The sequence below is a fragment of the Sphingomonas sp. BK235 genome, assembly GCF_004345855.1.
In the GTDB taxonomy this organism is placed as follows: domain Bacteria; phylum Pseudomonadota; class Alphaproteobacteria; order Sphingomonadales; family Sphingomonadaceae; genus Sphingomonas.
The window spans coordinates 227,259-341,705 of record NZ_SLXN01000004.1 but is presented as its reverse complement, the minus strand read 5'-3'; the positions used below and the strand labels follow the sequence as shown (position 1 = coordinate 341,705).

The 114,447-nt window shown below is 71.2% G+C and carries 99 protein-coding genes (2 of these 99 running past the window's edge); 55 read left to right on the top strand and 44 right to left on the bottom strand.

The genetic code is table 11. The features are described from left to right. A protein-coding gene (locus EV292_RS13395; protein WP_132909713.1) for a TonB-dependent receptor crosses the window boundary here: on the top strand, window positions 1-1,125 show its 3' portion. Its footprint begins 1,848 nt before the window's first position; only the last 1,125 of its 2,973 coding nucleotides appear in the window; the start codon falls outside the window, past its left edge; the stop codon is at window positions 1,123-1,125. 10 nt (window positions 1,126-1,135) lie between these two features. Here EV292_RS13395 and EV292_RS13390 read toward each other — a convergent pair whose 3' ends face one another. The 5 genes from EV292_RS13390 to EV292_RS13370 all read right to left on the bottom strand — a co-directional run bounded on the left by EV292_RS13390 (window position 1,136) and on the right by EV292_RS13370 (window position 7,088). Then, the gene (locus tag EV292_RS13390) at window positions 1,136-3,232 is read right to left on the bottom strand and encodes a malate synthase G (RefSeq protein ID WP_207913427.1); all 2,097 of its coding nucleotides are present in this window, start codon (window positions 3,230-3,232) and stop codon (window positions 1,136-1,138) included. A gap of 43 nt (window positions 3,233-3,275) precedes the next feature. Beyond that, complete coding sequence (locus tag EV292_RS13385) at window positions 3,276-3,890, bottom strand: DedA family protein (RefSeq protein WP_132909711.1); 615 nt, start codon at window positions 3,888-3,890, stop codon at window positions 3,276-3,278. 19 nt (window positions 3,891-3,909) lie between these two features. Further along, on the bottom strand, window positions 3,910-4,869 hold the full coding sequence (gene gshB, locus EV292_RS13380; protein WP_132909710.1) for a glutathione synthase: 960 nt from the start codon (window positions 4,867-4,869) through the stop codon (window positions 3,910-3,912). 81 nt (window positions 4,870-4,950) lie between these two features. Continuing rightward, window positions 4,951-5,625 (bottom strand): hypothetical protein, encoded by a 675-nt coding sequence (locus EV292_RS13375; protein ID WP_165927105.1) that lies wholly within the window; start codon window positions 5,623-5,625, stop codon window positions 4,951-4,953. A 431-nt stretch (window positions 5,626-6,056) separates the two neighbouring features. After that, window positions 6,057-7,088: a quinone-dependent dihydroorotate dehydrogenase gene (locus tag EV292_RS13370; RefSeq protein WP_132909708.1), complete on the bottom strand. Its 1,032-nt coding sequence runs from the start codon at window positions 7,086-7,088 to the stop codon at window positions 6,057-6,059. A gap of 288 nt (window positions 7,089-7,376) precedes the next feature. Here EV292_RS13370 and EV292_RS13365 point away from each other — a divergent pair, with 288 nt between their 5' ends. The 14 genes from EV292_RS13365 (at window position 7,377) to EV292_RS13300 (ending at window position 26,338) form a co-directional block, all read left to right on the top strand. After that, on the top strand, window positions 7,377-7,808 hold the full coding sequence (locus EV292_RS13365) for an SUF system Fe-S cluster assembly regulator (protein ID WP_132909707.1): 432 nt from the start codon (window positions 7,377-7,379) through the stop codon (window positions 7,806-7,808). Between the two features lies 1 nt (window position 7,809). Beyond that, window positions 7,810-9,273 (top strand): Fe-S cluster assembly protein SufB, encoded by a 1,464-nt coding sequence (gene sufB / locus EV292_RS13360; protein WP_132909706.1) that lies wholly within the window; start codon window positions 7,810-7,812, stop codon window positions 9,271-9,273. Window positions 9,274-9,435: 162 nt separating this feature from the next. After that, on the top strand, window positions 9,436-10,179 hold the full coding sequence (sufC, locus tag EV292_RS13355; RefSeq protein WP_132909705.1) for a Fe-S cluster assembly ATPase SufC: 744 nt from the start codon (window positions 9,436-9,438) through the stop codon (window positions 10,177-10,179). 229 nt (window positions 10,180-10,408) lie between these two features. Beyond that, window positions 10,409-11,476: a SufD family Fe-S cluster assembly protein gene (locus tag EV292_RS13350; RefSeq protein ID WP_132909704.1), complete on the top strand. Its 1,068-nt coding sequence runs from the start codon at window positions 10,409-10,411 to the stop codon at window positions 11,474-11,476. A 487-nt stretch (window positions 11,477-11,963) separates the two neighbouring features. Continuing rightward, complete coding sequence (locus tag EV292_RS13345) at window positions 11,964-13,184, top strand: cysteine desulfurase (protein ID WP_132909703.1); 1,221 nt, start codon at window positions 11,964-11,966, stop codon at window positions 13,182-13,184. 25 nt (window positions 13,185-13,209) lie between these two features. Continuing rightward, complete coding sequence (locus EV292_RS13340) at window positions 13,210-13,680, top strand: SUF system Fe-S cluster assembly protein (RefSeq protein ID WP_132909702.1); 471 nt, start codon at window positions 13,210-13,212, stop codon at window positions 13,678-13,680. Then, window positions 13,680-14,033 carry an iron-sulfur cluster assembly accessory protein gene (locus EV292_RS13335; protein ID WP_132909701.1) on the top strand — a complete coding sequence of 118 codons (354 nt, stop codon included), beginning with the start codon at window positions 13,680-13,682 and terminating at the stop codon, window positions 14,031-14,033. The genes EV292_RS13340 and EV292_RS13335 overlap by 1 nt, the downstream gene beginning before the upstream one ends. Before the next feature lie 303 nt (window positions 14,034-14,336). Continuing rightward, window positions 14,337-15,248 (top strand): YihY/virulence factor BrkB family protein, encoded by a 912-nt coding sequence (locus EV292_RS13330; protein ID WP_132909700.1) that lies wholly within the window; start codon window positions 14,337-14,339, stop codon window positions 15,246-15,248. Between the two features lie 34 nt (window positions 15,249-15,282). Further along, the gene (locus EV292_RS13325) at window positions 15,283-17,706 is read left to right on the top strand and encodes a glycogen/starch/alpha-glucan phosphorylase (RefSeq protein ID WP_132909699.1); all 2,424 of its coding nucleotides are present in this window, start codon (window positions 15,283-15,285) and stop codon (window positions 17,704-17,706) included. After that, window positions 17,703-19,868 (top strand): 1,4-alpha-glucan branching protein GlgB, encoded by a 2,166-nt coding sequence (gene glgB, locus EV292_RS13320; protein WP_132909698.1) that lies wholly within the window; start codon window positions 17,703-17,705, stop codon window positions 19,866-19,868. The genes EV292_RS13325 and glgB overlap by 4 nt, the downstream gene beginning before the upstream one ends. Before the next feature lie 258 nt (window positions 19,869-20,126). Continuing rightward, a complete protein-coding gene (glgC, locus tag EV292_RS13315; RefSeq protein WP_132909697.1) occupies window positions 20,127-21,386 on the top strand; it encodes a glucose-1-phosphate adenylyltransferase in 1,260 nt (419 codons plus the stop codon). Window position 21,387: 1 nt separating this feature from the next. Further along, window positions 21,388-22,962: a glycogen synthase GlgA gene (glgA, locus tag EV292_RS13310; RefSeq protein WP_132909696.1), complete on the top strand. Its 1,575-nt coding sequence runs from the start codon at window positions 21,388-21,390 to the stop codon at window positions 22,960-22,962. After that, a complete protein-coding gene (locus EV292_RS13305) occupies window positions 22,959-24,578 on the top strand; it encodes an alpha-D-glucose phosphate-specific phosphoglucomutase (protein ID WP_132909695.1) in 1,620 nt (539 codons plus the stop codon). The genes glgA and EV292_RS13305 overlap by 4 nt, the downstream gene beginning before the upstream one ends. Then, window positions 24,575-26,338: a glycogen debranching enzyme gene (locus EV292_RS13300; protein ID WP_243693766.1), complete on the top strand. Its 1,764-nt coding sequence runs from the start codon at window positions 24,575-24,577 to the stop codon at window positions 26,336-26,338. Before EV292_RS13305 ends, EV292_RS13300 begins: the two co-directional genes overlap by 4 nt. A 47-nt stretch (window positions 26,339-26,385) precedes the next feature. On the opposite strand, the gene EV292_RS13295 is transcribed toward EV292_RS13300, so the two are convergent. From EV292_RS13295 to EV292_RS13265, 7 genes are all read right to left on the bottom strand, one after another. After that, window positions 26,386-28,248, bottom strand: coding sequence for an ABC-F family ATP-binding cassette domain-containing protein (locus tag EV292_RS13295; RefSeq protein WP_132909694.1), 1,863 nt, complete (start codon window positions 28,246-28,248; stop codon window positions 26,386-26,388). Window positions 28,249-28,588: 340 nt separating this feature from the next. Then, on the bottom strand, window positions 28,589-29,515 hold the full coding sequence (locus EV292_RS13290) for a rhodanese-related sulfurtransferase (RefSeq protein WP_132909693.1): 927 nt from the start codon (window positions 29,513-29,515) through the stop codon (window positions 28,589-28,591). After that, a complete protein-coding gene (locus tag EV292_RS13285) occupies window positions 29,512-30,312 on the bottom strand; it encodes a LytTR family DNA-binding domain-containing protein (protein ID WP_132909692.1) in 801 nt (266 codons plus the stop codon). The genes EV292_RS13290 and EV292_RS13285 overlap by 4 nt, the downstream gene beginning before the upstream one ends. Beyond that, on the bottom strand, window positions 30,312-31,475 hold the full coding sequence (locus EV292_RS13280) for a histidine kinase (RefSeq protein WP_132909691.1): 1,164 nt from the start codon (window positions 31,473-31,475) through the stop codon (window positions 30,312-30,314). The genes EV292_RS13285 and EV292_RS13280 overlap by 1 nt, the downstream gene beginning before the upstream one ends. Window positions 31,476-31,572: 97 nt before the next feature. After that, window positions 31,573-34,872 (bottom strand): TonB-dependent receptor, encoded by a 3,300-nt coding sequence (locus tag EV292_RS13275; protein ID WP_132909690.1) that lies wholly within the window; start codon window positions 34,870-34,872, stop codon window positions 31,573-31,575. Window positions 34,873-35,178: 306 nt separating this feature from the next. Beyond that, window positions 35,179-36,423, bottom strand: coding sequence for an ABC transporter permease (locus EV292_RS13270; RefSeq protein ID WP_132909689.1), 1,245 nt, complete (start codon window positions 36,421-36,423; stop codon window positions 35,179-35,181). Beyond that, window positions 36,420-37,334, bottom strand: a complete 915-nt coding sequence (locus tag EV292_RS13265; protein ID WP_243693765.1) for an ATP-binding cassette domain-containing protein — start codon at window positions 37,332-37,334, stop codon at window positions 36,420-36,422. Before EV292_RS13265 ends, EV292_RS13270 begins: the two co-directional genes overlap by 4 nt. A 200-nt stretch (window positions 37,335-37,534) precedes the next feature. On the opposite strand from EV292_RS13265, the gene EV292_RS13260 reads away from it, so the two are divergent. Then, window positions 37,535-38,974, top strand: coding sequence for a DNA methyltransferase (locus EV292_RS13260; protein WP_132909688.1), 1,440 nt, complete (start codon window positions 37,535-37,537; stop codon window positions 38,972-38,974). Window positions 38,975-39,037: 63 nt separating this feature from the next. Here EV292_RS13260 and EV292_RS13255 read toward each other — a convergent pair whose 3' ends face one another. Then, window positions 39,038-39,736 (bottom strand): pirin family protein, encoded by a 699-nt coding sequence (locus tag EV292_RS13255; protein WP_132909687.1) that lies wholly within the window; start codon window positions 39,734-39,736, stop codon window positions 39,038-39,040. Window positions 39,737-39,850: 114 nt separating this feature from the next. Between EV292_RS13255 and EV292_RS13250 the strand changes: the two genes are divergently transcribed. From EV292_RS13250 to EV292_RS13215, 8 genes are all read left to right on the top strand, one after another. Next, a complete protein-coding gene (locus EV292_RS13250; protein WP_132909686.1) occupies window positions 39,851-40,780 on the top strand; it encodes a LysR family transcriptional regulator in 930 nt (309 codons plus the stop codon). A gap of 135 nt (window positions 40,781-40,915) precedes the next feature. Continuing rightward, entirely contained in the window at window positions 40,916-41,902 is a 987-nt protein-coding gene (locus EV292_RS13245) for a nitronate monooxygenase (protein ID WP_132909798.1), read from the top strand. A gap of 605 nt (window positions 41,903-42,507) precedes the next feature. Then, window positions 42,508-42,816 carry a YciI-like protein gene (locus EV292_RS13240; RefSeq protein WP_132909685.1) on the top strand — a complete coding sequence of 103 codons (309 nt, stop codon included), beginning with the start codon at window positions 42,508-42,510 and terminating at the stop codon, window positions 42,814-42,816. A gap of 51 nt (window positions 42,817-42,867) precedes the next feature. Beyond that, complete coding sequence (locus EV292_RS13235; RefSeq protein ID WP_132909684.1) at window positions 42,868-43,857, top strand: aldo/keto reductase; 990 nt, start codon at window positions 42,868-42,870, stop codon at window positions 43,855-43,857. A gap of 40 nt (window positions 43,858-43,897) precedes the next feature. Further along, complete coding sequence (locus EV292_RS13230) at window positions 43,898-44,662, top strand: SDR family oxidoreductase (protein WP_132909683.1); 765 nt, start codon at window positions 43,898-43,900, stop codon at window positions 44,660-44,662. A 28-nt stretch (window positions 44,663-44,690) separates the two neighbouring features. Beyond that, window positions 44,691-45,584, top strand: a complete 894-nt coding sequence (locus tag EV292_RS13225; RefSeq protein ID WP_132909682.1) for an SDR family oxidoreductase — start codon at window positions 44,691-44,693, stop codon at window positions 45,582-45,584. Window positions 45,585-45,779: 195 nt separating this feature from the next. After that, entirely contained in the window at window positions 45,780-46,145 is a 366-nt protein-coding gene (locus tag EV292_RS13220; protein WP_132909681.1) for a DUF1330 domain-containing protein, read from the top strand. A 14-nt stretch (window positions 46,146-46,159) separates the two neighbouring features. After that, window positions 46,160-47,107: an alpha/beta hydrolase gene (locus tag EV292_RS13215; protein WP_132909680.1), complete on the top strand. Its 948-nt coding sequence runs from the start codon at window positions 46,160-46,162 to the stop codon at window positions 47,105-47,107. A gap of 305 nt (window positions 47,108-47,412) precedes the next feature. On the opposite strand, the gene EV292_RS13210 is transcribed toward EV292_RS13215, so the two are convergent. The 4 genes from EV292_RS13210 to EV292_RS13195 form a co-directional block, all read right to left on the bottom strand. Further along, on the bottom strand, window positions 47,413-47,676 hold the full coding sequence (locus tag EV292_RS13210) for a hypothetical protein (protein ID WP_132909679.1): 264 nt from the start codon (window positions 47,674-47,676) through the stop codon (window positions 47,413-47,415). Between the two features lie 102 nt (window positions 47,677-47,778). Continuing rightward, the gene (locus EV292_RS13205) at window positions 47,779-48,816 is read right to left on the bottom strand and encodes a histidine kinase dimerization/phosphoacceptor domain -containing protein (RefSeq protein ID WP_132909678.1); all 1,038 of its coding nucleotides are present in this window, start codon (window positions 48,814-48,816) and stop codon (window positions 47,779-47,781) included. A 9-nt stretch (window positions 48,817-48,825) separates the two neighbouring features. Then, on the bottom strand, window positions 48,826-49,275 hold the full coding sequence (locus tag EV292_RS13200; RefSeq protein WP_132909677.1) for a response regulator: 450 nt from the start codon (window positions 49,273-49,275) through the stop codon (window positions 48,826-48,828). Continuing rightward, window positions 49,272-50,795, bottom strand: coding sequence for a sensor histidine kinase (locus EV292_RS13195; protein ID WP_132909676.1), 1,524 nt, complete (start codon window positions 50,793-50,795; stop codon window positions 49,272-49,274). The genes EV292_RS13200 and EV292_RS13195 overlap by 4 nt, the downstream gene beginning before the upstream one ends. A 258-nt stretch (window positions 50,796-51,053) precedes the next feature. On the opposite strand from EV292_RS13195, the gene EV292_RS13190 reads away from it, so the two are divergent. Together EV292_RS13190 and EV292_RS13185 are read left to right on the top strand one after the other, a co-directional pair. Next, complete coding sequence (locus EV292_RS13190; protein ID WP_132909675.1) at window positions 51,054-53,381, top strand: TonB-dependent receptor; 2,328 nt, start codon at window positions 51,054-51,056, stop codon at window positions 53,379-53,381. Window positions 53,382-53,467: 86 nt separating this feature from the next. Beyond that, entirely contained in the window at window positions 53,468-54,163 is a 696-nt protein-coding gene (locus EV292_RS13185; protein ID WP_132909674.1) for an HAD family hydrolase, read from the top strand. 207 nt (window positions 54,164-54,370) lie between these two features. Here the strand turns inward: EV292_RS13185 and clpA are convergent, their stop codons facing one another. After that, the gene (gene clpA, locus EV292_RS13180; protein WP_132909673.1) at window positions 54,371-56,698 is read right to left on the bottom strand and encodes an ATP-dependent Clp protease ATP-binding subunit ClpA; all 2,328 of its coding nucleotides are present in this window, start codon (window positions 56,696-56,698) and stop codon (window positions 54,371-54,373) included. A gap of 130 nt (window positions 56,699-56,828) precedes the next feature. Further along, window positions 56,829-57,026 (bottom strand): DUF1192 domain-containing protein, encoded by a 198-nt coding sequence (locus EV292_RS13175; RefSeq protein WP_132909672.1) that lies wholly within the window; start codon window positions 57,024-57,026, stop codon window positions 56,829-56,831. Window positions 57,027-57,157: 131 nt separating this feature from the next. Between EV292_RS13175 and EV292_RS13170 the strand changes: the two genes are divergently transcribed. After that, window positions 57,158-58,159, top strand: coding sequence for an NAD(P)H-quinone oxidoreductase (locus EV292_RS13170; RefSeq protein ID WP_207913426.1), 1,002 nt, complete (start codon window positions 57,158-57,160; stop codon window positions 58,157-58,159). Between the two features lie 171 nt (window positions 58,160-58,330). Here the strand turns inward: EV292_RS13170 and EV292_RS13165 are convergent, their stop codons facing one another. Both EV292_RS13165 and EV292_RS13160 read right to left on the bottom strand, forming a co-directional pair. Beyond that, window positions 58,331-59,638: an MFS transporter gene (locus EV292_RS13165; RefSeq protein WP_132909671.1), complete on the bottom strand. Its 1,308-nt coding sequence runs from the start codon at window positions 59,636-59,638 to the stop codon at window positions 58,331-58,333. Window positions 59,639-59,939: 301 nt separating this feature from the next. Further along, a complete protein-coding gene (locus EV292_RS13160; RefSeq protein ID WP_132909670.1) occupies window positions 59,940-61,418 on the bottom strand; it encodes an alginate export family protein in 1,479 nt (492 codons plus the stop codon). Between the two features lie 164 nt (window positions 61,419-61,582). Here EV292_RS13160 and EV292_RS13155 point away from each other — a divergent pair, with 164 nt between their 5' ends. The 3 genes from EV292_RS13155 to EV292_RS13145 are packed head-to-tail and all read left to right on the top strand — an operon-like array spanning window position 61,583 to window position 65,623. Further along, on the top strand, window positions 61,583-63,352 hold the full coding sequence (locus tag EV292_RS13155) for an ATP-binding protein (RefSeq protein ID WP_132909669.1): 1,770 nt from the start codon (window positions 61,583-61,585) through the stop codon (window positions 63,350-63,352). After that, window positions 63,349-64,656: a sigma-54 dependent transcriptional regulator gene (locus EV292_RS13150; protein ID WP_132909668.1), complete on the top strand. Its 1,308-nt coding sequence runs from the start codon at window positions 63,349-63,351 to the stop codon at window positions 64,654-64,656. Before EV292_RS13155 ends, EV292_RS13150 begins: the two co-directional genes overlap by 4 nt. 10 nt (window positions 64,657-64,666) lie before the next feature. Then, window positions 64,667-65,623, top strand: a complete 957-nt coding sequence (locus EV292_RS13145; protein ID WP_132909667.1) for a M48 family metallopeptidase — start codon at window positions 64,667-64,669, stop codon at window positions 65,621-65,623. Between the two features lie 307 nt (window positions 65,624-65,930). Here EV292_RS13145 and EV292_RS13140 read toward each other — a convergent pair whose 3' ends face one another. Both EV292_RS13140 and EV292_RS13135 read right to left on the bottom strand, forming a co-directional pair. Beyond that, window positions 65,931-66,311, bottom strand: a complete 381-nt coding sequence (locus EV292_RS13140) for a hypothetical protein (RefSeq protein ID WP_165927104.1) — start codon at window positions 66,309-66,311, stop codon at window positions 65,931-65,933. Then, the gene (locus EV292_RS13135; RefSeq protein WP_207913425.1) at window positions 66,296-66,994 is read right to left on the bottom strand and encodes a protein-S-isoprenylcysteine O-methyltransferase; all 699 of its coding nucleotides are present in this window, start codon (window positions 66,992-66,994) and stop codon (window positions 66,296-66,298) included. Before EV292_RS13135 ends, EV292_RS13140 begins: the two co-directional genes overlap by 16 nt. A gap of 214 nt (window positions 66,995-67,208) precedes the next feature. On the opposite strand from EV292_RS13135, the gene EV292_RS13130 reads away from it, so the two are divergent. Then, window positions 67,209-67,541 carry a hypothetical protein gene (locus EV292_RS13130; RefSeq protein WP_132909665.1) on the top strand — a complete coding sequence of 111 codons (333 nt, stop codon included), beginning with the start codon at window positions 67,209-67,211 and terminating at the stop codon, window positions 67,539-67,541. Between the two features lie 532 nt (window positions 67,542-68,073). On the opposite strand, the gene EV292_RS13125 is transcribed toward EV292_RS13130, so the two are convergent. Beyond that, window positions 68,074-69,462 (bottom strand): DEAD/DEAH box helicase, encoded by a 1,389-nt coding sequence (locus tag EV292_RS13125; protein WP_132909664.1) that lies wholly within the window; start codon window positions 69,460-69,462, stop codon window positions 68,074-68,076. 261 nt (window positions 69,463-69,723) lie between these two features. Between EV292_RS13125 and EV292_RS13120 the strand changes: the two genes are divergently transcribed. The 4 genes from EV292_RS13120 to EV292_RS13105 are packed head-to-tail and all read left to right on the top strand — an operon-like array spanning window position 69,724 to window position 73,366. Continuing rightward, on the top strand, window positions 69,724-71,835 hold the full coding sequence (locus EV292_RS13120) for an ATP-binding protein (protein ID WP_132909663.1): 2,112 nt from the start codon (window positions 69,724-69,726) through the stop codon (window positions 71,833-71,835). A 49-nt stretch (window positions 71,836-71,884) separates the two neighbouring features. Continuing rightward, window positions 71,885-72,334: a PaaI family thioesterase gene (locus tag EV292_RS13115; RefSeq protein ID WP_132909662.1), complete on the top strand. Its 450-nt coding sequence runs from the start codon at window positions 71,885-71,887 to the stop codon at window positions 72,332-72,334. Continuing rightward, window positions 72,331-72,720, top strand: a complete 390-nt coding sequence (locus EV292_RS13110; RefSeq protein WP_132909661.1) for a PaaI family thioesterase — start codon at window positions 72,331-72,333, stop codon at window positions 72,718-72,720. The genes EV292_RS13115 and EV292_RS13110 overlap by 4 nt, the downstream gene beginning before the upstream one ends. A gap of 10 nt (window positions 72,721-72,730) precedes the next feature. After that, a complete protein-coding gene (locus tag EV292_RS13105) occupies window positions 72,731-73,366 on the top strand; it encodes a trimeric intracellular cation channel family protein (RefSeq protein WP_132909660.1) in 636 nt (211 codons plus the stop codon). Window positions 73,367-73,372: 6 nt separating this feature from the next. On the opposite strand, the gene EV292_RS13100 is transcribed toward EV292_RS13105, so the two are convergent. Next, window positions 73,373-73,954 (bottom strand): GNAT family N-acetyltransferase, encoded by a 582-nt coding sequence (locus EV292_RS13100; RefSeq protein WP_132909659.1) that lies wholly within the window; start codon window positions 73,952-73,954, stop codon window positions 73,373-73,375. After that, window positions 73,954-75,831 carry a signal peptide peptidase SppA gene (gene sppA / locus EV292_RS13095; protein ID WP_132909658.1) on the bottom strand — a complete coding sequence of 626 codons (1,878 nt, stop codon included), beginning with the start codon at window positions 75,829-75,831 and terminating at the stop codon, window positions 73,954-73,956. The genes EV292_RS13100 and sppA overlap by 1 nt, the downstream gene beginning before the upstream one ends. A gap of 168 nt (window positions 75,832-75,999) precedes the next feature. On the opposite strand from sppA, the gene EV292_RS13090 reads away from it, so the two are divergent. The 5 genes from EV292_RS13090 (at window position 76,000) to EV292_RS13070 (ending at window position 80,770) form a co-directional block, all read left to right on the top strand. Continuing rightward, the gene (locus EV292_RS13090) at window positions 76,000-76,479 is read left to right on the top strand and encodes a DUF1440 domain-containing protein (RefSeq protein WP_132909657.1); all 480 of its coding nucleotides are present in this window, start codon (window positions 76,000-76,002) and stop codon (window positions 76,477-76,479) included. Window positions 76,480-76,760: 281 nt separating this feature from the next. Continuing rightward, window positions 76,761-77,699, top strand: coding sequence for a UDP-2,3-diacylglucosamine diphosphatase (locus EV292_RS13085; protein WP_132909656.1), 939 nt, complete (start codon window positions 76,761-76,763; stop codon window positions 77,697-77,699). Window positions 77,700-77,708: 9 nt separating this feature from the next. Beyond that, on the top strand, window positions 77,709-78,746 hold the full coding sequence (locus EV292_RS13080) for a glycosyltransferase family 1 protein (protein WP_132909655.1): 1,038 nt from the start codon (window positions 77,709-77,711) through the stop codon (window positions 78,744-78,746). A 391-nt stretch (window positions 78,747-79,137) separates the two neighbouring features. Then, on the top strand, window positions 79,138-79,833 hold the full coding sequence (locus EV292_RS13075; RefSeq protein ID WP_132909654.1) for an SDR family oxidoreductase: 696 nt from the start codon (window positions 79,138-79,140) through the stop codon (window positions 79,831-79,833). After that, window positions 79,823-80,770 carry a 50S ribosomal protein L11 methyltransferase gene (locus tag EV292_RS13070; protein WP_132909653.1) on the top strand — a complete coding sequence of 316 codons (948 nt, stop codon included), beginning with the start codon at window positions 79,823-79,825 and terminating at the stop codon, window positions 80,768-80,770. The genes EV292_RS13075 and EV292_RS13070 overlap by 11 nt, the downstream gene beginning before the upstream one ends. 113 nt (window positions 80,771-80,883) lie before the next feature. On the opposite strand, the gene EV292_RS22665 is transcribed toward EV292_RS13070, so the two are convergent. Beyond that, window positions 80,884-81,030, bottom strand: a complete 147-nt coding sequence (locus tag EV292_RS22665) for a hypothetical protein (protein ID WP_165927103.1) — start codon at window positions 81,028-81,030, stop codon at window positions 80,884-80,886. Here EV292_RS22665 and EV292_RS13065 point away from each other — a divergent pair. Then, a complete protein-coding gene (locus EV292_RS13065; RefSeq protein WP_132909652.1) occupies window positions 81,029-81,637 on the top strand; it encodes an opacity protein in 609 nt (202 codons plus the stop codon). The genes EV292_RS22665 and EV292_RS13065 overlap by 2 nt on opposite strands. Window positions 81,638-81,739: 102 nt before the next feature. Here the strand turns inward: EV292_RS13065 and EV292_RS13060 are convergent, their stop codons facing one another. The 5 genes from EV292_RS13060 to EV292_RS13040 all read right to left on the bottom strand — a co-directional run bounded on the left by EV292_RS13060 (window position 81,740) and on the right by EV292_RS13040 (window position 84,531). Then, window positions 81,740-82,648 carry an alpha/beta hydrolase gene (locus tag EV292_RS13060; RefSeq protein ID WP_132909651.1) on the bottom strand — a complete coding sequence of 303 codons (909 nt, stop codon included), beginning with the start codon at window positions 82,646-82,648 and terminating at the stop codon, window positions 81,740-81,742. Then, the gene (locus EV292_RS13055) at window positions 82,645-82,917 is read right to left on the bottom strand and encodes a DUF2442 domain-containing protein (RefSeq protein ID WP_132909650.1); all 273 of its coding nucleotides are present in this window, start codon (window positions 82,915-82,917) and stop codon (window positions 82,645-82,647) included. The genes EV292_RS13060 and EV292_RS13055 overlap by 4 nt, the downstream gene beginning before the upstream one ends. Beyond that, complete coding sequence (locus EV292_RS13050; RefSeq protein ID WP_132909649.1) at window positions 82,910-83,167, bottom strand: hypothetical protein; 258 nt, start codon at window positions 83,165-83,167, stop codon at window positions 82,910-82,912. Before EV292_RS13050 ends, EV292_RS13055 begins: the two co-directional genes overlap by 8 nt. Window positions 83,168-83,204: 37 nt before the next feature. Next, window positions 83,205-84,257, bottom strand: coding sequence for a ribonucleotide-diphosphate reductase subunit beta (locus tag EV292_RS13045; RefSeq protein WP_132909648.1), 1,053 nt, complete (start codon window positions 84,255-84,257; stop codon window positions 83,205-83,207). A gap of 61 nt (window positions 84,258-84,318) precedes the next feature. Continuing rightward, window positions 84,319-84,531 (bottom strand): hypothetical protein, encoded by a 213-nt coding sequence (locus tag EV292_RS13040; RefSeq protein ID WP_243693764.1) that lies wholly within the window; start codon window positions 84,529-84,531, stop codon window positions 84,319-84,321. Window positions 84,532-84,587: 56 nt separating this feature from the next. Here EV292_RS13040 and EV292_RS13035 point away from each other — a divergent pair, with 56 nt between their 5' ends. Beyond that, the gene (locus EV292_RS13035) at window positions 84,588-84,839 is read left to right on the top strand and encodes a DUF2171 domain-containing protein (protein ID WP_132909647.1); all 252 of its coding nucleotides are present in this window, start codon (window positions 84,588-84,590) and stop codon (window positions 84,837-84,839) included. A 575-nt stretch (window positions 84,840-85,414) separates the two neighbouring features. Here the strand turns inward: EV292_RS13035 and EV292_RS13030 are convergent. Beyond that, window positions 85,415-88,264: a TonB-dependent receptor gene (locus EV292_RS13030; protein WP_165927101.1), complete on the bottom strand. Its 2,850-nt coding sequence runs from the start codon at window positions 88,262-88,264 to the stop codon at window positions 85,415-85,417. Window positions 88,265-88,404: 140 nt separating this feature from the next. On the opposite strand from EV292_RS13030, the gene EV292_RS13025 reads away from it, so the two are divergent. From EV292_RS13025 to EV292_RS22660, 3 genes are all read left to right on the top strand, one after another. Next, window positions 88,405-89,976 carry a tryptophan halogenase family protein gene (locus tag EV292_RS13025; RefSeq protein ID WP_132909645.1) on the top strand — a complete coding sequence of 524 codons (1,572 nt, stop codon included), beginning with the start codon at window positions 88,405-88,407 and terminating at the stop codon, window positions 89,974-89,976. Next, a complete protein-coding gene (locus EV292_RS13020; protein ID WP_132909644.1) occupies window positions 89,973-90,713 on the top strand; it encodes a SapC family protein in 741 nt (246 codons plus the stop codon). The genes EV292_RS13025 and EV292_RS13020 overlap by 4 nt, the downstream gene beginning before the upstream one ends. 96 nt (window positions 90,714-90,809) lie before the next feature. Next, window positions 90,810-90,977, top strand: coding sequence for a hypothetical protein (locus EV292_RS22660; protein WP_165927100.1), 168 nt, complete (start codon window positions 90,810-90,812; stop codon window positions 90,975-90,977). A gap of 28 nt (window positions 90,978-91,005) precedes the next feature. On the opposite strand, the gene EV292_RS13015 is transcribed toward EV292_RS22660, so the two are convergent. Both EV292_RS13015 and EV292_RS13010 read right to left on the bottom strand, forming a co-directional pair. Next, window positions 91,006-91,719, bottom strand: a complete 714-nt coding sequence (locus tag EV292_RS13015; RefSeq protein WP_243693763.1) for a hypothetical protein — start codon at window positions 91,717-91,719, stop codon at window positions 91,006-91,008. Continuing rightward, a complete protein-coding gene (locus tag EV292_RS13010) occupies window positions 91,716-92,918 on the bottom strand; it encodes a glycosyltransferase family 1 protein (RefSeq protein ID WP_132909643.1) in 1,203 nt (400 codons plus the stop codon). Before EV292_RS13010 ends, EV292_RS13015 begins: the two co-directional genes overlap by 4 nt. Window positions 92,919-93,023: 105 nt before the next feature. Here EV292_RS13010 and EV292_RS13005 point away from each other — a divergent pair, with 105 nt between their 5' ends. Next, window positions 93,024-93,701 (top strand): response regulator transcription factor, encoded by a 678-nt coding sequence (locus EV292_RS13005; protein ID WP_132909642.1) that lies wholly within the window; start codon window positions 93,024-93,026, stop codon window positions 93,699-93,701. Next, window positions 93,698-95,071, top strand: coding sequence for an ATP-binding protein (locus tag EV292_RS13000; RefSeq protein WP_132909641.1), 1,374 nt, complete (start codon window positions 93,698-93,700; stop codon window positions 95,069-95,071). The genes EV292_RS13005 and EV292_RS13000 overlap by 4 nt, the downstream gene beginning before the upstream one ends. A gap of 26 nt (window positions 95,072-95,097) precedes the next feature. Here EV292_RS13000 and EV292_RS12995 read toward each other — a convergent pair whose 3' ends face one another. Further along, window positions 95,098-95,538, bottom strand: a complete 441-nt coding sequence (locus EV292_RS12995) for a DoxX family protein (RefSeq protein ID WP_132909640.1) — start codon at window positions 95,536-95,538, stop codon at window positions 95,098-95,100. An 11-nt stretch (window positions 95,539-95,549) separates the two neighbouring features. After that, on the bottom strand, window positions 95,550-96,284 hold the full coding sequence (locus EV292_RS12990; protein WP_132909639.1) for an SDR family oxidoreductase: 735 nt from the start codon (window positions 96,282-96,284) through the stop codon (window positions 95,550-95,552). Between the two features lie 96 nt (window positions 96,285-96,380). Between EV292_RS12990 and EV292_RS12985 the strand changes: the two genes are divergently transcribed. The 3 genes from EV292_RS12985 (at window position 96,381) to EV292_RS12975 (ending at window position 100,569) form a co-directional block, all read left to right on the top strand. Beyond that, window positions 96,381-97,274 carry a LysR family transcriptional regulator gene (locus EV292_RS12985; RefSeq protein WP_132909638.1) on the top strand — a complete coding sequence of 298 codons (894 nt, stop codon included), beginning with the start codon at window positions 96,381-96,383 and terminating at the stop codon, window positions 97,272-97,274. Window positions 97,275-97,348: 74 nt separating this feature from the next. After that, the gene (locus EV292_RS12980; RefSeq protein ID WP_132909637.1) at window positions 97,349-99,475 is read left to right on the top strand and encodes a TonB-dependent receptor; all 2,127 of its coding nucleotides are present in this window, start codon (window positions 97,349-97,351) and stop codon (window positions 99,473-99,475) included. Then, a complete protein-coding gene (locus tag EV292_RS12975) occupies window positions 99,475-100,569 on the top strand; it encodes a PepSY-associated TM helix domain-containing protein (protein WP_132909636.1) in 1,095 nt (364 codons plus the stop codon). Before EV292_RS12980 ends, EV292_RS12975 begins: the two co-directional genes overlap by 1 nt. Before the next feature lie 15 nt (window positions 100,570-100,584). Here the strand turns inward: EV292_RS12975 and EV292_RS12970 are convergent, their stop codons facing one another. Further along, complete coding sequence (locus EV292_RS12970; protein WP_132909635.1) at window positions 100,585-101,421, bottom strand: helix-turn-helix transcriptional regulator; 837 nt, start codon at window positions 101,419-101,421, stop codon at window positions 100,585-100,587. 97 nt (window positions 101,422-101,518) lie between these two features. Between EV292_RS12970 and EV292_RS12965 the strand changes: the two genes are divergently transcribed. After that, window positions 101,519-102,418 carry an SDR family oxidoreductase gene (locus tag EV292_RS12965; protein ID WP_132909634.1) on the top strand — a complete coding sequence of 300 codons (900 nt, stop codon included), beginning with the start codon at window positions 101,519-101,521 and terminating at the stop codon, window positions 102,416-102,418. Here EV292_RS12965 and EV292_RS12960 read toward each other — a convergent pair. Next, on the bottom strand, window positions 102,397-103,749 hold the full coding sequence (locus EV292_RS12960) for a serine hydrolase (RefSeq protein WP_279432426.1): 1,353 nt from the start codon (window positions 103,747-103,749) through the stop codon (window positions 102,397-102,399). The genes EV292_RS12965 and EV292_RS12960 overlap by 22 nt on opposite strands. Window positions 103,750-103,903: 154 nt before the next feature. On the opposite strand from EV292_RS12960, the gene EV292_RS12955 reads away from it, so the two are divergent. After that, a complete protein-coding gene (locus EV292_RS12955; protein ID WP_132909632.1) occupies window positions 103,904-105,811 on the top strand; it encodes a BCCT family transporter in 1,908 nt (635 codons plus the stop codon). Between the two features lie 14 nt (window positions 105,812-105,825). Here the strand turns inward: EV292_RS12955 and EV292_RS12950 are convergent, their stop codons facing one another. Together EV292_RS12950 and aguB are read right to left on the bottom strand one after the other, a co-directional pair. Continuing rightward, window positions 105,826-106,395, bottom strand: coding sequence for a YkgJ family cysteine cluster protein (locus EV292_RS12950; protein ID WP_132909631.1), 570 nt, complete (start codon window positions 106,393-106,395; stop codon window positions 105,826-105,828). 25 nt (window positions 106,396-106,420) lie between these two features. Then, entirely contained in the window at window positions 106,421-107,284 is an 864-nt protein-coding gene (gene aguB, locus EV292_RS12945; protein WP_132909630.1) for an N-carbamoylputrescine amidase, read from the bottom strand. 393 nt (window positions 107,285-107,677) lie between these two features. On the opposite strand from aguB, the gene EV292_RS12940 reads away from it, so the two are divergent. Beyond that, entirely contained in the window at window positions 107,678-108,655 is a 978-nt protein-coding gene (locus tag EV292_RS12940; RefSeq protein ID WP_132909629.1) for a glucokinase, read from the top strand. A 21-nt stretch (window positions 108,656-108,676) separates the two neighbouring features. On the opposite strand, the gene EV292_RS12935 is transcribed toward EV292_RS12940, so the two are convergent. Continuing rightward, entirely contained in the window at window positions 108,677-112,090 is a 3,414-nt protein-coding gene (locus EV292_RS12935; protein WP_243693761.1) for an amidohydrolase family protein, read from the bottom strand. Between the two features lie 158 nt (window positions 112,091-112,248). Between EV292_RS12935 and EV292_RS12930 the strand changes: the two genes are divergently transcribed. After that, on the top strand, window positions 112,249-112,995 hold the full coding sequence (locus EV292_RS12930) for a Crp/Fnr family transcriptional regulator (RefSeq protein ID WP_132909628.1): 747 nt from the start codon (window positions 112,249-112,251) through the stop codon (window positions 112,993-112,995). A 40-nt stretch (window positions 112,996-113,035) separates the two neighbouring features. On the opposite strand, the gene EV292_RS12925 is transcribed toward EV292_RS12930, so the two are convergent. Together EV292_RS12925 and EV292_RS12920 are read right to left on the bottom strand one after the other, a co-directional pair. Beyond that, complete coding sequence (locus EV292_RS12925) at window positions 113,036-113,887, bottom strand: MBL fold metallo-hydrolase (protein ID WP_132909627.1); 852 nt, start codon at window positions 113,885-113,887, stop codon at window positions 113,036-113,038. Next, entirely contained in the window at window positions 113,887-114,075 is a 189-nt protein-coding gene (locus EV292_RS12920; RefSeq protein ID WP_132909626.1) for a hypothetical protein, read from the bottom strand. The genes EV292_RS12925 and EV292_RS12920 overlap by 1 nt, the downstream gene beginning before the upstream one ends. A 204-nt stretch (window positions 114,076-114,279) precedes the next feature. Between EV292_RS12920 and EV292_RS12915 the strand changes: the two genes are divergently transcribed. Further along, window positions 114,280-114,447, top strand: partial view of a glycosyl hydrolase 108 family protein gene (locus EV292_RS12915; RefSeq protein WP_132909625.1) — the start only. It continues 369 nt past the right edge of the window; only the first 168 of its 537 coding nucleotides appear in the window; its start codon is at window positions 114,280-114,282; its stop codon lies beyond the right edge, outside the window.

The following is a 114,447-nucleotide window of genomic DNA, read 5'->3' as shown; positions in this document are numbered from 1 at the left end:
AAGGAAGCCTATCTCGAGACGGTGGTGCCGCTCGGCCTCGGGCTGGAGGTCAATGGCGCGGCGCGCGCGACGCGCTATTCCACCGCGGGCTATGTCACGACGTGGAAGGCGGGGGCGACGTGGCGGCCGGTGGAGGACATCCGCTTCCGCGTCACGCGCTCGCGCGACATCCGCGCGCCCAACCTCAACGAGCTGTTCCAGGCGGGCGCGGCCAACAGCGATTCGGTGCGCAACCCGGCCTATACCAGCGACGGCGCCAACGGCCCCGCGACGTTCAGCTACTCCGCCACCGTCACGGGCAATCTCAACCTGCGCCCCGAGAAAGCCGATTCGTGGAACGTGGGCGCCGTGCTGACGCCGCGCTGGCTGCCCGGCTTCAACCTGTCGGTCGACTATTTCCGCATCGACGTCGACGACGCGATCAGCAGCTTCAGCGCGCAGGCGATCATCGACCTGTGCCAGCAGGGGCAGACGCAATTCTGCACCGCGATCAGCGACGATCCGATCCGCTCCACGCCGACGCAGCCGTATAAATTGTTCCGCAGCCAGCCGTTCAACGCGGCGCGCCAGCTGGTGCGCGGGGTCGACATCGACGCCTCCTATCGCGTCGCGCTCGACTCGCTCGGCATGACCGCGCCGGGCGCGCTGACGCTGCGCGGCGTGGCGACGCGCTACATCGACAATCTGCTCGACAGCGGGGTGCCGGGGCAGCCGGTGCTCAACTCCGTCGGGGTCAACGGCGGGCAGGCGACCACGCCCAAATGGATCTATCGCGTCAGCGCGGGCTATGACGGACCGGGCTTCTCGATCACCGGGATCGGGCGCGGGGTGAGCGCGGGGCGCTATGTCGCCAACGGCATCGAGTGCCAGACCGGCTGCCCCGCCTCCACCACGCTGTTCCCGACCTATGACGAGAACCGCGTCTCGGGCCTGTTCTACGCCGACCTCAACCTCACCGCCAAGGTGCCGATGGCGGGGGCGGAGGCGCAATTGTTCGTCAACGTGACCAACCTGTTCGATCGCTGGCCGATGCTGCTGCCCGAGACCGGGCTGGCGGCGAACAGCACCTACAGCGATCTGCTCGGCCGCGCCTTCCGGCTGGGGATCCGCCTCCAGACGCGGTGACCGCGCGCGCTCATCCCGCGCGCTTGGCGGCGCGGCGGAAACGGTGGAGCAGCGGCTCGGTATAGCCGCTCGGCTGCGCCGCGCCCTCGAACACCAGCGCGCGCGCCGCCTGGAAGGCGAGGCTCTCCGCCTCGCGCCCCGCCATCGCGCGATACTGCGGGTCGCGCGCGTTCTGGCGATCGACCTCGGCGGCCATGCGGCGCAGCGCTGCCTCCACCTCCGCCGCCGAGGCGACGCCGTGGTGCAGCCAGTTGGCGAGATGCTGCGCGCTGATCCGCAGCGTCGCGCGATCCTCCATCAGCGCCACGTCGTCGCGATCGGGCACCTTGGAACAGCCGACGCCCTGCTCGACCCAGCGCACCACATAGCCGAGGATCCCCTGCGCGTTATTCTCCAGCTCGGCGCGGATCGCCGCGGCGTCCATGGCGACCGCGGCGGGTGCCAGCGGCGGGGTGAGCAGCGCGTCGAGCGACGCCACCGGCTCGGCCGCGCGCGCGCGCTGGCGCGCGGCGACGTCGACGCGGTGGTAATGCGTCGCGTGGAGCACCGCCGCGGTGGGGGAGGGCACCCAGGCGGTGGTCGCGCCGCTCAGCGGGTGTGCGATCTTCTCCGCCAGCATCGCGGCGAGGCGATCGGGTGCGGCCCACATCCCCTTGCCGATCTGCGCGCGTCCCGCCATCCCGCAGGCGAGCGCGATCTGGACGTTGCGATCCTCATAGGCCGCGATCCACGGCGTGTCGCGGATCGCGCGCTTGGGCACGATCGCGCCCGCGTGCATCGCGGTGTGGATCTCGTCGCCGGTGCGATCCAGGAAGCCCGTGTTGACGAACATCACGCGGTGGCGCAGCGCGTGGAGACAGGCGGCGAGATTGGCCGAGGTGCGGCGCTCCTCGTCCATCAGCCCGAGCTTGACCGTATGGCGCGGCAGATCGAACAGCGCCTCCACCGCGTCGAACAGGGCGTCGGTGAAGGCGGCCTCGTCGGGGCCGTGGAGCTTGGGCTTGACGACATAGATCGCGCCCGCGCGGCTGTTGCGCCCCGCGCCCGGCCCGCGCAGATCGTGCAGCGCGCACAGCGTCGCCACCAGCGCGTCGACGATCCCCTCGGGCGCCTCGCTGCCGTCGGGCAGCACCACCGCGTCGGTGGTCATCAGCAGCCCGACATGGCGCACCAGCAGCAGCGCGCGCCCGGGGAGCACCAGCGTGCCGCCGTCCCGTGCGACGTAGCGGCGGTCGTCCGCGAGCACGCGCCGCACCGGCTCGCCCGCCTTGTCGAAGCGCGCCTCGAGCGTGCCCTGCATCAGCCCGAGCATATGGTCGTAGGCGGCGACCTTGTCGGCGGCATCGACCGCGGCGACCGAATCCTCCAGGTCGCAGATCGTCGTCGCCGCCGCCTCGACCAGCACGTCGGCGAGCCCCGCGGGGTCGTCGCGGCCGACCGGATGCGCGCGGTCGACCACCAGCTCGAGGTGGAGCCCGTGGTGCCGCAGCAGCCAATGGTCGCCCGCGCGCCCGACGAGCTGCGCCGGATCGGCGAGCGCGGGGGCGTCGCCGCGCCAGTCGCGCCAGCTCCCCGTGGCGAGCGGCACCACCGCGTCGAGGAAGTCGCGCACCCAGCCGACCACCAGCGCGCCGCGCGCCGCGTCATAGCCGGGCACGTCGCCGACGGGGGCGAGCGCGTCGCTGCCGTACAGCGCGTCGTACAGGCTGCCCCAGCGCGCGTTGGCGGCGTTGAGCAGGAAGCGCGCGTTGAGGATCGGCACGACGAGCTGCGGCGCGGCGAGCGAGGCGATCTCGGGGTCCACGTCCGCGGTGGCGATCGTGAACGGCGCGGGCTCGGGGACGAGATAGCCGATCTCGCGCAGGAAGGCGCGCTGCGCGGCGGGGTCGGGCGCGGGATGCGCGTCGTGCCAGCGGTCGATCGCCTGCTGGAGCCGCGCGCGCTCCGCCAGCAGCGCGCGGTTGCGCGGTGCGAAGGCGGCGAGGATCGCGGCGGCGCCGTGCCAGAAGGCCTCCGCCGTGACCCCGCTGCCGGGCAGCGCGCGCTGCTCGACGAAGGCGACCAGCTCGGGGGCGACGCTCAGTCCGGCGCGCTCGATCCTCTCCATCCTCTCCCTTTCCGGCCCGCTCGGCCCCGAAGTCGGCCCCGTCTCAGCCGCCGTCGCGCCCCGCGCGCGGCGACCAGGTCGCGACGCGATAGGCATAATAACCGAGCGCGATCACGGTCAGCGCGATCCCGACCGGGCCGACGTAGCGGTCCAGCTCGGCGAAGCGGCTGCCGAGATAGAAGCCCGCGCCCGCCAGCACCGCGTTCCAGATGATGCTGCCGAGGAAGGTCATCACCAGGAAGCGCCCGACCGGCATCGCCGCCATCCCGGCGGGCAGCGAGATCATCGTGCGGAAGGTCGGCAGGAAGCGGAACACGAAGATCACCCAGCCGCCGTGATGATGGAAGAAATGCTGGACGCGCTCGACGTCGCGCCATTCCATCGTCAGCCAGCGGCCGTGGCGCTCGACGAAGGGGCGGAAGCGCGCATAGCCGACGCGCCGCCCGATCACGTACCAGAAGACATTGCCCGCGGTGGTGCCCGCGGTGCCCCATAGCAGCAGCGGCACGATGTCCATCTGCCCGCGCGCCACCGCGATGCCGCCCAGCCCCATGATCACCTCGGACGGGATGGGCGGGACGATATTCTCCAGCGCCATCAGCAGGAAGATCCCGAGATAGCCGCCTTTGACGATCCAGCTGACGATGAAGTCGGTCACGCCGGGAGCAACCGCCCGGTCAGCGCCCGCGTTCCGCGTGGCGGCGCTCGATCGCGTCCCAGATGAGACCGGCGACATCGGTGCCGTCGAACCGTTCGATCGCGACGATGCCGGTGGGCGAGGTGACGTTGATCTCGGTCAGCCACTCGCCGCCGATCACGTCGATGCCGACGAAGATCAGCCCGCGCCGCTTCAGCTCCGGCCCGAGCGCGGCGCAGATCTCGCGCTCGCGCGCGGTCAGCTCGGTCTTCTCGGCCGAGCCGCCGACCGCGAGGTTGCTGCGGATCTCGCCCGCGCCGGGCAACCGGTTGATCGCGCCCGCCACCTCGCCGTCGACCAGCACGATGCGCTTGTCGCCCTTGGCCACGTCGGGGAGGAAGGCCTGGACCATGTGCGGCTCGCGCCAGGTCTGGTTGAATACCTCGATCAGCGCGGAGAGGTTCTCGCCCTCGGCGCCGACGCGGAAGATCGCCTTGCCGCCGTTGCCGTGGAGCGGCTTGACCACGATCGCGCCGTGCTGGCGCAGGAAAGCGCGCGCCTCGTCGAGCGAGCGCGTCACCAGCGTCGGCGGCATGAAGCGCGCGTAGTCGAGCACGAACACCTTCTCGGGTGCGTTGCGCACGCTGGCGGGATCGTTGACCACCAGGGTGCGGTCGGCGACGCGCTCGAGCAGATGGGTGGCGGTGATATAGCCGAGGTCGAACGGCGGGTCTTGGCGCATCAGCACCACGTCGGCGTCGGCGCCGAGGTCCAGCGCCACCGGATCGCCGAAGCGATGATGGCCGCCCGCGACGCGCTGCACCGTGACCGGGCGCGCCGCGGTCCAGAGCCGGCCGTCGGACCAGTTGAGCTGGTCGGCGGTATAATGGAACAGGCGATGCCCGCGGCGCTGCGCCGCGAGCATCAGCGCGAAGGTCGAATCGCCCGCGATGTTGATCTGCTCGAGCGGGTCCATCTGGACCGCGACGGTAAGGGACATCGGCGACACCCGCGCTGTGGATCAGGCGGCGGACTTAGGGACGCCGCCGCGGCTTGTCACGCGCGCGCGGTGTTCGGGACGTCATGGATTCAGCACGAGCGGCGCCGCGAGCAAGCGATGGATCACGTCGAGCTGCTCGGCATCGATCGTCTCGGGCAGTGAGCCGCTCACCGATTGCGACACGACGCGGATCGACGTGCCGCGTCCGAGCGCGGTCGCGGTCAGCCTCCACCGACCGTCCGGCGCGCGGGCGAAGGTTCGTACCAGGCGCGCGTCGCCGATCGTGGGCGCGTCGTCAGGCACATGGAACTGGACGATCTGACTGAGCGGCTGGGTATAATCGGTCACCTCCACCTCGTGCCAGTGACCCTCGCAGCGGAGCAGCAGCGCCAGACCGTTGTAATGATGATCGCTGATCCGCTCGACGCCCTGCGGATGAATGCCGGTAACGGCGCACCCGGGAGACAATGCTGCCAGCGGGCGTTGATCGAGATAGCTCACCATGGCAGCGGCACGCGCGGCGCGCGTCAGCGCCTGGAACCGATCTCTCACCTTCTCCCAAGATTCCACGGAATCTGCCGTTACCGCCGTGGGGTGATCTATCCGGCTCGATAGCTTGGGAACGTGCCGTAATGCCTCCTCCGTCATCTCCTTCACATCTCTCTCGCGTCCATGCGGGTCACCCTGGTTGGGTGACGGCGTAGACAATGTCGCCGCAACAGCCTGCAATAAAATCGCTAATGATGCTGGCGTCATCTCGCATCCATCCACTCGACATATTGCAAGCTGTTGCGCTTGGAGATGGGCTCTGACCCATTTTGACTCTGGGTGCTATACCTACAAAGCATCCTTCCGGCGGATGCGGAATACTTTTGCATTGGCAAAAGATTGTAGATTACTGTTACTTTTCGATAAGACTCAGTTACCTGCAAGAGAGAAGGAAAATCATCAATACAATCTTGCCGGTTGAAAGGTAAGGTAAGATTCTATCCGTGAACGATTGCGTAATCGACGCAGATCATTGACGATCCCAGACCGGGTCCGTTTTCCCCGGCATGACAGCGACCGATGTGTGTCAGGATCGCAAGCCGCTCGCCCGTTCACGCTCCCAGCTATCGGCTCACGATACGTCGACGCACCACATCAGTGCCGTCCGAAACCCGATCGTGACGCACCCTGTGTCCCGCTCACGCCCCCACCGCATCCGCGACACGCGCGAAGCCGTCGCGCGCGAGGCATGCCGCCAGCTCGGCGACGATCCGCCGCGGCAGCCCGGGGCCGTCGTAGATCAGCGCGGTGTAGATCTGCACCAGGCTCGCCCCGGCGCGGATCCGCGCATAGGCCTCCGCCCCGCTGTCGATCCCGCCCACCGCGATCAGCGGCAGCGCGCCCCCGCTCGCGCGGCGGAAGTCGGCGAGCCGCTCGGCCGCGAGCGAGCGCAGCGGCGCCCCCGACAGCCCGCCCGCCTCGCCCGCCTGCGCGCTGCGCAGCGGCGGGCGGCTCACCGTGGTGTTGCCCACGATCAGCGCGTCCACGCCCGAGTCGAGCGCGGCGCGCGTGATCGAATCGATCAGCGCGATATCGAGGTCGGGCGCCACCTTGAGGAACAAAGGCGTGGCGCCGCGCGCCGCGACGCAGGCGGCGAGCAGCTCGGCGAGCGCGGCGCCCTGTTGCAGGTCGCGCAGCCCCGGCGTGTTGGGCGAGCTGACGTTGATCGTCACATAGGCCGCCACCGGCGCCGCGGCACTGACGCCGGCGATATAATCGGCCACCCGGTCGGTCGCGTCCTTGTTGGCGCCGACGTTGATGCCGAGCACCCCGCCGTGGCGCCGCGCCGCCGCGGCGCGCGCGACCCCCGCGGCGAGCCCGCCGTTGTTGAACCCCATGCGGTTGATGATCGCGCGGTCCTCGGTGAGCCGGAACAGCCGCGGGCGTGGGTTGCCCGGTTGCGCGCGCGGGGTGAGCGTGCCGACCTCGACCGCGCCGAAGCCGAGCCGCATCAGCCCGGCGATCGCGCGCGCGTCCTTGTCGAGCCCGGCGGCGAGCCCGACCGGGTTGGGGAAGTCGATCCCCGCGACTCGGGTGGGCAGGTGCGGCATCACCCCGCCGAACGGCGCGCCCGCGGCACCCCAGCGGGCGAGCGCGCCGAGCGCGACCTCGTGCGCGCGCTCGGGCGGCAGCGCCAGCGCGGCGCGGTGAAGCAGATGGTTGATCGCCATGGCGCGTCTCTCGGCGCCCGGGGCCGCGAGATCAAGCGCGCAGGATTGTAAGGATTCGACACTGAAGTGGATGAATCATCCAATCCTTTCGCGACGAGTCGTGTGCATAACGCGACTGCGACCCGAAGGGCTTCCGATCGGAAGTTCTTTCCTCCAGGGCCCGGCAGCCTCTGCCGGGCCCTTTTTTTGCGCCGCGCGCGGTTGATTTCGTGCGCCGGGCCGGCCACATGGCAATCGGATCGATCTACTCCGATTTGAGAGTCGATCGCAACTGCTTAGCTGGGAACGATGCGCCTCTCGAGCCTGACCGATTATGCCGTGGTGCTGCTCACCGCCGCCGCGCGCCACTGCGGCGGGCTGGCGCGGATGAACGCCACGTCGCTCGCCGAGGAGACCGGCGTGCCGCTGCCGACCGCGCAGAAGCTGGTCAGCCGGCTGGCGGCGGCGGGGCTGATCGACAGCACGCGCGGCACCGGCGGCGGGATCCGGCTGGCGCGCCCGCCCGCGACGATCACGCTGGCGGACGTGGTCGAGGCGGTGGAGGGGAGAATCGCGCTCACCGCCTGCGTCGACGCCGCCGAGCATGACTGCGCGATCGAGGGCAATTGCCGCGTCAAGCCGCATTGGAACGCGGTCAATCAGGCGGTGCGCGACGCGCTCGCGGGGGTGACGCTGGCGTCGCTCGCCGCCGCGCCCGAACAGATGAAGGTTGAGGCATAACATGGCCACGAAGAACGCCGAGGCCCATGCGGCCGTCGCCAAGAAGTATGAGTGGGGCTTCGCCACCGACATCGAGCAGGACTTCGCGCCCAAGGGGCTGAGCGAGGACACGGTCCGCTATATCAGCGCCAAGAAGAACGAGCCCGAGTGGATGCTCGACTGGCGGCTCAAGGCGTTCCGGCTGTGGCAGACGATGCAGGCGCCCGACTGGGCCAAGCTCAACGTGCCCCCGATCGACTATCAGGACGCCTATTACTACGCCGAGCCCAAGCAGAAGAAGACGATCGCCTCGCTCGACGAGCTCGATCCCGAGATCCGTCGCACCTACGAGAAGCTCGGCATTCCGATCGCGGAGCAGGAAGTGCTCGCCGGCGTCGAGGGTGCGCGCAAGGTCGCGGTCGACGCGGTGTTCGACTCGGTCTCGGTCGCGACCACCTTCCGCGAGGAGCTCAAGGCGGCGGGCGTGATCTTCCTGTCGATCAGCGAGGCGATCCGCGAATATCCCGATCTCGTCCGCAAGTGGCTGGGCAAGGTGGTGCCGCAGCGCGACAATTACTTCGCGACGCTCAACTCGGCGGTCTTCTCGGACGGCACCTTCGTCTACGTGCCCGAGGGCGTGCGCTGCCCGATGGAGCTCTCCACCTATTTCCGCATCAACGCCGAGAACACCGGCCAGTTCGAGCGCACGTTGATCGTCGCCGACAAGGGCGCGTACGTCAGCTATCTCGAGGGCTGCACCGCGCCGATGCGCGACGAGAACCAGCTCCACGCCGCGGTGGTCGAGCTGGTCGCGCTCGACGACGCCGAGATCAAATATTCGACCGTGCAGAACTGGTATCCGGGCGACGAGAACGGCGTCGGCGGCATCTACAATTTCGTCACCAAGCGCGCGCTCTGCCAGGGTCGCAACAGCAAGGTGAGCTGGACCCAGGTCGAGACCGGCTCGGCGATCACCTGGAAATACCCGAGCTGCGTGCTCGCGGGCGAGAACAGCGTCGGCGAGTTCTACTCGGTGGCGGTGACCAACAACCGCCAGCAGGCCGACACCGGCACCAAGATGATCCACCTCGGCAAGGGCTCGCGCTCGACGATCGTGTCGAAGGGCATCTCGGCGGGGCGGTCGGACAATACCTATCGCGGGCTGGTGCGCGTCGCGCCGACCGCGGAGGGCGTGCGCAACTTCACCCAGTGCGACTCGCTGCTGCTGTCGGACCAGTGCGGGGCGCATACCGTGCCGTACATCGAGGTGCGCAACCCCTCCGCGCAGATCGAGCATGAGGCGACGACCTCCAAGATCAGCGAGGACCAATTGTTCTACGCGATGTCGCGCGGGCTCGACGCCGAGGCGGCGGTGGCGCTGATCGTCAACGGCTTCGCGCGCGAGGTGCTGCAGCAGCTGCCGATGGAGTTCGCGGTCGAGGCACAGAAGCTGCTGGGGATCTCGCTCGAGGGCTCAGTGGGATGACGTTTCGTCCTTCCGTCACCCCGGACCTGTTCCGGGGTCCAGCCGTCGGCGCGCCTGACGGTCGGTAGGGTAAGCGGAAGGGTGGATCCCGGAACACGTCCGGGATGACGATGGAATATGGCAACGACCTTCTCGCGCGAGAGAAGGGCTTCAGGAATGACGATGCTCACGATTGACAACCTTCACGCCGAGATCGACGGCAAGCCGATCCTCAAGGGCCTCACGCTTCAGGTGAACGCGGGCGAGATCCACGCGATCATGGGCCCCAATGGCGCGGGCAAGTCGACGCTCGGCTACGTGCTCGGCGGGCGCCCCGGCTATGAGGTGACCGCGGGTTCGGTCACGTTCAACGGCGAGGACCTGCTCGAGAAGGAGCCGCACGAGCGCGCCGCCGCGGGCGTGTTCCTCGGCTTCCAATATCCGGTCGAGATCCCGGGCGTGTCGAACGTCCAGTTCCTGCGCGAGAGCCTCAACGCGCAGCGCGCGGTGCGCGGCGAGAAGCCTTTGTCGGGGGCGGAGTTCCTCAAGGTGGCGCGCGCGCAGGCCGACGCGCTCGGGCTCCAGCAGGACATGCTCAAGCGCCCGGTCAACGTCGGCTTCTCGGGCGGGGAGAAGAAGCGCAACGAGATGGTGCAGATGGGGATCATCGATCCCCAGTTCGCGATCCTCGACGAGACCGACTCCGGCCTCGACATCGACGCGCTGCGCGTGGTCGGCGACGGCATCAACCGCATCATGCGCCGGCCGGACAAGGCGGTGCTGCTGATCACGCATTACCAGCGGCTGCTGGATTATGTCCGCCCCGACCGCGTCCACGTGCTGGCGGACGGGCGCATCACGCGCTCGGGCGGGCCGGAGCTGGCGCAGCAGCTCGAGCGCGAGGGCTATGCCGAGGTGGCGGCGTGATGAGGGGGTTCACGCGAAGCCGCGAAGACGCGAAGAGTTTTGCGCGCAGAGACGCGGAGGCGCAGAGAGGTCTGAATCTGCCGCGCCAGCGGCTCTCCCTCATAACGTCGGAGATGATGAGGGCGCGCTGCCGCGCGCGAACCCTCTCTGCGCCCCTGCGTCTCTGCGCGAACAACAATCTTCGCGTCTTCGCGGCTTCGCGTGAACCAACAGGACAGGGAGAAGCCGCATGAGCGTGCTCGACCTTCCCACCAACCGCGAGGAAGCGTGGCGCTGGGCCGATCTCGGCGGGATCGCCGCGGCCGCCGCGCTCGCGCCGGTCGCGCGCCCGGACGCGCCGTTCCTCGACCTGCCCGGCGCCAAGCTCCTGTTCGTCGACGGTGAGCTGGACGAAGGCGCGAGCGAGCTCCACCGCGTCAGCGTCGGCGCGATCGCTCCGAGTGACCACCCGCTCGGCCGGCGCGCCGCGCGCGGCTGGACGCTCCGGCTCGACGCGCGGGCGGTCGCCGACCCGGTCCAGGTCGTCCATGTCGCCACCGGCGCGGAGAACCATCTCGGCGCCGCGATCGAGCTGGGCGACGACGCGGTCGCGCAGGTGGTCGAGAGCTTCGTCGGCGCGGGCTGGTCGAACCGCTTCACCAGCGTCCGGCTCGGGCGCGGCGCGCGGCTGTCGCGCGCGGTGCGGCTGACCCAGGCGGCGGGCTTCGTCTCGCTGCGCGACGAGATCGTGCTCGGTCAGGCGGCGAGCTTCGTCGGCACTGTGCTCGCCGCGGGCGACCAGGGCGCGCGCGTCGACGCCGCGCTGACGCTGGCCGGCGAGGGCGGCTATGCCGAGTTCGGCGGTGCGTTGCTGACGCGCGACCGGCTTCAGCAGGAGTGCGCGGTGCGCGTGCGCCACGCCGAGCCCAACGGCCAGTCGCACCAATTGTGGCGCGCGGTCGCGGCGGATCAGTCGCAGGCGAGCCTCGCCGCCGCGGTCGAGGTGGCACGCCACGCGCAGAAGACCGACGGCGAACAGTCGCTGCGCGGGCTGCTGCTCGACCGCACCGCGACGGTGAACCTCAAGCCCGAGCTGGAGATCTTCGCCGACGACGTCAAATGCGCGCACGGCGCGACCGTGGGCGAACTCGACGCGCGTGCGCTCTTCTACATGCAGAGTCGCGGCATCCCGGCGGCGCGCGCCAAGGCGCTGCTGACGCACGCCTTCGTGGCGGACGCGCTCGACCGCATCGCCGACGAGACGGTGCGCGCGGCGTTCGCGGCCGACGCCGCCGCGTGGCTGGAGCGCGCGCTGTGACGCTGTCCTACGCGCGGGTTGGGTGCGGAGGGGCTGGGGTGGCGACTTCCGGTTCCTCGAACGCCGGCGCGCGCGTGGGGCGCGGGCGACCCAATATTCGCCAGGGAAGCGAGGGGTGCCTCACCTCCACCCGTCATCCCGGACCTGTTCCGGGATCCATGGCCCCGCGTACCCAGCGGCCGATGCGCGCGCGGAACGATGGACCCCGGATCAAGTCCGGGGTGACGAGAGAGGAACGGCGGGCGGCGGTCCCCCACCGCCGCACGCTCTCCTCCCGACTCGATAACCGCGAGGGGAGTGACGCTCGTTCCACTCTCATCCGTCATCCCGGACGTGTTCCGGGATCCACCCGTCGGCGCCTCCAACGGCCTGAGAATGCAGCGCCCGGTGGGCCCCGGAACGAGTCCGGGGTGACGATCGTGGCGCGTCGGGCCGCGCGCCCCGCACCCTCCTCCCGACTCAACTTACGCAACATTGGGGAGCGTGCATGACCGTCCTGACCGCCGATCCCGCCGCGCGCCCGCTCGACGTCGTCGCGGACTTCCCCGCCATCCCCGCCGGCTGGGCCTATCTCGACACCGCCGCCACGGCGCAGAAGCCGCGCGCGGTGATCGACGCGATCACGCGCGGCTACGACACCGATTACGCCACCGTCCACCGCGGCGTGTACCAGCGCTCGGCCGACATGACCCTGGCCTATGAGGCCGCGCGCGAGACCGTCGCGCGCTTCGTCAACGCCACGGCCGACGAGATCGTCTTCGTCCGCGGCGCGACCGAGGCGATCAACCTCGTCGCCCAGTCGTTCGCGGGCACGACGCTGAAAGCCGGCGACCGCATCCTGCTCTCCACGCTGGAGCATCACAGCAACATCGTGCCGTGGCAGATGGTGGCCGAGCGCGTCGGCGCCGCGATCGACGTCGTGCCGCTCACCGCCGACCAGCGCGTCGACCTCGACGCGATGGCGCACATGCTCCGCCCCGAGCACAAGCTGGTCGCGCTCGCGCACGTGTCGAACGTGCTCGGCGCGACGCTCGACGTGCGCCGTGCGAGCGAGCTCGCGCATCAGGTCGGCGCGACGATCCTGATCGACGGCTGCCAGGCAGTGGCGAGGCTGCCGGTCGACGTGCGCGCGCTCGGCTGCGACTTCTACGTCTTCTCCGGGCATAAGCTGTACGGCCCGACCGGCATCGGCGTGCTGTGGGGCCGGCGCGCGCTGCTCGACGCGATGCCGCCCTATCAGGGCGGCGGCTCGATGATCGACCGCGTGTCCTTCGAGCGCACCACCTACGCTCCCGCGCCGACCCGCTTCGAGGCGGGGACGCCGCATATCGTCGGTGCGCTCGGGCTCGCCGCCGCGATCGGCTATGTGCAGGGGATCGGGCTCGAGCGGATCCACGCGCACGAGACCGCGCTGGTGGCGCAGGCGCGCGAGGCGCTCGGGCGGATCAACTCGGTGCGCGTGCTCGGGCCGGCGGACAGCGCCGGGATCGTCTCCTTCACGATGGAGGGGGTGCATCCGCACGACATCGGCACCATCTTGGACGAGTCGAAGGTGGCGATCCGCGCCGGCCATCATTGCGCGCAGCCGCTGATGGCGGCGCTGGGGGTCGAGGCGACCGCGCGCGCCAGCTTCGGCGTGTACAACGGCCCTGCCGACGTCGCCGCGCTCGCCGCGGGGATCGAGCGCGTGGCCCGGATCTTCGGATGACGGTTTTGGATAGGGACGAGGGACGATGAGCGACCCGATCAAGGTCGAGGAAGTCGAGACGGTGCAGGCACCGCCGCGCGCCAAGGTGTCCGACGCGGTCGAGCCCGCGGCCGGGGAGGGGCGCCAGCGCGACTATCTCGCCGGCTTCCTGGCGCAGCAGCCCGCCGGTGCCGAGGCGCCGCACGAGCCCGGCGGCGCGCTGTACGAGGGTGTGATCGACGCGCTCAAGGAGATCTACGACCCCGAGATCCCGGTGAACATCTACGACCTGGGGCTGATCTACGCGGTCGAGGTGACCGACGCCGGGCAGGCGACGGTGACGATGACGCTGACGACGCCGCACTGCCCGGTCGCCGAGTCGATGCCGGGCGAGGTGGAGATGCGCGTCGCCGCGGTGCCGGGGATCGCCTTCGCCGACGTCAACCTGGTGTGGGATCCGCCATGGGACCCGCAGAAGATGTCGGACGACGCCAAGCTCGAACTGGGGATGCTGTGATGTCCACCACGCTGCGTGCGCGCCCCGCCGCGCTGAACCTCACCGCGAGCGCGGAGGCGCGCATCGCCGCGCTGATGGCCAAGGCGCCCGAGGGCGTGATCGGGGTGAAGCTGTCGACGCCGCGGCGCGGCTGCTCGGGGCTGGCCTATTCGGTCGATTACGTCGAGGCGGCGAGCGCGATGGACGAGCGGATCGACACGCCGGGCGGGGTGCTGTTCGTCGACGGCGCGTCGCTGCTGTACCTGATCGGCTCGACGATGGACTGGGTCGAGGACGATTTCACCGCTGGGTTCGTGTTCAACAATCCCAACGCCAAGGGCGCGTGCGGCTGCGGGGAGAGTTTCACGGTGTGAGGGGGCGGGGCGCTCGATCCGATAGCGATCGGTCCCGGTTCTCTCCTTTTGCCCCTCCCTTCGCCCCTCCCGTCATTCCCGCGAAGGCGGGAATCCAGACACGCTGACGTTTGGTCATGAAGCGCGACGTTGGCGCGTCTGGATCCCCGCCTTCGCGGGGATGACGAAGAGGACGGGCGCGAGGTCGGCACCGTGTGCGGTCTGCAGGCGATCGGCGGCTTCGGAGACGTCGCCCCCAACCCGTTCACCCCGCGCAACAATTCTCCACGGACCCTCCGCCGCCGTCCGGCGTTGCCCCGGGTGATGCGTGTCGACCTCTCCTCGGCCGACCTGTGGCGCTCTTTCCGCGCCGACTGGTGGGGCCAGATCAAGCGGGCGTATACCGCGTCCAACGATGACAATCTCGGGATGATCGCGGCGGGTGCCGCTTTCTACATCATCTCGTCGATCGCGCCGATCCTGGCGGTGACCGTGCTCAGCTACGGTCTGTTCGCGGACGCGAGCACCGTGCAGGAGGACATACGCGCGCTGTTCACCGCCTTCCCGCGCGACGTCGCGGTGCTGATCGGCCAGCAGCTCGACACCGTGGTGTCGGGTTCGCAGGGCAAGAAGGGGCTGGGCATCCTGCTCGCGCTCGCGATCGCGCTGTACGGCGGCAGCAAGGCCGCCACCTCGATGATGACCGCGCTCAACGTCGCCTATGAGGTGAAGGACCAGCGCAGCTTCGTGGTGTGGACGCTCACCTCCTTCGCGATCGTGATCGCGGGCGTGCTGCTGGTGCTGACCGGGATCGCGACCGGCGCGCTGGCCGCGTTCATCGGCACGCTGATCCCCTGGTTTCCCGCGGTGGTGCTGGCGGTGATCCGGATCGCGACCTACGTCGCGCTCGCCGCGATCGTGGTGACCGGCGCGTCGCTGCTGTTCCGCTTCGGCCCGTATCGCCCGCGCGCGCGGCTGCGTTGGGCCACGCCGGGGACGGTGCTGGCGACCGCGCTGTGGCTGCTCGCCAATGTCGGCTTCAGCCTCTACGTCGCGAACTTCGGCAATTACGGCGCGACCTATGGCTCGCTCAGCGCGATCATCGTCGCGCTGACCTGGCTGTGGATCAGCGTCTACGCCTTCCTGCTCGGCGCCGCGGTCGACGTCCAGGCCTATCGCGGCAAGGCGGCGCCCGGCGCCATCACCGACGTAGCAACCGCGCCCGCGGCCGTTTAGGATACGCAACGACTATCACCCCGGGGGCAGACACTTGACCGCGACCACCGACGTCAGCGAGCGCGGGCCGCTCGCGCTCGCCATCATCGACACGCTCGTCCATCGCATCGGCAAGGACGAGCGCGCCGCGCGCCCGCATGACTGGCTCGAGGCGACGATCCTCACGCTGCGCAACGAGATCATCGAGCGCTGGATGGAATCGACCAAGGCCGCGCACGCCGCCGGCGCCAAGCGGGTCTATTATCTCAGCCTCGAGTTCCTGATCGGCCGGCTGCTGCGCGACACGCTCGCCAATCTGCGCCACCGCGACGAGGTCGGCGACGCGCTGCGCCAGCTGGGCGTCGACCTCGCCGCGATCGAGGAGCTCGAGCCCGACGCCGCGCTCGGCAACGGCGGCCTGGGGCGGCTGGCGGCCTGTTTCATGGAGAGCCTGGCGACGCTCGACCTGCCCGCCTACGGCTATGGCATCCGCTACGTGAACGGCATGTTCCGCCAGCGCATCGACGACGGCTGGCAGGTCGAGCTGCCCGAGACCTGGCTGGCGCACGGCAACCCCTGGGAGTTCGAGCGGCGCGAGAGCGCCTATTTCGTCGGCTTCGGCGGCGAGGTGACCGGCGACGAGGCCGGCCGCGTCCACTGGCAGCCGGGCGAGGCGGTCGAGGCGGTCGCGGTCGACACGCCCGTCGTCGGCTGGCGCGGCAAGCGGGTGAACACGCTGCGGCTGTGGACCGCGCGCAGTCTCGACCCGTTCAAGCTCGACGCGTTCAACCGCGGTGACTTCGAGGGCGCGATGGCGGATCAGCTCCGCGCCGAGAGCCTGGTGCGCGTGCTCTACCCGAATGACTCGACCGCGGCCGGGCAGGAATTGCGGCTGCGGCAGGAATATTTCTTCTCCTCGGCGTCGATCCAGGACATCGTTCGCCGCCACATCCAGTATTTCGGCGACATCCGCACGCTGCCCGATCGCGCCGCGATCCAGCTCAACGACACGCATCCCGCGGTCGCGGTGGCCGAGCTGATGCGGCTGCTGGTCGATCACCACGAGCTCGACATGGACGCGGCCTGGACGATCACCCGCGCCACCTTCGGCTATACCAACCACACCTTGCTGCCCGAGGCGCTGGAGAGCTGGCCGCTGCCGCTGTTCGAGCGGTTGCTGCCGCGCCATATGCAATTGGTCTACGCGATCAACGCCAAGCTGCTGCGCGAGGCGCGCGCCGCGGAGGGGATCGACGACCGCGCCATCGCCGCGATCAGCCTGATCGACGAGGGCGGCGAGCGCCGCGTGCGCATGGCCAACCTCGCCTTTGCCGGCGCGCACAGCGTCAACGGCGTGGCGGCGCTGCATACCCAGCTGATGAAGTCGACCGTCTTTGCCGACCTCCACCGCCTCTATCCCGATCGGATCAACAACAAGACCAACGGCATCACGCCGCGACGCTGGCTGCAGGGCTGCAACCCCGCGCTGACGTCGCTGATCGCGGAGGCGATCGGGCCGGACTTCACCGACGACGCGCAGAAGCTGCCCGCGCTCGCCCCTTTCGCCGAGGACGCGGGTTTCCGCGAGAAGTTCGCGGCGGTGAAGCGCGCCAACAAGGTCGCGCTGGCCGAGCACGTCCGCGACACGAACGGGCTGCGGCTCGATCCCGACGCGATCTTCGACGTCCAGATCAAGCGCATCCACGAATACAAACGCCAGCTGCTCAACCTGATCGAGACGGTGGCGCTGTACGACCAGATCCGCAGCCATCCCGAGCGCGACTGGACCCCGCGGGTCAAGCTGTTCGCGGGCAAGGCGGCGTCGAGCTACGTCAACGCCAAGCTGATCATCAAGCTGGCCAATGACGTGGCGCGGCGGATCAACGGCGATCCCAGCATCGGCGGGCTGCTCAAGGTGGCGTTCCTGCCCAATTACAACGTCAGCCTGGCCGAACGGATGGTGCCGGCGGCCGATCTCTCCGAGCAGATCTCCACCGCGGGGATGGAGGCCTCGGGCACGGGCAACATGAAGTTCGCGCTCAACGGCGCGCTGACGATCGGCACGCTCGACGGCGCCAACATCGAGATCCGCGACCATGTCGGCGCCGACAACATCGTGATCTTCGGGATGACCGCGGAGGAGGTCGCCGCGAAGCGCGCCGGCGGGTACGCACCCCGCGCGGTGATCGAAAATTCGGCGGAGCTGGCGCAGGCGGTGAACGCGATCGCCTCTGGCGTGTTCTCCCCGGATGACCCGAACCGCTACCGCGATCTCATGAACGGCCTGTACGACCACGACTGGTTCATGGTCGCGGCCGACTTCGACGCTTATGCCGCCGCGCAGCGCGAGGTCGACCGCCGCTGGGGCGATCGCGACGGGTGGCAGCGCAGCGCGATCCGCAACACGGCGAACATGGGCTGGTTCTCGTCCGATCGCACGATCGGCGAGTATGCGCGCGAGATCTGGGGCGTGCTGTGAGGCCGCCGGCGGCAGCGATCGACGCGCTGCTCGACGGCACCAGCGCCGATCCCTTCGCTCTGCTCGGCGCGCATGCCGGTCCCGACGGGACGTTCGCGCGCGCCTGGATACCGGGCGCGGAAAGCGCCGAGCCGCACACGCTCGCGGGCGCGCCGCTCGGCACGCTCGACCGCGTCGACGACCGCGGGCTGTTCGAGGGCGTCATCGCGGGTGATCCGCAGCCGCTGCGCTACCGCGCGCGCGGCGGCGGGGCGGAATGGTGGGTGACCGACCCGTACAGTTTCGGCCCCGTGCTCGGCCCGGTCGACGACCTGCTGATGAACGAGGGGACGCATTTCCGCCTCTACGACAAGCTCGGCGCGCACCTGCTCCACCACGAGGGCGCGGACGGCGTGCATTTCGCGGTGTGGGCGCCCAACGCGCGGCGCGTCGCGGTGGTGGGCGACTTCAACGACTGGGACGCGCGCCGCCACGGTATGCGGCTGCGCGCCGACACCGGCGTGTGGGAGATCTTCCTCCCCGACATCGGCGCCGGCCGCGCCTACAAATATGCCATCACCGGCCCCGACGGCGTGATGCAGCCGCTCAAGGCCGACCCCTACGCCTTCGCCGCCGAGCTGCGCCCCAAGACCGCCTCGCTCACCACCGCGCCGCCGACCCACGAATGGGGCGACGACGCGCACCGCGACGCCTGGGCCTCGGTCGACCCGCGGCGCGTGCCGGTCAGCATCTATGAGGTCCACGCCGGCAGCTGGGACCGCGACGAGAACGGCTGGTATCTCAGCTGGGACCAGCTCGCCGAGCGGCTGATCCCTTATGCCGTGGCGATGGGCTTCACGCACATCGAGTTCATGCCGATCTCGGAACATCCCTATGATCCGAGCTGGGGCTATCAGACCACCGGGCTGTTCGCGCCCAGCGCGCGCTTCGGCGACCATGAGGGGTTCGCGCGCTTCGTCGACGGCGCGCACCGCGCCGGGCTGGGCGTGCTGCTCGACTGGGTGCCCGCGCATTTCCCGACCGACGCGCACGGGCTCGCGCATTTCGACGGCACCGCTTTGTACGAGCACCAGGACCCGCGGCTGGGCTACCACCCCGACTGGAACACCGCGATCTACAATTTCGGGCGGCGCGAGGTGTCCGCCTTCCTCGTCAACAACGCGTTGTTCTGGGCCGAGCGCTACCATGTCGACGGGCTGCGCGTCGATGCGGTGGCGTCGATGCTGTACCGCGACTATTCGCGCAAGGCCGGCGAGTGGATCCCCAATACCGAGGGCGGGCGCGAGAACTGGGAAGCGGTGAACTTCCTGCGCGCCACCAACAAGGCAGTCTACGCGCGCCACCCCGGCGTGATCACCGTGGCGGAGGAATCGACCAGCTGGCCCGGCGTGACCACGCCGGCCTATGACGAGGGCGCCGCCAGCGCGCTCGGCTTCGGCTTCAAGTGGAACATGGGCTGGATGCACGACACGCTCCAATATATGGCGCGCGACCCGATCCACCGCCGCCACCACCACCACAATATCACCTTCGGGCTGGTCTACGCCTTCAGCGAGAATTTCGTCCTGCCGATCAGCCACGACGAGGTGGTGCACGGCAAGGGCTCGATGCTCACCAAGATGGCCGGCGACGATTGGCAGAAGTTCGCCAACCTGCGCGCTTATTACGCGATGATGTGGGGCTATCCCGGCAAGAAGCTGCTGTTCATGGGGCAGGAGTTCGCGCAGCGCCAGGAGTGGAGCGAGGAGCGCGCGCTCGACTGGGGGCTGACCAACTCGTCCGCGCATGACGGGGTGCGCAAGCTCGTGCGCGATCTCAACAAGGTCTATCGCGAGCGGCGCGCGCTGCACGCGCGCGACTGCGAGGCCGAGGGCTTCGAGTGGCTGATCGGCGACGACGCGGAGAACTCCGTGTTCGCCTGGCTGCGTCGCGCGCCCGGTGCACCGCCGGTAGCGGTGATCGTGAACATGACCCCGGTGGCGCGGATGCCCTATCGCGTGCCGTTGCCGCTGGAGGGACGCTGGCGCGAGCTGATCAACTCGGACGCGCAGGAATATTGGGGGTCGGGGCTCGGCAATCTCGGCGGCGTCGTCGCGGCGGCGGGCTATGCTGATGTGACCCTGCCGCCGCTGGCGACCGTGATGCTGGAGTTCGAAGAGTGAGCCGCGGTCAGAAGATCCGCGTGAGCACCGCGATGATCATGGCCCAGGCCAGGATCGAGGGAATAATGGCCGTCATCAACCCGCGGATCAGACCGTCGGGCGAACGATACGGATATGCGCGATCCATTGCAGATCCTCTCTTATCATTGTCGTTCCTTGATACGCCATCACTGACTGAGCAACGCGGAATCTGCTCGAGCGTTCCGAACCTAACCGGCCGACGCGCGGCAGTAAAGACGATACAGGGAGGAGTCTGACGTGGACGAACGCAGAGGTCAGCCGCTGGCACGCGATGCCATGGCCTATGTTCTGGCCGGCGGGCGCGGAAGCCGTCTCAAGGAACTTACCGATACGCGAGCGAAACCAGCCGTCTATTTCGGCGGCAAGAGCCGGATCATCGATTTCGCGCTGTCCAACGCGATCAACTCGGGCATCCGGCGGATCGGTGTTGCGACGCAATACAAGGCGCACTCGCTGATCCGCCATCTGCAGCGCGGCTGGAACTTCCTCCGCCCCGAGCGCAACGAGAGCTTCGACATCCTGCCCGCCTCGCAGCGCATCAGCGAGTTCCAATGGTATGAGGGCACCGCCGACGCGGTCTACCAGAACATCGACATCATCCAGGACATCGCGCCCGAGTTCATGGTGATCCTGGCGGGCGATCACATCTACAAGATGGACTATGAGATCATGCTGCGGCAGCACTGCGACAGCGGTGCCGACGTCACCGTGGCGTGCCTCGAGGTGCCGCGGCACGAAGCCAGCGCCTTCGGTGTGATGCACGTCGACGAGCAGGATCGCATCATCGATTTTGTCGAGAAGCCGGCCGACCCGCCGTCGATCCCGGGCCAGCCCGATCTCGCGCTCGCCAGCCTCGGCATCTACGTCTTCCACACGCGGCTGCTGATTGACCAGCTGCGCCGCGACGCGGCGACCGAGGGGTCGGCGCGCGACTTCGGCAAGGACATCATCCCGTACCTGGTGAAGAACGGCAACGCCTATGCGCACCGCTTCTCCGCCAGCTGCGTCCGCTCGCCCGAGGAGCCCGCGGCCTATTGGCGCGACGTCGGCACGGTCGACGCCTATTGGGAGGCGAGCATCGACCTCACCGACGTGGTGCCGCAGCTCGACCTGTACGACCGCGAGTGGCCGCTGTGGACCTATTCCGAGCTGACCCCGCCGGCCAAGTTCGTCCACGACATCGAGGGGCGGCGCGGCCAGGCGGTATCCAGCCTGATCGCGGGCGACACGATCATCTCGGGCTCGAACGTCCATCGCAGCCTGGTGTCGACCGGAGTGCGCGCGCACAGCTTCTCGTCGCTCGACGAGGCGGTGGTGCTGCCTTATTGCCACATCGGCCGCGGCGCCAAGCTGAGCAAGGTGGTGCTCGACCGTGGCGTGATCATCCCCGACGGGCTGGTCGTCGGCGAGGATCCCGCGCTCGACGCGCAGCGCTTTCGCCGCACCGACAAGGGGATCTGCCTGATCACCCAGCCGATGATCGATCGCCTCGGCTGACATGGCGCTCTCGGTCCTCTCGGTCGCGTCCGAGGCCTATCCGCTGGTGAAGACCGGGGGGCTGGGCGACGTGGTCGGCGCGCTGCCGGCGGCGCTGGCGCCCTATGGCGTCGAGGTCACCACCTTCCTGCCGGGCTATCCGCGAGTCCTCGCCGCGCTGGAGGCTGGTGCCGCCAAGCCCGCGCGTGCTCCGGCGAACGCCGGAGCCCAGGGCCGCGAGGGTGACGCGCGCGGCCCTGGGCTCCTGCCTGCGCAGGAGCACGGCGGTGCAGGCGAGGGGAGCCACGCGCTGGGGGCGCCGCTGCACCGCTGGCCCGACCTGCTCGGCGCACCGGCGCAGCTGCTCGAGGGCGAGATCGCGGGGCACCGCCTGCTGGTGCTCGACGCGCCGGGGTATTTCGCGCGCGAGGGCGGACCCTATGGCGACCCGGCCGGGCGCGACTGGGACGACAATTGGCGCCGCTTCGCCGCCTTCGCGCGCGCCGCGGCGGACGTCGCGGGCGGCGCGGTGGCGGGCGAGCGCTTCGACGTGCTCCACGCGCACGACTGGCAGTCGGGGCTCGCGCCGGCCTATCTCCGCTTCGCCCCGCCCGCGTCGGACGCGCCGCGCACGGTGATGACGATCCACAACATCGCCTTCCAGGGCCGCTACGACGCGGGCATCTTCGCCTCGCTGGCGCTGCCCGCGCTCGCCTTCGCGGTCGACGGCGTCGAATATTACGGCGGCGTGGGCTACCTCAAGGCCGGGCTCGAGTCCGCCGACGCGATCACCACGGTGAGCCCGACCTACGCGCGCGAGATCCTCTCGCCCGACTTCGGCATGGGGCTGGAGGGACTGATCCGCGCGCGGCAGCGCCGCGTCAGCGGGATCGTCAACGGCATCGACACCGCGGTGTGGTCGCCGTCCGCCGACACGTCGCTGCCGGCGCGCTACGACGCCGCCACGCTGGCGCGTCGCGCGACCAACAAGCGCGCGGTGGAAGAGGCTTTCGACCTCGACGCCGGCGACGGCCCGATCTTCTGCGTCGTCAGCCGGCTGACCTGGCAGAAGGGCATGGACGTGCTCGCCGACGCGATCCCCGCGCTGGTCGAGCGCGGCGCGCGGCTGGCGCTGCTCGGCTCGGGCGACGCCTGGCTCGAACAGGCCTTCCGCGACGCCGCCGCGCGCTTTCCCGGCCAAATCGGCGTGCGGCTCGGCTATGACGAGGCGCTGTCGCACCTGCTCCAGGCGGGCAGCGACGCGATCCTGATCCCGTCGCGCTTCGAGCCGTGCGGGCTGACCCAGCTCTACGGCCTCGCTTATGGCTGCGTCCCCGTGGTGGCGCGCACGGGCGGGCTCGCCGACACCGTGATCCACGCCAATGCCGCCGCGCTGGCGGCGGGGGTTGCCACCGGTATTCAGTTCGATACCGTCACATACGAGTCACTGGTGGGTGCGATCGCGCTGGCGACCGACCTCTACGCCGATGCCGCGCGCTGGGAGCAGATCCAGCGCGCCGGCATGGCGGCCGATTTCTCATGGGCGACGAGCGGTCGCCGTTACGCGTCATTGTACAGGGAGCTGCTCGCCGCATGATCGTCACCACCGCCACCACGCCGTTCGACGACCAGAAGCCGGGCACCTCGGGGCTGCGCAAGAAGGTGCGCGTATTCGAGCAGCCCAACTACGCCGAGAACTTCATCCAGTCGGTGTTCGACGTGGTCGAGGGCAAGCAGGGCGCCACGCTCGTGATCGGCGGTGACGGGCGCTACCTCAACCGCGTGGTGATCCAGAAGGCGATCCGCATGGCCGCGGCGGCCGGTTTCGGGCGCGTGGTGGTCGGCCAGGGCGGCATCCTCTCGACCCCCGCGGCCTCGAACGTGATCCGCCAGCGCGGCGCGCTCGGCGGGCTGGTGCTGTCGGCGAGCCACAATCCCGGCGGCCCCGATGAGGACTTCGGGATCAAGTACAACGTCTCCAACGGCGGCCCCGCGCCCGAGAAGGTGACCGAGGCGATCCACGCGCGCACGCTGTCGCTGAGTGAGTGGCGCGCCGCCGACAGTGCCGACGTCGACCTCGACACGCTCGGCGAGGTGACGGTGGAGGGCATGACCGTCGAGGTGATCGATCCCGTCGCCGATTATGCCGCGCTGATGGAGCGATTGTTCGACTTCGCCGCGATCCGCGCCGCCGGGCTGACCGTCGCGTTCGACGCGATGAGCGCGGTGACCGGGCCCTACGCGACCGAGATCCTCGAGCGCCGGCTCGGTTTCGCGCCGGGGACGGTGCGCAACGGCACGCCGCTGGAGGATTTCGGCGGGCATCATCCCGACCCCAACCTCGTCCACGCGCACGAGCTGTACGAGCTGATGATGTCGGCCGACGCCCCCGACTTCGGCGCGGCCTCGGACGGCGACGGCGACCGCAACCTGATCATCGGGCGCAACCGCTTCGTCACGCCCTCGGACAGCCTCGCGATGCTCGCGGCCAACGCGCATCTCGCGCCGGGGTACCAGAGCGGGCTCAAGGGCATCGCGCGCTCGATGCCGACCAGCGCCGCGGCCGACCGCGTCGCCGAGAAGCTCGGCATCCCCTCCTACGAGACGCCGACCGGCTGGAAGTTCTTCGGCAACCTGCTCGACGCCGGCATGGCGACGATCTGCGGCGAGGAGAGCGCGGGCACCGGCAGCGACCATGTCCGCGAGAAGGACGGGCTGTGGGCGGTGCTGCTGTGGCTCAACATCCTCGCCGCGACGGGCAAGAGCGTCGACCAGATCGCGCGAGAGCATTGGGCCACCTACGGCCGCAACTATTACGCGCGCCACGACTATGAGGGCGTCGACAGCGCCGCGGCGGATACGCTGATGCGCGCGCTGCGCGGCAAGCTGGCGACGCTGCCGGGGACGAGCGTCGCCGGGCTGACGATCGCCGAGGCCGACGACTTCGCCTATGAGGACCCGACCGACGGTTCGGTCAGCCGCAACCAGGGCGTGCGCGTCTTATTCGAGGGCGGCAGCCGCGTCGTCTTCCGCCTCTCGGGCACGGGCACCAGCGGCGCGACGCTGCGCGTCTATCTCGAGCGCTACGAACCCGCCGGCGGCGACCTCGACGCCGAGACCGGCGCCATGCTCGCCGACATCGTCGCCGCGGCCGAGCAGCTCGCCGCGATCCGCCAGCACACCGGTCGCGAGCGCCCCGACGTCGTGACGTGACCGCCACGATCGAGGCGGGCGGCGTCACCTTCGCGGTGCGCGCGCCCGCCGCGGCGGCGCTGTGGCTGTGCCTGTTCGACGGCGAGGTGGAGAACCGCGTCGCGATGACGCGCGACGGCGATGGCTGGCGCGCCCATGTCGCGGGTGTGGGCGAGGGCGCGCGCTACGGCTTCCGCGCCGAGGGCAACGCGCCGTTCGACAGCGCCAAGCTGCTCGTCGACCCGCACGCGACCGAACTCGACCGAGCCTTCGCCTATGACCCGCGATTGGCCGAATACGGCGCCGACACCGCCGCGCTAGTGCCCAAAGCGATGGTGCGCGCGCCGCTGCCACCGCTCGATCTGCCACCGCTCACCCGCGCGGGCGGGCTGATCTACGAGGTCAACGTCCGCGGCTTCACCATGCTGCATCCCGACGTGCCCGCGGCGCAGCGCGGCACCGTCGCCGCGCTGGCGCACCCCGCCGTGATCGCGCACCTGCGCAAGATCGGGGTGGACGCGGTCGAGCTGATGCCGATCACCGCCTGGATCGACGAGCGCCACCTGACGCCGCTCGGCCTGCGCAACGCCTGGGGCTACAACCCGGTGGTGCCGATGGCGCTCGACCCGCGGCTGGTGCCCGGAGGCCTGCGCGAGCTGCGCGACACGGTCGCGGCGCTGCGCGCGGCGGGCATCGGCACGATCCTCGACCTCGTCTTCAACCACACCGGCGAGAGCGACCTGCTCGGCCCGACGCTGTCGCTGCGCGGGCTCGACGACACCGCCTATGCGCGCGCGCCCGACGGCACGCTGATCAACGACACGGGCACCGGCAACACGCTCGACTTCGCGCGAGGCTGGGTGCGCGCGCTGGTGCGCGACTCGCTGCGCCACTTCGTCGCGCAGGCGGGCGTCGACGGCTTCCGCTTCGATCTCGCCACGGTGATGGCGCGCGGTCCCGGCTTCGCCGCCGACGCACCGATCTTCGCCGAGATCGCCGCCGACCCGCTGCTGCGCGACCGCGTGATGATCGCCGAGCCATGGGATACCGGGCCCGGCGGCTACCAGCTCGGCGCCTTCCCGGAAGGCTGGTGGGAGTGGAACGATCGCTACCGCGACGACGTGAGAAGCTTCTGGCGCGGCGACGGCGACGGCGGCGCGGGCGCGCTGGCGACGCGGCTGTCGGGTTCGAGCGACGTGTTCGGCGCCGAGCGCACCCGCGGGGTGAGCTTCGTCGCCGCGCATGACGGCTTCACGCTCGCCGACCTCGTCGCGCATGCCGAGCGCCACAACCACGCCAATGGCGAGGACAATCGCGACGGGCACGGCGGCGAGATCGCGTGGAACAACGGCGTCGAGGGCGCGAGCGACGACCCGGCGGTACTCGCCCGCCGCGCCACCGATGCGCGCGCGCTGCTGGCGACATTGTTCGCCACACGCGGCACCATCATGCTGTGCGCCGGCGACGAGTTCGGCCGCACCCAGCGCGGCAACAACAACGCTTATGCGCAGGACAATGCCACGCTCTGGCTCGACTGGGCGCGCCGCGACGTCGCGCTGGAGGAGGTCGTCGCCGAGCTGGCGGCACGCCGCCGCGCGTTACCCGCGCTGCGCGATCCGGCGCTACGGCACGACGCGCGCTGGAACCGGCTCGACGGCGCGCCGATGCGCGACTCCGACTGGGACGGCGCCGAGGGCTTCGAGCTGCGGCTGCCCGGGCTGAGCGTCACCGTCGACCGCGCCGCGCGGGCGGTGCGGATCGAACCCGGGCGCGACGACTGAGCGCGCCGCCGCGGCGGGAGCATCACCCTGCCGGCAGCGCCCCCCCCTCAGTTGGCGCTCTCCAGCGTCTCGCTCGCCTCCATCCAGCGCAGCTCGACCGTGTCGAGCACCGCCTGCACGTCGCCGCGCATCCGGCTCAGCTCGCCCATCGCCTTGCCGCGCCAGCGCGGGTCGGCGCCACTCGGATCCGCCATCGCGCGCTCGATGCCCGATCGCTCCGCGGTGAGCCGCGCGATCTCTGCCTCCAGCTCGCGCACCGTCTTGCGCAGCGCGGCGTCGCGGTCGCGCCGCTCCGCCGCGGCCTTCTTGTCGGCCTTGCGCTCGGCCTTGCTCATCCCCGGCTTGGCGGGATCGCCCTTGAGCACGAAGGCGATGTAATCGTCGAGGCTGCCGTCGAACTCGCGCGCGGTGCCCTCGTCGACCAGCACCAGCCGGTCGGCGGTGAGCTCGAGCATGTGGCGATCGTGGCTGACCAGCACCACCGCGCCCGAATAAGCGTTGAGCGCCTGCACCAAAGCCTCGCGTGCGTCGACGTCGAGGTGGTTGGTCGGCTCGTCGAGGATCAGCAGGTGCGGCGCCTCGCGCGTGATCAGCGCCAGCGCCAGCCGCGCGCGCTCGCCGCCCGAGAGCTTGCCGACCTTGGTGGTCGCCTTGTCGCCCGAGAAGCCGAAGCGGCCGAGCTGCGCGCGCACCGCGGCGGGCGTGGCGCCCCGCATGATGCGCGTCATATGCTCGAGCGGCGTGTCGTCGGTGTCGAGCTCTTCCACCTGATATTGCGTGAAATAGCCGACCTTCATCTTGGGCGTCGCGTTCATCGCGCCCTCCAGCGGGGTCAGCTGCGCCGCGAGCAGCCGCGCCAGCGTGGTCTTGCCGTTGCCGTTGCGCCCGAGCAAAGCGACGCGGTCGTCGGGATCGAGCCGCAGGTTGAGCCGCTTGAGGATCGGCGTCGCATTATAGCCGACGCTGGCGAGATCGAGCGTGATCAGCGGCGGGCGCAGCTCGCTCGGGTCGGGGAAGCCGAACGACAAGGTCGGGTCGTTCGCCATCTCCGCGATCGGCTGCATCTTGGCGAGCATCTTCTGCCGGCTCTGCGCCTGTTTGGCGGTGGAGGCGCGGGCCGAGTTCTTGGCGATATAGGCCTGGAGCTTCTCGCGCTGCGCCGCCTGGTTGGCGCGCGCCGCCTCGAGCTGCGCCATGCGCTCGGCGCGCTGGCGCTCGAACGCGTCATAGCCGCCCGGGTAGAGCGTGATCTTGCCGCCCTGGAGGTGGAGGATATGGTCGACGACGTTGTTGAGGAAGTCGCGCTCGTGGCTGACCACGACGATCGTCGCGGGATAGCTTTTGAGGAAATCCTCCAGCCACATCACCGCCTCGAGGTCGAGGTGGTTCGAGGGCTCGTCGAGCAGCAGCAGGTCCGGTTGCGAGAAGAGCAGCGCGGCGAGCGCGACGCGCATCTTCCACCCGCCCGAGAAACTGTCGAGCGGGCGCTGCTGCATCTCCTCGTCGAAGCCGAGCCCGATCAGGATCTGCGCCGCGCGCGCGGGGGCGGTGTAGGCGTCGATCGCGATCAGCCGCTCGTAGACGTCGCCGAGCCGGTCGGGGTCCTCGCAGGTCTCGCTCTCGATCATCAGCGCGGCGCGCTCGAGGTCGGCGGCGATCACGGTGTCGAACGGCGTGGCGTCGCCCGCGGGCGCCTCCTGCGCGATATAGCCGAGCCGCGCGCCCTTGGGCATGTCGGCGGAGCCGTCGTCGGGCTCGAGCTGGCCCGCGATGACGCGCACCAGCGTCGACTTGCCCGCGCCGTTGCGCCCGATCAGGCCGACGCGGCTGCCGGGCGGCAGCGCCGCGGTCGCGCCGTCGAGGATCGTGCGCCCGCCGAGGCGCACGGTGATGCCGTTGAGGTTGAGCATGCGCGCGCGTCTACCCGATCGCGGGCGGGGCGGGAAGGTGGGTTGGGTGGAGCCGTGTGGTGCGGTGCGAGAGGCGCCCCGGCGCTCCCCACTCCTTTCGTCATCCCGGCGCAGGCCGGGATCCACGGTCCCGCAGGCGCCTCCCGCCTCGAGTATGCGGCACGGTGGATCCCGGCCTGCGCCGGGATGACGGAAAAAGGGGCAAGGGAGAAGGGGAGAAGGGGAGAAGGGGGAAAGGGGGTCAGAGTAGGGCGGTACCGTGCTCCTGCGCAGGTAGGAGCACGGTGCCGCGGGCGATGCGCCCCGTCACCCTGCATTCCTGCGTGCGCAGGAACACCGCTCACCCCTCGAACCGTCGCCCGACATGCGCCTCGCCGCGCGCCTCGGCGAGCCGCTGCTGGCGGTGGCGCTCGGCGTAGCCGGCGCGCTGCGCGTCGTCGCGCGAGTCGTGGCAGGCGGGGCAGCTCACCCCCTCGACGTACAGCGGCGAGGCGCGATCCGCCGCGCTCACCGGCATGCGGCAGGCGTGACACAGCAGGTGCGTCCCCGCCACCAAGCCATGGCCGACCGCGACGCGCTGGTCGAACACGAAACATTCGCCCGACCAGCGGCTCTCCGCGGCGGGCACCTCCTCGAGATAACGCAGGATGCCGCCGTCGAGATGGTGGACCTGCTCGACCCCCTCGCGCCGGAGCAGCGCGGTCGACTTCTCGCAGCGGATACCGCCGGTGCAGAACATCGCCACGCGCGTCTTGCCCGCCAGCAAGGTGTCGCGATGGGCGCGGAACCAGGCGGGGAAATCGGCGAAGCTCGCGGTGCCCGGGTCGACGGCGCCGGCGAAGCTGCCGACGCGCACCTCATAGGCGTTGCGCGTGTCGATCACGAGCGTGGCGGGATCGTCGATCAGCGCGTTCCACTCGGCCGGCGCCACATAGCTCCCGGCCTCGGTGAGCGGGTCGACCGGCTCGCCCATCGTGACGATCTCGCGCTTCACCTTGACCTTGAGCCGGTGGAACGGCGAGGCGTCGGCCCAGCTATGCTTGAGCGACAGCGCCCCGCCCGGCAGCGCGCGGATCGGCGCGAGGAGCCGGTCGAGCGCTTCGGGCGTACCCGCCACCGTGCCGTTCACCCCCTCGCCCGCGAGCAGCAGCGTGCCGCGCACGCCGCCCGCGCGCGCGAGCTCCAGCAACGGGCCACGCAGCGCGTGCGGGTCGTCGAGCCGCGCGAAGCGGTAGAGCGCGTCGACGCGGACGGGCGCGTCGCTCAATGGACGAAGCGCGCCACCACGTCGCGGTAGCTGCGGCTCACCTTCACGCTCGCGCCCGAGTCGAGCACCAGGAAACACTCGCCGTTGGTGTGCGGCTTGACCTGCTTGACGAGGTCGAGGTTGACGATGGTCGAGCGGTGGATGCGCTGGAACCGCCGCGGGTCGAGGCGCTTCTCGAGGTCCTTCATCGTCTCGCGCAGGATCAGCGTGTTGTCGCCGGTGTAGATGCACATGTAATCGCCCGCGGCGTCGATCCGCTCGATCGTGTCGACGTCGACGCGGAAGATCTGGCCGCGATCCTTGATGTTGATCATCTTCTCGAAGCGGCTGGCGTTGACCGAGTCACCGCCGTCGCCGATCTCGGCGGCTGCTTGCGGCGCATGCTCGGCGAGCACCTCCTTGAGCTTCTCCGCCTCGCCGACGCTCTGCCGCTCGGACAGCCGCTGGCGCACGCGGTCGAGCGTGTCGGCCAGCCGCGCCTCCTCCACCGGCTTCATCAGATAATCGGTCGCCTGCGCCTCGAAGGCGCGGATCGCGTGATCGGAATAGGCCGTGACGAACACGAAGAGCGGTGGCTCGACGTCCATCAGCCCCTGCACCACCGAGAAACCGTCGAAGCCCGGCATCTGGATGTCGAGGAAGACGAGGTCGGGCTTGTGCGTCTTGATCGCGCTGATCGCCTCGCGCCCGTTCTGGCACTTGGCGATGATCTCGACGTCGTCGTGCGCCGCGAGGCGGAGCTCGAGCCCCTGGATCGCGAGCGGCTCGTCGTCGACGAGAATGGTACGAATGCTCATCACACCTCTCTATTCGGTACTTCGCGCTGGTACGGGATCTCGATCTCGACCCCGAACCCGCCCGTCGGCATGGCCCGCACATCGAAGCGGTGGTCAGGCCCGTAAGCCTGTGCCAGCCGCTCCCTGATATTGGCGATGCCGACGCCGGTGGAAAGGCTTGGCCGCGATTTGGTCGGCATCAAGCCCGGACCGGTGTCGGATACGCCGAGCAGCACCCTGTCGCCGACGAGCCGCGCGGTGACGCAGATCTCGGCGCCATCCTCCTGCGGCGTGACCGCATATTTGATCGCATTCTCGACCAGGGGCTGGAGCAGCAGCGACGGCAAGCGCGCCTTCTCCACCGCGGCGTCGACCTCGAATTTCGGGCGCAGCCGCTCCTCGAACCGCATCTTCTCGATCTCGAGGTACAGCTTGAGCGTCTCGATCTCCTGCGCGACGGTGACGTGCGCGGTGGGCTCGTTAGCGAGCGTGTAGCGCAGGAACGAGCTGAGCCGCGACAGCATCGCGTTGGCGCGCTCGGTCTGCTTGAGCAGCACCAGCGTCGAGATCGAGTTGAGCGTGTTGAACAGGAAATGCGGGTTGAGCTGATAGCGCAGCATCGCCAGCTGCGCGCTCGAGGCCTGATTCTCGAGATGCTCCATCTGATCGATCTGGTCCTCGACGATCAGGTAGAAGTTGATCCCGAAATACAGCGCCGACCAGCCCGCCAGCACGGTGAAGTTGAGGAACAAAGTGGCGAGCAGCACCGACAGGTCGATGCCGGGGGCGGCGAGCTTGATCAGGCTGAACGAGAAAGCGTCGAGCGTGGCGTAGAGGAAGGTCGCGGCCGAGAGCGTGAAGATCGAGAGCATGATGCCCGTCACGCGCGGCAGCCGGCGGTAGAAGCCGTACAGCGTCGAGAGCAGCAAAGTGATGCAATAGCCGACAATCGACTCGATGATCACCGGCACGATCGATTTCAGCGTGAAGCTGACCGACAGCGACGAGACCGAGCGCAGCAGCATATAGCCGGTCCAGCCCGCGGCCTGGAGCTTCCAGAAGGCGGCGGCCTTGTCCTCGAAGAAGGGGCGCACGAATAACTGGCGCGCCGGCGCGACGGCGTTGGTCGGGGGCGGGGCGGGAGCGGTAGGCGCGGGGGGCGCATGGGTCGCGGAGGTCGCCATCGCCGCCCCCTCTACACCCGCGAACCGCTTGGCGCAAAAGGAAGGCCGCCGCCCCGGGCTGGGGCGGCGGCCTGAGCAGGTCGTTCGGGCGGCGTGCTTAGAAGCGGAAGCGCGCGCCGACGCGGATCAAGTACAGCGAGTTGTTGACGCTGAGCGTCGGGTTGGGCGCGCGGTAGCTCGAGTAGCGGTACTGCGCGCACGGCTGGGTGCTCGCGGTCGCGACCGCGCCCGCCGCCGACAGGCACTGGACCTGCACCACCGCGGCATATTGCGGGAAGCCGAGCTGGGTCAGCCCGCCCCAGTCACTGTTGAGCAGGTTGGGCAGGTTCTCGATGTCGCCGAAGATCGACACGCGCGAGCCGCCGATGAAGGTCGGCAGTTCCTGCTCGAGGTGGAGGTCGATGCGGGTGAAGGCACGGTTGCGCGCGATGTTGCGCGCCGCCACCTTGCCGCGATAGTCCTTCAGCTTCGACCCGTTGATCAGGCCATCGAGCGCCGTCGCGGTGTCCTGGCTGTCGTAGGACACGAGCGGGTCGGTGGTGCTCGTCGGCACGTACAGCAGGTAGCGCTGATCCGAGTTGGTGCCGAGGTTCTGCCCGCCCACGGTGCCGAACACGGCCGAGCGGCCGCTGCCCGCGCTCTGCATCGTGTAGCTGAACGGGCGGCCCGCGCGGGTCTCTCCGAACAGCTGGAAGGTGGTCTTATAGTCGCCGAAGAAGGCGTGGTCGAAACCGAGATTGTACTTGAACGCCCACTTGGTCTGATCCGCCGAGATGCCGAGCGTGGCATTGTTCGGATCATACATCGCGACGTTGAAGTAGTTCGACGTCGCGGTCGACGAGGAGGCGGGGCTCACGTCCTTGACGTCCTGCCAGGTGTAGCTGCCCCCGAAGGACAGGCCCCAGTCGGTCCGCTTGTCGAAGTTCAGGACGAAGATGTGGCTCCGGCCCTTGCTGGTGTTGCCGAGCAGGATGTCCTGGTTGGTGTCCGTTGCCGCTGCGCCGGTGACGCTGGCGTAGCGCGGGCGCCCGTCAGGCAGGGTACCGATCACGCGCGATCGCAGATCGGTGAAGGTCACCGCCTGGTTGGTCTTGGTGTAGAGATAGGTCGCCCCGAAGCGGAAGCCGTACAGCGTGTAGTCGGCCGAGGCGGTCAGCTTGGTCACCGACGGCAGCTTGAAGTCCGGCGCGAGCGCGGCGGTGGGCGCGTTGGCCAGGCTCGCCGTGTTGCTCGCCAGGAACGAGTTGACGCTGCCGGGCACGGCGTTGGCGCTCACGCCGTTGAGCGCGTCGGTGCAGACCCCCGCGTTCGCGCCCGTGTAGGGCGCGGTGCAGGTGGCGGTGTTCTGCGCGCCCGCCACCGCGCCGGCCGCGGCGGTGGCGCGGGTGATGGTCACCCGGTTCGACAGCACGCCGGTGTTGGAATAGCTGTTCGACAGGTAGATGTCGGGCGATCCGCCGCCGTACACCGCGGCCGTGGCGCGGATGTTGAGGTCGGTGATGGGCTTCCACAACGCGGTGATCCGCGGCTGGAAATTGTCCAGGCCCTTATAGGTCTTGGTGTTGTAGAAGCCGTAGCGGCCGAAGAAGGCGTCGCTGCGCGGGACCGGGGTGCGCATGGCGTACAGGTCGTAGCGCGCGCCATAGGTCAGCGTCAGGCGATCGGTGATGTCCCACTCGTCCTGCAGGCCGAACGTATATTGCTGGTACTTAAAGTCCGCCGCGACGTCGATCGTGTTGAGCGAGACGGCATTGGCATAATCGAACTGCGACGCCGAGCGGTTCTGGAAGTCGGCGATCGAGTCGAAATAATAGGCGCCGGTGGCGCGCTGGAGGAAGTAGTTGAAGGTCCGGTTGGCGTTCACCTCCGCCAGCATCTTCACCGTGTGCGCGCCGGCGGTGTAGGTCGCCTGGAGCGAGCCGCCCCAGGTGTCGAAGAAGAGCTGGTTGGCCTGGCGGCTGATGTCCGGGCCGAAGATGACGGTGGGGGCGCCGGTGCCGCAGCTGGTGGTCGTGTTGGTGCCCGACACGACGCTGGTCGGTGCGGTGCAGACGGTATATTGCGGCGAATTGGCGCCGAACAGCGGGTCCTGGCCGACGCGGTTGCTCTTGTAGAGGAAGCGCGCCTCAGTGGAGAGATTGTCCGTCCACTCCGAGTTCAGCTGCGCGATGCCGGCGCGCAGCAGCACGCTGCGCTGGTAATAATTGGACTCGAGGCCCACCGCCGGGGTGTTGGCGTTGGTGCTCGTCCCCTGCGCGACGGTGCTCGATTCATAGGCGTTGATGTACGACAGCGACAGGCGATGGCCGTCGGTGACGTTCCAGTCGATGCGGCCGACGATCTTCTCGTCCTTCTGGCTGTTCACCGTCAGGAAGCCGCCGGGCTCGTAGCCGTAAGTGTCGCGCGCGATGGCCGAGATCTGGTCGATCTGCGCCTGCGTCGCGTTCGGGATCTGCGAGATCGAGGTGGTCGAGAGCGGGCGCGGATCGGTGTTGCGCTCGGCCGCGACCATGAAGAACAGCTTGTCCGCGATCAGCGGGCCGGACAGCATCGCGCCGTAGGTCTTCGAATTATAGTCGGGCAGCGCGACGCGCTGGTCCTTGATGCGCTTGCCCTGCCACTCGTCGCGGCTCTCCGAGTAGAAGCCGGTGCCGTGGAACTCGTTCGAGCCGGAGGCCAGCACGGTATCGATCGCGCCGCCCTGGAAATTGCCCTGGCGGATGTCGGTCGGCGCCACCGCGACGGAGACCTGGCTGATCGCGTCGAACGGGACCGGGCCGCGGCCGGTCGGGTTGGCGTCCGAGTTGAGGCCGAAATTGTCGCCGACCTGCACGCCGTTGATGGTGAAGCGGTTGAAGCGCGGGTTGACGCCGCCGAAGCTCACCGCGCGCGAGTTGGTGAGGTCCAGCGTCGCCAGCGGGTCGCGCCGCTCGATGTCGCGGATGTCGCGGTTGACCGAGGCGACCTTGCGGATGTCCTCCTGCGTGAGGACCGTGCGCAGGCCGCTGCTGATCGTGCCCGCGCCCTGGATCGACGATGCCGTCACGACGATGTCGCCGCCGGTGACGTCGCCGGCGAGATCGATCGGCAGCTCGAACGTCTGCTGCGCGATGGTGCTGATGTCGGTGACGGTGGTGTTGCCCTGGGGGCTGGTAACCTCGACCGTGAAGGGGCCGCCGACGCGCAGACCATTCTGCTGGAAGCTGCCGTCCGCGCTGGTCGCGGTGGTGGTGCGGGTGTTGGAGGGAACGTGCGTGATCGTCACCGTCGCCCCCGCCACCGGCGCGCCCTGTGCGGTGACGGTGCCGCGGATCGTCGAGGTGGTTTCCTGCGCCATGGCGGTGGCGGGCGCGACGAGCGCGACCAGCGCCGCGCCTACGAGAAGGTTGTTTCGCATCGGTTGTCCCCTTTGGCGCGAAGCCTGGTGCGCGACGGATTTCGTCGTCGTTGCGCGCGCCGATGACCTCCGATTATGTCTCTTACATGACAGCGGAAAGCGCTTTCGTCTGGCAGCGCAACACGGCGGCGAGGCGTTGCATAAAAGCGACAGCGCCGATGCCGCATCGCGCCGCTCAAACCCGCCCCGGCACGCGCGCCGTCGGAGCGCGATAGCGCCTCCTCAACCCCGGACGTGGCCGGCGCCTGCGCGACGGCCGCGACAGCTACCCGGCCCCGCTCGCCCGCGCCGCGCCGCGCCCGCGACTCAGCCGCGCCGCAGCAGCCGCTTCCACGCGGGCCGCGGGCTGCCCGACTGGAGCACGCCGCGGCGGAACAGCCGCGCGCCGACGGTGATGAACACCGCCACCCACAGCGCCTGCCACGCCAGCGCCAGCGCGTGCGGCCACAGCGTCGCGTCGCTCGCCGCGCGCCCCGCCATGGCGAAGGGCGAGGACAGCGGGAACAGCGCCGCCAGCACCGCCACCCAGCTGTCCGGCTGCGACACCGCGGCGGAGGACAGGGCGAACATCGCCACCTGGACGATCGTGATCGGCAGCGACAGCATCTGGATCTCGCGCATCGTCGCCGCCTGCGCGCCCACGCCCAGGAACACCGAGCCGAGCAGCAGATAGGCCATGGTGAAATAGCAGCCGAATAGGATGGCGAACCAGCCGCCCCCCACCGCGGGCGCGAGCGAGCGCAGCGCCGCACCCATGTCGCCGGGCAGCAGCGCGCCGAGCTGGCTGATGACCACGCCCCAGAAGGTGACGAACAGCACCGCCACGCCGAACATGCCGACCAGCTTGCCCAGGAACACGCTCTCCAGCGGCACCGCCGCGGCGAGCACCTCGATCACCTTGTTGTTGCGCTCCTCCGCCATCGTCCCCGCGACCTGGCCCGAGAGGAACAAGGTGAGGAAGAAGATGCCGAACACCGCGAAGAAGCCGGTCGCCTTGCGCACGCCCTGCGACGGCGCGTCGGTGCGCACCGCGACCAGCCGCGCCGCCGCGGGCGCGGGGTCGCGCGCGCGCAGCGCCAGCGCAGCGTCGCGCGCCAGCCCCGCCAGATAGCGCGCGCCGCCGCGCTCGCCTGCGGCATAAAGCACCATCGGGCGGTCGAGCGTGCCGTACAGCACCGCGGCGACGTCCATCGCCTCGCCCGCGTGCGCGCGCGCCGCGATCGCGGCAGCGGCGGCGCGCGCCGGGTCGGCGGTCGGCGCGCGCGCCTCCAGCCGCGGCTGGCGCGAGTCGCCCGCCAGCAGCGGGCGCCAGCGCGCGTCGGCCTCGAGCACGCGGCGGGCCTCGGCGGCGGGCAGCAGCACCACCAGCCGGGTGCGCGCCGCCGAACTGTCCGACGCGCTCGCCGCGCCCATCCCGCCGACCGCGCCGAACGACGCCATGATGAGCGGGGCGAAAAGGAACAGCAGGAAGATCGGGGTGAAGACCGTGGCGACGAAGTCGCGGCGCGCGATCGTCAGCGTCTGGCGCAGGTGGCGGCGCAGCTGGTTCATGCGCGCGCCGCCTCTTCCCCGACGACGCGGACGAACGCCTCGTGCAGCCCGGGGCGCTCGATCGACAGCTCGGCGATGCCGTGCCCCGCCGCGATCAGCCGCGTCAGCACCGCTTCGATCCCGCCGCGCGGCAGCTCGAACCGCCACGCCGCGCCCGCGGCGCGCGCGTCGGGCGGCAGCAGCGCGGCGAGCGCGGCGTCGGCACGCTGCGGCACGTAATGGACCTGCTGCGGCAGCAGCGCGCGCGCCTCGTCCACGGTCCCCTCGAACCGGCGCTGGCCGCGCGCGATGATCGCCAGCCGGTCGCACAGGCGCTGCGCGTGCTGCATCACGTGCGTCGAGAACAGCACGGTGGCGCCGCGCGCGCGCTCGGCGCGGATCAGCGCCTCGAGCCGCTCCTGGTTGACCGGGTCGAGCCCCGAGAAGGGTTCGTCGAGCACCAGCAGGTCGGGGCGGTGGACCACCGCGCCCAGCAACTGGACGAGCTGGGCCATCCCCTTGGACAGCTTGCGGATCTTGCCGTCGATCGCGTGCCCCAGCCCGGCCGCCTCGAGCAGCTCGGCGGCGCGCGCGCGCCCGGTGCGCCAGTCGAGCCCGCGCAGCGCCCCCATGAAGGCGATCGCCTCGCGCGGCGTCATCGAGGGATACAGGCCGCGCTCCTCGGGCAGATAGCCGACGCGGTCGCCGACCTCGCGCGGCGAGTCGCTGCCGAGCAGCCGGCGGCTCCCCGCGTCGGGCTCGATGATCCCCAGCAGCATGCGCAGCGTCGTGGTCTTGCCCGCGCCATTGGGGCCGAGCACGCCGTAGATCGCGCCCGCGGGCACCGACAGGTCCATGCCGTCGACGACGCGCCGGTCGCCGAAGCGTTTCACCAGCGCCTCGGCGCTGACCGCGATCCCCGAACTGGCCACCCATTCCCCCGATATCGCCGCAAGGCTAGGCGAGCGCGCGCTTTCCCGCCAGCACCGAACGACCGGCACCCTGATGCGGCAACAGCAGATCGCCAAAATGGTTCATTGTGGAGCCTGGTCCCGGCGCGATCGCGCGCGCCGCTCCGTTCCGGACCAACCAGATCGTGACGCAGGCGTGACAACCGCGTCCGCTCGCGCGCATGGGCACGAACCGACCGGCGAACCACCTCTACTATGGCGACAATCTGGATGTGCTCCGGCGCGAGATCGCGGACGGCAGCGTCGACCTCGTCTATCTCGACCCGCCGTTCAACTCGAGCGCGAGCTACAATCTCCTGTTCCGCGCGCCGGATGGGAGCGGCGCCGCGGCGCAGGTCGAGGCCTTTCACGACAGCTGGCACTGGAACGACGCCGCCGCGGACGCCTTCGACCAGGTTGCGCGCAGCGGGCATCCCGTCGCCTTCGCGCTGCTCGACGCGCTGCGGCGCTTCCTCGGTGAGAATGACATGCTCGCCTATCTGGCGATGATGACGATCCGGCTGATCGAGCTGCGCCGCGTGCTCAAGCCCAGCGGCAGCCTGTATCTCCACTGCGATCCCACCGCGGGCCATTATCTGAAGCTGCTGCTCGACGGCGTGTTCGCGCCGCGCGCGTTCCGGCGCGAGATCGTGTGGCGCTCGGGCTGGGTCAGCGGCTTCAAGACGCGCACCACCAACTGGGTGCGCAACCACGACACGATCTTCTACTATGTGCGCGATCCCGCGGGCGAGTGGACCTTCAACAAACAATATGTCGCGCACGCCGCGGACTATGCGCGGCGCGGCGGCGGCGGCAATCCCCTGGGCAAGCCGATCGACGACGTCTGGGACGATCCCGCGCTCTACTCGCCCAACATCAAGTCCTTCTCCGCCGAGAAACTGGGCTATCCGACGCAGAAGCCGGTGGCGCTGCTGGAGCGGATCATCGCCGCCTCGTCGCATCCGGGGGATCTGGTGCTGGACCCGTTCTGCGGCTGCGGCACCGCGGTCCATGCCGCCGAGAAGCTGGCGCGGCGCTGGATCGGGATCGACGTGACCCATCTCGCCATCGCGCTGATCGAGAAGCGCCTCCACGCCGCTTTCCCCGCGGCGCGCTTCACGGTGGAGGGGACGCCGCGCGACCTCGCCTCGGCGGAGGATCTGGCGCGGCGCGACCGCTACCAGTTCCAATGGTGGGTGGTGTTCCTGATCGGCGCGATGCCGCACGGCGGGCGCCGCAAAGGCGCGGACGGCGGCATCGACGGGTTGCTCTATTTCCGTCCCGACGGGCGCACCGTCGAGCGCGCGATCGTGTCGGTGAAGAGCGGCGAGCAGGTCGGCGTGGCGATGATCCGCGAGCTGTACGCGACGATGGAGCGCGAGCGCGCCGCCGCGGCGGTGTTCGTCACGCGCGCCGCGCCCAGCGCGCCGATGGTGCGCGAGGCGGCGGCGGTGGGGCGGCTGGCGAGCGCGGCGACGGGCCGGACCTATCCGCGGCTCCAGATCATCACCGTGGCGGAGCTGATCGCGGGACGGCGCCCCGATCTGCCCTATCCCGACCCCGACGCCGCCTTCCGCCGCGCCGCGCGCGAGCCCGGCGGCGGGCAGGGCTCGCTGTTGTGAGCACAGCCGACGGAGGGGCGCCCCGCGCGCGGGAACGCCCCTCCACCGGTCGCGGCGCGCGGCTCAGGCGGCGTCGACCAGCACCAGCTCGCTGTCCTCGAGCGCGGTGACGCGGATCACCTCCTCGTCGCTGATCGCGGCGCCGTCGCGCGCGTTGACGCGCACGCCGTCGATCTCCACCGCGCCCGTGGCGGGCACCAGATAGGCGCGGCGGGCGCGGCCCAGCGGATAGTCCGCGCTCTCGCCCGCCTTCAGCGTCGCGGCGACCACGCGCGCGTCGGTGCGGATCGGCAACGCCTCGGCGTCCTCGGCATAGCCCGAGGCGAGCGTCACGAACTGCCCCGCGCGGTCGCCTTTGGGGAAGGGGCGCGCGCCCCAGCTCGGCTTCTCGCCGGTGCGCGTCGGCTGGATCCAGATCTGGAAGATCCGGGTGACCACGTCCTCGCGATTATATTCGGCGTGGGCGATGCCGGTGCCCGCGCTCATCACCTGGACGTCGCCGGCCTCGGTGCGGCCGCTGTTGCCCAGATTGTCCTGGTGCGTGATCGCGCCCTCGCGGACATAGGTGATGATCTCCATGTCGCGATGCGGATGCGGCGGGAAGCCCGAGTGCGGCGCGATCGTGTCGTCGTTCCACACGCGCAGATTGCCCCATTGGGTGCGCGCGGGGTCGTAATAATTGGCGAAGGAGAAATGATGCTTGGCGTCGAGCCAGCCGTGATGGGCACCGCCGAGCGTGGCGAACGGGCGAAGGTCGATCATATCGGGTCTCCTGTCCCCGCCGGTCGGGGCCGCGGGGTGTGGACAGCGATGTAGGCAGCGACGGCTAACCCGGTTAGTCATATAAAGTCGCGCGGATCGTTCGAGAAAATAGAAATGTCGGAACCGGGTACCCCTTCGTTCGACCAGTTGCGCCTCTTCCTCGCGGTGGTGGACGCGGGCAGCTTCGCGGCGGCGGGGCGGCGGTTGCACCGCGCGGTGTCGGTGGTCAGCTACGGCATCGCCAATCTGGAGGCGCAGCTCGGCGTCCGGCTGTTCGAGCGGCAGGGCACGCGCCGCCCGGTGCTGACCGAGGCGGGCGCGGCGGTGCTGGCCGAGGCGCGCGCGGTGGCGGGCGGGGTCGACGGGCTCAAGGCCAAGGTGAAGGGGCTGCTCGACGGGCTGGAGGCCGAGGTGAACGTCGCGGTCGACGTGATGCTGCCCGCGCGCCGGCTCGGCGAGGTGCTGCGCGCGTTCGCCGACCGTTTCCCCACCGTGACGCTGCGGCTCCACGTCGAGGCGCTCGGCGCGGTCGCGGCGCTGGTGCTCGACCGGCGCGCGGTGATCGGCCTGTCGGGACCGCAGGCGCGCGGGATCGACGCGCTCGACTCGATCGCGGCGGGGCATGTCGCGCTGGTGCCGGTCGCCGCGCCCGACCATCCGCTGGCGCGGCTGACGCCGATCCCGCCGGGGGCGACGCGCGATCATGTCCAGCTCGTCCTCACCGACCGCTCGCCGCTGACCGAGGGGCGCGACTTCGCGGTCCAGTCGCCGCGGACGTGGCGGCTCGCCGATCTCGGCGCCAAGCACCAGTTGCTGCGCGAGGGGATCGGCTGGGGCAACATGCCGCTGCCGCTGATCGCCCCCGATCTCGTCGCGGGCACGCTGGAGCGGCTGCGGATGCCCGACGATCCCGGCGGTCTGTACCGCTTCCACGCGATCTGGCGGCGCGACGCCCCGCCCGGCCCCGCCGCGACCTGGCTGCGCGACGCGCTGGTGACGTGCGGGCGCGACGACACCGAACCGCCGGGGATGGGGGAGGTGTGAGCGGCACGCCTGCGCGATTGCCGTGAGCGCGGGGCTTGGATAGGTGAGGGCATGACCGACACGCTCGCCCCGTCCGACCTCGCCCCCTCGCCCGCCGACGCGTCCTCCAGCGGGGCGGCGCGCCTCGCAAGGCGGATGGCGCGCGGCGCCGCCTTCCTCGGCAGCGAGGTGGCGATCATGGCGGGCGCGATGTCCTGGGTGAGCGAGCGCCACCTCGTCGCGGCGATGTCCAACGCCGGCGGCTTCGGCGTGATCGCGTGCGGCGCGATGACGCCCGAGCTGCTCGACGCCGAGATCGCCGGGACCAAGGCGCTGACGAGCAAGCCCTTCGGCGTCAATCTCATCACCATGCACCCCGCGCTGGACGCGCTGATCGCGGTGTGCGCGCGCCACGGCGTCGGGCATGTCGTGCTCGCCGGCGGGTTGCCGCCCAAGGGATCGCTCGAGGCGATCAAGGCGAGCGGCGCGCGCGCGATCTGCTTCGCGCCGACGCTGGCGCTGGCGAAGAAGCTGATCCGCTCGGGCGTCGACGCGCTGGTGATCGAGGGGATGGAGGCGGGCGGGCATATCGGCCCGGTCTCCACCAGCGTGCTGGCGCAGGAGATGCTGCCCGAGATCGCGGCGCAGGTGCCCGTGTTCGTCGCGGGCGGGATCGGGCGCGGCGAGGCGATCGCGGGCTATCTCGACATGGGCGCGGCGGGGGTCCAGCTCGGCACCCGCTTCGTCTGCGCCACCGAGTCGATCGCGCATCCCCGCTTCAAGCAGGCGTTCGTCCGCGCCAGCGCGCGCGACGCGGTGGCGAGCGTCCAGCTCGACCCGCGGCTGCCGGTGATCCCGGTGCGCGCGCTCAAGAACGCGGGTGGGGAATTGTTCACCGCCAAGCAGCGCGAGGTGGCGCAGTCGCTCGACGAGGGGCGCGTCGCGATGGCGGAGGCGCAGCTCCAGATCGAACATTATTGGGCGGGCGCGCTGCGCCGCGCGGTGATCGACGGCGATATCGAGCATGGCAGCGTGATGGCGGGCCAGTCGGTCGGGATGGTCACCAAGGAAGAGCCGATCGCCGACATCATCGCGACGCTGATGACCGAGGCCGCGCACGCGCTGGAGCGCCGCGCGGGCTGAGCGCCGCGCGCGGCACCGCGGCCGCGCGGGTCGCGTGCTGTCACCACCTCGCGCTGGAGCGGGGGCCTTCGCCACATCGTCATCCCGGGCCCTTCGACAAGCTCAGGAGAGCCTTGCCCCGGGATCCATCGCGCTGCGAGAGCCGGAAGCGTTGCTCTCGCGGCAGCATGGGGCCGGACCCAAAAGCTTCATTGTCGCGAACGCGGCTTGCTCCACCCGTCATCCCGGGCCCTTCGACAAGCTCAGGAGAGCCTTGACCCGGGATCCATACCGCCGCGAGAGCCGCCGGCGTTGCTCTCGCGGCACCATAGATCCCGGCGCGAGGCCGGGATGACGGTGAAGAAGAGCAAGCCGCTTTTTGGGTCCGCACCAATGGGTCCCGGCGCGAGGCCGGGACGACGAGCGAGGCGAGGGATGACTGGTGGGGTGACCCGCTCCCGCGCCCGCGCGGCGCGTCACCGTGCGTCCGCCCTGACGCGACAAATCGGCGCGGAACGCAGCGCCGGCCATGAGCGATCTTGGTGCCGCTGAGACAAAGAAGGAGCGCGCGTCACGCGCCCCCGGCCGGTCTCGACGTCACGTTCCGCCTGGCAGGGATCGCCCGCATGAAGCATTACGTCCTCTTCCTCGAGTTCAGCGACAGCTATGAGGCGCGGCGCCCCGAGTTCCGCGACGCGCACCTGACCAAGGCCTGGGCCGCGGCCGAGCGCGGCGAGCTGATCCTCGCGGGGGCGTTGACCGACCCGCTCGACACCGGGATCATCCTGTTCCGCGCCGACAGCCCCGCGGTGGTGAAGCGCTTCGTGCGCGAGGACGCCTACGTCAACAACGGGGTCGTCCGCAGCTGGCGCATCCGCGAATGGGCCACCGTCGTAGGGGAAGGCGCGACCGAGAAGGTCTATCCCGCGGCGTGAGCGCCGCCGCGCGCCACACCGCAACGATCATCCACGAGAGGATATGAGACGATGCTGACACGCCGCACGCTCGGCCGCACCGGCCTGGAGGTTTCCTCGCTCGGGCTCGGCTGCATGGGGATGAGCCATGCCTATGGCGAGCCCGACGACGTCGAGTCGATCGCGACGATCCATCGCGCGATCGAGCTCGGCTGCACCTTCTTCGACACCGCCGAGGTCTATGGCCCGTACACCAACGAGGAACTGCTCGGGCGCGCGCTCAAGGACCGGCGCGACTCGGTGCAGATCGCGACCAAGTTCGGCTTCGTCATCGGCGAGGGGCTGTTCGCGGGCGCGGACAGCCGGCCCGCGCATATCCGCGAGGTGGTGGAGGCGTCGCTGCGCCGGCTCCAGACCGACCGGATCGACCTGCTCTACCAGCATCGCGTCGATCCCGCGGTGCCGATCGAGGACGTCGCCGGCACCGTCCGCGACCTGATCGCGGAGGGCAAGGTGCTCCATTTCGGCCTGTCCGAGGCGGGCGCGGGGACGATCCGCCGCGCGCACGCGGTCCAGCCGGTGGCGGCGTTGCAGAGCGAATATTCGATCTGGGAGCGCAACCTCGACGACGAGATCCTGCCGCTGCTCGCCGAGCTGGGGATCGGGCTGGTGCCGTTCAGTCCGCTCGGCCGCGGCTTCCTGACCGGCACCGCGCGCCGTGCCGAGGATTATCCCGCCGACGACTTCCGCGCCAAGGGCGACCCGCGGCTGCAGGGCGAGAATTTCGACGCCAACCTGCGCATCGCCGAGCTGGTGCGCGCGATCGCGGCGCCGCACGGCGCGACCGCGGGACAGGTCGCGCTCGCCTGGCTGCTCCAGATCCGCGACGACGTGGTCCCGATCCCGGGCACCAAGCGGCGGCGCTACCTCGAGGAGAATCTGGGCGCGGACCAGCTCGTGCTGAGCGCCGAGGACGTCGCGCGGCTCGACGCCGCGCTGCGCGACCATGCCGTGTCGGGCGATCGCTACGGCAGCGCGGCGCTGGCGATGGTGGATCGCTGAACCCGTCGCCCGCGCGGGCGACGATCGGAAAGGAGTTGAGATGAAGAACAGCGGCAATGTCATGCTCATCACCGGCGGCGGCTCGGGGATCGGCGCCGCGCTGGCGCAGCGCTTCCACGACGCGGGCAACGTCGTCATCGTCGCGGGGCGCCGCCGCGAGGCGCTGGAGCAGACGATCGCGGGGCGCGCCGACATGCACGCGATCGAGCTGGACGTGACCAGCACCGCGACGATCGCCGATTTCGCGCGCCGCCTCGTCGCCGACTTCCCGGCGGTGAACGTCGTGGTCAACAATGCCGGCATCATGCGGATGGAGCGGCTCGACGCCGCGCGCGACCTGGCCGATGCCGAGGCGACGGTGACCACCAACCTGCTCGGCCCGATCCGGCTGATCGACGCGCTGATCGATCATCTGATCGCGCGCGACGACGCGGCGATCGTCAACGTCAGCTCCGGGCTCGGCTTCGTCCCGCTGGTGGGGGCGCCGACCTATGACGCGACCAAGGCGGCGATCCACGCTTATACCGTGGCGCTGCGCGAGCAGCTCGCCGGCCGCGTCGAGGTGATCGAGCTGGTGCCCCCCGCGGTGCAGACCGGGCTGACCCCGGGGCAGGAGACGCGCGAGGGCTATCTGCCGCTCGGGGACTTCATCGACGAGGTGATGGCGCTGTTCGCGCGTGACCCGACCCCGCGCGAGATCCTGGTCGAGCGCGTCGGTTTCCTGCGCAACGCCGAGCGCGAGGGCCGCTTCGACGCGGCGCTCGCCACGCTGAACGCACCCAGGACCGAGACGGGCACGCGCTGAGACCACGGACACGCGAGGGAGACGAGACATGGGACAGGTGGTGCTGGTGACGGGCGCGTCGAGCGGCTTCGGCCGGATGATCGCGACCGATCTCGCGCGCGCGGGGCATAGTGCCTACGCCTCGATGCGGGGGACCGAGGGGAAGAATGCGGCGACGGTCGCCGAGATCGCCGACCAGGCGCGCGCGGAAGCGATCGACCTGCGCACGATCGAGCTGGACGTCCAGGACGAGGCCTCGATCGCCGCGGCGGTCGACGCGATCGTCCGCGACCATGGCCGCATCGACGTGCTCGTCCACAATGCCGGGCACATGGTCTATGGCCCGACCGAGGCCTTCACGGTCGACCAGCTCGCCGCGCAATATGACGTCAACGTGCTGGGCACGCATCGCGTCAATCGCGCGGTGCTGCCGCACATGCGCGCGGCGCGCGACGGCCTGCTCGTCTGGGTGTCGAGCAGCAGCGTCGCGGGCGGCGTGCCGCCGCTGCTCGGCCCCTATTTCGCCGCCAAGTCGGGGATGGACGCGCTCGCGGTCTGTTATGCCAAGGAACTGGCGCCGCTCGGGATCGAGACCGCGATCGTCGTCCCGGGCGCGTTCACCACCGGCACCAACCATTTCGCACACGCGGGCACTCCCGGCGACGCGGCCATCGCGGCGGCCTATGAGGCGGCCTATCCCGCGGGCTTCTATGACCGGATCAAGGACGCGCTCGCCGCCACCGTCCCCGCCGACGCGGACCCCGATGCGGTCGGGCGCGCGGTGGTGGCGCTGGTGGCGCAGCCCAAGGGCAGCCGCCCGCTGCGCACCACCATCGACCCCGCGAGCGACGGCGCGGTCGTCACCTTCGCGGTGATGGACCGGCTGCGCGAGCAGTTCCTCGCGCGGATCGGCTTCGCCGACCTGCTCCATCCCGCCGGCTGAGGCGGGCGGCGCCTGCCGGCCTCGCTCCCGCCGCGGCCGCGCGCCGGCGGGAGCGACGTCGCGGGCGGGTCGATGGTGCCCGATCGGCAACATAGACCTGTCCGCGCGCTGGCTGGGCAAGGTCGCGGCGACACCGCATTTTCGCCGCGTCCACCTTGCCCCGCCGCGCGCGGCCGGGCCGAGCAGGAGCGAACCATGAAGACGCTGATCCCCGGCCGCCTCGAGGCCTTTCTCGCGCAGGACGACGATGCACCGATCGTCATGCTCAACCTCCTGCGGTTCGCGCCCGGCGCTGGCCGCGCGCGCTACACCGACTATCTCACGCGCGCGGCGCCGATCGTCGCGCGCCACGGCGGCGCGATCGCCTTCGCGGGCGACGGCCTCGCCGCGCTGGCGGCCGAGCCGGGGCAGGCGTGGGACGCGGTGGCGCTGGTACGCTATCCGTCGCGCGACGCCTTCGCCGCGCTGATCGCCGATCCCGATTACGCACCGATCGACGCGCTGCGCCAGGCCGCGCTGGTCGAGGCGGTGCTCCAACCCGTCGCGCCGCTGCTGCGCTGAGAGCCGAGGTGAGGATGAGACATCATCAGATCGATGCCGGTCCCGTGTCGCTCCACGTCGCGGAGCTGGGCAGCGGCACCCCCGTCATCTTCTGCCACGGCTTCCCGGACGTGTGGATCGGCTGGCGCCGCCAGATGGAGGCGCTCGCCGCCTCGGGCTATCGCGCGATCGCGCTCGACATGCGCGGCTATGGCCGCAGCACCGGGCCGGACGATCCGCACGGCTATACCGCGCTCCACGGCATCGGCGACGTGGTCGCGGTGCTCGACGCGCTCGCGCTGCCGCGCGCGACGATCGTCGGGCATGATTTCGGCGCGGCGGTGGCCTGGTATGGCGCGCTGCTGCGCCCCGACCGCTTTCCCGCGGTGTTCGCGATCAGCGTCCCGTTCCTGCCCCCCGGCGGACCGAGCCCGTTCGAGGCCATGGCCGCGGCGGGCAAGGCGGACAGCTTCTACATGTTCCGCCAGCGCGAGCCGGGCGCGGCGGCGCGCTGGGCCGATGCCGCGACGAGCTATCCCGGCTTCCTCTACCATTCGTCGGGCTCGCCCCCGCCCGAGGAGCGCTGGAACCCGTTCGACACGCGGCGCGACATGGCGCGGCCCGCGCCGGTGGCGGTGCCACCCTGGGCCGATCCCGACGACATCGCTTATGGCGTCGCCGAGTTCGCGCGCACCGGCTTCGAGCGTCCGCTCAACGCCTATCGCTCGCTCCAGCTCTTCGTCGATGCCACGCGCGGGCTGGTCGGGCGCCAGATCGCGCAGCCCGCCTATTTCCTGTGGGGCGCGGAGGATGGCATCACCCGCGTCCGCCGCTACGACGAGACACAGATGCGCGCCGACGCGCCCGGTCTGATCGGCGCGACGCGACTGGACGGGGTGGGGCATTGGCCGCATCGCGAGGCCCCCGACGCGACCAACCGGCTGCTGCTGGATTTCCTCGCCGCCGCCCACGCCTCGGGGTGACGCGCGAGCTTTCTCGGGGCTCTCGGGCTTAATCCCTGAACCAAAACGGGAAAATACTTAAAATGCGTCAGTGCGACTCGCTTTTAGCGGGGCGCGCCGAGGCGTATTCTCGTCCCTACAACATGGGAGGGGATCAATGACCAACTCGATGTCGACGCGTCGACGTTACTCGGTGCTCGCCGTGCTCACGGCGGCGAGCTGGGCCACGGTGGCCGTGGCTGCCCAGCTGGTGCTTCACCTGGCGCGCTGAGGCGCGCCGTATCGGCCGGTGCGGCTCCCGGGGGGGCGCCGCGCCGGCCTCGTTCTCAGTTGCTGTCGCTATTGTCGTCGTCACCGTCGGCGACGAGCAGGACGATGCCCGTCAGCGCGGCGAGGATGCCGATGCTGATCAGCGTGGTGGTCGGCACCTCGGCGCCGATCCGGCTGGCGCGCGCGGTGTCGCTGGCCGCGCGGGTCGAACCGGCGACCGACAGCGACGACGCCGGATTGGCGGCGGGCGCGGCGACCGCGGCGGCGGGCAGCGCGAGCATCGCGGCGACGCCCGCGACAATATGGGTGAAACGCGGCATTGGTGATCTCCCTGTCGGCGCCCCCTCGGCGCGTGGCGCGGGAAGCCTCCTAGAACAGCCGGATGTTGCAGTCATTTGACAAATGCGGCGGGCGGCGACGCGTCAGCGGATCGCGGCCGCGATCACCGCGCGCGTGCCGCGGTGCGCGGCGTCATAATGGAGCGCGGCGTCGAGGCTCTGCGCCATCGCGCGGATCAGCCGCGACCCCACGCCGGTGCCCTTCGGCCCATCGTCGCCGATGCCGATCCCATCGTCCTCCACCACCAGCCGGAAGCGCCCGTCGCCGTCATGCGCCAGCGCCACGCGCACCTCGCCGTCGCCTGCGGGATAGGCATATTTGCACGCGTTGCTGACCAGTTCGGTGACGATCACGCCGAGCGACACCGCGCGATCGGTCGGCAGCCGCAGCGCCTCGGCGATCAGCGTCAGCCGCCGCGGCGCCTCGCTGGTCGACCAGGTCGCGCCCAGCTCCTCGATCAGCTGCGCCAGATAGTCGCGCATCTCGACATGCTCGACCTCGTTGCCGGTGTAGAGCCGGCGATGCACCTGCGCGATCGCGCTGATGCGGCGCTGCGTGTCCTCCAGCGCGGCGCGCGCGCCCGGATCCTCCAGCGCGCTCGACTGCATCCGCACCATCGCCGAGACGAGCTGGAGCGAGTTGGCGACGCGGTGGTTCACCTCGGCGAGCAGCGCCTCCAGCCGCGCGTTGCTGGCGCGCAGCTCGGCCTCGGCGCGGGTCTTGAGCGCCTCCACCTCGGCGCGCTGCAGCACCTGGCGGAAGGTGGCGTCGAGCAGGTCGAAGAAATCCTCGCCCGGCGTCTTCACCACGTAATCGGCCGCGCCCGCGCGCAGCGCCGCGACCGCGACGCGCGTCTCCTCCGATCCGCTGACATAGACCACGGCGGGGGGCAACGGCAGCGCCTGGAGCCGGGCGAGCGTCTCCAGCCCGTCGATGCCGGGCATGTAATGGTCCACCGCGACCAGATCGAACGGCTCCGCCGCCGCCGCCGCCACGCCCGCCTCGCCGCCGTCGGCGACGGTGACGCGATAGCCGCGCCGCTCGAGCGCGCGACTGACCAGCCGGCGGATCCCGGCGTCGTCGTCGATGTAGAGGATGCGGGTACCCGCGGCGATGGTCACGGGCGTGGCTCAGGCCGCCCCGTCGAGATCGGGCACCTGGATCACCGAGAGGAACAGGCCCAGCTGACGGATCGCCTGGGCGAAGCTCTCATAGTTCACCGGCTTGGTGATATAGACGTTGGCGCCGAGATCGTAGCAGCGCTGGATCTCGCGCGAATCGTCGGTGGTGGTCAGCACCACCACGGGGGTGCGCTTGACCGGGCCGTCGCTGTTCTTGATCCGCGCCAGGATGTCGGTGCCGCTCATGTCGGGCAGGTTGAGGTCGAGCAGCACCAGGGCGGGGCCGTTGAGCGCGGGGCCGACCGGATCGTTGAAGATATAGTCGAGCGCGCTGGTGCCATCGGTGAAATGGCGGATCTCGTTGAGGATGCCGGCGCGCCGGATGTTCTTCTCGATGAGGCGCGCGTGCCCCTCATCGTCCTCGATCATCACGATGCCGACCGACTGGTGCGCGTTCATTCGCTTCTGCCCCGAACTTCCGAAGGTTGTGATTCCAGCGTCAATGGTAGTGATAGCGTGAAAGTCGCGCCCTGTCCCAGGTTGGACTCGACGCCGATCGTGCCGCCCAGCCGGAACACCAGCGCGCGCACCGTGGCGAGCCCGATGCCCTCGCCGGGCTTGTCCTGCGCGCCCGAGCGGCGGAACAGGTCGAACACGCGCGCATGGTCGCGCGGGTCGATGCCGCGGCCATTGTCGGCGATGGCGTAGATCACGCGCTGCGCCTCGCGCCGCCCGCTCACCGTGATGCGGCCGGGCACGCCGGGGCGAAGGTATTTCACCGCATTCTCGATCAGGTTGGAGAAGATCTGATCGAGCGAGAAGCGGTCGCTGATCACCTCGGGCAGCGTGCCCGCTACCTCCAGCGTGGCGTCGGCGTCGGCGAGCCGGTGGGTGAGTGTGTCGCGGATCTGCCCGACGAGCTGCGCCACGTCGATCCGCTCGGGCGCGAGCTGGCGCCGGCCCTGTCGCGAGAGCTGGAGGATCGCGTTGATGAGGCGGTCCATCTTCTGCGTCGAGGCGCGGATGAAGCCGATCGCCTCGGGCAGGTCCTCGCGCGCCGACAATCGCGCTTCCTCGCTGAGCAGTTGCGGCGCCTCGGCCTCGACCGAGTCGACCAGCGCGCCGAGCTGGCCCGTGGCCGCTTCCAGCTCGGCGGTGAAGCCCATCACGTTGACCAAGGGCGAGCGCAGGTCGTGGCTGACGATATAGGCGAAACGCTGGATCTCCTCGTTGGCGCGGGTGAGATCCTCGGTGCGCTCGGCCACCATCTCCTCGAGGCTGTCGGCGAGGGCCAGGGTGGCGTCGCGCGAGCGCGCCAGGTCGCGCGTATAGGCCAGCACCGTCAGCAGCGCGATCACCGCGAGCGCGGCGAGCAGCACCGCGGCGAGCGCCAGCACCGCGTAGAAGGCGCGCTCGGTGACGCGCAGCTCGCGGTCGCGGATCGCGAGCAGCCTGCGCTCCTCGCGCGCCATCCGCTCCATCAGGAAGCGCACCGCGCGCATGCTGCTCGCCTCGGCGTCGGCGCGGAAGGCGGCGAGCGCGCCGCGATGGTCGCCGCGCTCCACCAGCGCCATCGTCTCGGCGCGGCGCTGCGCCAGCGCGCCGAGCTGGAGCCGCAGCCCGTCGAGATGGTCGCGCTGGCGCGGATTGTCCGCGGTCAGCCGAGTGAGCGCGGCGAGCCGCCGCGGCAGTTCGGCGGCGGCGCGGTGATAGCCGTCGCGATAGGCGGTGGTGGCGGGAGCGAGCAGCGCGCCGCGCCGCGTCGCCTCGGCCTCCTCGATCACGCGGCGCACCTCGACGATCGCTTTCTCGACCTCATAGGTGTGTACCACCGCGCTTGTGTGCGCCTGGTTCTGCCGCGTCACCCAGGCGGCGCCGCCCCCCGCGGCGAGCAGCGCGAGAAAGCCCGGCACCAGCAGCGCGGTGAGCCGCGGCGCGATCTTGCCCTCGGGCGGCAGCAGGAACCTGGGGGTGGCCACGGCCGCAGCGGTTAGCGCGCCCCGCGCGCCAGCGCCAGAGACGGCGATGACGAGACGGTGATGTGCCGGGAAATAGTCCGCAACATTTCACGGAACGGACACAATCTCGTCCTAGCGCGTGCGGCGCGGGGGGAGCCGCATGGATCGGGGCCGGCGCTCGGGGAGGGCGGCGGAACGCCCGTGGGCCGATCAACGGGGCGCGACCGGCGCCCGGCGCGCGCCCCATGCCTCTTGCCGCGAACAGACAAGAGGGAAGCCATGCGTTCATCGTCCAGATCGATCCTGCTCGCCACCGCCGCGGTGAGCCTCGTCACGCTCGCGCCGTCGGCGCTGGCGCAGACCGCCGCGCCCGCGCCGGACACCACCGCCGCCGCGAGCGCTGAGGACGAGGGGCTGGGCGAGGTGGTCGTCACCGCGGAGCGCCGCAGCGAGAACATCCAGCGCGTGCCCGTGTCGGTCGCGGTGGTGGACGGTGACTCGCTGCGCACCTTCCAGGCCGGCGGCGAGGACGCGCTCGCGCTCGCGGGCCGCGTCCCCGGCCTCTATGCCGAGACCACCACGGGCCGCATCTTCCCGCGCTTCTACATCCGCGGCCTTGGCAACATCGACTTCTACCTCGGCGCGTCGCAGCCGGTGTCGATCATCCAGGACGACATCGTGCTCGAGCATGTCGTGCTGAAGTCCAACCCGGTCTATGACGTCGCCAACGTCGAGGTGCTGCGCGGCCCGCAGGGCTCGCTGTTCGGGCGCAACACCACCGCGGGCATCATCAAGTTCGACACGATCCGCCCGGGCCAGACGTGGAGCAGCCGCTTCAACGCCTCCTACGGCAGCTACAACACCGTCACCTTCGACGGCGGCGTCGGCGGCCCGATCGTGCAGGACAAGATCGCGATCCGCCTCTCCGGCCTGTACCAGCACCGCGACAATTGGGTCGACAACACGTTCTCGGGAACCGGCGCTGACGGCACCCGCGGCGGGCGCGACCAGCTCGGCGGCTTCGACGAGCGCGACGCGCGGCTCCAGCTGCTGTTCACGCCGACCGAGGACCTGTCGGTCAACGTCTCGGGCCATGTCCGCTCCTACGAGGGCACCTCGACGATCTTCCACCGCGGCGCGCTGCTGCGCGGGCAGAACAACATCAACCGCGAGCCGCGCGACCGCGTCGCGCTCGACGAGGCCGACGGCAACCCGCAGGCGTACAAGACCTATGGCGGCTCGGTGAACGCCGCCTGGGACTTCGGCGCGGCGACGCTGACCTCGATCACCGGTTATGAGACCACCTCGGGCTACAGCCGCGGCGACACCGACGGCGGCGCCGCGGTCAATTTCGGCGGTGTCGGCTTCGGCCAGAGCGAGGGCCGCGTCCGCGACCTCGACCAGTGGACCCAGGAGCTGCGCCTCGCCAGCAACGGCGACGGCGCGTTCAAGTGGCAGTTCGGCGGCTTCTACTTCGACAGCCGCGACGTCACCGACTTCTACCAGCGCGGCTTCTTCCTGCGCCCGGGCACGACCGGCTACAATCCGAACAACTGGGTGCGGCTGCACAACGTCAACACCAGCTGGGCGGTGTTCGGTCAGGCGAGCTACCGCCTCGCCGACCGGCTGACGCTGACCGCGGGCGCCCGCTACACCGAGGACGACAAGCGCACCGAGCTGGTCCGCTCGGGCCGCAACGCTGCCGGCACCACCGAGACGTTCCCGGCGAGCGCGCCGCGCAGCGTGAAGCTCTCCGGCAAGGAGCCGAGCTGGGACGTCTCGGCGCTGTACGAGCTGGATGATGCCACCAGCGTCTACGCCCGCGTCGCGCGCGGCTTCCGCGGCCCGACGATCCAGGGTCGCTCGGCGGTGTTCAACACGCCCTTCACCACCGCCGATTCCGAGACGATCATGTCCTACGAGGCGGGCGTGAAGTCGCGGCCGACCAGCAACCTGCGCCTCAACGCCACGGCCTTCACCTATCGCGTCAAGGACATCCAGCTCAACGGCAACGACGCCGACGGCAACGGCGTGCTGTTCAACGCCGACCATGCCGATGCCTATGGCGTCGAGGCCGAGCTGGAGTGGCGGCCGATCCGCAACATCACCTTCTCGCTGGGTGGCAGCGCGATCCACACCGAGATCAAGGACAAGCAGGTCTATGCCCAGGTCTGCGCCTTCGGCGGCGTGGTCACCTGCACGGTGCAGGACCCGACGATCACGCGCACGATCTTCGGCCAGCCCGCGGTGCTGGCGCAGATCGACGGCAACCCTTTGCCCAACGCGCCGCGCTGGCAGCTCGACGCCGCGGTCCGCTACGACATCCCGCTGACGAACGAGGGCAAATTGTTCGTCTCGAGCGACGTCAACGTGCAGGGTTACACCAACCTGGTGCTGTACAAGACGCGCGAGTTCTACGCCGACGGCAACCTCGAGCTGGGGCTCAAGGTCGGATACACCACCGCCGACGGCAAGTATGAGATCGCCGCCTTCGCGCGCAACATCACCGACGAGAAGAACCTCAAGGGCGTGATCGAGAACTACAACGCCGCGGTGTTCAACGAACCGCGCGTGGTGGGCATCTCGCTCGCGGGGCGCTTCGACTGAGACGAGCGGGCGGGGGGCGCCACCCCTCGCCCGACCCTTCCGGCCGCGCGCGCCAGCGGCTAGACGCCGCGCGGGGAGGGCCGTGCATGCCGATCGATCTCGTGTGCCTCGATGCCGACGACACCTTGTGGCACAACATGCGCTTCTTCGACGCCGCCGAGCGCGCCTTCGCCGAGCTGGTCGCGCCTTATGCCGAGGCGCCCGCGGCGCGCGCGCGGATGGAGGCGATCGAGGTGCGCAACCTCAAACATTACGGCTATGGCGCGAAGAGCTTCACGCTGTCGATGATCGAGACCGCGCTGGAGCTGGCGGGCGACGCGCTGCCCGCGGCGAGCGTGCGCCGTCTGCTCGAGATCGGGCGCACCTTGCTCGACCATCCGGTCGAGCTGCTCGACGACGTCGCCGCGACGCTCGACCGGCTCGCCGCCGCGGCGCGGCTGGTGCTGGTGACCAAGGGGGATCTGCTGCACCAGGAGGTGAAGCTCGCCGCCTCCGGGCTGGGCGGGCTGTTCACCGGGGTGGAGATCGTCAGCGACAAGCGCGCCGAGACGTTCGTGCGCGTGTTCCATCGCTATGGCTGCGCGCCCGAGCGCGCGGTGATGGCGGGGGATTCGCTCCGCTCGGACGTGCTGCCCGCGCTCGCCGCCGGTGCCTGGGGCGCCTATGTTCCGCAGCCGCTGGCGTGGAGCCACGAGGCCGCTGCGGTGCCGGCCGACCATCCCCGCTTCCGCCAGCTCGCACGGCTCGGCGACCTGCCGGACTGGATCGCGACGATCGGCTGAGCCTCGGTCTGGCCGCGCGACAGCGGGTGTGTGGAGTCGTGGGCGCACCGCCGCCGTCATGCCGGGCTCGACCCGGCATCCATGGTGCCGCGAGCCTTGCTCTCGCGGCGGGATGGATTCCGGCTCAAGGCCGGGATGACGGGGCCGGGTTGACGGGGCCGGGACGCCGCGCCGCGCGCGACGACCCGACCCGGCGTCACATGGCCCTCAGCCCGCCTCGACCGGCGCGGCCTTGCCGCCCTTTTTCTTGCCCGGCTTCTTCGGCGCGGCGGGCTCGATCGCGAAGGAGAGCGCGCCCTCCTTCAGCTTCACCGTCACCTCGCCGCCGTGGACCAGCTTGCCGAACAGCAGCTCCTCGGCGAGCGGCTGCTTGATCTTCTCCTGGATCAGGCGGCCCATCGGGCGCGCGCCGTACAGCTTGTCATAGCCCTTGTCGGTGAGCCACTTCTTGGCCTCGTCGTCGAGCTTGATGTGGACGTCGCGGTCGGCCAGCTGGAGTTCCAGCTGGAGGATGAACTTGTCCACCACACGCGCCACCACCTCGGGCGGCAGGTAGCCGAACGGCACGATCGCATCGAGCCGGTTGCGGAACTCGGGCGTGAACATCTTCTGCACCGCCTGCTCGTCCTCGCCCTCGCGGGTGAGGGTGCCGAAGCCGACCGTCTCGCGCGCCATGTCGGCCGCGCCCGCGTTGGTCGTCATGATCAGGATGACGTTGCGGAAGTCGACGGTCTTGCCGTGCTGGTCGGTGAGCCGCCCGTTGTCCATCACCTGCAGCAGGATGTTGAACAGGTCGGGGTGCGCCTTCTCGATCTCGTCGAGCAGCAGCACGCAATGCGGGTTCTGGTCGACCGCGTCGGTCAGCAGGCCGCCCTGGTCGAAGCCGACATAGCCCGGGGGCGCACCGATCAGCCGGCTGACCGAGTGGCGCTCCATATATTCGCTCATGTCGAAGCGCTGGAGCGGGATGCCCAGGATCGTCGAGAGCTGCTTGGCCACCTCGGTCTTGCCGACGCCGGTCGGGCCGGTGAAGAGATAGTTGCCGATCGGCTTCTCCGGCTCGCGCAGTCCGGCGCGCGCCAGCTTGATCGCCGACGACAGCTTCTCGATCGCGGCGTTCTGGCCGAACACCACGCGCTTCAGGTCGGTCTCGAGCGTCTCGAGCTGCTTCTTGTCGTCGGTCGACACGCTCTTCGGCGGGATCCGCGCCATGGTTGCGATGACCGCCTCGATCTCCTTGGCGGTGATCGTCTTCTTGCGCTTCGACGGCGGCACCAGCATCTGCATCGCGCCGACCTCGTCGATCACGTCGATCGCCTTGTCGGGCAGCTTGCGGTCGTTGATGTAGCGCGCGCTGAGCTCCACCGCCGACTTGATCGCGTCGGGCGTGTACTTGACCGAGTGATGGTCCTCGAACGCCGAGCGCAGGCCGGCGAGGATCTTGATCGTGTCCTCGATCGAGGGTTCGTTGACGTCGATCTTCTGGAAGCGCCGCAGCAGCGCGCGGTCCTTCTCGAAGTGGTTGCGGAACTCCTTGTAGGTGGTCGAGCCGATGCAGCGGATCGTGCCGCCCGACAGCGCCGGCTTGAGCAGGTTGGACGCGTCCATCGCGCCGCCGCTGGTCGCGCCGGCGCCGATCACGGTGTGGATCTCGTCGATGAACAGCACCGCGTGCGGCAGCTTCTCCAGCTCGTTGACGACCGCCTTGAGCCGCTCCTCGAAGTCACCGCGATAGCGCGTGCCGGCGAGCAAAGCGCCCATGTCGAGCGAGTAGATCACCGCGGGCTTGAGCACCTCGGGCACCTCGCCCTCGACGATCTTGCGCGCCAGCCCTTCCGCGATCGCGGTCTTGCCCACGCCGGGATCGCCGACGTAGAGCGGGTTGTTCTTGGAGCGGCGGCAGAGGATCTGCACGGTGCGGTCCACCTCGGCCATGCGGCCGATCAGGGGATCGACCTTGCCGACCTTCGCCTTCTCGTTGAGGTCGACGGTGAACTGCTTGAGCGCGCTCTCGCCCTTCTTGCCCGACGTGTCCGCCTTCTCCTTCTTCTCCTCCTCGGCCGCGCCCTTCACGCTGGTGGCCTCGGGGGTGGCGGCGCCCTTGCCGACGCCGTGGCTGATGAAGCTGACCGCGTCGAGGCGGCTCATGTCCTGCTGCTGGAGGAAATAGACCGCGTAGCTCTCGCGCTCGGAGAAGAGGGCGACCAGCACGTTGGCGCCGGTCACCTCGTCGCGGCCCGACGACTGGACGTGCAGGATCGCGCGCTGGACGACGCGCTGGAAGCCCGAGGTGGGCGAGGGATCGGTGGCGGCGTCGACGCGCAGCGCGCCGAGCTCGGTGTCGAGATAATGCGCGACCGTGGTCTTGAGCTCGCCGAGGTCGACGCCGCACGCGGACATCACCTGGCTGGCGTGCTCGTCGTCGATCAGCGCGAGCAGCAGATGCTCCAGCGTGGCATATTCGTGGCGGCGCGAGGAAGCGGCCTCGAGCGCCTTGTGCAGCGTGGTCTCGAGAGCGCTGGCGAATGAGGGCATCAGATTACTCCTAGCGGGCCGCGTGAGGACACGCGGCCCATCGTCACGAATGTCGTGATTGAGTGGCCCCGCATCAAGCGCTGGCCATCCGCACCGGGAGCGATGGTTCGCCAGCCCAGTGCGCCAGCGTTCATCGCTTGAATAGCGCGTCCGCGCTTGCACGATGGTTAACGGCGCCATCTATTTTGCGCCGGATCCGCGCGATCTCGCCTTCGAGTGCGGCGACGCGCGCCTCCAGCTCGGCGACGGAGAGCCGGTCGAGATCCTCGCGCAGCAGCGCGGCAAGCGGGTCGTCGCGCTGCGGGCCGAGGATGTCGTCGAGGTCCATGCGCGGATCGTCCTACCGGGGCGGCGCGGAGTCAAGCCGCGGCGAACCCGCGCGGCGGCGCGCGCGTTGACGCCCGCGCCGCCCCGGCCATAAGGCGGGGAAGACGCCAGAATGAAAGGGTTGCCCGAGCGATGACCGACCTGCCCGAGGTGATGCTGGCGATCGATCCCGCGGAGTCCGGCGGCCCGGAAGTGCTGGTGCCGGTCGAGCGCGCGGTGCCGCGGCCGGATGCGGGCGAGCTGCTGGTGCGAGTCGCCGCCGCGGGGGTCAACCGGCCCGACGTGCTGCAGCGCGAGGGGAAGTACCCGCCGCCGCCCGGCGCGCCGAGCGTGCTAGGGCTGGAGCTGGCGGGCGAGGTGGTGGCGCTCGGCGACGGGGTCGAGCCGGCGCTGCTCGGCCAGCCGGTCTGCGCGCTGGTCGCCGGCGGCGCCTATGCCGAATACGCGCTCGTGCCCGCGGGCCAGGTGCTGCCCGTGCCCGCGGCGCTGTCGCTGTTCGAGGCGGCGGCGCTGCCCGAGACGCTCTACACGGTGTGGACCAACCTGTTCGAGCGCGCCTTCGCGATGGAGGGCGACACGGTGCTGGTGCACGGCGGCACCAGCGGGATCGGCACGATGGCGATCACGCTCGCCAATCTGTTCGGGCTGGAGATCATCGTCACCGTCGGTTCGGACGAGAAGGCCGCGGCGGCGCTTCGGCTCGGCGCGGACCATGCGATCAACTATCGCAGCGAGGATTTCGTCGCGCGCGTGCGCGAGATCACCGAGGGACGCGGCTGCGCGGCGGTGCTCGACATGGTCGGCGGCGACTATGTGCCGCGCAACCTCCAGTGCCTCGCCGAGGACGGCCGCCATGTCTCGATCGCGGTGCAGCGCGGCGCCAGCGCGACCGTGCCGCTGTTCGAGATCATGCGGCGGCGGCTGACGCTGACCGGCTCGACGCTGCGCGCGCGCGACGCCGGCTTCAAGGCGCTGGTGACCGACGAGATCGCGCGGACGGTGTGGCCCTTCGCCGCGGCGGGCAAGCTCAAGCCGGTGATGGACCGCAGCTTCCCGCTGGCGCAGGCGGCCGAGGCGCACCGGCGGATGGAGAGCGGCGACCACGTCGGCAAGATCGTGCTGACGATGGGGTGAGACGCTGTGGGGCGGGGGCGCCCCTCTTCTCGGCGTCATCCTGAACTCGTTTCAGGATCCACCGTGCCGCGCACCCCGCGGCCGAGGCGCCTGCGGACCGGTGGATTCTGAGACAAGCTCAGGATGACGCCGGTGCGGAGAGGCGGGCGTTTGCGCTCACGCCCTCCCCCTTCAATCCTCCGCGATCAGGCTGGTCTTTCCCGTGTCGCGCATGCGCAGGTACACCAGCAGCGACACGCCGATCATCACCGTGACATACCAGTAGAAGCCCTGCTCCCAGCCGTGCTGCTTGAAGCTCAGCGCGACATATTCCGCCGTCCCGCCGAAGATCGTGTTGGCCAGCGCATAGGGCAGCGCCACCCCCAGCGCGCGGATGTGCGCGGGGAACAGCTCCGCCTTCACCACCGCGTTGATCGAGGTATAGCCCGTCACGATCACCAGCGCCGCCATCACCAGCAATCCCGCGACGGTCGCGTCGCGCGTCTGCTCCAGCGCGGAGAAGATCGGATAGGTGAACAGCACCCCCGCCACGCCGAACGCCACCATCAGCGGCTTGCGCCCGATCCGGTCCGACAGCCCGCCCGCGACCGGCTGGAGCAGCATGAAGGCGAACAGCGTCACCGCGTTGATCTGGGTCGCGGTCTCCTTGGAGAAGCCCGAGGTGTTGACCAGGAACTTCTGCATGTAGATCGAGTAAGCGTAGAAGGCGAGCGTGCCCCCGGCGGTGAGCAGCATCACCAGCGCGGTCTCGCGCGGGTGGCGGCGCAGCAGCGTGCCGAAGCCCGACTTGAGCGCGTCGCTCGCCTTGGCCTTCTCGAAGCTCTGCGTCTCGGCCAGCCCGCGGCGCAGCCAGAACACGACGAGCGCCAGCACCGCGCCGATCGCGAAGGGGATGCGCCAGCCCCAGCTCGTCAGCGCCGCCTCGCTCATCAGCGATTGCAACACCACCAGCAGCAGGATCGCGAGCAGCTGCCCCGAGATCAGCGTGACGTACTGGAAGGACGAGAAGAAGCCGCGCCGCTCCTTGCCCGCCATCTCGGACAGATAGGTCGCGCTGGCGCCATATTCGCCGCCCACCGACAGCCCCTGCATCAGCCGCGCGAGCACCAGCAGCGCGGGCGCGCCATAGCCGATCGTCTCGATCCCGGGCGCGCAGGCGATGATCAGCGAGCCGGTGCACATCAGCGTCACCGACAGCGTCAGCCCCGCCTTGCGCCCGCGCCGGTCGGCGTAGATGCCCATGATCCACGCCCCGATCGGCCGCATCACGAAGCCCACCGCGAACACCGCCGCGGCGCTCAGCAGCTGGGCGGTGGGGTCGTCCTTGGGGAAGAAGTGGCCGACGAAATAGAGCGTGAAGGCGGAATAGACGTACCAGTCGAACCACTCGACCAGATTGCCGGTCGAGCCGCCGATGATCGACTTGAGCCGGCCGGAAACAGGGGCTGCCGCGGGGGTGGTAGGTGGCGCGACGGCCATGGCGTCTCTCCTCATCGTATGTGGTTTATCTCGCGTAGAGCGCGGGCGCCCACAATCCTCCCCGGTCCGGGGAGGGCGATGACATGAGGGTGGTTCGCCCTGCGTCGACGTGTAGGTGACACCTCTTCCGTCATCCCGGGCTCGACCCGGGATCCATGGTGCGGCGTACGCCCAGACCGCGGTTCCTGCGGCGCCATGGATCCCGGCTCCAGGCCGGGATGACGGCAGAGCGTGAGACGGCGGTTCGCTGCAGCGCCCTTCGCGATCGACCGGCGGTACCGCGGAGGATCTGCGTCGCCCATCAGAACCGCAGGCTCAGCCAGGCCGCGAGGAAGTCCGAGCTGTGATACCCCGCACGCGTCAGCGCGTCCTTGGCGATCAGATGCTCGTAGCGCCCGGTCACGCTCACCCGCGGCGTCACCGCCCAGATCGCCTGGACGCGGATCAGGTCGGCGATGCGCTTGCCCGCCACGTCCTGCGTGCCGGCGAAGGCGGCGCCCGAGGCGCGGTACACCGCGTCCTTCTCGGTCGCGCGCCACGCCATCGTATATTCGCCCGTGACGCGCAGCCGCTTCACCGGGGTGAACGACACGTTGGGCGAGACCGACATCAGGTTGGTCGGCGTCAGGAACAGCTGGTAGCTGTAATAGATGTTGTTGCCGTACAGCCCGCTCGCGGTGCGCAGCGTGCCGCCGTCGTAGCTGCCCCCGCCGCTGGCATAATCGAGGTGGACGCCGACGCGCGGCGCGCTCGCCGCCGCGCCCAGCCGGTAGGTCTGCGCCACGAACGCCTGCCACGCGCGGATCGGCCGGTCACCGAAGGTGCCGCGCTGGTGGTTCACCGTCCAGTCGAGCGTCACCGGCCCGGCGTCGCCGTAGAGGTGGAGCCCGTAGAACAGGCGCTCCTCGCGCGCGACCGAGCCGTTCGACGTCGCCGCGCGATTGCGCAGCCGCCACACGAACGGATCGAAGAACAGCTTCGACCCGCCGAGGACCTCGCCGGGCAGCGCATAGCCGAAGGTGACGCCGCTGAAGCGCCGCCCGCCGTCGGTGCGATCGTCGCTCAATCCCTGCTGGCCGTAGTTCACGTAGCGCAGATCGAACAGGTCGGCGCGGACGCGCTTGCCGCGCGCATAGGCGCGGACACCGTCGAGCACGAAGTGGAGCGTGGGGTCGTCGCGCACCGAGGTGAGCAGGTTGGGCCCGTCGGAGAATTCCTGCCGCCCTGCGCGCACGCCCACGGACGCGCCGCCGATCGTGCCATAGACCTCGCCAAAGCCCTGCGACAGCGTCAGCGCGTTGCGCAGGTTGCCCGCGGGCGTGCCGAGGTTGACGCCGTCGACCCGCGCCTTGGCGAGCTCGCCGAAGACGCGGACATGCTCGCCGAGGTGGAGGTCGGCGCCGGCGAACACGCGCAGCCGCTCCTGCCGCTGCGCCTCGCGGTCGCGCAGGTCGGGGTTGGTGGTGGCCTGCACGCGGTAGCGGATCTCGCCCGACAGCGTGACATAGACCTTGCCGTCCTCGGTCAGCGGCAGGAACTTGAGCCGGTCGAGCGGGTCGTCGCGCTGGTCCGCGTCGGCCATCGCGCGCCAGTCCTCGGCCCAGCGCGAGACATTGTATTTGCCCTGTGCGGTGCCCTCGCCGATCCCGGCGGCGGGATATTCGGACGCGATCGGCGTCGCCGGCGCGGCCTTGCCGCCCCCCGCCTGCGCCCGGGCGGGCGCCGCCGCCAGCAGGGCAGGGGCGAGCAGCGCGCTCGACATCAGTGAAACTCGTATCATGACCTCTCCACGGGCTGGCGGCTCGACCCGGCGTGACGGCGGCCGTCGCTCTCCCGGCCATCGTACGTCGCCGCGGTCGGGCGGGCGAAAACACGCGCATCCTAGGATTTCCGCGGCTCCGGGCGCGGCGAGGCGCGGGTTTCCGCATGGTCTCGGCGACCCGGATGCGGTATCCCGCACGCGTGTTCCCGCCGCGTCGCCCCGGTCTGCTGCTCGCCGCGCTCGCGGTCGTGCTGCTCGGCGCGCTGTTCTACCTCGCCGCGGCGCACGTGACGCGGCAGCGCGCGCTCGACCGGGTCGAGGACGAGGCGCTGCGCACCGCGCGCCAGCAGGCGCGGCTGATCGACAGCGAGCTCGCCAAATTTCGCCTGCTGCCGATCGTGCTGAGCGAATATGGCGACCTGCGCGACGCGCTGGTGCAGGGCGCCGCCTCGCGCGCCGCGACGCGGCTCGACGACAAGCTCGCCTCGCTGGCGCGGCGCACCGGCGCGCCGGTGATCTACGCTATCGACTCGCGCGGTCTCACCGTCTCTGCCTCCAACGCCGCCGGCGCGCAGAGCTTCGTCGGCCACGATTACCGCTTCCGGCCCTATTTCCAGCAGGCGATGCGCGACGGCGCGGCCGAGCATTTCGCGCTCGGCAACGTCAGCGGGCGGCCCGGGCTGTTCATGGCGCGGCGGATCGACGGCGCCGCGGGGCCGCTCGGCGTCGTGGTGGTGAAGGTCGAGTTCGACGCGATCACGCGCGCCTGGGCCAATGATCCGGGCCAGACCCTGCTCGCCGACGCGCGCGGCATCGTGCTCGCCGCGACCGACCCGCGCGCCGCGCTCCACGTGCTCGCGCCGCTGCCGCCCGCGACGCTCGCCGCGATCCGCCGCACCGGCCAGTTCCTCGACCGCCCGCTCGCGCCGACCGGCTATCGCTTCGCCGGCCGCGACGTCACCGCGCCCGGCGGCGCGCCGCTGCGCCTCACCGCGGTGCCGGCGGCACATCCCGGCTGGCGGCTGCTCCACCTCGTGCCCGTCACGCGCGCGCTGCGCGACGCCGCCAATCTGGCGCGGCTCGCCACCGCCACCGCGGTGCTGCTGCTGGCGCTGGTCGCGGCGCTGTGGCTGTGGCGGACCAGCCGAATCGCGCGCGCGGCCGCCGATCGCGCCCGGCTCGAGCAGGCGGTGGCGGCGCGCACCGCCGAGCTCAGCGCGGCGATGGCGCGGCGCGAGGATGCCGACCGCCGCTTCCGCGCCGCGCGCGAGGAGCTGGCGCAGGCCAACCGGCTCGCCTCGCTGGGCTCGATCACGGCGGGGCTGGCGCATGAGATCAACCAGCCGGTAGCGACGATCCGCACGCTCGCCGAGAACGCGCGCCACCATCTCGCGCAGCAGCGCACCGAGCGCGTCGCCGCCAGCCTCGACAGTGCGGTGGCACTGACCGAGCGGATCGGCACGATCACTCAGGAGATGCGCCGCTTCGCCCGGCGCGGCAGCGGTACCGCGGGGCCGATCGCGCTCGACGACGTGATCGACGGCACGCGGCTGCTGGTGGGCGACCGGCTGCGCGCCGCGCGCGTCGCGCTCGACTGGCCGCCGCCGGGGCAGCCGAGCGTCTTCGCCGGGCGCGTGCGGCTGGAGCAGGTGCTGGTCAACCTGATCAACAACGCGGTCGACGCGCTCTTCGGGCGCGCCGACCCGCGCGTCGCGCTCACCGTGACGACGAGGGAGGAATGGGTGGAGCTGACCGTGGCGGACAACGGGCCGGGGATCGACCCGGCGCTGGGCGACGAGGTGTTCAGCCCCTTCGTCACCGGGCGCCCCGACGGGCTCGGGCTCGGGCTCGGCATCGCGCGCGACATCATCGCGCAGTTCGACGGCACGCTGCGGATCGTCCCCTCCCCGCTCGGCGGCGCGGCGTTCCGCGCGACGGTGCGGCGCACATGAGCGAGGTGCCGCTCCGGGTCGTGCTGATCGACGACGACGAGGGCCTGCGCACCGCGCTGGCCGATTCCTTCGCCATCGCCGGGATCGAGGTGGAGCCGCACGGCGACGCGCGCGCCGCGCTGGCGCAGCTCGACGCCGACTTCCGCGGCATCGTCGTCAGCGACATCCGCATGCCGCGGATGGACGGTCATGCCCTGTTCGAGGCGGTGGCCGCGCGCGACCCCGAGCTGCCGGTCATCCTGATGACCGGGCATGGCGACATCGCGATGGCGGTGGCGGCACTCAAGCAGGGCGCGTTCGACTTCATCGCCAAGCCCTTCGCCGCCGACCATCTGATCGCCAGCGCGCGCCGCGCGCTCGAGATGCGCCGGTTGGTGCTGGAGAACCGCCGGCTGCGCGTCGCCGCGGCGGAGGCGGAGACGCACTACCCGCTGATCGGCGACACCCCCGCGATGGTGCGGCTGCGCGACACGATCCGCCAGCTCGCCGACGTCGACGTCGACGTGCTGGTCGAGGGCGAGACCGGCACGGGCAAGGAGCTGGTCGCGCTGCTGCTCCACCGCTGGAGCCACCGCCGCGCGCGCCAGTTCGTCGCGGTCGACTGCGCCGCTTTGCCCGACGCGGTGGCGGACGAGGCGCTGTTCGGCAGCCGCGCCCAGCCCGGCCGCGTCGCCGACGCCGACCGCGGTACTTTGTTCCTCGACGAGATCGACAGCATGTCGCCCGCGCTCCAGGGCAAGCTGCTGCGCGTGGTCGAGGAGCGCGAGCTGCCCCAGCCCGGCGGCGCGCCGCGCGTCGTCAACCTGCGCGTCGTCGCCGCGGCGAAGACCGATCTCGCCGCCGCGGTGGCCGAGGGGCGGTTCCGCGCCGACCTGCTCTACCGGCTCGAGACGGTGCGGCTGCGCATCCCGCCATTGCGCGAGCGCCGCGCCGACGTGCCGTTGCTGTTCGCCTATTTCCTCGGCGAGGCGGCGGAGCGGTTCGGGCGCGAGCGGCCCAACATCGATCCCGCGGTGGAGGCGCGGCTCGTCGCCGACGACTGGACCGGCAACGTCCGCGAGCTGCGCAACTATGCCACGCGCGTCGTGCTCGGCGTGGCGGAGGGGACGCCGAGCGCGGCCGACCAGCTGCCTCTGGCGGAGCGGGTCGACCGCTTCGAGGCTGCGACGATCCGCGCCGCGCTCGACCGCGTCCGCGGCGACGTCGGCGCCGCCGCGGCCGAGCTTCAGCTCCCGCGCCGCAGTCTCTATGACAGACTACAGCGCCACGGCATCGAGCCCGCGGCGTTCCGCCAGCGCGAGTGATCCTGCCCCGATGCGTCTCTTGTTCCTGTTCGCTTCCTTTCTCCCCGCCGCGCTGCTCGCCGCCGCCCCCGCCGCGGCCGAGCCGACCCTGCTCGAGGTCGACCAGCGGCTCGCCGCGATCGCCTGGCGGCTGACGACCGCCAACGCGTCCTTGTGCCGCGACCAGCAGCCCGTGATCGGCGCCACGCTCCACGCCGCCGACCAATATCCCCCCGCGCTGCGTGCCGCCTTCGTCGCGCCGGTGACGGTCGAGCTGGTGGTGCCGGGCGCCCCGGCGGCGAGCGCGGGGGTGGCGGCGGACGACGGGCTGATCGCGGTCGACGGCGCGGCGGTCGCGGCGCCGGCGGGCGGTGACGACGCCACCAGCGCGACGCGCGACGCCGCGCAGGCGCTGATCGCCGCGCGCCCGCCGGCCGCGCCGATCGCGCTGACATTGCGCCGCGCGGGGGCCGAGCGGACCGTCACGGTGCAGCCGCGTGCGGGCTGCCGCGTCGAGTTCGAGGTGCTCGCGGGCAGCAAGCTCGGCGCGTCCTCCGACGGGCGCGTGGTGCAGGTCGGCGGGCGGTTGTTCGAGTCGTTCGGCGACGATCAGGTCGCGGTCGTGGTGGCGCATGAGCTGGCGCACGCGATCCTGCGGCATCGCGCGCGGCTGGAGGCGGCGGGAGTCAAATGGGGGCTGCTCGCCGAGCTGGGGCGCAACGGCCGGCTGTTCCGCCAGACCGAGACCGAGGCCGACCTGCTCGGCGCCTATCTGCTTCGCAACGCCGGCTGGGACCCGCAGCTGGCGGTGCGCTTCTGGCGCGAGGAGGGTGGCAAGATCGACGGCGGCCTGTTCCGCAGCCGCACCCACCCGTCCGCCAAGGCACGCGCAGAGGCGATCGCGACCGAGCTGGCGACCATGCCCGCGGACGCGCCGCTGCCCTATGCGCCGCCGCTGCTGGCGAAGCGCGACGCGCCGCTCGAATAGGGGCTGATCGATCGACGTTGAAGCGTGCTTCGGCGAACGCCAGAGCCCATGGCCGCGAGGCTAGCGTTCTTGGCCTTGAGCTGCTGCCGGCGGAGGAGCACGCGCGTGTTTCGAACGTGGCGGATGTAACGTTGGCGTGTGATCCCTCTGGCGTGAACCCGCCGCGTGCTCCTGCGAACGCAGGAGCCTAGAGTCACGAGCGTCACGCCTGTGGCACTGGGCTCCCGCGTCCGCAGGAGCACGGAGAAACCCCAGCCCATGCTCCCGCGACCGCCACCTCGCGCGCCCCCGCGTGCGGGTGCTGTCGCTAACGGCCCGCCGGTCGCGCGCGCGCCATCGCCGCCATCACCGTGGCCGAGGCGAGCGCGCCCGCGAACAGGTCGCGCCGGGCACGTCGCGCGCGGCAGCAGGGGAAGGTCGCCAGCCGCGCGGGATCGGCGATCAGCGCGCAGAGCAGCGCCTCGTCGGCGTCGGGGCCGAACGGGCAGCCGCGGCACAGCGCGCGTCCGGCCCAGGCCTCGCCCAGCGTCATCACGCTGTCGATCACCGGCGCGAGCATGTCATAGCCGAGCGGCGCGAGCAGCGCGTGGAGCCGCTGCTGCACGGGCGCGCGATGGTCACGCGCGCGCCGCCAGCAGCGCACCGCGCGCAACACGACGGGCGCGGGCAGCGTCAGCGCCGCGGCCACAGCCACCCCACCCGCGCGCGATAGGCGTCATAATCCGCGCCGAAGCGCTCGCGCATCATCGCCTCCTCCTGCGGCACGCGCAGCAGGCACAAGGCCGCGAAGGCGGGGAGCGCCAGCGCGCCGGCGATCGCATTGTGGATCAGCAGCGGCTGCGCCACGACCGACAGGCCGATCGCGACATACATCGGGTGACGCCAGCGCGCATAGACGCCGCGGGTGACCAATTGATGGTCGCGGCGCAGCTCGAGCCCGGGGCTCCAGTTGCGACCCAGATCGGCGTGGCTGCGGTAGAACAGCCACAGCAGCGGCGGCACCAGCGCCGCGCCCAGCACGCTCGCCGCCGCGGGAAGCGGGTAATCGGCGAAGGCGAACAGGCCGGTGGCGAGGTGGAGCAGCGGCAGCAGCATCATCGTCGCGAACATCGCCGCGAGCACCAGCTGCTCCGCCGCGCCGAGGCGGCGCGTGACGATCGCGTTGCGGCGGTTGCGGCGATGATGCGGCAGCCGGATCGCGGACATGGCGCCATAGCCGGCGAGCCACACCAGCGGCGGCCAGCCGAGCGTCCGCCATCGCACCAGCGCCGCCGCGACCAGAACGAGCGACGTCAGCAGGAGCAGGCCAGTGGTGACGCCGACCATCAGCGGGGGGCGGGGGGGCGTGCGCTGTGCGGCGATCGTGTCCATGCTCGGCTCCTTGTTCGCTAATGCGAGTCTCTAGCATGAAGGATCGAGGATGTCAGCCGGGTTCGTCCGCGCGATGGCCCGTTTCGAGGATCGCGCGACGCGACATGAAGGGTGGCGCGCGGCGAGCGAGCGGACGCTGCGTCGGCGGGGGCTGGCCGGCCGCGCCGACGCGACGGCGCGCGGAGCCCGCGCTTGTACCGTGCGTTAGGGGAGGATGACCGATCCCGTTGATCCAGAACGCCGCCGCAAGCCCGCCTTCGACAAGGAAACGGGCAAGTTCGGCCAAGGCTATACCCGCGAGGACGAGCAACGTCTCGGCGCCGAGATGCCGTCAGGCTCAGTCGCGCCGCGCGCCTCGCGGATCGAGGCGGACGACCCCGCTTTGCCCCCCGACAACGGGCGCCGCGCCAGCTTCGACCCCGCCACCGGCGCGGTCCATGGCAGTGGTGCCGGCGCGGGCGGGGGCAATCCCGGCGAGGACCTGGAGGAGGATCGCGCCGGCGGCGACGGTCAGCCGCTCACCGGCAGCCGCGCGCGCCCGCGCTAGCGTGTGGTTTATCGCGTGCGGACCAGCCAAGTGCTCCTGCGAACGTAGGCGCTCAGAGCCACGCGCGTCACGTTTGCGGCACTGGACACCTGCATCCGCAAGAGCCCGGCTTAACCGGGGCGGATCGGTCCGGACCCAAAAAGGTTCATTGTCGCGGAAGCGGCTTGCCCCCGTCATCCCGGGCCCTTCGACAAGCTCAGGAGAGCCTTGACCCGGGATCCATCGCGCCGCGAGAGCCGCCGGCGTTGCTCTCGCGGCACCATGGATCCCGGCGCGAAGCCGGGATGACGGTGATGAAAGACTAAGCCGCCTTTTGCGGTCCGGACCCATCGATACCCCAAAGGCGGATCCGTTCGAGCCGACCCGCGCTCCCGCACGCGCGGGAGGACCGAGCGGCGGGCCGTAGCGCCGATGGCCCTGGACTCAGGCGTTCGCCGGAGCGCGTCGCCGCATCGGATGAGCGGGACCAGATCCGCGACCGCGACCGGCAGAGGGCGCTGGCCCCCTGCCGTCAGCGGCGGAGCGCAGGCGCTCAGCGCGCCGCGGGCGCCCCGCCGCCGGCACCCCGGCCGCGGCCGCCGCGGCGACGGCGGTTGCCCCCGCCATTGCCACCCGCCGGACCGGCGCTCGCGTTGGCGTAGTTGCGGCCCTGCGGCGAACCCGCGGTCGGGCGCGGCGCATGCGTCGCCTTGGGACGCGCCGGCGGACGGCCGCCGCGCGGACGATCCTCGCGCGGCGCGGGGTCGGCGCCGATCGCCTTGACGCGCTCGCTCTTGAGCTGCTCGGCGCGGCGCAGGAAGTCCTCGGGCAGCGCGACCTGGGTGACCTTCTGGCGCGTCAGCTTCTCGATGTCCTTGAGGTAGGGCCGCTCGTCGTCCGCGCAGAAGGCGATCGCCTCGCCGCTGCGCCCGGCGCGCGCGGTGCGGCCGATACGGTGGACATATTGCTCGGGCACGTTGGGCAGCTCGAAGTTGAACACATGGCTCACCCCCGAGACGTCGATGCCGCGCGCGGCGATGTCGGTGGCGACCAGGATCGGCACCTCGCCCGCCTTGAACGCCGCCAACGCGCGCTCGCGCTGCGGCTGCGACTTGTTGCCGTGGATCGCGTTGGCGGCGATGCCGTTGCCCGCGAGCAGTTTCACGACGCGGTCGGCGCCGTGCTTGGTGCGGGTGAACACCAGAGCGCGGTCGATCTTGGTCTCGCGCAGCAGGATGGTGAGCAGCGCCTGCTTCTCGGTCTGGTTGCAGAAGATCACCGACTGGTCGACGCGCTCCGCGGTGGTCGACTGCGGCACCACCGAGACGGTCGCCGGATCGGTGAGGAACTGGTCGGCGAGCTGGCGGATCGACGGCGGCATCGTCGCGGAGAAGAACAGCGACTGGCGCTTGCGCGGCAGCATGCGCACGATCTTCTTGAGCGCGTGGATGAAGCCGAGGTCGAGCATCTGATCGGCCTCGTCGAGCACGAGGATCTCGAGCATCGACAGGTTGAGATAGCCCTGCTCGATCACGTCGATCAGGCGACCCGGCGTGGCGACCAGGATATCGACGCCGCGCGCGACGTCGTTGCGGTTCTTGGCGATGCTGGTGCCGCCGAACACGGTCGCCACCGACAATTTGGAGAATCGCCCGTAGCCGCGCGCCGATTCGGCGATCTGGCTGGCGAGCTCGCGCGTCGGCGCCAGCACCAGCATGCGGCAGTGCGTCGGCAGCGGCTTCTTGCCTTCCGACAAGCGCTGGATCGAGGGCAGCACGAAGGCCGCGGTCTTGCCGGTGCCGGTCTGCGCGATGCCGAGCAGGTCCTTGCCCTCGAGCAGCAGCGGGATGCTGTCGCGCTGGATCGGGGTGGGCTCGGTATAGCCCTTTGCCTCGAGCGCGCGGACGAGCGGCTCGGCCAGGCCGAGATGGGAGAATGACATGGGATAATCCTGCGAAACAGGCCCACCGCGCGTCACGAAGACGCACGGGTGGCGGGGGGAGAATGACGCCCCGCGTGACTTGGGAAGCCCTGAAACAACAACCGAGACGGAGCCTGAACCCGCAAGGGCCCGATCACGCTGCATACGTCTCGATGCGGCGCAGATGGCGCAGGTGCAGCAAAAAGTCAAGGTGATGGCGTTGAACCCCTGGCCCATGATGGTGTTTGGACGAGGTGACGTTACCGAAGCAGCCTCTCTGACATGACCGACCCCACCGTTCCGACGCCGCGCCCACGCGCGCCCGCCGAGGCGCCCAGTATCGGGCGCTGGGACTGGGACATCCGGGCCGATCGCGTCACCTCCGACAGCGGCTTCGCCGCGCTCTATGGCGTAGCCCCAGAATTGGCACGCGACGGCGCGCCAATCGCCGACTTCTTCGGCGGCATTCATCCCGACGACCTGCCGCGCGTGCGCGAGGCGATCGACCACAGCATCGCCAGCGGTGCGCCGTTCGAAGCGGAATATCGGCTCGTCGACGCGGAGGGGCGGACGCGCTGGGTCGCGGCGCAGGGGCGTGTCGACCGCGATGCGGAGGGCGCGCCGGTCCACTTCCCCGGCGTCAGCTTCGACATCGACCAGCGCAAGCGCGCCGAGCTGCGCCTCGCCGCGCTGGTCGAGCTCGGCGATCGGCTGCGCGAGCCGGGCGACGCGGGCGACCTCGCGCTCGCCGCCGCCAAGGTGCTGGGCCGCGCGCTCGACGTCAGCCGTGCCGGCTATGGCACGGTCGACGCGGTGGCGGAGACGATCACCACCGAGCGTGCCTTCTGCGCGCCGGGCATCGATCCGCTGCCCGCCGTGCTCCACTTCCGCGACTATGGCTCGTATATCGAGGATCTTAAACGCGGCGTCACCGTCGCGATCGAGGACGTGCGGCTCGACCCGCGCACGCGCGACACCGCCGAGGGCCTGCGCCAGCTCGCCGCCATGTCGTTCATCAATATGCCGGTGACCGAGCAGGGCGGCTTCGTCGCGCTGCTGTACCTCAATCACGCGCACCCGCGGCCGTGGAGCGACGAGGAACAGGCGTTCGTCCGCGAAGTGGCCGAGCGGACCCGCGACGCGGTCGAGCGTCGTCGCGCCGAGCGCGAGTTGGCCGACCTCACCGCACATCTCGAGCAGGAGGTGGAGGCGCGCACCACCGAGCTGATGCGCGCCGAGGAGCAGCTGCGCCAAGCGCAGAAGATGGAGGCGGTGGGCCAGCTCACCGGCGGGTTGGCGCATGATTTCAACAATCTGCTGACTGGCATCTCGGGCGCGCTGGAGATGATCCAGGTGCGCGTGGCGCAGGGCCGCGTCGCCGAGCTCGACCGCTACGTCACTGCCGCACAGGGCGCGACGCGCCGCGCCGCAGCGTTGACGCATCGGCTGCTCGCTTTCTCGCGCCGCCAGACGCTCGACCCGCGCCCGACCGACGTCAACAGGCTGGTCAGCGACATGGAGGATCTGATCCGTCGCACTGTCGGCCCGGCGATCACGCTCGAGGTGGTCGGCGCGGCGGGGCTGTGGGACGCGCTGGTCGACCCCAATCAGCTCGAGAACGCACTGCTCAACCTGTGCATCAACGCACGCGACGCGATGCCAGAGGGGGGACGGATCACGATCGAGACCGCCAATCGCTGGCTCGACGAGCGCGGCGCGCGCGAGCGCGACCTGCCGCCGGGCCAGTATCTCTCGCTCTGCGTCAGCGATACCGGCACGGGCATGACGCCCGAGGTGCAGGCGCGCGCCTTTGACCCCTTCTACACCACCAAGCCGTTGGGCGAGGGCACCGGGCTGGGCCTGTCGATGATCTACGGCTTCGCGCGCCAGTCGGGCGGGCAGGCGCGCATCTACAGCGAGGTAGGACAGGGGACGACCTTGTGCATCTACCTGCCGCGCCACTATGGCGAGGCGGGCGGCGAGGAGGAGGCGGCGCTGCCGCTCGACCAGGCACCGGCGGCGCAGGGGACGCCGGTGGTGCTGGTGGTCGACGACGAGCCGACGATCCGGATGCTGGTGGTCGAGGTGCTCGCCGGGCTGGGCTATGCCACATTGGAGGCGGGCGACGGCGCGGCGGCGCTGCGGCTGCTCGGCGCGGGCGCGCGGCCCGACCTGCTGGTGACCGACGTCGGCCTGCCCGGCCAGATGAACGGGCGCCAGGTCGCCGACGCCGCGCTGGCGCTGATGCCCGCGCTCAAGGTGCTGTTCATCACCGGCTATGCCGAGAATGCGGTGATCGGCGGCGGTCAGCTGGCGCCCAACATGGGGCTGCTCACCAAGCCTTTCGCGATGGAGGCACTGGCGGGCAAGGTGCGCGCGCTGCTGGCGGGGTGAGCCGCGCGGCGCTGTTGCGTCCGCGCGCCGCGCGTGTAGACGCTGCGCCATGGACCTGGACCCGGCGGCCGCGCTCAGGGCGCTCGAGAACCGCAACTTCGGCGGGCACAGCGCGCGGCTGGGCATCCGCTATCATGACGCCGGCCCCGGCTGGGTCGAGTTGGCGCTGCCTTTCTCGCCCGATCTGATCGGTGACGAGGACAGCGGCGTGCTCGCCTCGGGGCCGATTATCGCGCTGATGGACGTCGCCACCAGCATCGCGGTGTGGCAGCGCATCGCCGCCTTCGCGCCGCACGCGACGCTGGACCTGCGGATCGACTATCTGCGCCCCGCCCGCCCCGGACTCACCGTGATCGGCCGCGCCGAGTGCCTGCGCGTCGCGCGCTCGATCGCCTTCACCCGCGGCATCGCGCATGACGGTGACCTCGCCGACCCGGTGGCGCATGTCGCGGCCACCTTCATGGTGCCGAGCGGCACCTACCCCAAGGTGGCGCCGTGAAGCTCCCCCCTTATGCCGAGCTGCTCGGCGCCGCGCTCGAGTTCGACGCCGCGGGCGCGCCCGTGATCGTGATGCCGTTCGGCGAGGATGTCGTCGGCCGCCCCGGCTTCCTCCAGGGCGGCGCGATCTCGGGGCTGCTCGAGGTCGCCGCGATCGCTGCGCTGCGTCACGCGCTGGCGGGCGAGGAGGGCGGCGGCGGGCGCGTCAAGCCGATCAACGTCACCGTCGACTTCATGCGCGGCGGGCGCGACCATGTCACTCGCGCCGCGGGGACGATCACGCGGTTGGGCACGCGCGTCGCCAATGTCGAGGCGGTGGCGTGGCAGGACGACCGTGCCCGCCCGATCGCGGCGGCGCGGATGAACTATCTGATCGAGCGCGACTAGGCCGCGCGCGATGACACCGCCGCTCGAGCCCGCGGTGCTGTTGCCGGCGTTCGCGCCCTATCTCGACGTGGCCGGGATCGCGGTGTTCGCCGCCTCGGGCGCGCTGGCGGCGGCACGGCGCGCGCAGACGCCGGTGACGCTCGCTTTCTTCGCGCTGGTCACCGGGGTCGGCGGGGGCACGGTGCGCGACCTGCTGATCGGCGCGCCGGTCTTCTGGGTGCATGACGCGCGCGTCGCCGCGGTGTGCCTGGTGATGGCGGCGGTGATCTGGGCCACCCCGGAGCGCTGGTGGCGCGGGGCCGCGCTCGACTGGTTCGACGCGGTCGGGCTCGCCGCCTACGCGGTCTATGGCGCGGCCAAGGCGCTGGGCTATGGCGTGCCCCCGGTCCCCGCCGCGCTGATGGGGGTGGTGACGGGCTGCGTCGGCGGCATCATCCGCGACGTGCTCGCGGGCGAGCCCTCGATCCTGATGCGCCCCGAACTCTACGTCACCGCCGCCGCGCTGGCGGCGGGGCTCCACGTCACGCTGCGCCAGCTCGGCGTGCCCCCACCCGTCGCCGCCAGCGTGGCGGCGGTGGCGGGGTTCACGCTGCGCGCCGCGGCGATCCGGTGGAAGCTCGCGCTGCCCGCCTACGGGCCGCGCTGAGCCGGCTCAGTCGCGCCGCACGCCGACGTCGCGGAAGGCGCGCGGCTCGATCGGCGGGATCGCCGATTCGTTGAGCGCGCATTGCCACAGGCCGACGTCGATCCAGCGCCCCTGCTTGTAGCCGACCTCGCGATACACGCCCGCGCGGCGGAAGCCGACCGCCTCGTGCAGCGTGATCGAGGCGTCGTTGGGCAGCGCGATCACCCCGATCGCCTGGGTGAAGCCCTGCGCGCGCAGCGTGTCGACCAGCGCCTCGTACAGCAGCCGGCCGACCCCCTGGCGCTGGGTGGCGTCGGCGGCGTAGATCGAGGTCTCGACGACATAGCGATAGGCCGGCCGGTCGCGGAAGCGCGTGGCATAAGCGTAAGCGAGCAGCCCGCGCTCGCCCCCGCCCTCGGCGAGCGATGCCGCGACGAGCCAGGGGTAATGACCGTCGGAGGCGGTGATCCGGTCGCGCATCGTCGCGGCGTCGGGCGCCTCGCTCTCGAACGACACCGTGCCCTGCAGCACATAGGGCGCGTAGATCGCGGCGATCGCGGCGGCGTCCGCCTCGGTCGCGGCGCGGATCGCGATCGGGCCGGGGGGCATCAGAGCCCCACCTTGGCGAGCACCAGCTGGAGCAGGGTGCGATCGGCCGCGCTCGCCTGCACCGGGCCGAGCCCCGCGCATTCGAGGCATTGCGCGCGCACCGAGGCGCCGGTCAGCAGCCGCCGCGCGTCGCCCAGCGCGACCGCGAACGCCTGTTGCCGCTGCCACGCCAGCCGCCCGACGGCGTCGGCGGGGGCGCCGGCATCGTCGTCGTCCTCCTGGCTGGCGAGTTGCTGCGCGATCTGCGCGGCGAAGCCGGGCTTCTTGTCGAGATAGACCACCGGCGGCTTGTCCTGGTCGAGCTTGGCGCGGCGCGCCGCCTCGCGCACCGCGGCATCGAGCCCGCCGAAGCGGTCGACCAGCTTGAGCTGATGCGCGATGCCGCCGACCCAGACGCGGCCCTGGCCGATCTCGTCGACGCGCTCGACCGGGAGCTTGCGCGACTGCGACACGCGCGACAGGAACTCGCGATAGCCGTGCTCGATGCCCGATTGCACCACCGCGTCGAGCTGCGGCGTGGTGCCCGCCAGCACGTCGGGCTGGCCCGACAACGGGGTGGTCTTCACCCCGTCCGCCGACAGGCCGATCTTGGTGAGCGTGTTCTCGAAGGTCGGGATGATGCCGAAGATGCCGATCGATCCCGTGATCGTCCCCGGCTCGGCGAAGATCACGTCGCCCGGGGTCGACACCCAATAGCCCCCCGAGGCGGCGAGCCCGCCCATCGACACCACAACGGGCAGCCCGCGGCGCTTGGCCTCGAGCACCGCCTGGCGGATCTTCTCGGACGCCAGCACCGACCCGCCCGGCGAGTCGACGCGCAGCACCAAGGCCTTGAGCTTGTTGTCGATCATGCCCTGGTAGAGCAGCTTGGACACGGTGTCGCCGCCGGCGGTGCCCGGCTGCGCCTCGCCGTCGACGATCTCGCCCGCGACGGTCAGCACGCCGATCTCGCCGGTCTTGGGCAGCGGCGCGGCATCGACATAGGCCTGGTAGCGGATCGTCTGGAACCAGCCGGCGGGCTTGCTGTCGTCGCCGCCCGCGAGCTGCGCGACGCGGCGGCCGAACGCGACGCGGTCGCCGAGCTTGTCGACCAGCCCGGTGGCGACGTTGGCGCGCGCGACATCGCCCTGCGCGCGCTGGACGAGCTGCGCCGGGTCGGCCAGCCACGGCGCGACCTGCGCCTTGGGCCGCGCGCTGGCGATCGACTCGCGCCATTGCTGGAACAAGGTGCCGTACAGTTCCTGCGCCGCGGCGCGCGCCTCGGGGCTCTGGTCGGTGCGGACATAGGGCTCGACCGCCGACTTGAACTTGCCGACGCGATAGACGTGCGCGTTGACGCCCAGCTTGTCGAGCAGCCCCTTGTAATAGAGCTGGCTGCCCCCCGGCCCGGCGAACAGCGTGCCGCCCAGCGGGTTCATCCACACCTCGCTCGCCGCCGAGGCGAGGCGATAGCCCGCGTCGGTATAAGCGGTGGCATAGGCCAGCACCGGCTTGCCCGCCTTGCGCGCGCGCAGCAACGCCTCCTGCACCTCGCCCAGCGCGGCGGGATAGCCCCCGCCGAACTTGTCGAGATCGAGCACGATCGCCTTGACGCGACCGTCGCCGCTGGCCGCGTCGATCGCGCGCAGCACGTCGCGCAGGCGGTATTGCTTGCCGATCTGCTGGCCGCTGAGCAGCGCGGTGGGCTGGATCTCCTCGGGCTGTTCGACGATCGGGCCGTCCAGCGCGAGCAGCAGCGCGCCGTCCTTGATCGCGCCGGGGCGCGAGCGCGCGTTGAGCGCGGCGAACAGCAGCGCGAAGAACAGCAGCATCGCCGCGAGCACCAGCGCATCCTTGATGCCCACCAGCAGCTTCCAGGCGCCACGCACCAGCTTCATCGTCTCGATCACCTCTGCGGGAGAATCCGGCGCGCCAGCCTAGCGCGACGTGTATCAATCAAGCAATACGGCTTGTGTTCCGCCGCCCGGTGCGGTCGCGGCGCGGCCGGCGCGGCGGCATCCTCGCGCGGGCTGGCGCGTTGCGCTGCGACACTCTCGGAGATCCCCATGCGCTCGCTTCTCTCCACCGTCGCGCTCGGCCTCGGCGCCGGCCTGGCCGCCGCCTTCGTGATGGACCGGTTCCAGGCGCTCGCCGCGCCGCCGCTCGGGCTCGACAAGGGCAATGACGATCCCGCCACGGTGAAAGCCGCCGACTCGGTCAGCCGCGCGGTGGAGGGGCGGCCGGTCACGCAGAAGAACCGTCGCCGCGCGGGCAGCGCGGTCCATTACGGCGTCGGCGCCGCGCTCGGGCTGGGCTATGTCGCCGCGGCGGAACGCTGGCCCGAGACCGCGACGGGCTTCGGCCTGCCGTTCGGCGCGCTGACGATGCTGCTGCTCGACGATCTGCTCGTCCCCGCCGCGGGCTGGGGGCCGTGGCCCGAGGCGGAGGCCAAGGGCAACCTCTACACCTTGGGCTCGCACCTCGTCTTCGCCGGCACCGTGGAGGGCGTGCGCCGCGGCGCCGGCGCGCTGCTCGACCGCGACTGAGGGCGGCCCTACCTCACGCCCGCCGTCATCCTGAACTCGTTTCAGGATCCACGCGCCCGCGAGCGCCGCGGCGTGTGAGTGAGCGGCACGGTGGATCCTGGAACGAGTTCAGGATGACGGAACGGGGCGGCCCGCGCTGCGCTCGCCAGATCGGGTCGCCGCGGCGCGCCGCTCCCTCGGCGTGACGCCGAACCGTCACCGGAGCGTCACCCGCGCGTCAAGCCGCGGTGACACGCGTGTCACATGGGCGGCGTAGGAACGGGCAGCGAGGGAGGGCTGCCATGCCGACGACGGTTCACTCGATCAGCGCGCTGACCGCGGCCCTGCCGCTGGGCGATATCGCCGACCTGTTCGACGCCGACGCACGCCCGCACCGGCCCGAGCAGGTGATCCCCGAGCAGCCGGGCGGCCCGCGCCGCCGCTATCGCACCGTGTGGATCAGCGACGTGCATCTCGGCACGCGCGGCTGCAACGCCGACATGCTGATCGACTTCCTCGACCATGTCGACAGCGACACCATGTACCTGGTCGGCGACATCATCGACGGCTGGCAGCTCAAGAAGCGCTTCTACTGGCCCGCCGCGCACAATGACGTGATCGGGCGGCTGATGAAGCGCGCGCGCCGCGGCACGCGCATGATCTATATCCCCGGCAACCACGACGAGATGTTCCGCCAGTTCGCCGGGCTCGACTTCGGCGGCATCCAGATCCGACGCAAGGCGATCCACGAGACCGCCGACGGCCGCCGCCTGCTGGTGCTCCACGGTGACGAGTTCGACGCGATCACCCTGTCGCACCGCTGGCTCGCGCATGTCGGCGATGCGGCGTACACGATGCTGATGGCGCTCAACCGCTGGGTCAGCGCGGTGCGGCGGCGCTGGGGCATGCCGTATTGGTCGCTCAGCAAGCACGCCAAGGCCAAGGTGAAGAACGCGGTGGCGTTCATCTCGCGCTTCGAGGAGATCGTCGCCGAGGCGGCGGGCAGCCGCGGGGTGCAGGGCGTGGTGTGCGGCCATATCCACACCGCCGAGATGCGCGAGATCGCGGGCATTTCTTATTACAACGACGGCGACTGGGTCGAGGGCTGCACCGCGCTGGTCGAGCATGGCGACGGCCGGATGGAGATCCTCGACTGGGGCGAGGAGATGCGCCGCCGCAGCGTGGCGCCCGCGGTGGCGCTCGCCGCCCCGGCGCCGGCCCGCACCGCGCTCGCTGCCTGAGCGCGCGCGATGCGGATCGCGATCGTCACCGATGCCTGGGCGCCGCAGATCAACGGCGTGGTGCGCACGCTCGAGGCGGTGATCGCCGAGCTGCGCGCGGGCGGGCACGAGGTGCTGGTGGTATCGCCCAGCGGGGTGCCTTCCCTGCCGTGCCCGACCTATCCCGAGATCCGGCTGGCGCTGATGACCCCGGCGGCGGTCGGGCGGCGGATCGCCGGCTTCGCGGCGGAGGCGGTGCATATCGCGACCGAGGGGCCGCTCGGGCTCGCGGCGCGGCGCTGGTGCCGCGCGCGGCGCCTGCCCTTCACCACCGCCTATCACACGCAATTCCCCGATTATGTCGCGGCGCGCACCGGCGCGGATCCGGCGTGGATCTGGCGCTATGTGCGCTGGTTCCACGATCCCGCCGCGGCGGTGCTCGTCTCCACCCCCACGATCGAGCGCACGCTGCGCGCGCACGGGCTGGCGCGCGTGCGGCGCTGGGGGCGCGGGGTCGCGCGCGAGTTTCACCCCGGCGGGGCGGTCGACGCGCGGATCGCCGCGGCGCGCGCCGCGGTGGGGGGCGCGCCGGTGCTGCTCCATGTCGGACGCGTCGCGGTGGAGAAGAACATCCATGCCTTCCTCGCCGCCGAGGTCGCGGCGGTGAAGGTGGTGGTGGGCGACGGCCCCGCGCGCGCTTCGCTGGAGCGGCGATTCCCCGACGCGCTGTTCCTCGGCGCGCGGTTCGGCGAGGATCTCGCCGCGGCCTATCGCGCCGCCGACGTGCTGGTCTTCCCCAGCCGCACCGACACGTTCGGGCTGGTGATGATCGAGGCGCTCGCCTGCGGCACGCCGGTGGCGGCCTATCCGGTCGCCGGCCCGATCGACGTGCTCACTCCAGAGGCGGGCGCGATGGACGAGCGGCTGGAGACCGCGATCGCGCGCGCGCTGACGCTCGACCGCACCGCCTGCGCCGCGGCGGGGGCGCGCTTCACCTGGGCGGCGAGCGCGCGCCAGTTCCTCGACGCGCTCGCGCCGTTCGGCGGGGAGCAGCGCGCCGCGGCCTGAACGGCGCGGGGCGAGGGGGACGTCCGCGCGGCGGCGCTGTGTTTGGCCTCGGCGACGAGAGGGGGTTCACGCCAGGGCGCCGGGAGGGGAGGGCCGCTTCCTCCAAGCCGACTCGAACGTCCGTGAGCCCGGCGCGACTGGGCGCCACGTCAGTGACCCTGGGCTCCGGCGTTCGCCGGAGCACGCTGCCGCTTCCGATCAGCGGGAACAGACGCCGCGGGCCCGACGCGCAGCCGCGGCCCGCCCACGATCGGGCCGGGCACGCCGCCGCCATCGCGCTCCGCGGGCTCCGCGCCTCCGCGAGCGATTCTCCTTCGCCCGCGCTCGCCAGCTTCATGAGGCCGGCGAACGGGGCTGGCGAGCCACCGCCGATCCGTCCTACGGGAGGCGCATGGTCAACGTCCTCCTCACCGGCGCGAGCCGCGGCATCGGCGCCGCGATCGCCGCCGCGCTCGACGCCACCCCCGGCGTCACGCTCGCGCGCCACGCCACCGCCACCGGACTCGCCGCCGATTTCGCCGAGCCCGACGCGCCCGACCGGCTATGGCACGCCGCGCTCGACCGGCTCGGCGGCCGCATCGACGTGCTGATCAACAATGCCGGCGTGTTCGAGGCCAATCCGATCGACTCGGACGCCTGGCTCGACGAATGGGAGCGCACGCTGCGGATCAACCTCACCGCCGCCGCGGCGCTCAGCCGCCACGCGGTGCGCCACTGGCGCGACGGCGGGCGCGGCGGGCGGCTGGTCAACGTCGCCAGCCGCGCCGCCTATCGCGGCGACAGCCCCGCGCACTGGCATTACGCCGCCGCCAAGGCCGGGATGGTGGCGATGACCAAGACGATCGCGCGCGGCTATGCCGCGGAGAACATCCTCGCCTTCGCGATCTGCCCGGGCTTCACCATGACCGGCATGGCCGACGACTATCTCGCCAGCCGCGGCGGCGACAGGCTGCTCGCCGACATCCCGCTCGGTCGCGTCGCCCGGCCCGAGGAAGTGGCGGAGGTGGCGCGCTTCCTCGCGCTGTCCGCGCCGCCGTCGATGACCGGCGCGGTGCTCGACGTGAACGGGGCCAGCTATGTCCGCTGAGACGATCGACAGCTGGCGCGTCACCCTGCCGTGCACCCGCGCCGAGGCGGAAGCGATCGACGCCGCCGACGATCTCGCGATCGACGCGGTGCTGATGACGAGCGAGGAGGTCGAGGACGATCGCGAGCGCTGGCGGCTCGACGCTTATATGGAGCGGGAGCCCGACGCCGCGATGCTCGCGGCGCTGCGCGCGCTGGTGCCGAGCGCCGCCGCGGTCGCGCCGACGGTGACTCCGCTGACCGCGCAGGATTGGGTGACGCTGAGCCAGGCCGGGCTCGAGCCGATCAGCGAGGGGCGGTTCGTCGTCCACACCAGCGCGCATCCGATGACCGCGCCCGCGGGCGGGCGCGCCTTCCTGATCGACGCGGGGCAGGCGTTCGGTACCGGGCATCACGCCACCACCTCGGGCTGTCTCGCCATGCTCGACGCGCTCGCCGCGCGCGCGGTGCGCAACGCGATCGATCTCGGCACGGGCACGGGGCTGCTCGCCTTCGCCGCGCGCCATCTGTGGCCCGACGCGCAGGTGACCGCGACCGACATCGATCCCGCGGCGATCGACGTGACGCGCGCCAACATGGCCGCCAACGCGATCGACGGGATCGCGCTGGTGGTCGCCGACGGCGCGTTGTCGGAGGCGATCGCGGCGCGCGCGCCTTATGACCTGGTGATCGCCAATATCCTCGCGGGGCCGCTGATCTCCATGGCGCCCGAGGTGACCGCGATCGCCGCGCCGGGAGCCGCGATCGTGCTCGCCGGGCTGCTCGAGACCCAGCGCGCCGAGGTGGTGGCGGCGTTCGCGTCGTGCGGCTGCACCGTCGCCGAGGTGGATCGGCGCGGCGACTGGACGATCCTGCGGCTCGACGCGGGCGCGACGCGCTACGTGCCCGCGCAGGCGCCCGATCCGCGCGGACGCGACGGCTGGGCGCTCGACCTCTGACCGTGCCGCGCGGGCTGCCGCGCGAGCGCCCGCGCTGTGACCGTTCCGCGGCGGGGCCGCCCGATCTTCGCCACAATGGAGCGGTCGCGTTCACCTGAGCGACAGAAAGCGTGTCACTTTGGCAACAGCGCGCGATCACCGCGCGCCGCGGCACTTTTTTCCAGCAACCATCCCAGGGGCGCGCGGTTCAGAGGGTCCCCGGTCCGGGCGCCTGCGGCGCCGTCAGCCGGACAACGACAACTGATCTCGAGGAAGTCCATGCGTAAGCTCGTTCTTGCGGCCGTCGCCGCGTCCGCCGCGTTTGTCGCCACCCCGTCGCTGGCGCAGGACGCCACCGCGACCGACACCGCCGCGCCGGTCGACACCGCGACCGCGCCGGACGGCACCAAGGCGTTCGGGTTCGAGCCCTATGTCGCGATCCGCGGCGGCTGGGAGGAGTTCCAGACCGACAGCGTCCCGGGTGCGCCGCGCCAGAACAAGCTCAACGGCTCGCTGGTCGAGGGTCTGGTCGGCGCCAACGTGCCGCTCGGCGCCTTCTTCGTCGGTGCCGAGGGCAATGTCGCCAAGGGCGTGTCGGGCGATATCGACTGGCAGTATGGCGCCGCCGGCCGCTTCGGCCTGCGCGCCGGCGAGAGCGGGCTGATCTACGGCAAGGTCGGCTATCAGTGGGTCAATTTCGACAAGCGCGTGAACACCGACCGCGACTTCCACGACGTCACCTACGGCGTCGGCTTCGAGGTCGGCCCGAAGGAGATCGGGCTCGGCGGGCTGACCGGCAATTCGGGCATCCGCCTGCGCGGCGAGGTCTCGACCTTCGGCTGGACCAACAGCTTCCGCCCGACGCTCGGCATCGTGGCGCACTTCTGATCCCGGCTTCGGTCGCGAAGGGAGCCACGCGCGACCGACCGCACCAGTAGCGTTCCGTGCGGGGGAGAAGGGGCGGGGCCGGCGACGGCCTCGCCCCTTCGGCTATCCGGGTGTGGCGGGCGCGGGAGGAAGCCACGCGCGCAGGATCGCGTCGACTGCCTCGGGCGCCTCCTGCTGCACCCAGTGCGACACGCCCGGCAGTCGCCGCACGGTGAGGTCGGCGACGTAGCGGTCGGTGCCGTCGAGCGTCTCGAGCCCGAGCGCCGCATCCTCCTCGCCCCAGACGATCAGCGTGGGCACCTCGACCCGCCCGCCGTTGTCGAAGCGCATCCGGTCGCGGTGACGCGCCGCGGCGCGATACCAGTTGATCATCGCGGTGAGCGCGCCCGGGCGCCGCGCCGCCGCGGCATAGACGTCGAGCACCGCGTCGGGGAAGCGCGTCTTGTCCACCGCCATGCCGCGGAAAGCGCGACGCACCAGCGCGGCGTCGCGCAGCGCCATCACGCGCTCGGGCAGCCAGGGGAGCTGGAAGGCGCTCATGTACCAGCTGCGCCGCCGCTGCGGCCAGTGGCGCAGCGCCGCGGCGAAGCAGGCGGGGTGGGGCAGGTTCATTACCACCAGCCGCTCGAGCGGGCGCACCCGGTTGATCGCGAAGTTCCACGCGATCGCGCCGCCCCAGTCGTGCGCGATCAGCGTCAGCGTGCGCGCGCCGCTGGCGTCGAACAGCGCGGCGGCGTCGGTGACGATCCGGTCCATGGTATAGTCGGCGACCGCGGCGGGGCGGGAGGTGCCGCCATAGCCGCGCTGGTTGGGCGCCCAGACGCGATAGCCGAGTTCGGCGAGGAGCGGCATCTGGTGGCGCCAGCTGTAGTGCAGCTCGGGGAAGCCGTGGAGGCACAATGCGAGATGCTCGCCGCTCCCGGCCTCGGCCACCTCGAAGGTGAGGCCGTTGGCGGCGACTTCGCGGATCGCGATGCCGCTGTCGGGGGCGGGGTGCCAGCTCGGGGTCATGGAAAGGCGGTTTCCGGCCTGACCAGCGCGCCCGCCGCTTCGAGCCGCCGATGCAGACTGGCCGGTGACAGCTCGAGGCCGTTCGGCCAGGCGAGGGCGCCCGCCTCCAGGAACGCGCGCGCGAAGAAGGCGGGGTTGGCGAGCGGACGAGTCGTGACCGTGTCGCGAGCGATCAGCTCGTCCGCGCTCCAGACGGCGCGCGTGCCGTCGGAGAAGGTCAGCGTCAACGCGACGGGGCCAGTGACGGTCAGGCCGGCGAGCTTAATCATCCATGTCCGCTCCCGGGATCATCTCAAGCGGCACGCGATCGAGGCCGCGCTGCCAGTTTGCCATGAGTTCGTCATGGTGGTCGAGCGACAGTCCGGTGGTGCTCCCTTCCCGTCTGGGGATGGTTGCGACGTTGCCGTCATCCCGGCCTTGAGCCGGGATCCATCGTGCCGCGAACACCTTAGCCAATGCTTTGCGGAACCATGGATCCCGGCTCAAGGCCGGGATGACGAGAGTGGGAGGCGCAATCACGATTCGCAACGATCCCCTTCAGAGAAGGAGAGCTAGCTCACTCCGCCGCCACGCCCGCGAACATATCCCCGCTCGCCTCGCCCGCGTCCTCGTTCGCCGGCTTACCACCCTTGGCCTTCTGACGCTTGTCGAACGAGTCCCACACGTCGTTCCACTGCCCCTTGGTCGCCGCCTTCGAGTACTCGGTCGCGCGCGTCTCGAAGAAGTTGGCGTGCTCCACGCCGTTGAGCAAAGGCGTCAGCCACGGCAGCGGGTGCTCGTCGATCATGTAGATCGGCTTCAGCCCGAGCTGGTTGAGCCGCCAGTCCGCGATATAGCGGATGTACTTCTTGATCTCCTTGGGCTTCATCCCCTCGACCGGGCCCATCTCGAAGGCCAGGTCGATGAAATTGTCCTCCAGCCGGATCGTCGTCTGGCACACGTCGGCGATGTCGTCCTTCACCGCCTTGGTCAGGCACTGGCGCTCCTGGCAGAAGGCGTGGAACATGCGGATGATGCCCTCGCAATGCAGGCTCTCGTCGCGCACCGACCAGCTGACGATCTGCCCCATGCCCTTCATCTTGTTGAAGCGCGGAAAGTTCATCAGCATCGCGAAGCTGGCGAACAGCTGCACGCCCTCGGTGAAGCCGCCGAACATGGCGAGCGTGCGCGCGATGTCCTCGTCGCTGTCGACGCCGAAGTTCTGCATGTAATCATGCTTGTCCTTCATCTCGCCGTACTCGAGGAAGGCGCCATATTCGCTCTCGGGCATGCCGATCGTGTCGAGCAGGTGCGAGTAAGCCGCGATGTGGACCGTCTCCATGTTGCTGAACGCGGTCAGCATCATCTTGACCTCGGTCGGCTTGAACACGCGACCGTATTTCTCGTGGTAACAGTCCTGCACCTCGACGTCGGCCTGGGTGAAGAAGCGGAAGATCTGGGTGAGCAGGTTGCGCTCGTGATCGGTCAGCTTCTGCGCCCAGTCGCGGCAATCCTCGCCGAGCGGCACTTCCTCGGGCAGCCAGTGGAGCTGCTGCTGGCGCTTCCAGAACTCGAACGCCCAGGGGTATTCGAACGGCTTGTACTGCTTGCGGGCTTCGAGGAGGGACATGGCGGTTACTCCGGGACGGAACGATGGGAAGGAAGGAGGGGCGCGCGGCGCGGCGGGTCGGTCATGGGTCGAGGCTCCACTGCCACATCGCCGCGGCGGACAGCGCGAGCACCACACCGCCCGCCAGCGCCATCACGCCGACCATGCGATAGGCGTAGACGCGCGCCTCGGGCAGCGGGTGGCGCAATTGCGCGAGCAGCCACGCCCCCGCCAGCGTGAACGGCGCGGCGACCGCGAACATGATCGCCGACTGCGGCGGCAGCGTGCTCAGCATGCGACCATCTCCCGATCCGTGCGTTGCGCACCCGAACCGAACAGAGGAGACTCACGATGGTCGATGCCAGCCAGATCAAGGAACATGCCGAGGTGATCGGCGCGGACGGCGTCCACGTCGGCACCGTCGACCACGTCGATGGCGACCGGATCAAGCTGACCAAGAACGATTCGCCCTCCACCGAGGACGGGCAGGGCGCCAAGCATCATTACCTGCCGCTCGGCCTGGTGGCGGAGATCGAGGGCGACACGGTGCGCCTCTCGGCCACCGCGCAGAATGCGGTGGACATGTTCGAGGAAGACGCCTGATCGCGCCGGTCCCGCTCCATCCGGGGGCGGGACGGACCCGGGCCGGACCGCGCCGCGGCGCGCGTGACCCGGAGCGGTGCCGCCGAGGCGGTGCCGCCCCGCGTCGATTCGCGCCGCCGCGGCGACGGAACGGCGCGCGCGCGGGCGATGGCGCGGCGCCGCGTCTCCCCTGCCTTGCTGCTCGTCGTTGCGGCGCACCGCGCGTCTCCCTTCGCCCCATCGTCGCTGCGGGCATCGTCGCCGCGCGCACCGGTCGCGCCGTCGCGACGCGCCTCTGACGACCCGCGCATCCTAACCAGAACGGGCCAGCGAGACCAGCCCGTGGCCGCGCCCGCGCCGCAACTTTTCTGTGGGTAAATCGGCTATGTTGATGAGGCCGACGCGGCGATCACCCATATATGGTGGCCGGCACGCGCGACTCACACCAGCCCGGCGGTGCGTCCGCTCCGCCTTCGTACTCGTTATGTTCCGGAATGCGCGCTGTCAACCGCGCATACGCGAACGGCCGGCGCCCGTTCCCGGACGCCGGCCGTGACACTGATCCGGTCGGGCGCGATCGCCGCGCCCGGCGCGCGTCAGAAGGAGAACCGCACCCCCGCGTCGTAGCGCGGACCGAAGTTCTGATATTGCAGCAGCTGGTTGTCGAAGCGGCCGGTGGTGTAATATTTGGCGTTGAACAGGTTGGTGCCCTCCACGAACACCTGCGCGAACGGGGTGACGTTCACCGCGATGCTGCCGTCGAACTGGCCGTAGTCGCGCACGAAGATCGGCTCGTTGCCCGCGCCGCCGGCGAGCTCGCGCAGGAAGCGCTCGCGGCGGTTATAGGCGATGCGCGCCGAGATGCCGTATTTCTCGTAGAAGACCGTGGCGTTCTGCGAGTTGCCGATCCCCTCCGCGGCGAACGACTGCCCCACCTGGCTGGTGTCGAAGTCGCGGTTGGTGCTGACGAAGGTGGCGTTGGCCTGGACGCCCAGGCCGCTGAACACGCCGGGCAGCCAGTCGAGCGTGTGGACCAGGTTGAGCTCCAGCCCCTTGATGTCGAGCGACTGGGCGTTGCGCGGCCGGCGCACGCTGAACCGCGCGGTGTTCTGGTCGACGATCAGCCCGCCGACCGGCAGCCCGACGCCCTGCGCGTTGCCCGCGTTGCGGATCGGGAACAGCTCGTCGCCGAACAGCTGGATGATGAAATCGTCCACCTTCTTGTAGAAGACTGCCGCCGACAGCGTGGTCGTGCGCGTGGGATACCATTCCAGCGACAGGTCGAGGTTCTTGGCCTGATAGGGCTTGAGGTTGGGGTTGCCGCCGCTCGCGGTCAGCGTCGCCGGGCGCAAGGTGCCGATGTCGAGGCTCGGCGCCAGGTCGCCGATCGCCGGCCGGGTCAGCGTCTTGTAGGCGGCGAAGCGGACCTGCAGTTCCGGCGTGAAGTTGAGCCGTGCGTTCAGCGCGGGCAGGAAGTTGCTGTACGACGATTTCTGCGAGATCGGCGTGCCGGTCGGGCTGGCGAAGACGCCGACATAGATGGTCGGGTCGGTCGGCGGGTTGCCCTGGGTCGGGGTCAGGTCGACGAGCTGGCGCTGGCTGCCCGACGAGGTCAGCTCGGTATATTCGTAGCGCGCCCCGACATTGACCAGCCACGGCATGCTGCCCAGCTCGCCCGCGAAGTCGACGTCGGCGTAGCTCGCCCACACCGTCTCCTTCACCCGCGTGCCCGGCTGCGGCGCGACCGCATAGCCGTTGGTCGCGGCATAGCGGGCCGCGGTCGTGCCCGGCGCGAGGCCGTATTTCGTGTCGAGCGCCGAGGTCGCCGCCGGGCTGGCGAGGAAGTTGAGATACCGGAACGCGTCATAGGTGAGGAAGGTGGTCGGCACCGCGCCGCTCGGCGCACCCAGCCCCTTGACCGTGAAGGGCGACAGCAGCGACGAGTCCGCCAGCGTCGGATAGCCGCAATAGACGCAGCCGACGTCGTCGCCCGAGGTGATCGCGACGTTGCTCTTGTCGCGCGTCGTGCTCATCAGGCCGAAGCGCACCGTCTGGAACACGCCCAGCCCCGGCTTCCACTCGTTGTTCCAGCGATATTCCTGCACCTTCTCGGTGACGTCGTTGCCGTTGATCCCCGCGATATGGGTGCGGCCCAGCGCCGGGTTGGTCAGCACGCCGTCGGCGAAGCCGTTGACCGTGGGGATGCCGTTCCCCTGCGCCTGGGTGAAGGAATAAGGCGTCGGCGTGCCGATCACGGTGAAATAGGATCCACCACCGCCCGCGTTCTTGGCGCGCGAGTAAGAGGCGTCGATCACCATCTTGAAGTTGTTGGCCGGGTTCCACTCGGCGTTGAAGCCGCCCTCCCAGGTCGTCGTCTCGCGCAGCGCGCCCGAGGAGATGAAGTCGGCGTTGCCGTTGGTGGTGAGCGCGGTGACGGTGCGATTGTCGTCGATCGTGGCGTCGGTGTAGCTGGTCGGCTCGAACCAGGCGCCGAGCGCGCGTGTCTTCGAGTCGCTCTTGAACTTGTTGTACAGGCCGTCGAGCGTGAAGGTCAGCTCGTCGGTCGGCTGATATTGCGCCACCACCGTGGCGCCGAGGCGGGTACGGACGTCGCGCGCCTGGTTCACGTTGAAGTTGCGCGGCGCGTAGACGCCCGTGGCGATCGGATCGTCGTTCGGGCCGACCGAGCTGTTGGGCAGATAGCCGTCGTTGCTGACCGAGGCGATCTGCGCGATGCGGCGCTGGTACGACACCGACGCGAGCAGGCCCAGCTTGCCGTCGGCGAAGGTGTTGCTGATCAGGCCGAAGCCCTGCGGGGTGAATTTCTCGCTGTTCTTCTCGTACAGCGCCTTGCCGGTGACGATCGCCTTGAAGCCGTTGAGCGCGAGCGGGCGCGGCGTCTGCACGTTGATGGTCGCGCCGATGCCGCCGCCCTGCAGCGGGGCCTGCGCGGTCTTGTAGACCTGCGCGCCGCTGATCAGCTCGGCCGGGATCAGGTCGAACGAGAAGGCGCGGTTGTAATTGTCGCTGGCGAAGCTGCGGCCGTTGAACAGCACGGTGTTGAACGCCGGCCCGAGGCCGCGGACGCTGACCTGCGCGCCCTCGCCGTTGGTGCGGTCGATCGCGACGCCCGGGATGCGCTGGAGCGACTCGGCGACGTTGGCGTCGGGGAACTTGCCCAGGTCCTCCGACGAGATCGCGTCGAGGATGCCGACCGCGTCGCGCTTCTGCGCCGCCGAGGAAGCGATGCTGGCGCGGATGCCGGTGACGACGATGTCCTCGGCGGCATTGTCGGTCTGGCCGGGGGGCGCGGATTGCGCGGGCGGTGCGTCGGGCGCAGTCTGTGCCAGCACCGGTGTGGCCGCGACGAGCGCGCCGATCGCGCATCCCATCCCGCCCGAGAAAAGAAAAGCACGCGCCGTCACTTGCCGAAAGCTGGTCGCCACCGTCATCCTCCCCATTTTAACAGCCACGCTTGTTTTGCCTGTGCTGTGGCGCCATTCTCACGGATATATCCGACAAATACAACCAGAATCGGTCACAAAGATCGGCATGGTGCGCGACCGGGGGAGGAGGCAGAGTAATTATGTCAGACAATCAACGCCATGACGATAGCGCCGTGCGCCAAGTGGTGGTGGTGGGCGGGGGCTCGGCGGGGTGGATCGCGGCCTGTCGGCTCGCCGCCCAGGCGCAGCGCAGCGGCAGTCCTGTTACGGTGACCCTGGTCGAATCGGCGCGCATCCCCACCGTCGGGGTCGGTGAGGGGACCTGGCCGACCATGCGTAACACATTGGCGAAGATCGGAATTACTGAGACGGACTTTGTCCGCGGCTGTGACGCGGCGTTCAAACAGGGCGCGCGGTTCGTCGGCTGGGCGGACGATTCGCCGGACGACGGCTATTATCACCCGCTCAACCCGCCCGCCGGCGCGACCGAGCTCGACCTCGCGCCGCACTGGCGCGCGCAGGCCGACACGCCCGGCGCGCAGGATTTCGCGGGTTGGGTCGATTTCCAGGCGGCGCTGTGCGACGCGGGGCTCGCGCCCAAGGCGATCACCATGCCCGAATGGGTCGGCCAGGCGAATTACGCCTATCACCTCGACGCGGGCAAGTTCGCGACGCTGCTGCGTGACCATGCGGTCGAGCGGCTCGGCGTCCGCCACGTCATCGGCGACGTCGCGCGCGTCGACCAGGCGCCGGACGGCGACATCACCGCGCTCGTCCTCGCCGATGGCGACATGGTCGCGGGCGACCTGTTCGTCGACTGCACCGGCTTCGCCGCGCTGCTGATCGGCGGCGTCTATGGCGTGCCGTTCCGCGGCTGCGGCGACGTGCTGTTCGCCGACCGCGCGGTGGCGCTCCAGGTGCCGTATGACAGCGAGGACGCGCCGATCGCCTGCCACACCGTCGCCACCGCGCAGCCGGCGGGCTGGATCTGGGACATCGGGCTGTGGACGCGGCGCGGCGTCGGCCATGTCTACAGCAGCGCGCACACCAGCGACGACGCCGCCGAGGCGGCGCTGCGGCGCTACATCGGCCCCGCCGCGGACGCGCTGGTGGCGCGCCGGATCACCATCGAGGGCGGACACCGCGAGCGCTTCTGGCAGAACAATTGCGTCGCGGTCGGCCTCTCGGCCGGGTTCATCGAGCCGCTCGAGGCGTCGGCGCTGATGCTGATCGAGGCGTCGATGGACGCGATCGCGGACCGGCTGCCGCGCACCCGCGGCGCGATGCGCGTCGCCGCGCGGCAGTTCAACCACGCCTTTACCCACCATTGGGCGCGCATCATCGAGTTCCTCAAGCTGCATTACGCCATCACGCGCCGCACCGACACCGACTTCTGGCGCGACCATGCCGCGCCCGCGACCTGGCCGGACGGGCTGGACGAGCGGCTGGCGCTGTGGCGCACGCATCCGCCCGCGCCGCACGACTTCGCGCACGCGCGCGAGGTGTTCTCCTGGCCGAGCTACCAATATGTGCTGCACGGCATGGGCTTCGCGACGGACTATGCCGCGGTGGCGCCCGCCGCGCCGGAGAGCGCGCTGGCGCGGCGGATGATCGCGCGCACCGATCGGCTGCGCGCCGAGGCGGTGCAGCGGCTGCCGCGCCATCGCGACCTGCTCCGCGCGGTGCGCGAGCACGGGTTGCAGGTGGTATGAGCGCGCTCGTCGCGCTCGACCCGCGCCGCCACGCCGCGATGCGCTTCGACCCCGCCGCCGCGGCGGCGGGCGCGGGCGCGGGCCAGCGGATCGCGCAGCTCGGGCTGAGCGAGCTGGCGCTCGCCGCGGCGGACATGCCGCTGTGCCTCGCCAAGGAGGCGCAGACCGGCCGCTTCAACCCGGTCGCGCTGATGGGGCTGGCGGCGCCGCGCAACCTGTTCGTGGCGGGGGGGCGGTTCCACGCGACCTATCTGCCGCGCGCGCTGCTGCTCGGCGCCTTCCGGCTCGATCCCGCCGGGGCGGGCGGGCTGGCGGTGGACGAGGCCGAGCCCGCGCTCCGCGGCGACGGCACGATGCTGATCGCGGCGGGCGCTCCGACCGCGCTGGTCGACGAGGTCCGCGGCGGGCTCGAGCGGCTGGTCGCGGACGTCGCCGCGGCGCGCGCGCTGGCGGACGCGCTCGCCGCGCACCGGCTGCTGCGCCCGCTCGGGCTGGCGCTGCGACTCGACGACGGCGCCGAGCATCGCCTCGACGGCCTCTACACGATCGACGAGGACGCGCTGCACGCGCTCGACGAGGCGGCGGTGGTGACGCTCCACCGCGGCGGCCAGCTCGCCGCCGCGGCGGTGATCGCGGCGTCGCTGGCGCAGCTGGAGCGGCTGCGCCAGCTCCATGACGCGAGCGGCGCGGGCGCCCGCATCGCCGCGCTGCACGTGGCGGCGGACGAGCTCGCGTGAGCGAGAGCCGATCTGTGCCGAAGTGGTCACGCGGTCGCGACAGAAGATCCTTAACGACCTTCGTGGTCGCGCCGCGGTTGGTTACGTGTAACCGCCATGAAGATCACTTACTGCCGTGACGTGCCCAAAGGTTTCCTGTGCGCGCGCGAGGAAGAGGAACTGCCCTGCGTCGGCGATGTCGTCGCGTTCGACGGCGTGCGCTATCTGGTGCGGCGTGCCGAACATGTCGGGCGCGAGGGACTGGTCTATGTGATGCCGGTCTGACACGGCGGCGCGGATCCCGGCGCGCGAGTCACAGCGCCCGGACCAGCCGCAGCCCGGCGCGCGGCCGCCACGCGTCCCCGGTCTCGCGCCGCGCGCCCATCCCGGCCTGGAGCTCGAGCCGCGGCGACAGCGCCTGATGCACCTGCGGCATCACGAGCGTCGCGCGCTCGCGTCCGGCGCGGACGTTCACCTCCACCCCCAGGGTGGTGTCGTCGCCCGCCTCGTAGAAGCTGGTGTGGTTGACCAGCAGCGCGCGCTCGGCCGCGCCCGCGCTGCTGACGTCGCCGACCCCGATCATGCTGAGCGTGCTGACCCGCGCGCCGAAGCGATAGCCGACGACGTACAGCAGCGAACTCTCCCAGCGCCGCGCCGCCCGGTTCCACAGCCCGAGATACTGGACGCCGTGGATGCCGCGCCCGCCGTCGATCAGCCCGAACGTCCCCTGCAACCCGAGCTTGAGGTCGGTCAGCCGCCGCCCCGCGAACGGCAGCTCCAGTTCCACCGCCAAGCCGTCGGCGACCGCCAGCTCCACCTCGGGCGCCCATTCCACCTCGCGGTGCGGGCCGGCGACGTCGCGCTGCGCCAGCGTGTTGACCTCCAGCTCGCCGCTCCTGGCGCCGAGCGGGCGGACGAGGTCGAACACCATCGGCTCGGCGATCTCGGGCGCCTGCTGCGCCGCCGCGGGGGTGCAGGCGAGCAAGGGCGCGGCGAGCGCAACGGCCCCGCGCGCGGCCTGCCTCATCGCGGCACCGCGCGCGCGGGGTCGCCGAGCAGCTCGTGATAGGCGTCCCACACCATCGCGCTGGCGCGTTCCCAGCTCCACGCCGCGCTGGCGTCGCGCGCGCGCCGCCCCATCAGCCGGCGCCGGTCGGGGAACATGGTCAGCCGCGCGAGCAGCTCCACCGCCTGGGCCGGCGCGTCGCGCGGGTAGAACAGCCCGGTGTCCGCCGCGAGCAGCGCGCGCGCGCTCGCCACGTCGACGCTCACCGTGGGCAAGCCCGCCGCCATCGCCTCCAGCGTGACGTTGCCGAACGCCTCGGTGACGCTGGGATTGAAGAAGATGTCGGCGCTCGCCACCGCGCGCCCCAGCGCGTCCCCCGCGAGATGCCCGGTCATCGTCGCGTCGGGCAGCCGGCGTCGCAGCCACGCCGCCTCCGGCCCGTCGCCGACGATCAGCGGATGCACCCGCGTGCCCGCCGCGGCGAGCGCCTCCACCACCTCGGCATAGACCGCCACGCCTTTCTCGCGCACCAGCCGGCCGAAGAAGAGGATCGCGCAGGCATCGTCGGCGATGCCCTGCGCGCGGCGCCACGCCGGGTCGCGCCGCGCCGGGTCGAATTGCGCGCGGTCGACCCCGCGACTCCACAGCCGCGCGCGGTCGCCCGCCCCCGCCGCGACGAAATCGGCGAGGATCGGCAGCGTCGGCACCAGCACGCGGTCGCAGCGCGCGTAGAAACGGTCGAGGTGCCGCTCCAGCACCGGGCGGATCAGCCCCGCGCCGTAGAAGGCCGCATAGGTCTCGAAGCGCGTGTGCAGGCTGGCGACCAGCGGCAGTTGCGCCGCGCGCGCGTAGCGCTGCGCCGCGACCCCGGTCCAGTCGGGCGCCGAGACATGGACGAGATCGGGCGCGAAGCCGCGCAGGTCGGCGCGCACCCCGCGCGGCAGGCCGAGCCCGAGCCGATAGTCGCCGCGCCCCGGCAGCCGGATCGAGCGCACCGGGATCAGCGTCCCCTCGGGCGCGAAGGCGGGCTCGGGCGCGGTCGGCGAATAGACCCGCACGGTCGCGCCGCGCGCCTCCAGATCCGCCACCAGGCGGTTGAGCGCGCGATTGGCGCCATCGCGAACATAATTGTAATTGCCGGAGAACAGCGCGATGCGCGGGGGACGCGCGGCGGCGGGCGCGGGCGCGCTGGGGCGGACCCGGGTGACGATGGTGGACATGGTGGATCTCTTCGGTCGCGTCGTCGGGGCACCGGCCCCGTTCCGGCGCGGGCTAGGCCGGCCGGCTTACACCAGCCTTACGGCGCGGCGGGGGGAGCGCGGCGCGTGCGGCTGCTGATCGTCGAGGACCATGACGAGCTGGTCGGCATGCTGCGCCGGCTGCTCGCCGCGGCGGGGTTCGCCAGCGACCATGCCGGCACCGCCGAGGACGCGCTTTTGATGCTCGAGGTCGGCAGCTATGCCGCGGTGGTGCTCGACGTCGGCCTGCCCGACGGCGACGGGCGCGACGTCGCGCGGCGGCTGCGCGCGCGCGGCGACGCCACGCCGGTGATCCTGCTCACCGCGCGCGGCAGCGTCGACGATCGCGTCGCCGGGCTGGCCGCGGGCGGCGACGATTATCTGGTCAAGCCGTTCGCGCCCGAGGAACTGGTCGCGCGCGTCCAGGCGCTGCTCCGTCGCAGCGGGCTGATCGCCGACCGCGCGATCGCCTGCGGCAACACCAGCTTCGACCCCGCCACGCGCGAGGTGCGCGTCGGCGGCGTGCCCGCGGTGCTCCACGCGCGCGAGCTGGCGCTGTTCGAGCTGCTGATTCAGCGGCGCGAGCGCGTCGTCGCCAAGGCGCAGATCGAGGCGCAGCTGTTCGGCATGGAGGAGCTGCTCGGCTCCAACGCGGTGGAGGTCGGCGTCCACCGGCTGCGCCGCCGCCTCGCCGAGGCGGGGGCGACCGCGCAGATCGTCACGGTGCGCGGCGTCGGCTATATGCTCGCCGAGGCGGGCGCGTGATCCGCGCGCCGCGCTCGCTGCTCGCGCGCATCCTGTGGTGGCATGGCGTCGCGGTGCTGCTCACCGCGCTGGCGGTGTCGGCGGGCGTGTATCTGTTCCTCAACGCCACCGCGGACCGGTTCGAGCATCAGACGCTCCGCTCGGAGGCGCTGGCGGTGCGCGCCAATCTGGTCGCGCGCGCGGACGGTACGCTGATGCTGGCGGGACGCGGAACGGGCGCGGGCGATCGCGCGCGGCTGGAGGCGGCGGGGCTGGGCTATGCGGTGGTGGACGCGCGCGGCCGCGTGCGGCTCGACGCGATGCCCGCGGCGATGCTGCGCGCCATCCGGCTGCCGCGCGGCGACGCCGAGACGTATCGGACGCGCCGCTCGCGCCGCGCTTTCTACGCCGCGCTCAGCGTGCCGGTGACGCTGGCGGGGCAGCGCTACTGGATCGTGGTGGTGCAGAATCTCGACCACCCCGCCAATATCGTCGACGACGTGGTGCGCCAGTTCCTCGCGCATGCCGCGCTGGTGGTGCTGCCGCTGCTGCTGCTGCTGCTCGGGGTCGACGCGCTGATCGTGCGCCGCGCGCTGCGCCCGGTGCGGCGCGCCTCCGCGCTGGTGCGGACGATCGGGCCGTCGCGCCCCGACGTGCGCGTCGCGGCGGCCGACCTGCCCGCCGAGGTGCGCCCGCTCGCCAGCGCGGTCAACGACGCGCTCGACCGGCTGACCGAGAGCCTGCGCACCCAGCGCGACTTCACCGCCGACGCCGCGCACGAGCTGCGCACCCCGATCACGCTGGCGCGCGTCCGCGCCGAGCAGGTCGGCGACCCCGCGCTGGCGGCCGCGCTCAAGCGCGATCTCGACGGGCTCGGGCAGATCGTCGCGCAGCTGCTCGAGATCGCGGAGCTCGACTCGCTCGACCTCGCGCCGCGCGCGCCGGTGGACCTGGCCGCGCTGGCGGAGCAGACCGTCGCGGCGATCGCGCCGCTCGCCTATCGCCGCGGCCAGACGATCGCGCTCGACCGGCCCGCGCCGCCGGTGTGGGTGGAGGGGCATGCCGCCTTTCTCGCGCGCGCGCTGGGGGCGCTGGTGGAGAATGCGGTGACGCATACGCCCGCCGGGACGCAGGTGGCGGTGGCGGTGGCGGCGAGCGGGCGCGTCACGGTCGCGGACGATGGCCCCGGCATCGCGCCGCACCAGCAGGAGGCGGTGTTCCGCCGTTTCTGGCGGCACGATCGCGGCGCGGCGGGCAGCGCGGGGCTGGGGCTCGCGATCGTCGACCGCGTCGCGCAGATCCACGGCGGCCGCGTGGAGCTGACCTCCGAGCCGGGCCGCACCGTCTTCACGCTGTGGCCGGGGGCGTCGCGCGACGGGCGCGGGCGGTAGCGTCAGATCCGCCGCCGCGATGTGCCTCACGCCATCACGCGCTCGCGCCACATCGCCGCCACCAGCCGGTCGAGCGACAGCGGTCCGCCGCCGCGCGCGGCGAGCGCCACCGCCACCAGCCCGAGCACGATCGGATATTCGATCCCGCGGTCGATCCAGGGATAGGTCGGCCCCAGCGCGAGCGCGATCGCGACCATCTGCACCGCCACCAGCGCGGCGAGCGGGCGCGTCGCCAGCCCGAGCGCGAGCATCACCCCGCCCACGCCCTCCAGCAGCGCCACCAGCAGCCCGAGCAGCGGCGCGAACGGCAGCCCCAGCACCGCGTCGATCAGCCGCACCGAGGCCGCCATCGGGTCGGCCATCGACCCGTGCGGCCGCCCCAGCAGCTTGGGCCAGCCATGCGTCGCCAGCGTCAGCCCGGTGCCGACGCGGAGCAGCGTGTCGCTCGCGGTGACGATCCAGCGCATCGCGCCGCTCCTCAGACCATGCCGCCGTTGGCGCGAACGACCTGGCCGTTGATCCACTGCGCGTCCGCCCCCGCCAGCAGCGCGACGACGCGCGCGATGTCGTCTGGTTCGCCGATCCGCCCCACCGGGTTCATCCGCGCGATCGCGGCGACCTGCTCCTCGCTCTTGTCGTCGAGGAACAAGGCGGTGGCGACCGGGCCGGGGGCGACCGCGTTGACCGTGATCCCGCGCGCGCCCACTTCCTTGGCGAGGACGCGGGTGAGCGTCTCCACCGCCGCCTTGGTCGCGGCATAGACGCCGTAGCCGGGCTGGTTCAGGCCGACCACGCTGGACGAGAAATTGATGATCCGCCCGCCGTCGCGCAGCCGCCGCGCCGCGGCGCGCATCGCGCGGAAGCTGCCGCCGAGGTTGAGCGCGACGTGCCGCTCATAGACGTCGTCGTCCATCTCGGCGATCGGGGCGAGCGTCATCACGCCCGCGTTGTTGACGAGGATGTCGATCGCGCCGAGCGCCGCCTCGGCCGCGTCGAACAGCCGCGCGGCGCCGTCGCGGGCGGACAGGTCCGCCGCGATCGCGACCGCGCGCCCGCCCGCGGCGGTGATGTCGGCGACCACCGCCTCGGCCTCGTCGCGGCCGTGCGCGTAATTGACGATCACCGCGATCCCGTCGGCGGCGAGGCGGCGGCCGATCGCCGCGCCGATGCCGCGCGATCCGCCGGTGACGATGGCCGTGCGCGTCTGGGTCATGATGCTTCTCCTTCGCATCCCGATCTAGCGACGCGGCGCGCGCGGATCATCGCCGCGCGATTGACAAGACCGTTCGGCCCAGCCGAACAATCGCGGATGGATCATCTCCAGTCGCTCCGCCTCTTCGTGCGCGTGGTCGAGCGCGGCAGCTTCACCGCCGCGGCGGGCGATCTCGACATCCCGCGCTCCACCGCGACCGAGGCGATCCGCGCGCTGGAGGCGCGGCTCGGCGCGCGGCTGCTCCAGCGCACCACGCGCCACGTCGCGCCGACGATCGACGGCCAGGCCTATTATGAGCGTTGTACCGCGATCCTCGCCGAACTCGACGATGCCGAGGCGGTGCTGCGCGACGGCGAGCCGCACGGCCAGTTGCGGATCGACGCGCCGGGGCTGCTGACGCGCACCTTCATCCTGCCGGGTCTGCCGGATTTCCTCGCGCTCTATCCGCGGCTGCACCTGCACATCGGGCAGGGCGACCGGCTGGTCGATCTGGTGCGCGAGGGGGTGGATTGCGCGATCCGCGTCGGCGAGCCGGCCGACAGCGGGCTGATCCTGCGCCGCCTCGGGACGATCCGCGAGGTCACCGTCGCCAGCCCCGCCTATCTGGCGCGCCACGGCGTGCCCGCGACGATCGCGGCACTGTCGGGGCATGTGATGGTGGGTTTCCTCTCCTCGCTCACCGGCGGCGTGCTGCCGCTCGAGTTCACCGAGGAGGGGGCGGTGCGCGAGGTGACGCTGCCGATGCGGGTCAGCGCCAACCATTCGGACACCACCGCGGATCTGGTGCGCCGCGGCTTCGGGCTGGCGCAGGCGCCGCGCTACCGCTTCGCCGAGGAGCTCGCCGCGGGGACGCTGGTGGAGGTGCTGCCCGCGCATCCGCCGACGCCCACGCCCTTGTGCGCGCTCTACCCGCACAATCGCGCACTGTCGCCGCGGCTGCGCGTGTTCCTCGATTTCCTGGTGCGCATCTTCGCCGACGCGTCGCTGTGACCACGCCAGATGCGACCGACTTGCATTAGCTTGAGCGTCTCTCTATCGGCTCTCGCCGGCGACAAGGGGGCGAGATGCGGAACACGGCGGGATGGATGGCGGCGGGGATGCTGGGCGCTGGGCTGGGCGCGTCCGGCGCGAGCGCGCAGGTGGCACCGGCGGACGCGCGCGACGATGTGGTGGTCACCGCGGCGCGCACCAACCTGCCCGCCAGCGCGCTGCCGCTCACCGTCGACGTGATCGACCGCGAGACGCTGTCGCGCCAGGTCACCGTGTCGGGCTCGACGGTGGAAGCGGTGTCGGCGCTGCTCCCCGCTTTCTCGCCGACGCGCGAGAAGATCACCGGCGTCGGCGAGACGCTGCGCGGCCGCTCGCCGCTTTATGCGATCAACGGCATCCCGCAGACCACGCCGATCCGCGACGGCGCGCGCGATGGCTATACGATCGATCCCTTCTTCATCGACCGGATCGAGGTGATCTACGGCTCCAACGCGCTCCAGGGGATCGGCGCCACCGGGGGCGTGGTCAACCAGGTGACGGTGCGCCCGCCGCAGCGCGACGGGTGGAGCGGGCGCACGCTGTTGCAGGGCAACACCGGCGACGACCTGTCGGGCGACGCGCTCGGCGGCAAGATCGGCGCGCTGGTCAATTACCGCAGCGGCCGGTTCGACGCGACCGCGGGGGCGGCGTTCGAGCGGCGCGGCGTGTTCCTCGACGGACGCGGCCGGCGCATCGGCTATGACGGCAACCAGAGCGAGATCCAGGACACCGACACCCTGTCCTTCTTCGCGCGCGCCGGCGTGGCGCTGTCGGACAGCGCGCGCGTCGAGGTGGTCGCCAGCCGCTTCCGGCTCGAGGGCAACAACCATTATGTCCCGGTGGAGGGCAGCCGCGCGCTCGGCATCCCCGCCACGACGCGGCGCGGCCAGACCCCGGGCCAGCCCTCGACCGGGCTGGCGCAGATGGTCTCGGCGTCGCTCACCGACGGCGATTGGGCGGGGGGCGTCTTCACGCTCCAGGGCTTCTACAACCGCACCAGCGATACGTTCGCGGGGGGCGTGCTCGCCACCTTCCAGGACGCCGCGATCGCGCCGGTGGGCACGCTGTTCGAACAGTCGCGCAACGTCTCGCGCAAGCTCGGCGGCAAGGTCAGCTACGAGCGCGCGGTGCCGGGATTCGAGGCGCTGACGCTCACCGCCGGATTCGACGCCCTGGTCGACCGGACCGCGCAGACCTTGGTGCAGACCCGCCGCACCTGGGTGCCGCGCACCGACTTCCGCAGCCTCGCGCCGTTCGCGCAGGGCAATCTGAAGCTGCTCGCGGGGCTGGTGCGGCTGGCGGGCGGGGTGCGCTACGAGAATGTGCGGCTCGACGTGCCCGATTACACCACGCTGGCGAGCGCGGGGTCGCGCCGCGTCACCGGGGGCACGCCCGCGTTCGAGCGCGCGCTGTGGAACGGCGGCGCGGTGATCGAGCCGATGCGCGGCATCCGCGCCTATGGCAGCTATGCCGAGGGCTATACGATCGCGGACATCGGCCGCGTGCTGCGCGGGGTGAGCCAGCCCAACGTGCGGATCGACGACTTCCTCGATCTCACCCCCGTGATCTCGAACAATCGCGAGATCGGGGTGGAGGTCAATCGCGGGCCGCTCACCGCGAGCACGGCCTATTACTGGTCGTCGAGCGACGCGGGGCAGGTGCTGGTCCGCAACGACGACGGCATCTTCAACGTGGTGCGCCAGCCGATCGATATCGCGGGGCTGGAGATCAACCTCGACACGCTCACCCCGCTGCCGGGGCTCAAGCTCGGCGTGGGGTACAGCCATGTCACCGGGCGGACCGACACCGATGCCGACGGCCGGCTCGACGCCGATCTCGACGGCGCCAACATCTCGCCCGACCGGCTCAACCTCAACGCCGACTTCCGCGCGGGGCGGTTCAGCGCGCGCGTGCAGGGGCGCTATTATCTGTCGCGGCGCTTCCAGGGCCAGCCCGCCGCCAATGATTTCGGCGGCTATCGCCTGTTCGACGCTTATGTCGCCTATGACGCGCCGATCGGGCGGCTGATGCTGAGCGTGCAGAATCTCGGCAACACCGACTACGTCACATATTACAGCGACACGCAGGGGCCGACCGACAATGCGCGCTTCTACACCGGGCGCGGGCGCAACGCGACGCTGAGCTGGCAGGCGAGCTTCTGATGCGCTGGCTCGCGCTGCTCCACCGCTGGGTCGGCGCGCTGGTGGGCGCGCTGCTCGCGCTGCTGGGGAGCACCGGCGCGTTGCTGGTGTGGCGCGACTCGCTCACCTGGGTGCCGCACGCCGGAGACGCGCCGCTGCGCGACCCCGCGCTGGTGGCGCGGCTGCTCGCGGCGGCCGCGCGCAGCACGCGGCCGGTCGACCGGATCACGCTCGCGGGGGACGGGCTGGGCGTCCACCAACTGGTCTATGCCGATGGCGGCGGCGCCTATGTCAGCCAAACCGGCGCGGTCGTGGCGCGCTGGGACGGCGCGTGGCAGCGCCCCGAGCTGTTCGTGTTCGACCTGCACCATCGCCTGTTGCTCGGCGAGGCAGGCGAGATCGCCAACGGCGTCGCCGCGCTGGTCGGGCTGTTCTTCGTGGTCAGCGGCGTGCTGCTGTGGTGGCGCTCGCGCGCGCGCTTCCGGCCGCGGCTCTGGCCGGCGCGGATGAGTGCGGGGGCGATCGTCCACCACCATCGCGATCTCGGCGTGCTGACCGCGCCGCTGCTCGCGCTGTCGCTGCTCACCGGCGCGGCGATGGCGCTGCCCGCGGTGGAGCGGACCCTCCTCGCCCCGTTCGGCACGCCCGAGCGCCCGCGCCCGCCGCACGTCCCGGCGGCGGTGCCGGGGGCCGCCGCGCAGGATTATGGCGCGCTGCTGGCGCAGGCGGCGGCGCGCTTCCCGGGTGCGGCGCTGCGCCGCGTGCAATGGCCGCGCCGCGCGGGCGCGCCGCTGGTGCTGCGGCTGCGCCAGCCCGGCGAATGGACTCCCAACGGGCGGACCTTCCTGTACGCCGATCCCGCGACGCGACGGATCGTTGGCGCGCAGGACCCGCTGCGCGGCGGTGGCTATGGCCGCGCGCGCGAGAAACTCTATCCGCTCCACGCCGCCAAGGTCGGCGGCTGGGCATGGAAGCTGGCGATCACCGCGAGCGGGATCGCGCTGGCGCTGCTCGGCAGCCTCGCGGTCTATGGCTTCTGGTCGACCCGCGCCAAGGCCGCGGCGGTGCGGCGGCGCCGTCGCCCCGTCGCGCGCGCGCTCGCGCCGGGGGCGTAGCGCGCCGCGCCGGGTTCAGCCGGGACGGCGCGCGATCAGCGCGCGCAGCCGCTCGGCGTCCGCGGCGGTGGCGGGATTGTAGACGATCATCCCCAGCTCGGGGCGTCCCTCCACCGCGAAGGAGGAGAATTCCATCTCCAGCAGCCCCGCCTCGGGGTGACGCAGCCGCTTCACCCCGTCGGCGTGCGCGATCACGTCATTGTCGCGCCACAGCGCCGCGAACTCGGGGCTGACCCGCGTCATCTCCTCCACCAGCGCGGCGGCGGCGGCGCTGCGGTTGGCGCCTGCGCGCGCCACGTCCGCGCGGAACGCGCCGACGACGAAGCGCGCGACGCTCTCCCAGTCTTCATTGTGCGCGCGTACCTGCGGGTCGCCGAACAGGAGGCGCAGCACGTTGCGCCGCGCGCGCGGCAGCTTGGCATAATCGGTCAGCAGCACCGTCGCGGCATGGTTCCAGCCGACCACGTCCCACATCGCGGTCTTGATGATCGCGGGGCTCCCCGCCATGCCGTCGAGCACGCGCTGGAGCCGCGGGGTGATGCCGTCGACCGGCTGGTAGCGCGTCTCGGGCGGGCGGCCGAGCCCGAGCATGTAGAGATGCTCGCGCTCGGGCTCGGTCAGCATCAGCCCCTTGGCGAGCCGGTCGAGCACGTCGGCGGACGGCGCCCCGCCGCGGCCCTGTTCGAGCCACGTATACCAGGTCGCGCTGATATTGGCGCGGCGCGCCACCTCCTCGCGCCGCAGCCCGGGAGTGCGTCGGCGCCCCCCGGCGATCCCGAAGGCGGCGGGGTCGAGCCGGGTGCGGCGATCGCGCAGATAGGTGCCGAGCGGGTTGGCGGGGTCACTCGCCATGGTCGATCCTGTGGTGCGTTATACCATGATAAGGTCACTACTTTAACAGGGTCGACGCGAGCGCGACAGTCCCCGGCGACGACGAGGAGAGACTGTGATGCGCGTTTTCCTGACCGGTGCCACCGGCTTCATCGGCTCGCGGGTGCTGCCCGAGCTGCTCGCGGCGGGCCATCACGTGATCGGCACCGCGCGCTCCGACGCGGGGGCGGCGCGGGTCGCAGCGGCGGGGGCCGAGCCCTTTCGCGGCGACCTGGGCGATCCTGACGGGCTGGCGCGCGGCGCCGCCACCGCCGACGCGGTGATCCACACCGCCTTCGACCATGACTTCTCCCGCTTCGCCGCGGCCTGCGCGCAGGACGGGCGGGTGATCGCGGCGCTCGGCGACGCGCTCGCGGGGAGCGACCGGCCGTTGCTCATCACCTCGGGCGTGCCGCTCGGGCTGCCCGCGCCGGGCGCATATGCGCGCGAGGACGTGTTCGACCGCGACGATCCGATCCCGCGCGTCGCCAGCGAGCGCGCGGGCGAGGAGGCGCGCGAGCGCGGCGCCTCGGTCGCGGTGGTGCGGCTGCCGCAGGTCCATGATCCGGTGAAACAGGGGCTGATCTCGCCGATGATCGAGATCGCGCGCGAGAAGGGCGTCGCGCCCTATGTCGGCGATGGCGCCAATCGCTGGTGCGCCGCCGCGGTGGCCGATGTCGCGCGGCTCTACGTCCGCGCGCTGGAGCGCCACGAGTCGGGCGCGCGCTGGCACGCGGTGGCCGAGGAGGCGATCGCGATGCGCGACATCGTCGCGGCGATCGGCGCCGGGCTGGGCGTGCCGGTGGTGTCGATGACCGCCGATGCGGCCGCGGCGCATTTCGGCTGGATGGCGATGTTCGCGGGGCTCGACATGCCCGCGTCGAGCGCGGTGACGCGCGCGCGGCTCGACTGGGTGCCGACCGGGCCGACGCTGATCGAGGATCTCGCGCGGATGGACTATGCGACCGCCGCCGCCTGACCGCCCCCCGACGCGCGGTCGAGCGTGACGACATAGGGCGTGGTGGCGCGCGGGTCGCGGACCAGGACGCGTCCGCCGAGCCGCGCGCCCGCCGCGACCAGCCGGAGGTCGAGCCGCGTCCCCGCCGCCGCGCCGTCGAGCCCGCCAGGGCAGATGGCGGTGACGATCCCGTCGCGTATCGCCGCCTCGTCGCAGCGCCGCCACGCCGCATCGCCGAGGCGGCAGGCGGCGTGATCGGGCGCGAGCCGCAGCGCGAACGGGCGCGCGATCCCGGCATTGCCGAGCGTGCCGCGCCAGTCGCCGTGAATGGCCGCGGCGGGACGCGCCGCGCGCCGCGGCGGTGCCAGTTGCTCGCTCACCCCGCTCCAGCCGGGGACCAGCAGCGCGGCGATCCGGTCGCTCACCTCGGCGACGAAGGCGTCGTTGACGCGGTTGGTCAGCACCGCGATCGAGACGCCGCGGTCGGGCAGCAGCGTCAGCCGCGTCGCCGCGCCGGGATCGCCGCCGTTCTTGACCAGGACGCGCTCGCCGCCGACGCTGGTCCCCATCCAGCCGAAGCTGGTATAATCGCCCCCGGAGCGCAGCACCGGGGCGAGCAGCGCCGCGCGCGCGGCGGCGGGCAGCGCGGCGCGCGCATCCACCCCCATCACCTGCGCCGCGAACAGCGCGAGGTCGTGCGCGCTGGCGCATAGCTCGCCCGAGGCGGGGGTGGCGGTGGTGGCGAAGGCGAGCGGCGTGCCGTCGTCGGCGTAGCGCGTCGCGGCGCGGGTGCGCGCGGCGGGTTCGGCGAGGAAGACGGCGTCGCGCAGCCGCATCGGCGCGAGCACCAGCCGCCGCACCGCCTCCTCGTAGCGCCACCCGGTCACCCGCACGATCGCGGCGCCGAGCAGCGCGAAGCCGAGGTTGGAATATTCGTACAGCGTCCCCGGCGCGAAGGCGAGCCGGCCATAGTCGCGGATCAGCGCCGCGGTCTCGGGCGGCTGCCCCGGCCTCGCGGCGAAGCGGAAGAAGGACGGCAGCCCCGCGGCATGCGCGCCGAGCCGCCGCGCGGTCACCGCCTCCGCGTCATGGTCCGACCGCGGCAGCGCGAAGGGCAGGTAGCGCGCGATCGGCGCGTCGAGGTCGATCCGCCCCGCCGCGGCGAGCAGCGCCACCGCGGCGGTGGTCACCGGCTTGGTCACCGAGGCCAGCCCGAACGGCGTGTGCGCCGTGGACGGCCGCCCGCTCGCGACATCGGCGAGGCCATAGCCCGCCTGCCACAGGATCGTGCCGCCGCGCGCGACGCTCACCGCGGCGCCGGTGATCCGCCGCTGCGCGATCTCCGCCGCGATCCAGCGCTCGATCGCGCCGCGCCCGGCGAGCGCGTCGCGTCCATGCCGATCCCGTCGCCCGCGTCATCGCCCGTGCCTAGCCGATCCGCGCGCGCGCGGCCATCGCGGCGCGCGGGTCATGGGCATCGCGGCTGATCTCGGTTAGAACCGGTCCATGCCTGCTACCCGTATGAACCCCCGCGTCTTCTGGGGAGCCAGCGCGATCGTCGCGACCCTGCTCGGCGGCACGCTGCTGATGCCCGGCACCGCCGACAGCGCGTTCAAGGCGGCGCAGGACTGGACGATCGAGACCTTCGGCTGGTTCTACATCGCCTCGGTCGCCGCCTTCCTCGTGATCGTGCTCGCGCTCGGTTTTGGCCCCGCCGGCCGGCTCAAGCTGGGGCCGGAAGAGGCCGAACCCGATTTCCCCTATCTGTCGTGGCTGGCGATGCTGTTCGCCGCGGGGATGGGCATCGGGCTGATGTATTTCGCGGTCGCCGAGCCGATCCAGCATTATATCGCCCCGCCCGACGTCGCGCCCGGCACGATCCTGGCGGCGCGCGAGGCGATGGCGATCACCTTCCACCATTATGGCGTCCACGCCTGGGCGATCTACGCCCTGGTCGGGATGAGCCTGGCCTATTTCACCTATCGCAAGGGCCTGCCGCTGACGCTGCGATCGGGCCTGTCGCCGATCCTGGGCAAGCGCATCCACGGGCCGCTCGGCGACGCGATCGACGTCTTCGCGGTGTGCGGCACGGTGTTCGGCGTCGCCACCTCGCTCGGCTTCGGCGTGTCGCAGATCACCGCGGGGCTGAACTACGAATATGCGGTGCCCGACACCGATCCGGTCAGGATCGGGCTGATCGCGCTGGTGATGGGCGCGGCGACGCTGTCGGTGCTGAGCGGGGCGGATCGCGGTATCCGACGCCTGTCCGAGCTCAACCTGCTGCTCGCGGTGCTGCTGATGCTGTTCGTGCTGGCGGTGGGGCCCACGCTGTTCCTGCTGCGCGCGCTGGTGCAGAATTTCGGACTGTACCTCGACCATTTCGTCAAGCGCTCCTTCACGCTCTACGCCTATGAGCCGCGCGCGTGGATGGCGCATTGGACGCTGTTCTACTGGGCGTGGTGGATCGCCTGGTCGCCCTTCGTCGGCATGTTCATCGCGCGCATCTCGCGCGGGCGGACCATCCGCGAGTTCGTGATCGGGGTGCTGTTCGTCCCGACCGCCTTCACCTTCCTGTGGATGACCGTGTTCGGCAACACTGCGATCGCGCTCGATCTCGGCGTGGCGGGGGGCGGGATCGCGCGCGCGGTCGAGGCGAACCTGTCGACCGCGCTGTTCAAGTTCCTCGAATATCTTCCCGGCGCCGGCTTCACCGCGGGGCTGGCGATCGTGCTGGTCGCGGTCTTCTTCGTCACCTCGGCCGATTCGGGCGCGCTGGTGATCGACACGCTCGCCTCGGGGGGCGAGGAGGAGACGCCGCGCTGGCAGCGGATCTATTGGTGCATCCTGCTCGGAGTCACCGCGGCGCTGCTGCTGGTGGCGGGCGGGCTGGGCGCGCTCCAGGCGGCGACGCTGCTCGCGGCGCTGCCCTTCTGCTTCATCATGCTGCTGCTCGCGATCGGGCTGATCCGCCAGACCAACGCCGATCTCGCGGGGATCGCGCTCGACGCCGATGCGCCCGCGGTGGGGGAGCGGCTCAAGCGGCTGTTCGTCCCCGCCAGCCGCGCCGAGATCGCGCGCCAGCTCGACGACACCGCGCTGCCCGCGCTGCGATCGGTGTGCGAGACGATGGTGGCGGAAGGCTGGGGCGAGAGCCGCGTCGAGCAGGAGGGCGAGGGCGCGGCGCTGACGATCCGGCTCGGCGAGGGGCAGGTGATGGTCTATCGCGTCGCCGCGCGCTCGCGCCCGCTCGCCGCCTATACCGCGCTGGAGGCGTCGGAGGCGCGGCGCACGCTGACGTGGCGGCTGACCGCCACCACCGACGGCGTGGCGGGCGCGCGCGACCTCACCGGCTTCTCGCGCGACCAGATCGCGGGCGACATCCTCCACCAGCTCGAGCGCTGGCGCGCGCGCTGACGCGACGCCGCGGGTCAGCCCGCGGGCGCGTCGGGCGCGAAGCCGGCGTAATGGCGGCGCCACGCCGCCACCTCGTCGCGCAGCGCGGCGGGGGCGGGGGTGCCGTCGATGACGTGGCGCGCCACCGCGGCCTCGGGGTGCATCAGCATCTGGCGCGCACCGTCGCTGAACCACACCGGGATCAGCGAGTCGCACAGCGCGTCGAGCACGGTCGCCGCGGTGCCGTCGGCGATCGCGGTGCTGCCGTCGAGCTGGCGCACCATGATCGAGACGCCCTCCAGGCAGTTGCGCGGTTCGCGGACGTAATTGATCGAGACCAGCAGGCCCGAGCGATCGGGCCGCGCCGCCTCGGGCAGCTCGGCGAGACGGCGCCACGCGCAGAACCAGGCGCGGCAGATGCCGGGACGCTCGGCATGGATGCCGCAGCCGCCCGCGCCGAGATGGACGCAGGGGACGCCAGCGGGCTTGCGCAGGCCCGGCGCGTCGACCTTGAGCGTGGTGCAGCACACGGTGCAGTCGCCGCAGTCGCGGTCGCGCAACACCGGCCCCAGCAGCTCGGTCTCGAGATCCGTGCCGGTCGTCATCGCCGCGCGTCCGGCGCCCGGTGCCTCAGATGTCCTCGACCAGCCGCCCGTACAGATCGGGGCGGCGGTCGCGGAAGAAACCGAAGGCGGCGCGGTGGCGGCGGACGCGGTCGAGGTCGAGCGTCGCGACGATCACGCCTTCCTCCTCGCGGTCGAGCTCGGCGAGGATGTCGCCGCGCTCGTCGGTGATGAAGCTGGTGCCGTAGAAGGTCTGGTCATGTTCGGTGCCGACGCGGTTGGCCGCGATCACGGGCACCACGTTCGAGACCGCATGCCCCACCATCGCGCGGCGCCACAGCCGCGCGGTGTCGAGCGAGGTGTCGTGCGGCTCGCTGCCGATCGCGGTGGGGTAGAACAGCAGCTCCGCGCCCATCAGCATCATCGCGCGCGCGGTCTCGGGATACCATTGGTCCCAGCACACGCCGACGCCGAGCCGGGTGCGATGCCCCGCGCTGACCGGCCCGTCCCACACCTTGAAGCCGGTGTTGCCCGGGCGGAAATAGAATTTCTCCTCATAGCCGGGGCCGTCGGGGATATGGCTCTTGCGATACACGCCCTGGATCTCGCCGTCGGGGCCGATCATCGCCAGCGAGTTGTAATGGTGCGGCCCGTCGAGTTCGAAGAAGCTGGTGGGGATATGGACGCGCAGCGCCTCGGCGAGCGCCTGCATCGCCAGCACCGCCTTGTGCTCGCGCACCGGCGCGGCGTTGGCGAACAGCGATTCGTCCTCGACGCGGCAGAAATATTCGCCCTCGAACAGCTCGGGCGGCAGGATCACCTGCGCGCCGCGCGCGTGCGCCTCGCGCACCGCCTCGGAGACCTTGGCGATATTGGCGTCGATGTCGGCGGAGAAGGCCAGCTGCAGCGCGGCGACGGTGATCTCGGTCATGCGCGCGCACATAAGGCGCGCGGTCGCATCGCGCCAGAGCGGGCGGTGCGTCTGGGGGGCCGAGGAAGAGGAGTTCACGCGAGGACGCGAAGACGCGAAGATTTCGCACGCGGAGGCGCGGAGGCGCGGAGGCGCGGAGATGGAATGGGCTGCGCCGCAGGCAAGCGTTTCTCGCTCCGCGTCGGCATGCGGTGGAGTGCCGCTGGCGCGGCGGGGTGGACCGCTCCGCGCCTCCGCGCCTCCGCGTGAACAACCCTTCTTCGCGTCCTCGCGTCTTCGCGTGAACCAACCCTCCGGCCGCCCACGCCAGGACGCATCAAGGATAAGTCGTTGTTAAGAACGACGTGATAGCGTTATCACCTAGATCAGGACAATGAACAGGGGAGAGGCTCGTTGGAGCAAGCGGACGCCGCCACGGCGCTGGTCGGCCATGTCGGGCGCAAGCGCATCCGCTTCGCGCTCGCCGACGCCGACGGTCGGTTGCGGCGCGACACGCTGCGCACCTTCGCCGCGGACACCACCGTCAGCATCTCCGGCGCGATCATGGACTTCCTGCGCGACGCCCGGCTGCCCGCGCCGCCGGCGCGCTCAGCCTTCGCGGTGGCGGGGCTGCCGCGCGGCGAGACGGTCTCGATCACGCGTGGGCGCTGGTATCTGTCGCGCTCCGGGCTGCGCGGGATGCTGGGGCACGCGCCGCTGATCCTCAACGATTTCGAGGCCGAGGCCTGGGCGCTCCACGGCGCCGACGTGCGCGCGGACGAGAGTTTCGCGGGGGGCGCCGATTTCTCGCTGCGCCGCGCGGGCACCTATTGCGTGCTCGGGATGACCTCGGGGCTGGGCGTCTCGGTGCTGAGCCGCGACGAGGCGGGCGCGGTCCACGTGCTGGCGACCGAGGCGGGGCATGGCGGCTTCGTCGCCACCACCGACGAGCTGGCGCGGCTCGCCGCGGAGATGTTTCCGGGGCGCTATCCGGTCGTCGCGGAGGATCTGCTCTCCGCGCCCGGGCTGGTGATCGTGTACCAGGCGCTGGCGCGCCGCCGCGGGGTGCCGCCGCGCTGGACCAGCGCCGAGGAGATCACGCGCGCGATGGCGTCGGACCCGCTCGCGGGCGAGGCCTGCACCTGGCTGTGCCGCGCCTTCTGGTCCTATGCGGGCCAGCTCGCGATCATCTACGGCGCGTGGGACGGGGTGATCGTCACGGGCGGGGTCGCCGCCGCGCTGCGCCCGATCCTGCGGCTGGCGGAGATGGCGGGGCTGTTCGCGGGGCGCGGCAAATATGCGCGGCTGCTGGGGGGCGTGCCGCGCGTCTTCACCGCGCTCGACGACGGCGAGCTCTCGGGCGCGGCGGAGGCGCTGCGCCACCGCGGCTGAGCCGGGTGGCGCCGATCGCCCTCAGTCCACGTCGCCGAAGCCGTGTCCGATCGTCGCGCGGCCCGCGGCACCGCTCGCGTCGCCCGCGCGCTCCCACCAATAAGGCTGGCGCTGGCGCGTGCCGGTCGCCACCTCGTTGAGCGTGGCGGCGTCGTACAGCCGGCCGCCGAGCATCACCTGCGCCACCTTGTCGCTGTTGCGGATGTCCGCGGTCGGGTCGGCGTTGAGCACCACCAGGTCGGCGAGCTTGCCCGGCTCGAGCGAGCCGACATCCTTGGCGTAACCCAGCGAGGTCGCCGAGGCGATCGTGCCCGCGCGCAGCGCCTCGATCGGGGTCATGCCGCCGCGCACGAAGCTCCACAGCTCCCAATGCGCGCCCAGCCCCGGCTGCTGGCCGTGCGCGCCGATCGCGACGAGCACGCCCTTCTGCGCGAGTTTGCGAGCCTCGCGCGCGGTGACGCCGTCGACATAGTCGCTCTCGGGCGCGATCTCGCGGCGCGCGTTCTGCGCGGCGAGCAAGGCGGGCGGCGCGTGGCGCGACAACAACGGGTGCCGCCACACGTCCATGTGCGCGCGCCAGTACGGGTCGCCGGCCGGGCCGCCATAGGCCACCACCAGCGTCGGCGTGTACCCCACCTTGGTCTGCGACCAGAGCTGCACCACGTCGCCGTAGAAGGTCTCGAGCGGGACGTTGTGCTCCACCGTCGAGTTGCCGTCCTGCACCAGCGTCATGTCCAGCGTGAACAGCGAGCCGCCCTCGGGCACCACCTCCATGTTCTCGGCCTGGGCGGCGGCGACCACCATCTGGCGCTGCTCGCGGCGCGGCTGGTTGTAATTCTTGACGCTGTGCGCGCCCACCGCCTTGAGCCGACGCACCACCGCGAGCGCGTCGTCATAATCGTCGATCTGCGCGTAGACGTCCGCCGCCTTGGCGCCGTAGATCACCTCGCCGGTCGAGAAGGTGCGCGGTGCGAGTACCAGCCCGGCCTGCTGCATCTCGGCGGCCGGGAAGATCTCGGCCGAGCGCGACGAGGGATCGTGGATCGTCGTCGTGCCGAGCGCGAGATTGGCCATCGCCGACCAGTTCTGCTGCGGCACCAGCTCGTCGTCGCCCTGCGGGCCGTGCGCGTGCGCGTCGACCAGCCCGGGGATGATCGTCTTGCCGCTGACGTCGACCGTCTTGGCCCCCGCGGGGATCTGGACCGACGCGCGCGGGCCGACCGCGACGATGCGGTCGCCGCGGATCAGCACGGTCGCGTCGTCGACGATGCCGCCGTCCGCCGCCGCCATGGTGACGACACGCGCGCCGGTGAGCGCCACAATGCCGGTCGGCTTGGCGGCGTCCACCTCCATCGACAGCGACACGCCCGTGCGCGGCGGGGTGAAGGACGCGCCCTTCGCCCCCTCCTCCGCCGGCGCGGCGCGGAACAGCTGCGCGGTTTGGGCGGTGTAGAGCACCGGCCCCGCGCTCCAGTGAATCTGCGCGCCGCCGTTGGACCAGTGGATGAAGTCGGCGCCGTCCGCGCTGACCCGCGTCGCCGGCAGCGCGCTGCCCTTCATGTCGACGTCGACCGCCTGCTTGCCCGGCAGCAGCGGCATCACGAACGCCTCGTAGTTCTGGCGGAAGGCGACGTAATCGCCCACCGGCGAGACCTGATAGTCGTTGACCAGCTCGCCCGCGGCATGGACTCGCTTGTTCTCGCCGGTGAGATCGGTGCTGACGAGCTGGCGCTTGCCGCCGTCGTTGGCGATCATGAAGACGCGGTCGCCGCTCGCACCGAATTGCGGCGCGGCGGCGTCGCGCGCGACCCGCTCGGGCGCGCCGCCGCTCGCCGCGACGCGGTACACGCCGCTGCCGGGATTGCCGCGCGGCGAGGTGAGCTCGCCGCCCTGGCCCTGCTCGAACACGATCGTCTTGCCGTCGGGCGAGAAGCGCGGGCGGCGATAGGTGCCCGCCGCGGTGGTAACGGTGCGCGCCGCGCCGCCGCCCGCGACAACGGTGCGGATCTGGCCGAGCGTGTCGTCGCGCCAGCCGACGAAGACGATCGTCTTGCCGTCGCGCGACCAGCTCGGGAACAGCTCGAAGCCGTCGTCGCCGCGCGTCAGCCGCCTGGCCGCGCCGCCCGCGACCGGCTTGACCCACAGCTTGCCGAGCGTCTCGAACACCACCTGGCGGCCGTCGGGCGAGACCTCGGCCCAGCGCGGCATCTTGGTGGCGAAGCGCGCCGGCGCGACCTCGACCTGCGGGTGGACCGACTCGACCACCACGCGCGTGTCGTCGACGCGGAACGGGATCACGCTCGCCGCGCCGCCGCCCGCCGGCACGCGGCGCAGCTTGCCGCCGGCCCAGAAGACGATCGCCTCGTCGCGCGGCGTCCACGCCATGTTGGGGTAGACGCCGGTGACCGCCCAGGTCTCCTGCACGTCGCGGTCGAGCGGGCCGTAGACCTTGCGCTCCTCGCCGCTGGCGAGGTCCTTGACCCACAGGCTGCTGACGTTGTCGTCGCGCCGCACGAAGGCGATGCGCTTGCCGTCGCGCGACGGCGTCGGCCGCACCGCGCCGCCCGCGCCGGAGACGACCGTCGTCACTTCGCCGCTGTCGAGGTCGTAGCGCTCGATGTCGAACAGGTCGGTGCGCGAGTTCTGCGCATACTCGAAGATCGGGCCGGGCGAGACGTTGCGCGTATAATAGACGCTCCTGCCGTCAGGCGCGTAGATCGGCTCGCCCAGTTCCTTCTGCAGCGCCTCGCTGGCGCGCTTGACGAGCTGCACCCCGCCGCCGCCCGAGACATGGTAGAGCCACACCTCGCCGGTGCCGAGCGAGCGGCCGGTGGTGAAATGCTTCTTGGCGACGATGAAGCGTCCGTCGGGGCTCCACGTCGGCTGGTTGAGCAGGCGAAAGTCCTCCTTGGTGACCTGGCGCTTGTCGCTGCCGTCGCGGTTCATCACCCAGATATTGTCGCCGCCGCCGCGGTCCGAGGTGAAGGCGATGCGGCGCCCGTCGGGCGAGAAGCGCGGCTGGTGCTCGAACGCGAGGCCCGCGGCGATGCGGGTCGGCGTGCCGCCGGCGATCGGCATGGTGTAGATGTCGCCGAGCAGGTCGAACGCGATCGTCTGACCGTCGGGCGAGACGTCGAGGTTCATCCAGCTGCCCTCGTCGGTGGCGATGCGCACCTCGCGCGTGCGCAGGCCGCGCGGTGCGTTGACGTCCCATTTGGCGGGCTTGGCCTTCTCGCCCGCGGGGGCGCCGGCGGTCGGCTGCGACCGGGGCTGGGGCGGCGGCAGCGGGCCGGCCTGATCGGGCAGCGGCGCGGTCGCCTGGTCCTCGGGCGCCTGGGTCTGCGCGACGGGGGTGTCGCGCGGCGGCGCGACCTGCGCGGCGAGCGGCGCGGCGGCGAGGACCACGGCGAGGGCGGTGAGAGCGCGAGACGACAAAATGGCGATTTCCCCTTTCGCCGCGGACGTTAGTGGGTGATGCCGCGACGGGAAAGCGATCCGCGCTGGTCCCGCAATTTTGCCGAAAAGTTAAACTGCGTCAGAGTCTTGCGGGCGCTGGCCGGGCTAGCGTGCGGGCTTCCTCGTGGGATTCGTCCGTGCTTCACACCCTGCCGCTTCACCGTTTCCATGAATCGATCGTCCTCCCGCCCGCCGACATCGAGCGAATCCAGACCATGGGCGAGGCGCCGACGCAGATCGCGCGTCATGCCGTGCTGCGCCGCGAGGGCGAGACGCCGCGCCACATCTATCTGCTGCTCGACGGCTGGGTCGCCTCCTCGGTGCTGCTGCCGGGCGGCGAGCGCCAGATCACCAAATTCCACCTCCCCGGCGACCTGCTCGGCACCCCCAGCATGTGCCTGGCGCGCGCCGCCGACACGCTGACCGCGCTGACCCCCGCGAGCGTCAGCCGCGTCCCGCTCGCGGCGTTCGGCGACCTGTTCATGCGCTCGTCGCATTTCGCCGCGGCGATGCTGCTGAGCGTCCAGCGCGAGCGCGTCGCGCTGATGGACCGGCTCGCGGCGGTGGGGCGGACCCCGGCGCTGGCGCGGGTGGCGGCGCTGCTGCTCGATCTCGCCGAGCGGCTCGGTGCGCTGGGCGGGGTCGAACTCTCGTCGTTCGAGCTGCCCGTGACGCAGGAGCAGATCGGCGACCACCTCGGACTGACCGCGGTTCACGTCAATCGCATCTTCCGCCAGCTGGTCGACGGCGGTCTGATCGCGCGCCACCGCCAGCGCGTCGAGCTGCTCGACTGCGCGCGGCTGAAGGCGATGTCGGCGCGGCAGGAGCGCGCGCCCGCCGCCGATGTGAGCTGGCTGATCGGCACCGTCGGGGCGCCCGCCTGACGCGGCGACGTCACCGACTGCCGCTCGGACCGCGCCCCCGCTAGAAGGCCGGCGCGACCTGTTCCGCCAGCAGCGCGAACTCCACCGCGTCGTGCGCGCAGAACAGCCGCAGCTCGCCCGCGTGATCGAGCGACAGCCGGCGCAGCCGCCGCTGGTTGTCGCGCCGCGCGCGGCGATCCACCTCCATCAGCCGCTGGTAGGCGCGCAGTCCCGGCGGGCAGTGATAGGCGTCCCCGCCCATCTCGCCGCGGTGGAAATAGGCGTCGCCCGCGTGGAACAGCCATTGGCCGTCGTCCTCGCGGATCGCCACGCCGGCATGGCCCCAGCTATGCCCCGCCAGCGGCACCAGCAGGATCTCGGGGGGCAGCCCCTCGAGCTGGCGCACCGCGTCGAAGCCGAACCAGCGCTCGCCGCCGCCCGCGGCATAGAGCCGCCAATTCTCCGCCTCGTCCCATTGCTGCGGGCGGTAGCGTCGCCGCCCGACGAAGGCGCCGCCCGCCCGCGCCTCCGCGACCTCGCGCTCGCGCGACAGCAGATGGACCGCGGCGTTGGGGAAGTCCTCGATCCCGCCGGCATGATCGAAATCAAGGTGCGTCAACAGGATGTGTCGCACGTCGGCGGGATCGAAGCCGCGCGCGATCAGCAGCGCGCGCGCGGTCTCCTCGGGGCGGAGCTGGGGGTTGCAGAGCGCGCGGAAGAAGCGCGCCAGCCGCCGCTCGGGCGCGGCGACGTCGCGCGTGCCATAGCCGGTGTCGACCAACACCAGCCCCGCCTCGCTCTCGATCAGCAGGCAATGGCACACCAGATGCGCGCGCGTGCCCGCGCTGCTGCCGTCGAACAGCGCGCCGCCGGCGGGGCAGCAGGTGCCGCAATTGAGATGATGGACCCGCATCACGCCACCTCGATCCCGGTCGCGCTCGGGTGCGCGACGGCGCGCGCGTGCGGCGCGAGGCGGCGGCGGGTGCGCGCGTCGATCGCTGGCCGCGCGATCCGCCAGGCGCGCGCGGTGAGAAACGCACCGCCGGCCAGCGCCAGCACGGCGGCGGCGCTCCAGCGCGTGGTGGTGAGGGGTGACGCCATCGTCTCGCTCGCTGCTGCGGAGGGGTGGGCGGTCAACGGCGGGGGGCGGGAGGCGTTGCGCCCGGCGCGCGTGAAGTGGCTGATTTGTGTTTAGACTCAGCGTGTTGAGCTGAATCTTCCGCGTGCCGGGGAGGATCGAGGAAGCGCTGTCCTACACGTCGTCGTTCCCGCTATGTTCCCTCCTCCACCAAGCCAGGAGGACCCATGATCGACGAGCTCATCGACGCGGTGATCGACCGCGAGGGCGGCTATGTCCGCCACCCCGCCGACCGCGGCGGCGCGACCCGCTTCGGCATCACCGAGGCGGTCGCGCGCGCCAACGGCTATGTCGGCGACATGCGCCAGTTCGCGCGCCCCGCCGCGGCGGCGATC

Bases quoted from the DNA above. Each gene is read 5' to 3' on its own strand.
- EV292_RS12995 (WP_132909640.1), bottom strand. From the start codon at position 95,538: ATGCGCTGGATCGTCACCGCGAGCGACACGCTGCTCCGCGTCGGCACC.
- EV292_RS13235 (WP_132909684.1), top strand. From the start codon at position 42,868: ATGCTGACACGCCGCACGCTCGGCCGCACCGGCCTGGAGGTTTCCTCG.
- EV292_RS12990 (WP_132909639.1), bottom strand. From the start codon at position 96,284: ATGACCCAGACGCGCACGGCCATCGTCACCGGCGGATCGCGCGGCATC.
- EV292_RS13250 (WP_132909686.1), top strand. From the start codon at position 39,851: ATGTCGGAACCGGGTACCCCTTCGTTCGACCAGTTGCGCCTCTTCCTC.
- EV292_RS13350 (WP_132909704.1), top strand. From the start codon at position 10,409: ATGAGCGTGCTCGACCTTCCCACCAACCGCGAGGAAGCGTGGCGCTGG.
- EV292_RS13150 (WP_132909668.1), top strand. From the start codon at position 63,349: ATGAGCGAGGTGCCGCTCCGGGTCGTGCTGATCGACGACGACGAGGGC.
- EV292_RS13365 (WP_132909707.1), top strand. From the start codon at position 7,377: ATGCGCCTCTCGAGCCTGACCGATTATGCCGTGGTGCTGCTCACCGCC.
- EV292_RS12925 (WP_132909627.1), bottom strand. From the start codon at position 113,887: ATGCGGGTCCATCATCTCAATTGCGGCACCTGCTGCCCCGCCGGCGGC.
- EV292_RS13055 (WP_132909650.1), bottom strand. From the start codon at position 82,917: ATGATTAAGCTCGCCGGCCTGACCGTCACTGGCCCCGTCGCGTTGACG.
- EV292_RS13220 (WP_132909681.1), top strand. From the start codon at position 45,780: ATGAAGACGCTGATCCCCGGCCGCCTCGAGGCCTTTCTCGCGCAGGAC.
- sufB (WP_132909706.1), top strand. From the start codon at position 7,810: ATGGCCACGAAGAACGCCGAGGCCCATGCGGCCGTCGCCAAGAAGTAT.
- EV292_RS13010 (WP_132909643.1), bottom strand. From the start codon at position 92,918: ATGTCCACCATCGTCACCCGGGTCCGCCCCAGCGCGCCCGCGCCCGCC.
- EV292_RS13210 (WP_132909679.1), bottom strand. From the start codon at position 47,676: ATGCCGCGTTTCACCCATATTGTCGCGGGCGTCGCCGCGATGCTCGCG.
- EV292_RS13390 (WP_207913427.1), bottom strand. From the start codon at position 3,232: ATGGAGAGGATCGAGCGCGCCGGACTGAGCGTCGCCCCCGAGCTGGTC.
- EV292_RS12980 (WP_132909637.1), top strand. From the start codon at position 97,349: ATGCGGAACACGGCGGGATGGATGGCGGCGGGGATGCTGGGCGCTGGG.
- EV292_RS12950 (WP_132909631.1), bottom strand. From the start codon at position 106,395: ATGACGACCGGCACGGATCTCGAGACCGAGCTGCTGGGGCCGGTGTTG.
- EV292_RS22665 (WP_165927103.1), bottom strand. From the start codon at position 81,030: ATGGACTTCCTCGAGATCAGTTGTCGTTGTCCGGCTGACGGCGCCGCA.
- EV292_RS22660 (WP_165927100.1), top strand. From the start codon at position 90,810: ATGAAGATCACTTACTGCCGTGACGTGCCCAAAGGTTTCCTGTGCGCG.
- aguB (WP_132909630.1), bottom strand. From the start codon at position 107,284: ATGACCGAGATCACCGTCGCCGCGCTGCAGCTGGCCTTCTCCGCCGAC.
- EV292_RS13285 (WP_132909692.1), bottom strand. From the start codon at position 30,312: ATGAGCATTCGTACCATTCTCGTCGACGACGAGCCGCTCGCGATCCAG.
- EV292_RS13040 (WP_243693764.1), bottom strand. From the start codon at position 84,531: ATGCTGAGCACGCTGCCGCCGCAGTCGGCGATCATGTTCGCGGTCGCC.
- EV292_RS12965 (WP_132909634.1), top strand. From the start codon at position 101,519: ATGCGCGTTTTCCTGACCGGTGCCACCGGCTTCATCGGCTCGCGGGTG.
- EV292_RS13035 (WP_132909647.1), top strand. From the start codon at position 84,588: ATGGTCGATGCCAGCCAGATCAAGGAACATGCCGAGGTGATCGGCGCG.
- EV292_RS13165 (WP_132909671.1), bottom strand. From the start codon at position 59,638: ATGGCCGTCGCGCCACCTACCACCCCCGCGGCAGCCCCTGTTTCCGGC.
- EV292_RS13335 (WP_132909701.1), top strand. From the start codon at position 13,680: ATGTCCACCACGCTGCGTGCGCGCCCCGCCGCGCTGAACCTCACCGCG.
- EV292_RS13375 (WP_165927105.1), bottom strand. From the start codon at position 5,625: ATGACGCCAGCATCATTAGCGATTTTATTGCAGGCTGTTGCGGCGACA.
- EV292_RS13175 (WP_132909672.1), bottom strand. From the start codon at position 57,026: ATGGACCTCGACGACATCCTCGGCCCGCAGCGCGACGACCCGCTTGCC.
- EV292_RS13020 (WP_132909644.1), top strand. From the start codon at position 89,973: ATGAGCGCGCTCGTCGCGCTCGACCCGCGCCGCCACGCCGCGATGCGC.
- EV292_RS13330 (WP_132909700.1), top strand. From the start codon at position 14,337: ATGCGTGTCGACCTCTCCTCGGCCGACCTGTGGCGCTCTTTCCGCGCC.
- EV292_RS13090 (WP_132909657.1), top strand. From the start codon at position 76,000: ATGCGCTCGCTTCTCTCCACCGTCGCGCTCGGCCTCGGCGCCGGCCTG.
- EV292_RS12970 (WP_132909635.1), bottom strand. From the start codon at position 101,421: ATGGCGAGTGACCCCGCCAACCCGCTCGGCACCTATCTGCGCGATCGC.
- EV292_RS13015 (WP_243693763.1), bottom strand. From the start codon at position 91,719: ATGAGGCAGGCCGCGCGCGGGGCCGTTGCGCTCGCCGCGCCCTTGCTC.
- EV292_RS13075 (WP_132909654.1), top strand. From the start codon at position 79,138: ATGGTCAACGTCCTCCTCACCGGCGCGAGCCGCGGCATCGGCGCCGCG.
- EV292_RS12975 (WP_132909636.1), top strand. From the start codon at position 99,475: ATGCGCTGGCTCGCGCTGCTCCACCGCTGGGTCGGCGCGCTGGTGGGC.
- EV292_RS13115 (WP_132909662.1), top strand. From the start codon at position 71,885: ATGGACCTGGACCCGGCGGCCGCGCTCAGGGCGCTCGAGAACCGCAAC.
- EV292_RS13185 (WP_132909674.1), top strand. From the start codon at position 53,468: ATGCCGATCGATCTCGTGTGCCTCGATGCCGACGACACCTTGTGGCAC.
- EV292_RS13270 (WP_132909689.1), bottom strand. From the start codon at position 36,423: ATGAACCAGCTGCGCCGCCACCTGCGCCAGACGCTGACGATCGCGCGC.
- EV292_RS13260 (WP_132909688.1), top strand. From the start codon at position 37,535: ATGGGCACGAACCGACCGGCGAACCACCTCTACTATGGCGACAATCTG.
- EV292_RS12955 (WP_132909632.1), top strand. From the start codon at position 103,904: ATGCCTGCTACCCGTATGAACCCCCGCGTCTTCTGGGGAGCCAGCGCG.
- EV292_RS13060 (WP_132909651.1), bottom strand. From the start codon at position 82,648: ATGACCCCGAGCTGGCACCCCGCCCCCGACAGCGGCATCGCGATCCGC.
- EV292_RS13105 (WP_132909660.1), top strand. From the start codon at position 72,731: ATGACACCGCCGCTCGAGCCCGCGGTGCTGTTGCCGGCGTTCGCGCCC.
- EV292_RS13155 (WP_132909669.1), top strand. From the start codon at position 61,583: ATGCGGTATCCCGCACGCGTGTTCCCGCCGCGTCGCCCCGGTCTGCTG.
- sufC (WP_132909705.1), top strand. From the start codon at position 9,436: ATGCTCACGATTGACAACCTTCACGCCGAGATCGACGGCAAGCCGATC.
- sppA (WP_132909658.1), bottom strand. From the start codon at position 75,831: ATGAAGCTGGTGCGTGGCGCCTGGAAGCTGCTGGTGGGCATCAAGGAT.
- EV292_RS13275 (WP_132909690.1), bottom strand. From the start codon at position 34,872: ATGCGAAACAACCTTCTCGTAGGCGCGGCGCTGGTCGCGCTCGTCGCG.
- EV292_RS13085 (WP_132909656.1), top strand. From the start codon at position 76,761: ATGCCGACGACGGTTCACTCGATCAGCGCGCTGACCGCGGCCCTGCCG.
- EV292_RS13125 (WP_132909664.1), bottom strand. From the start codon at position 69,462: ATGTCATTCTCCCATCTCGGCCTGGCCGAGCCGCTCGTCCGCGCGCTC.
- EV292_RS13170 (WP_207913426.1), top strand. From the start codon at position 57,158: ATGACCGACCTGCCCGAGGTGATGCTGGCGATCGATCCCGCGGAGTCC.
- EV292_RS13100 (WP_132909659.1), bottom strand. From the start codon at position 73,954: ATGCCCCCCGGCCCGATCGCGATCCGCGCCGCGACCGAGGCGGACGCC.
- EV292_RS13225 (WP_132909682.1), top strand. From the start codon at position 44,691: ATGGGACAGGTGGTGCTGGTGACGGGCGCGTCGAGCGGCTTCGGCCGG.
- EV292_RS13080 (WP_132909655.1), top strand. From the start codon at position 77,709: ATGCGGATCGCGATCGTCACCGATGCCTGGGCGCCGCAGATCAACGGC.
- EV292_RS13065 (WP_132909652.1), top strand. From the start codon at position 81,029: ATGCGTAAGCTCGTTCTTGCGGCCGTCGCCGCGTCCGCCGCGTTTGTC.
- EV292_RS13070 (WP_132909653.1), top strand. From the start codon at position 79,823: ATGTCCGCTGAGACGATCGACAGCTGGCGCGTCACCCTGCCGTGCACC.
- EV292_RS13230 (WP_132909683.1), top strand. From the start codon at position 43,898: ATGAAGAACAGCGGCAATGTCATGCTCATCACCGGCGGCGGCTCGGGG.
- EV292_RS13305 (WP_132909695.1), top strand. From the start codon at position 22,959: ATGATCGTCACCACCGCCACCACGCCGTTCGACGACCAGAAGCCGGGC.
- EV292_RS13295 (WP_132909694.1), bottom strand. From the start codon at position 28,248: ATGCTCAACCTCAACGGCATCACCGTGCGCCTCGGCGGGCGCACGATC.
- EV292_RS13255 (WP_132909687.1), bottom strand. From the start codon at position 39,736: ATGATCGACCTTCGCCCGTTCGCCACGCTCGGCGGTGCCCATCACGGC.
- EV292_RS13215 (WP_132909680.1), top strand. From the start codon at position 46,160: ATGAGACATCATCAGATCGATGCCGGTCCCGTGTCGCTCCACGTCGCG.
- EV292_RS13370 (WP_132909708.1), bottom strand. From the start codon at position 7,088: ATGGCGATCAACCATCTGCTTCACCGCGCCGCGCTGGCGCTGCCGCCC.
- EV292_RS13245 (WP_132909798.1), top strand. From the start codon at position 40,916: ATGGCGCGCGGCGCCGCCTTCCTCGGCAGCGAGGTGGCGATCATGGCG.
- EV292_RS13190 (WP_132909675.1), top strand. From the start codon at position 51,054: ATGCGTTCATCGTCCAGATCGATCCTGCTCGCCACCGCCGCGGTGAGC.
- EV292_RS12920 (WP_132909626.1), bottom strand. From the start codon at position 114,075: ATGGCGTCACCCCTCACCACCACGCGCTGGAGCGCCGCCGCCGTGCTG.
- EV292_RS13345 (WP_132909703.1), top strand. From the start codon at position 11,964: ATGACCGTCCTGACCGCCGATCCCGCCGCGCGCCCGCTCGACGTCGTC.
- glgA (WP_132909696.1), top strand. From the start codon at position 21,388: ATGGCGCTCTCGGTCCTCTCGGTCGCGTCCGAGGCCTATCCGCTGGTG.
- clpA (WP_132909673.1), bottom strand. From the start codon at position 56,698: ATGCCCTCATTCGCCAGCGCTCTCGAGACCACGCTGCACAAGGCGCTC.
- EV292_RS13280 (WP_132909691.1), bottom strand. From the start codon at position 31,475: ATGGCGACCTCCGCGACCCATGCGCCCCCCGCGCCTACCGCTCCCGCC.
- EV292_RS13130 (WP_132909665.1), top strand. From the start codon at position 67,209: ATGACCGATCCCGTTGATCCAGAACGCCGCCGCAAGCCCGCCTTCGAC.
- EV292_RS13145 (WP_132909667.1), top strand. From the start codon at position 64,667: ATGCGTCTCTTGTTCCTGTTCGCTTCCTTTCTCCCCGCCGCGCTGCTC.
- EV292_RS12985 (WP_132909638.1), top strand. From the start codon at position 96,381: ATGGATCATCTCCAGTCGCTCCGCCTCTTCGTGCGCGTGGTCGAGCGC.
- EV292_RS13135 (WP_207913425.1), bottom strand. From the start codon at position 66,994: ATGGACACGATCGCCGCACAGCGCACGCCCCCCCGCCCCCCGCTGATG.
- EV292_RS13200 (WP_132909677.1), bottom strand. From the start codon at position 49,275: ATGAACGCGCACCAGTCGGTCGGCATCGTGATGATCGAGGACGATGAG.
- EV292_RS13340 (WP_132909702.1), top strand. From the start codon at position 13,210: ATGAGCGACCCGATCAAGGTCGAGGAAGTCGAGACGGTGCAGGCACCG.
- gshB (WP_132909710.1), bottom strand. From the start codon at position 4,869: ATGTCCCTTACCGTCGCGGTCCAGATGGACCCGCTCGAGCAGATCAAC.
- EV292_RS13160 (WP_132909670.1), bottom strand. From the start codon at position 61,418: ATGATACGAGTTTCACTGATGTCGAGCGCGCTGCTCGCCCCTGCCCTG.
- EV292_RS13045 (WP_132909648.1), bottom strand. From the start codon at position 84,257: ATGTCCCTCCTCGAAGCCCGCAAGCAGTACAAGCCGTTCGAATACCCC.
- EV292_RS13120 (WP_132909663.1), top strand. From the start codon at position 69,724: ATGACCGACCCCACCGTTCCGACGCCGCGCCCACGCGCGCCCGCCGAG.
- EV292_RS13025 (WP_132909645.1), top strand. From the start codon at position 88,405: ATGTCAGACAATCAACGCCATGACGATAGCGCCGTGCGCCAAGTGGTG.
- EV292_RS13240 (WP_132909685.1), top strand. From the start codon at position 42,508: ATGAAGCATTACGTCCTCTTCCTCGAGTTCAGCGACAGCTATGAGGCG.